105 protein-coding genes and 1 pseudogene (2 of these 106 running past the window's edge) are annotated in these 114086 nt (G+C 72.2%); 68 read left to right on the top strand and 38 right to left on the bottom strand.

Annotation, left to right across the window (positions count from 1 at the left end):
* Nucleotides 1-213, bottom strand: the beginning of a protein-coding gene (locus E5082_RS09840; protein WP_135790896.1) for a DeoR/GlpR family DNA-binding transcription regulator. 567 nt of this gene lie to the left of the window's left edge; 213 of the gene's 780 nt are visible here — the first part of the coding sequence; the start codon lies at nucleotides 211-213; the stop codon falls past the left edge of the window.
* Between the two features lie 123 nt (nucleotides 214-336).
* Here E5082_RS09840 and E5082_RS09835 point away from each other — a divergent pair, with 123 nt between their 5' ends.
* Nucleotides 337-1218, top strand: a complete 882-nt coding sequence (locus E5082_RS09835) for an SIS domain-containing protein (RefSeq protein ID WP_135790895.1) — start codon at nucleotides 337-339, stop codon at nucleotides 1216-1218.
* 21 nt (nucleotides 1219-1239) lie between these two features.
* Nucleotides 1240-2109, top strand: coding sequence for a class II fructose-bisphosphate aldolase (locus tag E5082_RS09830; protein ID WP_135790894.1), 870 nt, complete (start codon nucleotides 1240-1242; stop codon nucleotides 2107-2109).
* Here the strand turns inward: E5082_RS09830 and E5082_RS09825 are convergent.
* The gene (locus tag E5082_RS09825) at nucleotides 2096-3229 is read right to left on the bottom strand and encodes a methyltransferase (RefSeq protein ID WP_135791212.1); all 1134 of its coding nucleotides are present in this window, start codon (nucleotides 3227-3229) and stop codon (nucleotides 2096-2098) included. The two genes, E5082_RS09830 and E5082_RS09825, sit on opposite strands and share 14 nt — an antisense overlap.
* A gap of 77 nt (nucleotides 3230-3306) precedes the next feature.
* Between E5082_RS09825 and E5082_RS09820 the strand changes: the two genes are divergently transcribed.
* From E5082_RS09820 to E5082_RS09810, 3 genes are all read left to right on the top strand, one after another.
* Nucleotides 3307-3972 carry an alpha-ketoglutarate-dependent dioxygenase AlkB family protein gene (locus tag E5082_RS09820; RefSeq protein ID WP_135790893.1) on the top strand — a complete coding sequence of 222 codons (666 nt, stop codon included), beginning with the start codon at nucleotides 3307-3309 and terminating at the stop codon, nucleotides 3970-3972.
* A 61-nt stretch (nucleotides 3973-4033) separates the two neighbouring features.
* Complete coding sequence (locus tag E5082_RS09815; RefSeq protein WP_135790892.1) at nucleotides 4034-5272, top strand: ROK family protein; 1239 nt, start codon at nucleotides 4034-4036, stop codon at nucleotides 5270-5272.
* Between the two features lie 13 nt (nucleotides 5273-5285).
* A complete protein-coding gene (locus tag E5082_RS09810; RefSeq protein WP_135790891.1) occupies nucleotides 5286-6002 on the top strand; it encodes an NUDIX hydrolase in 717 nt (238 codons plus the stop codon).
* Nucleotides 6003-6053: 51 nt separating this feature from the next.
* Here E5082_RS09810 and E5082_RS33670 read toward each other — a convergent pair whose 3' ends face one another.
* Nucleotides 6054-6770, bottom strand: a complete 717-nt coding sequence (locus E5082_RS33670; protein WP_135790890.1) for an ATP-binding protein — start codon at nucleotides 6768-6770, stop codon at nucleotides 6054-6056.
* A gap of 206 nt (nucleotides 6771-6976) precedes the next feature.
* On the bottom strand, nucleotides 6977-7300 hold the full coding sequence (locus tag E5082_RS09800) for a hypothetical protein (RefSeq protein ID WP_135790889.1): 324 nt from the start codon (nucleotides 7298-7300) through the stop codon (nucleotides 6977-6979).
* 292 nt (nucleotides 7301-7592) lie between these two features.
* Here E5082_RS09800 and cds1 point away from each other — a divergent pair, with 292 nt between their 5' ends.
* Nucleotides 7593-8717, top strand: a complete 1125-nt coding sequence (gene cds1, locus E5082_RS09795; RefSeq protein ID WP_135790888.1) for an L-cysteine desulfhydrase Cds1 — start codon at nucleotides 7593-7595, stop codon at nucleotides 8715-8717.
* 24 nt (nucleotides 8718-8741) lie between these two features.
* On the opposite strand, the gene E5082_RS09790 is transcribed toward cds1, so the two are convergent.
* Nucleotides 8742-9590, bottom strand: coding sequence for a DeoR/GlpR family DNA-binding transcription regulator (locus tag E5082_RS09790; RefSeq protein ID WP_135790887.1), 849 nt, complete (start codon nucleotides 9588-9590; stop codon nucleotides 8742-8744).
* A gap of 315 nt (nucleotides 9591-9905) precedes the next feature.
* Between E5082_RS09790 and E5082_RS09785 the strand changes: the two genes are divergently transcribed.
* Entirely contained in the window at nucleotides 9906-12263 is a 2358-nt protein-coding gene (locus tag E5082_RS09785) for a hypothetical protein (protein WP_373310010.1), read from the top strand.
* A gap of 7 nt (nucleotides 12264-12270) precedes the next feature.
* On the opposite strand, the gene E5082_RS09780 is transcribed toward E5082_RS09785, so the two are convergent.
* The 3 genes from E5082_RS09780 to E5082_RS09770 all read right to left on the bottom strand — a co-directional run bounded on the left by E5082_RS09780 (nucleotide 12271) and on the right by E5082_RS09770 (nucleotide 16563).
* Nucleotides 12271-14712 carry a right-handed parallel beta-helix repeat-containing protein gene (locus tag E5082_RS09780; protein ID WP_135790886.1) on the bottom strand — a complete coding sequence of 814 codons (2442 nt, stop codon included), beginning with the start codon at nucleotides 14710-14712 and terminating at the stop codon, nucleotides 12271-12273.
* 292 nt (nucleotides 14713-15004) lie between these two features.
* A complete protein-coding gene (locus tag E5082_RS09775; RefSeq protein WP_135790885.1) occupies nucleotides 15005-15610 on the bottom strand; it encodes an Rv1733c family protein in 606 nt (201 codons plus the stop codon).
* A 488-nt stretch (nucleotides 15611-16098) separates the two neighbouring features.
* Nucleotides 16099-16563 carry a DUF6643 family protein gene (locus E5082_RS09770; RefSeq protein ID WP_135790884.1) on the bottom strand — a complete coding sequence of 155 codons (465 nt, stop codon included), beginning with the start codon at nucleotides 16561-16563 and terminating at the stop codon, nucleotides 16099-16101.
* Nucleotides 16564-16768: 205 nt separating this feature from the next.
* On the opposite strand from E5082_RS09770, the gene E5082_RS09765 reads away from it, so the two are divergent.
* Nucleotides 16769-17938 (top strand): TerD family protein, encoded by a 1170-nt coding sequence (locus E5082_RS09765; protein WP_190045234.1) that lies wholly within the window; start codon nucleotides 16769-16771, stop codon nucleotides 17936-17938.
* 7 nt (nucleotides 17939-17945) lie between these two features.
* Here E5082_RS09765 and E5082_RS09760 read toward each other — a convergent pair whose 3' ends face one another.
* A complete protein-coding gene (locus E5082_RS09760) occupies nucleotides 17946-19121 on the bottom strand; it encodes a glycosyltransferase (protein ID WP_135790882.1) in 1176 nt (391 codons plus the stop codon).
* A 57-nt stretch (nucleotides 19122-19178) separates the two neighbouring features.
* Between E5082_RS09760 and E5082_RS09755 the strand changes: the two genes are divergently transcribed.
* Both E5082_RS09755 and E5082_RS09750 read left to right on the top strand, forming a co-directional pair.
* Nucleotides 19179-19976 carry a glutamate racemase gene (locus E5082_RS09755; RefSeq protein ID WP_229918785.1) on the top strand — a complete coding sequence of 266 codons (798 nt, stop codon included), beginning with the start codon at nucleotides 19179-19181 and terminating at the stop codon, nucleotides 19974-19976.
* Nucleotides 19977-20082: 106 nt separating this feature from the next.
* Complete coding sequence (locus E5082_RS09750) at nucleotides 20083-20628, top strand: hypothetical protein (RefSeq protein ID WP_135790881.1); 546 nt, start codon at nucleotides 20083-20085, stop codon at nucleotides 20626-20628.
* A gap of 6 nt (nucleotides 20629-20634) precedes the next feature.
* Here the strand turns inward: E5082_RS09750 and E5082_RS09745 are convergent, their stop codons facing one another.
* A complete protein-coding gene (locus tag E5082_RS09745; RefSeq protein WP_373310023.1) occupies nucleotides 20635-21678 on the bottom strand; it encodes an O-antigen ligase family protein in 1044 nt (347 codons plus the stop codon).
* 203 nt (nucleotides 21679-21881) lie between these two features.
* Here E5082_RS09745 and lnt point away from each other — a divergent pair, with 203 nt between their 5' ends.
* From lnt to E5082_RS09725, 4 genes are all read left to right on the top strand, one after another.
* Nucleotides 21882-23486 carry an apolipoprotein N-acyltransferase gene (gene lnt / locus E5082_RS09740; RefSeq protein WP_135790880.1) on the top strand — a complete coding sequence of 535 codons (1605 nt, stop codon included), beginning with the start codon at nucleotides 21882-21884 and terminating at the stop codon, nucleotides 23484-23486.
* 68 nt (nucleotides 23487-23554) lie between these two features.
* Nucleotides 23555-24034 (top strand): NUDIX hydrolase, encoded by a 480-nt coding sequence (locus E5082_RS09735; RefSeq protein ID WP_135790879.1) that lies wholly within the window; start codon nucleotides 23555-23557, stop codon nucleotides 24032-24034.
* 55 nt (nucleotides 24035-24089) lie between these two features.
* A complete protein-coding gene (locus tag E5082_RS09730) occupies nucleotides 24090-24887 on the top strand; it encodes a 3-hydroxybutyrate dehydrogenase (protein WP_135790878.1) in 798 nt (265 codons plus the stop codon).
* Between the two features lie 77 nt (nucleotides 24888-24964).
* Nucleotides 24965-26917 (top strand): helix-turn-helix domain-containing protein, encoded by a 1953-nt coding sequence (locus E5082_RS09725; protein WP_135790877.1) that lies wholly within the window; start codon nucleotides 24965-24967, stop codon nucleotides 26915-26917.
* A gap of 33 nt (nucleotides 26918-26950) precedes the next feature.
* Here E5082_RS09725 and E5082_RS09720 read toward each other — a convergent pair whose 3' ends face one another.
* Nucleotides 26951-27163: a hypothetical protein gene (locus E5082_RS09720; protein ID WP_135790876.1), complete on the bottom strand. Its 213-nt coding sequence runs from the start codon at nucleotides 27161-27163 to the stop codon at nucleotides 26951-26953.
* A gap of 39 nt (nucleotides 27164-27202) precedes the next feature.
* Here E5082_RS09720 and E5082_RS09715 point away from each other — a divergent pair, with 39 nt between their 5' ends.
* From E5082_RS09715 to E5082_RS09705, 4 genes and pseudogenes are all read left to right on the top strand, one after another.
* Nucleotides 27203-28294, top strand: a complete 1092-nt coding sequence (locus E5082_RS09715) for a transglycosylase SLT domain-containing protein (RefSeq protein ID WP_135790875.1) — start codon at nucleotides 27203-27205, stop codon at nucleotides 28292-28294.
* 43 nt (nucleotides 28295-28337) lie between these two features.
* Nucleotides 28338-28571: pseudogene (locus E5082_RS32840) on the top strand (peptidoglycan-binding protein); the annotation flags it as partial.
* 93 nt (nucleotides 28572-28664) lie between these two features.
* Nucleotides 28665-28973, top strand: coding sequence for a M23 family metallopeptidase (locus E5082_RS32835; protein ID WP_268255620.1), 309 nt, complete (start codon nucleotides 28665-28667; stop codon nucleotides 28971-28973).
* A 42-nt stretch (nucleotides 28974-29015) separates the two neighbouring features.
* Nucleotides 29016-29765 (top strand): hypothetical protein, encoded by a 750-nt coding sequence (locus tag E5082_RS09705; protein WP_135790873.1) that lies wholly within the window; start codon nucleotides 29016-29018, stop codon nucleotides 29763-29765.
* A gap of 75 nt (nucleotides 29766-29840) precedes the next feature.
* Here the strand turns inward: E5082_RS09705 and E5082_RS09700 are convergent, their stop codons facing one another.
* Genes E5082_RS09700 through E5082_RS09690 form a run of 3 tightly spaced genes read right to left on the bottom strand, consistent with a single transcriptional unit; the run spans nucleotide 29841 to nucleotide 32730 of the window.
* Nucleotides 29841-30428: a hypothetical protein gene (locus E5082_RS09700; RefSeq protein ID WP_208766232.1), complete on the bottom strand. Its 588-nt coding sequence runs from the start codon at nucleotides 30426-30428 to the stop codon at nucleotides 29841-29843.
* A 15-nt stretch (nucleotides 30429-30443) separates the two neighbouring features.
* On the bottom strand, nucleotides 30444-31163 hold the full coding sequence (locus tag E5082_RS09695; RefSeq protein ID WP_135790872.1) for a hypothetical protein: 720 nt from the start codon (nucleotides 31161-31163) through the stop codon (nucleotides 30444-30446).
* 58 nt (nucleotides 31164-31221) lie between these two features.
* Nucleotides 31222-32730, bottom strand: a complete 1509-nt coding sequence (locus E5082_RS09690) for an esterase/lipase family protein (protein ID WP_135790871.1) — start codon at nucleotides 32728-32730, stop codon at nucleotides 31222-31224.
* 202 nt (nucleotides 32731-32932) lie between these two features.
* Here E5082_RS09690 and E5082_RS09685 point away from each other — a divergent pair, with 202 nt between their 5' ends.
* Nucleotides 32933-33703: an AfsR/SARP family transcriptional regulator gene (locus E5082_RS09685; protein ID WP_135790870.1), complete on the top strand. Its 771-nt coding sequence runs from the start codon at nucleotides 32933-32935 to the stop codon at nucleotides 33701-33703.
* A 105-nt stretch (nucleotides 33704-33808) separates the two neighbouring features.
* Here E5082_RS09685 and E5082_RS09680 read toward each other — a convergent pair whose 3' ends face one another.
* Nucleotides 33809-36175, bottom strand: coding sequence for an endonuclease (locus E5082_RS09680; protein ID WP_244321583.1), 2367 nt, complete (start codon nucleotides 36173-36175; stop codon nucleotides 33809-33811).
* A 220-nt stretch (nucleotides 36176-36395) separates the two neighbouring features.
* On the opposite strand from E5082_RS09680, the gene E5082_RS32645 reads away from it, so the two are divergent.
* The 17 genes from E5082_RS32645 (at nucleotide 36396) to aac(6') (ending at nucleotide 56053) form a co-directional block, all read left to right on the top strand.
* Entirely contained in the window at nucleotides 36396-39473 is a 3078-nt protein-coding gene (locus tag E5082_RS32645; protein WP_308437505.1) for an eCIS core domain-containing protein, read from the top strand.
* Nucleotides 39474-39534: 61 nt separating this feature from the next.
* A complete protein-coding gene (locus E5082_RS09670; protein ID WP_135790869.1) occupies nucleotides 39535-41670 on the top strand; it encodes an AAA family ATPase in 2136 nt (711 codons plus the stop codon).
* A 3-nt stretch (nucleotides 41671-41673) separates the two neighbouring features.
* A complete protein-coding gene (locus tag E5082_RS09665; protein ID WP_135790868.1) occupies nucleotides 41674-42510 on the top strand; it encodes a Pvc16 family protein in 837 nt (278 codons plus the stop codon).
* A gap of 29 nt (nucleotides 42511-42539) precedes the next feature.
* Entirely contained in the window at nucleotides 42540-43700 is a 1161-nt protein-coding gene (locus E5082_RS09660) for a phage tail sheath family protein (RefSeq protein WP_135790867.1), read from the top strand.
* A gap of 16 nt (nucleotides 43701-43716) precedes the next feature.
* Nucleotides 43717-44157, top strand: a complete 441-nt coding sequence (locus tag E5082_RS09655) for a phage tail protein (protein WP_135790866.1) — start codon at nucleotides 43717-43719, stop codon at nucleotides 44155-44157.
* A gap of 5 nt (nucleotides 44158-44162) precedes the next feature.
* The gene (locus tag E5082_RS09650; RefSeq protein ID WP_135790865.1) at nucleotides 44163-44525 is read left to right on the top strand and encodes a phage tail assembly protein; all 363 of its coding nucleotides are present in this window, start codon (nucleotides 44163-44165) and stop codon (nucleotides 44523-44525) included.
* Nucleotides 44522-44680 (top strand): hypothetical protein, encoded by a 159-nt coding sequence (locus E5082_RS32315; protein ID WP_167514019.1) that lies wholly within the window; start codon nucleotides 44522-44524, stop codon nucleotides 44678-44680. Before E5082_RS09650 ends, E5082_RS32315 begins: the two co-directional genes overlap by 4 nt.
* Nucleotides 44677-45690, top strand: a complete 1014-nt coding sequence (locus tag E5082_RS09645) for an eCIS core domain-containing protein (RefSeq protein ID WP_229918784.1) — start codon at nucleotides 44677-44679, stop codon at nucleotides 45688-45690. Before E5082_RS32315 ends, E5082_RS09645 begins: the two co-directional genes overlap by 4 nt.
* 1 nt (nucleotide 45691) lies before the next feature.
* The gene (locus tag E5082_RS09640) at nucleotides 45692-46468 is read left to right on the top strand and encodes a CIS tube protein (protein ID WP_135790864.1); all 777 of its coding nucleotides are present in this window, start codon (nucleotides 45692-45694) and stop codon (nucleotides 46466-46468) included.
* A 2-nt stretch (nucleotides 46469-46470) separates the two neighbouring features.
* Nucleotides 46471-48123, top strand: coding sequence for a phage baseplate assembly protein V (locus E5082_RS09635; protein ID WP_135790863.1), 1653 nt, complete (start codon nucleotides 46471-46473; stop codon nucleotides 48121-48123).
* Between the two features lie 20 nt (nucleotides 48124-48143).
* A complete protein-coding gene (locus E5082_RS09630) occupies nucleotides 48144-48524 on the top strand; it encodes a hypothetical protein (RefSeq protein ID WP_135790862.1) in 381 nt (126 codons plus the stop codon).
* Between the two features lie 13 nt (nucleotides 48525-48537).
* Nucleotides 48538-48924, top strand: a complete 387-nt coding sequence (locus E5082_RS09625) for a GPW/gp25 family protein (RefSeq protein ID WP_135790861.1) — start codon at nucleotides 48538-48540, stop codon at nucleotides 48922-48924.
* A gap of 7 nt (nucleotides 48925-48931) precedes the next feature.
* Complete coding sequence (locus tag E5082_RS09620; RefSeq protein ID WP_135790860.1) at nucleotides 48932-51019, top strand: putative baseplate assembly protein; 2088 nt, start codon at nucleotides 48932-48934, stop codon at nucleotides 51017-51019.
* Nucleotides 51020-51030: 11 nt separating this feature from the next.
* Nucleotides 51031-52722 (top strand): phage tail protein, encoded by a 1692-nt coding sequence (locus tag E5082_RS09615; protein WP_135790859.1) that lies wholly within the window; start codon nucleotides 51031-51033, stop codon nucleotides 52720-52722.
* Between the two features lie 41 nt (nucleotides 52723-52763).
* Entirely contained in the window at nucleotides 52764-54911 is a 2148-nt protein-coding gene (locus E5082_RS09610; protein ID WP_135790858.1) for a hypothetical protein, read from the top strand.
* A gap of 2 nt (nucleotides 54912-54913) precedes the next feature.
* Nucleotides 54914-55189, top strand: a complete 276-nt coding sequence (locus E5082_RS09605; RefSeq protein WP_135790857.1) for a hypothetical protein — start codon at nucleotides 54914-54916, stop codon at nucleotides 55187-55189.
* 390 nt (nucleotides 55190-55579) lie between these two features.
* On the top strand, nucleotides 55580-56053 hold the full coding sequence (aac(6'), locus tag E5082_RS09600; protein ID WP_135790856.1) for an aminoglycoside 6'-N-acetyltransferase: 474 nt from the start codon (nucleotides 55580-55582) through the stop codon (nucleotides 56051-56053).
* A gap of 116 nt (nucleotides 56054-56169) precedes the next feature.
* Here aac(6') and E5082_RS09595 read toward each other — a convergent pair whose 3' ends face one another.
* A complete protein-coding gene (locus E5082_RS09595; RefSeq protein ID WP_229918783.1) occupies nucleotides 56170-58785 on the bottom strand; it encodes an excinuclease ABC subunit UvrA in 2616 nt (871 codons plus the stop codon).
* 219 nt (nucleotides 58786-59004) lie between these two features.
* On the opposite strand from E5082_RS09595, the gene E5082_RS09590 reads away from it, so the two are divergent.
* The 3 genes from E5082_RS09590 to E5082_RS09580 all read left to right on the top strand — a co-directional run bounded on the left by E5082_RS09590 (nucleotide 59005) and on the right by E5082_RS09580 (nucleotide 61118).
* A complete protein-coding gene (locus E5082_RS09590; protein WP_135790855.1) occupies nucleotides 59005-60321 on the top strand; it encodes an N-acetylmuramoyl-L-alanine amidase in 1317 nt (438 codons plus the stop codon).
* Nucleotides 60215-60748: a pyridoxamine 5'-phosphate oxidase family protein gene (locus E5082_RS09585; RefSeq protein WP_135790854.1), complete on the top strand. Its 534-nt coding sequence runs from the start codon at nucleotides 60215-60217 to the stop codon at nucleotides 60746-60748. The genes E5082_RS09590 and E5082_RS09585 overlap by 107 nt, the downstream gene beginning before the upstream one ends.
* Nucleotides 60749-60929: 181 nt before the next feature.
* On the top strand, nucleotides 60930-61118 hold the full coding sequence (locus E5082_RS09580; RefSeq protein WP_135790853.1) for a hypothetical protein: 189 nt from the start codon (nucleotides 60930-60932) through the stop codon (nucleotides 61116-61118).
* On the opposite strand, the gene E5082_RS09575 is transcribed toward E5082_RS09580, so the two are convergent.
* Both E5082_RS09575 and E5082_RS09570 read right to left on the bottom strand, forming a co-directional pair.
* Nucleotides 61098-62768 (bottom strand): purine-cytosine permease family protein, encoded by a 1671-nt coding sequence (locus E5082_RS09575; RefSeq protein WP_135790852.1) that lies wholly within the window; start codon nucleotides 62766-62768, stop codon nucleotides 61098-61100. The two genes, E5082_RS09580 and E5082_RS09575, sit on opposite strands and share 21 nt — an antisense overlap.
* Nucleotides 62769-62907: 139 nt before the next feature.
* Nucleotides 62908-63480: a TIGR03086 family metal-binding protein gene (locus E5082_RS09570; protein ID WP_135790851.1), complete on the bottom strand. Its 573-nt coding sequence runs from the start codon at nucleotides 63478-63480 to the stop codon at nucleotides 62908-62910.
* A gap of 166 nt (nucleotides 63481-63646) precedes the next feature.
* On the opposite strand from E5082_RS09570, the gene E5082_RS09565 reads away from it, so the two are divergent.
* A complete protein-coding gene (locus E5082_RS09565) occupies nucleotides 63647-63844 on the top strand; it encodes a hypothetical protein (RefSeq protein WP_135790850.1) in 198 nt (65 codons plus the stop codon).
* Nucleotides 63845-63848: 4 nt separating this feature from the next.
* Here E5082_RS09565 and E5082_RS09560 read toward each other — a convergent pair whose 3' ends face one another.
* On the bottom strand, nucleotides 63849-64250 hold the full coding sequence (locus tag E5082_RS09560; protein ID WP_229918782.1) for a PPOX class F420-dependent oxidoreductase: 402 nt from the start codon (nucleotides 64248-64250) through the stop codon (nucleotides 63849-63851).
* Nucleotides 64251-64372: 122 nt separating this feature from the next.
* Between E5082_RS09560 and E5082_RS09555 the strand changes: the two genes are divergently transcribed.
* The 4 genes from E5082_RS09555 to E5082_RS09540 all read left to right on the top strand — a co-directional run bounded on the left by E5082_RS09555 (nucleotide 64373) and on the right by E5082_RS09540 (nucleotide 67970).
* Nucleotides 64373-64600 (top strand): DUF5133 domain-containing protein, encoded by a 228-nt coding sequence (locus E5082_RS09555; protein ID WP_135790848.1) that lies wholly within the window; start codon nucleotides 64373-64375, stop codon nucleotides 64598-64600.
* A gap of 361 nt (nucleotides 64601-64961) precedes the next feature.
* Nucleotides 64962-66458, top strand: coding sequence for a PP2C family protein-serine/threonine phosphatase (locus E5082_RS09550; protein WP_373310009.1), 1497 nt, complete (start codon nucleotides 64962-64964; stop codon nucleotides 66456-66458).
* Entirely contained in the window at nucleotides 66455-67546 is a 1092-nt protein-coding gene (locus E5082_RS09545; RefSeq protein ID WP_135790846.1) for a cobalamin B12-binding domain-containing protein, read from the top strand. Before E5082_RS09550 ends, E5082_RS09545 begins: the two co-directional genes overlap by 4 nt.
* A 4-nt stretch (nucleotides 67547-67550) precedes the next feature.
* Nucleotides 67551-67970: an STAS domain-containing protein gene (locus E5082_RS09540; RefSeq protein ID WP_135790845.1), complete on the top strand. Its 420-nt coding sequence runs from the start codon at nucleotides 67551-67553 to the stop codon at nucleotides 67968-67970.
* Nucleotides 67971-67974: 4 nt separating this feature from the next.
* On the opposite strand, the gene E5082_RS09535 is transcribed toward E5082_RS09540, so the two are convergent.
* Entirely contained in the window at nucleotides 67975-68376 is a 402-nt protein-coding gene (locus E5082_RS09535) for an ATP-binding protein (RefSeq protein WP_135790844.1), read from the bottom strand.
* 80 nt (nucleotides 68377-68456) lie between these two features.
* A complete protein-coding gene (locus tag E5082_RS09530; protein WP_167514022.1) occupies nucleotides 68457-68813 on the bottom strand; it encodes an STAS domain-containing protein in 357 nt (118 codons plus the stop codon).
* Nucleotides 68814-69029: 216 nt separating this feature from the next.
* Here E5082_RS09530 and E5082_RS09525 point away from each other — a divergent pair, with 216 nt between their 5' ends.
* Genes E5082_RS09525 through E5082_RS09515 form a run of 3 tightly spaced genes read left to right on the top strand, consistent with a single transcriptional unit; the run spans nucleotide 69030 to nucleotide 71013 of the window.
* Nucleotides 69030-69452, top strand: a complete 423-nt coding sequence (locus E5082_RS09525; RefSeq protein WP_130335673.1) for an RlpA-like double-psi beta-barrel domain-containing protein — start codon at nucleotides 69030-69032, stop codon at nucleotides 69450-69452.
* 11 nt (nucleotides 69453-69463) lie between these two features.
* Nucleotides 69464-70087 (top strand): cell wall protein, encoded by a 624-nt coding sequence (locus E5082_RS09520; RefSeq protein ID WP_190045232.1) that lies wholly within the window; start codon nucleotides 69464-69466, stop codon nucleotides 70085-70087.
* Nucleotides 70088-70110: 23 nt separating this feature from the next.
* Nucleotides 70111-71013 carry a MauE/DoxX family redox-associated membrane protein gene (locus E5082_RS09515; RefSeq protein ID WP_135790842.1) on the top strand — a complete coding sequence of 301 codons (903 nt, stop codon included), beginning with the start codon at nucleotides 70111-70113 and terminating at the stop codon, nucleotides 71011-71013.
* A gap of 79 nt (nucleotides 71014-71092) precedes the next feature.
* Here the strand turns inward: E5082_RS09515 and E5082_RS09510 are convergent, their stop codons facing one another.
* Nucleotides 71093-72241: a PP2C family protein-serine/threonine phosphatase gene (locus E5082_RS09510; RefSeq protein ID WP_190045231.1), complete on the bottom strand. Its 1149-nt coding sequence runs from the start codon at nucleotides 72239-72241 to the stop codon at nucleotides 71093-71095.
* A gap of 161 nt (nucleotides 72242-72402) precedes the next feature.
* Between E5082_RS09510 and E5082_RS09505 the strand changes: the two genes are divergently transcribed.
* Nucleotides 72403-72888 carry a MarR family winged helix-turn-helix transcriptional regulator gene (locus E5082_RS09505; protein ID WP_135790840.1) on the top strand — a complete coding sequence of 162 codons (486 nt, stop codon included), beginning with the start codon at nucleotides 72403-72405 and terminating at the stop codon, nucleotides 72886-72888.
* A gap of 255 nt (nucleotides 72889-73143) precedes the next feature.
* Entirely contained in the window at nucleotides 73144-74649 is a 1506-nt protein-coding gene (locus E5082_RS09500; protein ID WP_135790839.1) for a cryptochrome/photolyase family protein, read from the top strand.
* Nucleotides 74650-74721: 72 nt separating this feature from the next.
* Here E5082_RS09500 and E5082_RS09495 read toward each other — a convergent pair whose 3' ends face one another.
* Nucleotides 74722-75294, bottom strand: coding sequence for a Dps family protein (locus E5082_RS09495; protein WP_135790838.1), 573 nt, complete (start codon nucleotides 75292-75294; stop codon nucleotides 74722-74724).
* Between the two features lie 189 nt (nucleotides 75295-75483).
* On the opposite strand from E5082_RS09495, the gene E5082_RS09490 reads away from it, so the two are divergent.
* The 10 genes from E5082_RS09490 (at nucleotide 75484) to E5082_RS09440 (ending at nucleotide 88651) form a co-directional block, all read left to right on the top strand.
* The gene (locus tag E5082_RS09490) at nucleotides 75484-76227 is read left to right on the top strand and encodes an alpha/beta fold hydrolase (protein WP_135790837.1); all 744 of its coding nucleotides are present in this window, start codon (nucleotides 75484-75486) and stop codon (nucleotides 76225-76227) included.
* Between the two features lie 159 nt (nucleotides 76228-76386).
* Complete coding sequence (locus tag E5082_RS09485; RefSeq protein WP_030803911.1) at nucleotides 76387-76689, top strand: chorismate mutase family protein; 303 nt, start codon at nucleotides 76387-76389, stop codon at nucleotides 76687-76689.
* Nucleotides 76686-78761, top strand: coding sequence for an aminodeoxychorismate synthase component I (gene pabB, locus E5082_RS09480; protein WP_135790836.1), 2076 nt, complete (start codon nucleotides 76686-76688; stop codon nucleotides 78759-78761). The genes E5082_RS09485 and pabB overlap by 4 nt, the downstream gene beginning before the upstream one ends.
* Nucleotides 78758-79630, top strand: a complete 873-nt coding sequence (locus E5082_RS09475; protein WP_135790835.1) for a prephenate dehydrogenase/arogenate dehydrogenase family protein — start codon at nucleotides 78758-78760, stop codon at nucleotides 79628-79630. Before pabB ends, E5082_RS09475 begins: the two co-directional genes overlap by 4 nt.
* 172 nt (nucleotides 79631-79802) lie before the next feature.
* Nucleotides 79803-81488, top strand: a complete 1686-nt coding sequence (locus E5082_RS09470; protein ID WP_135790834.1) for a class I adenylate-forming enzyme family protein — start codon at nucleotides 79803-79805, stop codon at nucleotides 81486-81488.
* Entirely contained in the window at nucleotides 81485-82135 is a 651-nt protein-coding gene (locus tag E5082_RS09465; protein ID WP_135790833.1) for a mycothiol-dependent nitroreductase Rv2466c family protein, read from the top strand. Before E5082_RS09470 ends, E5082_RS09465 begins: the two co-directional genes overlap by 4 nt.
* A 101-nt stretch (nucleotides 82136-82236) precedes the next feature.
* On the top strand, nucleotides 82237-84864 hold the full coding sequence (locus tag E5082_RS32830) for an ATP-grasp domain-containing protein (RefSeq protein ID WP_229918781.1): 2628 nt from the start codon (nucleotides 82237-82239) through the stop codon (nucleotides 84862-84864).
* Nucleotides 84861-86120 (top strand): MFS transporter, encoded by a 1260-nt coding sequence (locus tag E5082_RS09450; RefSeq protein WP_135790832.1) that lies wholly within the window; start codon nucleotides 84861-84863, stop codon nucleotides 86118-86120. Before E5082_RS32830 ends, E5082_RS09450 begins: the two co-directional genes overlap by 4 nt.
* On the top strand, nucleotides 86117-87322 hold the full coding sequence (locus E5082_RS09445; protein WP_135790831.1) for an ATP-grasp domain-containing protein: 1206 nt from the start codon (nucleotides 86117-86119) through the stop codon (nucleotides 87320-87322). Before E5082_RS09450 ends, E5082_RS09445 begins: the two co-directional genes overlap by 4 nt.
* A gap of 81 nt (nucleotides 87323-87403) precedes the next feature.
* A complete protein-coding gene (locus tag E5082_RS09440) occupies nucleotides 87404-88651 on the top strand; it encodes an MFS transporter (RefSeq protein WP_135790830.1) in 1248 nt (415 codons plus the stop codon).
* A gap of 3 nt (nucleotides 88652-88654) precedes the next feature.
* Here the strand turns inward: E5082_RS09440 and hisC are convergent, their stop codons facing one another.
* The gene (gene hisC / locus E5082_RS09435) at nucleotides 88655-89713 is read right to left on the bottom strand and encodes a histidinol-phosphate transaminase (protein ID WP_373310022.1); all 1059 of its coding nucleotides are present in this window, start codon (nucleotides 89711-89713) and stop codon (nucleotides 88655-88657) included.
* Nucleotides 89632-90630, bottom strand: a complete 999-nt coding sequence (locus E5082_RS09430; protein ID WP_135790828.1) for a hypothetical protein — start codon at nucleotides 90628-90630, stop codon at nucleotides 89632-89634. Before E5082_RS09430 ends, hisC begins: the two co-directional genes overlap by 82 nt.
* 294 nt (nucleotides 90631-90924) lie before the next feature.
* On the opposite strand from E5082_RS09430, the gene E5082_RS09425 reads away from it, so the two are divergent.
* The 4 genes from E5082_RS09425 (at nucleotide 90925) to E5082_RS09410 (ending at nucleotide 96854) form a co-directional block, all read left to right on the top strand.
* Nucleotides 90925-92658 carry an AMP-binding protein gene (locus tag E5082_RS09425; protein ID WP_135790827.1) on the top strand — a complete coding sequence of 578 codons (1734 nt, stop codon included), beginning with the start codon at nucleotides 90925-90927 and terminating at the stop codon, nucleotides 92656-92658.
* Between the two features lie 4 nt (nucleotides 92659-92662).
* Nucleotides 92663-94591, top strand: coding sequence for an FAD/NAD(P)-binding protein (locus E5082_RS09420; protein ID WP_135790826.1), 1929 nt, complete (start codon nucleotides 92663-92665; stop codon nucleotides 94589-94591).
* The gene (locus E5082_RS09415) at nucleotides 94588-95979 is read left to right on the top strand and encodes a nitrosuccinate lyase (RefSeq protein ID WP_135790825.1); all 1392 of its coding nucleotides are present in this window, start codon (nucleotides 94588-94590) and stop codon (nucleotides 95977-95979) included. The genes E5082_RS09420 and E5082_RS09415 overlap by 4 nt, the downstream gene beginning before the upstream one ends.
* 140 nt (nucleotides 95980-96119) lie before the next feature.
* Nucleotides 96120-96854, top strand: coding sequence for an isocitrate lyase/PEP mutase family protein (locus E5082_RS09410; protein ID WP_135790824.1), 735 nt, complete (start codon nucleotides 96120-96122; stop codon nucleotides 96852-96854).
* 59 nt (nucleotides 96855-96913) lie between these two features.
* On the opposite strand, the gene metK is transcribed toward E5082_RS09410, so the two are convergent.
* The 5 genes from metK to E5082_RS09385 all read right to left on the bottom strand — a co-directional run bounded on the left by metK (nucleotide 96914) and on the right by E5082_RS09385 (nucleotide 102018).
* Nucleotides 96914-98101: a methionine adenosyltransferase gene (gene metK, locus E5082_RS09405; protein ID WP_135790823.1), complete on the bottom strand. Its 1188-nt coding sequence runs from the start codon at nucleotides 98099-98101 to the stop codon at nucleotides 96914-96916.
* Nucleotides 98102-98168: 67 nt separating this feature from the next.
* A complete protein-coding gene (locus tag E5082_RS09400; protein ID WP_135790822.1) occupies nucleotides 98169-99140 on the bottom strand; it encodes an aldo/keto reductase in 972 nt (323 codons plus the stop codon).
* A 35-nt stretch (nucleotides 99141-99175) separates the two neighbouring features.
* On the bottom strand, nucleotides 99176-100030 hold the full coding sequence (locus tag E5082_RS09395) for an SDR family oxidoreductase (protein WP_135790821.1): 855 nt from the start codon (nucleotides 100028-100030) through the stop codon (nucleotides 99176-99178).
* Nucleotides 100031-100058: 28 nt separating this feature from the next.
* Complete coding sequence (locus E5082_RS09390) at nucleotides 100059-101120, bottom strand: ParB/RepB/Spo0J family partition protein (protein WP_229918780.1); 1062 nt, start codon at nucleotides 101118-101120, stop codon at nucleotides 100059-100061.
* Nucleotides 101121-101652: 532 nt separating this feature from the next.
* Nucleotides 101653-102018 carry a YybH family protein gene (locus E5082_RS09385; RefSeq protein ID WP_086693976.1) on the bottom strand — a complete coding sequence of 122 codons (366 nt, stop codon included), beginning with the start codon at nucleotides 102016-102018 and terminating at the stop codon, nucleotides 101653-101655.
* A gap of 102 nt (nucleotides 102019-102120) precedes the next feature.
* Between E5082_RS09385 and E5082_RS09380 the strand changes: the two genes are divergently transcribed.
* A complete protein-coding gene (locus E5082_RS09380) occupies nucleotides 102121-103032 on the top strand; it encodes a LysR family transcriptional regulator (RefSeq protein WP_135790820.1) in 912 nt (303 codons plus the stop codon).
* A gap of 59 nt (nucleotides 103033-103091) precedes the next feature.
* Here E5082_RS09380 and E5082_RS09375 read toward each other — a convergent pair whose 3' ends face one another.
* From E5082_RS09375 to E5082_RS09340, 8 genes are all read right to left on the bottom strand, one after another.
* A complete protein-coding gene (locus tag E5082_RS09375; protein WP_208766229.1) occupies nucleotides 103092-104660 on the bottom strand; it encodes an MFS transporter in 1569 nt (522 codons plus the stop codon).
* A gap of 38 nt (nucleotides 104661-104698) precedes the next feature.
* Nucleotides 104699-106120, bottom strand: a complete 1422-nt coding sequence (locus tag E5082_RS09370; RefSeq protein ID WP_135790819.1) for an FAD-binding oxidoreductase — start codon at nucleotides 106118-106120, stop codon at nucleotides 104699-104701.
* Between the two features lie 131 nt (nucleotides 106121-106251).
* On the bottom strand, nucleotides 106252-106851 hold the full coding sequence (locus E5082_RS09365) for a 4'-phosphopantetheinyl transferase superfamily protein (protein WP_135790818.1): 600 nt from the start codon (nucleotides 106849-106851) through the stop codon (nucleotides 106252-106254).
* Nucleotides 106844-107695, bottom strand: coding sequence for an alpha/beta fold hydrolase (locus E5082_RS09360; protein ID WP_135790817.1), 852 nt, complete (start codon nucleotides 107693-107695; stop codon nucleotides 106844-106846). The genes E5082_RS09365 and E5082_RS09360 overlap by 8 nt, the downstream gene beginning before the upstream one ends.
* Before the next feature lie 30 nt (nucleotides 107696-107725).
* A complete protein-coding gene (locus E5082_RS09355; RefSeq protein ID WP_135790816.1) occupies nucleotides 107726-108565 on the bottom strand; it encodes a class-II aminoacyl-tRNA synthetase family protein in 840 nt (279 codons plus the stop codon).
* The gene (locus tag E5082_RS09350) at nucleotides 108565-108813 is read right to left on the bottom strand and encodes a hypothetical protein (protein WP_051887550.1); all 249 of its coding nucleotides are present in this window, start codon (nucleotides 108811-108813) and stop codon (nucleotides 108565-108567) included. The genes E5082_RS09355 and E5082_RS09350 overlap by 1 nt, the downstream gene beginning before the upstream one ends.
* Nucleotides 108810-109688 carry a diiron oxygenase gene (locus E5082_RS09345; protein ID WP_135790815.1) on the bottom strand — a complete coding sequence of 293 codons (879 nt, stop codon included), beginning with the start codon at nucleotides 109686-109688 and terminating at the stop codon, nucleotides 108810-108812. Before E5082_RS09345 ends, E5082_RS09350 begins: the two co-directional genes overlap by 4 nt.
* Nucleotides 109689-109737: 49 nt before the next feature.
* Nucleotides 109738-110448, bottom strand: coding sequence for a class I SAM-dependent methyltransferase (locus tag E5082_RS09340; RefSeq protein ID WP_135790814.1), 711 nt, complete (start codon nucleotides 110446-110448; stop codon nucleotides 109738-109740).
* A 381-nt stretch (nucleotides 110449-110829) separates the two neighbouring features.
* On the opposite strand from E5082_RS09340, the gene E5082_RS09335 reads away from it, so the two are divergent.
* The 4 genes from E5082_RS09335 to E5082_RS09320 form a co-directional block, all read left to right on the top strand.
* Nucleotides 110830-112026: an acyl-CoA dehydrogenase family protein gene (locus E5082_RS09335; RefSeq protein ID WP_208766228.1), complete on the top strand. Its 1197-nt coding sequence runs from the start codon at nucleotides 110830-110832 to the stop codon at nucleotides 112024-112026.
* Between the two features lie 110 nt (nucleotides 112027-112136).
* Nucleotides 112137-112598 carry a PhzA/PhzB family protein gene (locus E5082_RS09330; RefSeq protein ID WP_190045230.1) on the top strand — a complete coding sequence of 154 codons (462 nt, stop codon included), beginning with the start codon at nucleotides 112137-112139 and terminating at the stop codon, nucleotides 112596-112598.
* A gap of 50 nt (nucleotides 112599-112648) precedes the next feature.
* Entirely contained in the window at nucleotides 112649-113821 is a 1173-nt protein-coding gene (locus E5082_RS09325) for a 3-deoxy-7-phosphoheptulonate synthase (protein WP_135790812.1), read from the top strand.
* 217 nt (nucleotides 113822-114038) lie between these two features.
* Nucleotides 114039-114086: the start of an isochorismatase family protein gene (locus tag E5082_RS09320; protein WP_135790811.1), read on the top strand. Its footprint extends 576 nt past the window's final position; only the first 48 of its 624 coding nucleotides appear in the window; it begins with the start codon at nucleotides 114039-114041; its stop codon lies off the right edge, out of view.

The raw sequence follows: 114086 nt of genomic DNA, 5'->3' as shown, positions 1-114086 counted from the left end.
CGTCTTGTAGCGGAGCGGCAGCTCGTACGACACCCCGTGCGCCACCGCCCCGCCCCGCGTCCGTACGAGCATCCGCTGCTCGGCCAGGCCGTCGAGGTCCCGGCGGATGGTCGCCGCCGACACCGCCAGCTCGGCCGCCGCCTCCTCCACCTCCAGCCGGCCCCGCTCCGCGAGGAGTTCCAGCAGTGCCTGCCAGCGGGTCTCCCGCGCCATCGGGTCTCCGTTCCTGTGATCTCCCGGCGACCCTAACGCACCGGCGATTCCCGTCCCGATGCTTGATCGTGCTCGAAAGTCGGCAGTATCTTGCACGAACGATCAGCCTGGGGAGGGTGTGGCATGAGCCATGTCGAGGACGAGCTGAACAGTCAGCCGGAGTGCTGGGAGCGGGCGGCGCGGGAGGCGGGCCCGTACCGGGCGGCCCTGCCGGTGCCGGGGGAGCGGGTCGCGGTCGTCGGCTGCGGGACCTCGTACTTCATGGCGCAGGCCGTGGCGGCGCTGCGCGAGGACGCCGGACAGGGCGAGACGGACGCCTTCGCCGCCTCGGAGTTCCCGCGCGGCCGGTCCTACGACCAGGTCATCGCCCTCACCCGCTCGGGTACCACCACCGAAGTGCTGGATCTGCTGGCCCAGTTGAAGGGCACAGCACGCACCACCGCGATCACCGCCGATCCCGAGACGCCCATACGGCGGGCTGCCGACGATCTCGTGGTCCTCGACCACGCCGACGAACGCTCCGTCGTCCAGACCCGGTTCGCCACCACCGCCCTCACCCTGCTCCGTGCCCACCTGGGGCTGCACACCCCGGCCGCCGTTACCGACGCCCGCGCGGCCCTCACCGTCCCGCTGCCCCACGGGCTCGTGGAGCGACGGGAGTTCACCTTCCTCGGCCGGGGCTGGACCGTGGGACTGGCGAACGAGGCAGCGCTGAAGATGCGCGAGGCATCACTGTCCTGGACCGAGGCGTACCCGGCGATGGAGTACCGGCACGGCCCGATCAGCATCAGCGCCCAGGACACCGCGACCTGGACGCTCGGCCCGGCCCCCGAGGGGCTCGCCGAACAGGTCCGAGCGACCGGCGCGTTGTGGATCGAGGGCGGACTCGACCCGCTCGCCGAACTGATCCGCGTCCAGCGTCTCGCCGTCGCCGTGGCCGCCGCCCGGGGACTCGACCCCGACCGGCCGCGCCACCTCACGCGCTCGGTGATCCTCACCCCCTGAACACGGAAGGGAGCAGCCGCCGTGCCCCTCACCACCACCGGTGAACTGATCATCCGAGCAGCCCGACTCCGCACCGCCGTGGCCGCGTTCAACATCATCACCCTCGAACACATCGAGGCCGTCATCGCGGGAGCCGAGACGGCCGGAGCGCCCGTCGTGCTCCAAGTGAGCCAGAACGCGGTCAAGTTCAGGAACGGTGACCTCCGGCCCCTCGCCCGCGCCGCCGTCGCCGCCGCCGAACAGGCCGCCGCACCCGTGGCGTTGCACCTCGACCACGTCCACAGCGACGACCTCCTGCGCCGCGCCCCGGACGCCGGATTCAGCTCGGTGATGTATGACGCCGCCCGCCTGCCCTACGCCGAGAACCTGGCCGCCACCCACACGGCCGCCGACTGGGCGCATGCCCAAGGTCTCTGGATCGAGGCCGAGTTGGGCCAGATAGGCGGCAAGGACGGCAGACCCCCGCTGGACGCCCACGCCCCCGGCGCCCGTACCGACCCCGTGGAGGCGCGGGACTTCGTCGCGCGGACCGGTGTCGACGCGCTGGCCGTGGCCGTGGGCAGCACCCACGCCATGACCACCCGTACCGCCGCCCTGGACCACGTTCTGCTCAAGCGGCTCGCCGCCGAACTGGCCGTACCCCTGGTGCTGCACGGCTCCTCGGGCGTGCCGGACGACGAGCTGGTCAGGGCGGTCGAGGGCGGCATCGGCAAGGTCAACGTCGGCACCGCCCTCAATACGGCCCTCACCCGAGCGGTCCGCGAGCACCTCGGCCGGCACCCCGAGACCGTCGACCCCCGCACCTACCTCGCCGGCGGCCGCACGGCCATGGCCGACGAGGTGGCCCGGATCATCCGCGTACTCGGGCGCGCCGGCGCTAACCCTTCCTGACCGCCTTCAGCACCACGAACTTCGGGTCGCTGGCCACCAGTTCACAGTTGCCGAACAGCCGCTTCAGCTTCACGTGGTAGCCCAGGTGCCGGTTGCCGATCACCCACAGCTCGCCGCCCGGCCGCAGCGCGCGCTCGGCGCCGGTGAACATCCGCCAGGACGTGGCGTCGCTGGTGGCCTGGTGGGAGTGGAAGGGCGGGTTGTTCAGCACCAGGTCCACGCTGCCGGACGCCACCCCGGCCAGCCCGTCCCCGACCCGGAACTCCGCGTGCCCCGGCACCCCGTTCGCCTTGTACGTGGCCTCGGCCGAGGCCACGGCCTGGAACGACTCGTCCACGAACAGGACCTCGGCCTCCGGGTCCGCCAGCGCCACCGCCGTACCCACCACGCCGTTGCCGCAGCCGAGGTCCACCACCCGGCGGCCGTGCGTCTCGGGCAGATGCCCCAGGAAGAACCGGGTGCCGATGTCCAGCCGGTCGGCGCAGAAGACACCCGCGTGATTGACCACCGGCCGCCCCGAGGCCGCCCCGATCCCGTCGGGCAGGGTGTAGCCGTAGGGCCAGGGGTTGTCCGGCGTGACGAGCGAGGGGTCCGGGGCGCAGAAGATCAGCCGGGCCTTCTGCTCGGCCAGCGAGGTGCGCGTCGGCCCGAGAACGCGCTCGAACAGTTTGAGGGTGGAGGTGTGGATCTCCTTCACCATGCCGGTGCCGATCACCACCGTCCCCGCGTGCACCGAGGGGGCCAGCCGCAGCAGCTGGTCCTCCAGCAGCGCCAGGCTCTTGGGCACCCGCACCAGCAGCACGTCCACCCGCTCCGGCACCGGGTCCTGCGTGGTCAGCAGCCGTACCGCGCCGGGACCGACCCCGGCCCGCCCCAGGTTGGCCCGCGTGGCCTCCTGGCTCAGGAAGGAGTCGGTGATCTGCGTGGGCCGGTGCGCGGCGAGCGCCGTCGCCAGTGCGCCCCAGCGGTCGCCGAGCACCACGACCTCGCCCGACAGATCCACCCCTTCCCCGGCCAGATGCCGCAGCAGATACGCGTCGGAGGCGTCCCAGGCACGCAGCCGGTCGCGGGGGTCGTCGGGGAAACGGGACAGCTCGGTCTCGCCCCACGGAGTCGTCATGCGGTCGTTCATCGCCCCCCAGGCTAGCCGAGCCCCAGCTCAGGCCCGGTCGGGCGCTCAGGGGGGAAAATGAGGGCATGGACGTGGAACTCTTTCCCAGGGAGCGGGCCGAAGCCGCGCCGGGCGCCGTGCACGTCCCGCACTGGCTGGACGCGGACCGGCAGCGCGCGCTGCTCACCGCCTGCCGCGAGTGGGCCCGTCCGCCGGCCGGACTGCGCACCGTCCGCACCCCCGGCGGCGGCACCATGACCGCCCGGCAGGTGTGCCTCGGCTGGCACTGGTACCCGTACGCCTACGCCCGCACGGTCGTCGACGGCGACAACGCCCCCGTTAAGCCCTTCCCGGCCTGGCTCGACGAGCTGGCCCGGAACGCGGTCGCCGACGCCCTCGGCCCGGAGGCGGTCCCCGGCGACCCCTACGACATCGCCCTGATCAACTTCTACGACGGCGACGCCCGCATGGGCATGCACCGCGACGGCGACGAACGCTCCGAGGCCCCGGTGGTCTCCCTCAGCCTGGGCGACACCTGTGTGTTCCGCTTCGGCAACACCGAGACCCGAACCCGCCCCTACACGGACGTGGAGCTGCGCAGCGGTGACCTCTTCGTCTTCGGCGGCCCCTCCCGCCTCGCCTTCCACGGCGTCCCGCGCGTGCTCCCCGGCACCGCGCCGGCCTGGCTGGGGCTGACCGGACGGCTCAACATCACCCTGCGCGTGAGCGGCCTGGCCGCCCCCGCCGGCTGACCATGTCACATCGGTCACGAGACAGGTCACGACCGGAGCGGATCATGCGAGACTCGCCCCCATGAGCGGCATGGCGGACCCCCGGAAGGCGGGGGCAGGACCCATCTCACGGGCGCGGCTGGACCGGGGACGCGGTGCCCTCGGCCCCGCGCTGGAGCTGGTGCACACCGGACGTGCCCCGACCCGTGCCGTGCTCACCGCGGAACTCGGCGTCACCCGCGCCACCGCCGGTGCCGTCGCCGCCGAACTGGAGGCGCTCGGCCTGATCAGGGTCGACGCCCGCCCCAGCGCCCCCGCCGGTTCCCAGGGCCGCCCCTCGCACCGGCTGGAGGTCGCCGAGGACGGGCCCGTCGCGCTGGCCGCGCAAGTGCACACGGACGGCTTCCGGGCCGCCCTGGTCGGCCTCGGCGGACGGATCGTGGCGACCACGCCCGGCTGCGAGACCGTCGACGCCGACCCGGCCAAGGTGCTCGGCGCGGTGGTGGAGGCGGGCGCCGACCTGCTGCGGGCCACGGGCCGCCGCTGCGTGGGCGCCGGGCTCGCCGTGCCGTCCGCCGTCGCCGAACCCGACGGGCTCGCCCTCAACCCCCTCCACCTGGCCTGGCCGGCCGGGGAACCGGTGCGCCGCATCTTCGCCGGCCTCGTGCACGCCGCCGGGATCACCGGGCCCGCCTTCGCGGGCAACGACGTCAACCTCGCCGCCCTCGCCGAACACCGGCACGGCGCGGGCCGGGGCGCCCGGCACCTGCTGTGCGTGGCCACCGGGCACCGGGGTGTCGGCGGCGCGCTCGTCCTCGACGGCCGCCTGCACACCGGCAGTTCGGGCCTCGCCCTGGAGGTCGGCCACCTCACCGTCAACCCCGAGGGCCGCGTGTGCCACTGCGGGAGCCGGGGCTGTCTCGACGTCGAGGCCGACCCGCTCGCCCTCCTCGTGGAGGCCGGACTCGACCCCGGCCCCGAGGTGTCCCTCCTCGCCCAGGCCGACGACCTGCTGCGGACCCGGTACGCCGAGCCTGCCGTACGCGCCGCCGCCGAGACGCTGATCGACCGGCTCGGACTGGGGCTGGCAGGGCTGGTCAACATCCTCAACCCCGACCGCGTCATCCTCGGCGGACTGCACCGGAGCCTGCTCAACGCCGACCCCGAGCGGCTGCGCGCCGTCGTCGCCGAGCGCAGCCTGTGGGGGCAGAGCGGCAGCGTGCCCATACTGCCGTGCACCCTGGACCACGACAGCCTGGTCGGCGCCGCCGAACTCGCCTGGCAGCCGGTGCTCGACGACCCGCTGGCGGCCCTGCGGTGACGGCGGCCCGGCGGTGACGGCGCAGCTGTGGGACGTCTCCCGTCTCCGCTTCGAGGAGACCGTCCCGCCCGCCCTCACCGCCGCCCAGCGCACGACGATGGACCACCGCTGGGCAGCCGCCGTGACCGCCAACCCGACCCTGTTCGACGGTCCGGTGGCCGGGCTCACCAGGTTCGAACGGGACGACGCGGGCGGTCTGTCGGTCTCCTGGACGAGGCTGACGTACCGCTACCGCGCCCTGCGCGGGCTGCCGGGCGCACCGGCCGTGGCCGCGCTGTTCGTGGCGGTGCTGCAGCCCTGTGACGACGGGCGCCTGCTGGTGGGGCGGATGTCGTCCACCACCTCGGCCCCCGGCCGGTGGCAGCCACCCGGCGGTACGGTCGAACCTCCGTGCGAGGGGGCCGCGTTGGACCTGGAGGTGCTCCGGCTGCACGCGGCCCGCGAACTGGCCGAGGAGACCGGCTCCGACACCGCCGCCGACGCCCTCGTACCGGGCCCGGTGGTCCTTGACGCCTGGGGCAGCTTGGGGTTCCTCTTCATCGCCCCGCCGCGTCCCGCGTGCCAACTGCGGGAGCACTACGCGGAACTGGCGCGGACCGAGACCGCGTCAGGGGTGGACCCGGAGTTCGACCGGGTGGAGTTGATCGGCTCGTTGCCCGAACTCCGCTCGCTGCCCGGTCCGTTGGCGTCCTACCTGGAGTTGGCGGCGGGGCGGCTCTTCGGGGCGTAGCGCGGCCCGGTACGGCGCTCGGGCGCGGTACCGGGCACGCGTTCCGTTCGGTCAGCCGGGGACGGCCGACGTCGCGGAAACCGCTGCCGCCACCACGGGCGGCGCCGGTTTGGGGGCCACGGGTTCGGACGCCGCGTGGGCCAGGGCGGGTTCCGGTGCCGGGGTGCCGGCGGGGGCGTGGGCCACGGCGGGCTCGGGGGAGCGAGCCGGACCGTGCGCCACCGAGGGCTCGGGCGCCGGGGCGTGGACCACGACCGGCTCGGGTGCGCGGACCAGGGGCTGTACGGTGAGCGGCGCGGGCTCGGGCCGCTGCTCCGCCGCGCGGAGCGGTTTCGGCGCCGGTGGACGCGGGGCCGCGGTCGCGGACAGTGCGAACCACACGACTTTGCCGTCCTCGCCGTCCGGCCGGCAGCCCCAGCTCTCGCTGACGGCGGCCACCATCACCAGCCCCCGCCCGCAGGTCGCGAGGGGTCCGGCGTCCGACGCCCCGGCGCTGTCGGCCACCACGGGAAGACGTGGATCGCGGTCGCGGACGGAGACAGTGAGCCGGTCGGACTGGAACTCCAGCTCCACGGTGCAGGACTTGTCGGGCCGGGCATGTCGGTGGACGTTGCTCAGCAGCTCGGTCACACCGAGCGCGGCCCGGTCTATCAACGGGTCCAGACGCCAGTAGCGCAACTGCGCAGATACGATTCTGCGGACCTGGCCGATCCGCGACGGCAGGGCTTGGAGCTCCACCGTGCAGTGCCTGTTCGGGTGACTGATCACGGCTGCGACTCCCCGGTGTGAGGTCCGGATTGACCGGAGGAACACGGAGAACAACGGAAATCCGGGAGGGCGCCGACGTCCCTGTGACCGCCGCCGTCGAGGCCGACGGGCTGGTCCGCAGCGTAACCTCCGGTAAACCCAGAGTGACGTGAGATCAGCGTGCCGTAGTGCCCGCCCTCCCGCAACTCGCCACGGTGGCCCGCAGGTCAGCCACCCCGGCCGGCCGCGCGGCGCACCGCTTCGACGAACCGGCTGGCGGCGGGCGGCCCCGGCTCACCGGGTGCGGAGTCACGCTCGGTGAGCGTGAGCTGGTAGCGCCGGCCGTTCAGCTCGGCCTGCGCCCGCCCCTGCGGGGCGAACCACGGTCTGGAGGCCCGTACGGTCCCGACGGGGGCGCTGTCGATCTCGCTGCCCTCGCTGGTGAGCAGCTCCACCCTGCCGTCGCCGACCCGGACCCGGCCCGCCCGCGTCAGCGAGCGCACCCCCTTGCCGATGCGCACGCCTCTCGCCGTGAACTCCGGCTCCGCCATCCCGTACCGCCCCCTCGCGTACCGGTCCACCGGCCCCCGCACGGCGGCCGGTCCACGCGGTGCAGTCTGCCCCGGCGCGGACAGGAGCACCAGTGCGCGCGAACGGGGCGCACGTGGCGCTGGAGCACTCGCGCCAATGCGCCCCCGCGCCCCCTCGTACGGGTGTGCCCCAGGCTGCCTTTGGGTGGCTCAAAGATGCGTTGATGCAGGTGAGAAGCGGTGCCACTGATGCCTATGATCGGGCTGCCGACCGCGCCGGGCGTCGTCGGCGCCCAGCGTAAGGAGCCCCGCCGTGAGCACCACCCCACCGGCCCGGACCGGCGCCACCCTCGATGTCGACCGCAGTGACGCGGCCTACCGGGACTGGCTGAAAGAGGCCGTCCGCAAAGTCCAGGCGGACGCGAACCGATCAGCGGACACCCACTTGCTGCGCTTTCCGCTCCCCGAGGAATGGGGCATCGACCTCTACCTCAAGGACGAGTCGACCCACCCGACCGGCAGCCTCAAGCACCGCCTCGCCCGCTCCCTCTTCCTCTACGGCCTGTGCAACGGCTGGATTCGCCCCGGCCGCCCGGTGATCGAGGCGTCCAGCGGCTCGACCGCCGTCTCCGAGGCGTACTTCGCGTCCCTGATCGGCGTGCCGTTCATCGCCGTCATGCCGCGCACCACCAGTGCCGAGAAGTGCCGGCTCATCGAGTTCCACGGCGGCCGCTGCCACTTCGTGGACGACCCGCGCACCATGTACGCCGAGTCGGCGCGGCTCGCGGCCGAGACCGGCGGCCACTTCATGGACCAGTTCACCTATGCCGAGCGCGCCACCGACTGGCGCGGCAACAACAACATCGCCGAGTCGATCTTCCGGCAGCTCGCGCTGGAGCGGTACCCGGTGCCCGCCTGGATCGTCGCCACGGCCGGCACCGGCGGCACCTCGGCCACCCTCGCCCGCTATGTGCACTACCTCCAGCACGACACCCGCGTCTGTGTGGCCGACCCCGAGAACTCCTGCTTCTTCGAGGGCTGGACCACCGGCGACCCGGACGTCACCTGCGACTGCGGCTCCCGCATCGAGGGGATCGGACGGCCGCGCATGGAGCCCAGCTTCGTGCCCGGTGCGATCGACCGCATGATGAAGGTCCCGGACGCCGCGAGCGTGGCCGCCGTACGCGCGCTGGAGCGGGCGCTGGGGCGCAAGGCGGGCGGGTCCACCGGGACCGGGCTGTGGAGCGCGCTGAAGATCGTCTCCGAGATGGTGGCCGAGGGCCGGAACGGCAGTGTGGTCACCCTGCTGTGCGACCCCGGCGACCGCTACCTCGACAAGTACTACTCGGACAGCTGGCTGGAGGAGCAGAACCTCGACATCGGACCGTACACGGCCGCGATCGAGTCACTGCTGGCCACGGGGGTGTGGCCGGACTGAAGCGAGTGCGCCCCCGGGGCGCCGTCAGTCCTCCTCGGGGCCCTCGGGCTCCTCGTCGTCCTCCGGTTCGCCCGCCACCACCAGGCGCCGCAGCCGCTCGGAGATCTCGGCACGGGCCTCGGCGGGCAGCCCGCCGTCCGTGACGAGCGTGTCCACGTCGTCCAGCGCGGCGAACGAACTCAATCCCACCGTGCCCCACTTGGTGTGGTCGGCGACCACCACGACCCGGCGCGCCGAGCGCACCAGCTGCCGGTTGGTCTCCGCCTCGGCGAGGTTCGGCGTGGACAACCCGGCCTCCGCCGATATGCCGTGCACGCCGAGGAACAGCAGATCGAAGTGGAGCGCGGCGATGGCCCGGTCCGCCACCGGACCCACCAGCGAGTCGGACGGGGTGCGCACCCCGCCGGTCAGCACCACCGTGGCCGCACCCGGCCGTCGGCCCGAGGTGCGCTGCGCGGTGTGGAAGACATCGGCGACCCGCACCGAGTTCGTCACCACGGTCAGGTCGGGCACCTCCAGGAGCTGCCCGGCCAGTGTGAAGGTGGTCGTACCGCCGGACAGCGCGATCGCCGAACCCGGCGCCACCAGGCGCGCGGCCGCCCGCGCGATCTCCTCCTTGGCGGTCGGCTCCAGGCCGGACTTGGCCTCGAACCCCGGCTCGTGCGTGCTCGCCTCGACCACCGGGACCGCGCCGCCGTGCACCTTCTCCAGCACACCCTGCCGGGCCAGCGCGTCCAGGTCGCGGCGCACGGTCATGTCCGAGACACCCAGTTGACGGGTCAGCTCATTGACCCGGACACCGCCCCGCCGCCGGACCTCGTCCACGATCAGAGCGCGCCGCTGCTCCGCGAGGAGGTTCTGATTCTCGCTCACGTACGCTCCGGTCCTTTCGCCACACCTGTCCGAGCCGCCTGGCGCGCCCGCGGTGACCTGCCCGTTCCCGGACCCCACCACATACGCCGGAGTCTCATCTTGTCACGGGCCGCCATGGGGCGCGCCACTGGCTGTCACCATGCGCACATAGGGCGCGCGCACATGTGTGCGGGCACCACGGCCGCCGTCGTCACCCGGATCGGGGAGATTCCGTGACAAGCCCTCCCGTCAGGTGTACGCCGCGGCGGAAACGGAGAACCTGAAGCCCGCACGGACTTGAGACTCCTCAGGTGACAACGGAAGTGCGGACGACAAGTGGAACACGCGCGGGAACGCATCCCCGATCCCCGGCCGGACCTCACGGACCCGCCGCCCCCGGTGGCCGCGACGGCGGAACGCGGTCTGGAACTGCTGGTGCACGGCGTCGGCGGCACCACCCCCGAGAAGATGCTCGGCGATCCCCGTACCATCCGCGTCACCGGCGACGACACGGCCGCCGTCTACCGCCGCGCCCAGGACGTACCCGAGTCCGCCGGGGGAGCGGGACCCGCCCTGGACGAACGCCCCGGCGAGGGCCCGGTACGCGAGGCGTACGTCTGGTGCAACCTCACCTCCGGCAACGGCACCCGCGCCCTGTGGCTGTTGCTGCTGCCCTTCATGGTGGTCAACCTCGCCCACTGGATGCGCCCCTCCGCCGAGCGCCCCGGCCGCTCGGTCCGCTTATACGGTCTCCTCGTCCGGCTGGCCGCGCTCACCCTGACCGTGCTCCTGGTCGCCGCCGCCTGCGAGGTCGCGCTGGACCTGGTGGCCTGGCAGTGCGCCGGTGCCCCCGCCTGCGCCGGCCGCCACACCTGGCTCACCTTCCTCTCGCCCACCCTCTCCGGTGGCGGCTGGTGGAGCCCGCCCGGCCGTCGGCTCGCCCTCGCCGCCCTGGCGCCCACCCTGCTCACCGCGCTGCTCTGGTACCTCTCCCACCGCACCTGGAGCGCGTACGAGTCCCACCGGCCCCTGACCACCACCGCCGAACCCGCCGCCGACGAGGGCGCGCTGGCCCGCCCCGGCTTCTGGTACGGCCGCCGTCTCGGCGCCCGCCTCCGCGCCGCGCACACCGCGGCCGGGCTGCTCACCGTCGCCGCCGCCGTCACCCTGCCCGCCACCCGCTTCGATCTCCGCCCCGGCGGACCCGCGCTCCTCCACCTCGTCGGCGTCCTGCTCGGCGCGGGCATCCTCGCCTGGGCCTGCGTGGCCGTCACGGTGGTGTGCCGCCGGGGCCGCAGCGAGCGCCAACTCGACCAGACGCTCGACCGCCACCTGCTGCGCGCCCTCCCGCTCGGCGCCCTGGTCCTGCTGCTGCTCGCGGTCACCTACGCCTGCTGGTCCCGGCCCGGCTGGCAGTCCGCCGGGAGGCTGCCCGGTGACCCGGCGTTCGGCACGGTCATGCTGGCGCAGGGCGTCCTCGTCGTCGTCCTCGCGGTCGTCGCCCGCCGGCTGCACCGGCGTATGCCCGACCCCCGCGCCGCGATACGCGGCCTCGGCGGACCCGCCGTCGCCCTGCTCGCGTGCGCGCTCGGCGGAGTCGCCTCCGGCGGGGTCGCCCAGCGCGTCGCCGACTGGCTGGACGGCACCCGCGCCTCGATCACCGGCCCGCCCGTCACCCTGACCTGGCAGGCGTCCGCGATCCCGCCCGTACTCGCCGTGCTCCTCGTACTGATCGCCGTCCTGGCCCGGCGCACCGCGCGCCTCGCCCGCGCCGAGCGCCGACGGGTGCGCGCCGAGCACCCCGGTGAGCCCGAGGACCCGCACCGCACGAGGCGCATCGCCCATGTCCGCGCCATGGCCACGCTCACCGACCGCGCGCCCCTGATGCTCGCCGTCGGCTCCGTCGCCACTCTGATCGCCGGCGCGGGCGCCCTCACCGGTGCCCTCGCCACCGGGCTCGCGCCCGCCCATGCCGCCCGGGACGCCGGGGCCCCCGTCCGGGCCGCCGCCGAGATCTGCCAGACGCTCGGCTCCTGGCTGGTCGGCGTCGGCTTCCTGCTCTTCGTCACCTGGGGACGCCGCGCCTACAAGGACGCCTCGGCCCGCCGGACCATAGGCATCCTGTGGGACGTCGGCACCTTCTGGCCGCGCGCGGCCCACCCTTTCGCGCCTCCCTGCTACGCCGAGCGTGCCGTACCCGACCTGACCTGGCGCACCGCGACCTGGACCGAGCGCACCGGCGGCCGTCTCGTCCTCTCCGGCCACTCGCAGGGCAGCGTCCTGGTCGCCGCGGCGGCCTGGCAGCTCCCGCCCGCCGTACGGCAGCGCGTCGCCCTGCTCACCTACGGCTCACCGCTGGAACGGCTCTACGGGCGCTGGTTCCCGGCCCACTTCGGCCCCGCCGCCCTCGCCGCCCTGCACCGGGACATCTGCTGCTGGCGCAACCTCCACCGCCGCACCGACCCCATCGGCGGCCCCGTCCGGCTGCCCGCCGGGCACGGCCCCGAGGTCGACCACGAGCCGCTGCCCGACCCGCGCGCCTACGGCCGTACCCCCGAACACCCGCTGCCCGCGCCGATCCTCGGCCACTCCGACTACCAGGAGGACCCGGTCTTCGTCCGCGAACGCGACCGCCTGTTGGCGCGCCTCCACCCCGACCTGCCCGCGCCCCGACCGGAACCCGGCCGGACATGACGCCGCCTCACGGCAGTTCGGGCAGGTCCTCCGGGTACAGCAGGGTCAGGTCGTCGGTGCTCGGGTCGGCGAACTGCGCCACCCGGCTCGCGTGCCGCTCCACCATCGCCTCGAACGTCTGCCGCGCGGTACGGCCGTTGCCGAACGCCGGGCCCTTCGGGAGCGCCGTGAAGTACTTCAGCAGCGCCTCCGCCGTGCCGGACGCGAGCCGGTACTCGTGCTCGTCCGCCTGCTGCTCCACGATCCGCAGCAGCTCCTCGGGGCCGTAGTCCCCGAAGGTGATCGTCCGCGAGAAACGGGACGCCACACCGGGGTTGACCGAGAGGAAGCGCTCCATCTCCGCCGTGTAGCCCGCCACGATCACCACGACCGCGTCCCGGTGGTCCTCCATCAGCTTCACCAGGGTGTCGATGGCCTCCTTGCCGAAGTCACGCCCGGCGTCCTCCGGCGACAGCGCGTACGCCTCGTCGATGAACAGCACCCCGCCACGCGCCCGTTCGAACGCCTCCTGGGTGCGGATCGCGGTGGAACCGATGTGCTCGCCCACCAGGTCGACCCGCGACACCTCCACCAGATGCCCTATCTCCAGCACCCCGAGCGCGGCCAGGATCTCGCCGTACAGCCGGGCCACCGTCGTCTTGCCGGTGCCGGGGGAGCCGGTGAAGACCAGGTGCCGCTTCACCGAGGCCGCCTTCAGGCCCGCCTTCTGGCGGCGTCTGCCCACCTCGATCATGTCGGTCAGCGCCCGCACCTCGCGCTTGACGCTCTCCAGGCCCACCAGCGCGTCGAGTTCACCCATCACGGCCTTCGGCGTACGGGTCTCCCGCTGCGGCACGGGCGGCGCCGCCGACGGCTCCGCGCCCACGGCGCGCTGCCCCGGAATCGCGCCGAGCAGCCCGCCGGTGGACGCCGGAACCGTCTGCACCGCCGTGTCCTGCGCAGCCGGGGGCCGCAGCGCGCCGCTCTCGTCGCTGGAGCACTCCTCCACGACCGGTCCGGCGCCCGTGCCCGCGTCCGGGCCCCCCTCGGCGAACTCGTAACCGCCGCGCACACACCGCTCCGTGCGGCACTTGCGCAGGGTCGTGCGGCAGCCGTCGAGCACATGGAAGCCGTAGCCGCCGCTGCCGGTCACCCGGCAGTTGACGAAGCTGCCCCGGCCGCCCGCCGAGACGTAGAACCCGGCCTCGGCCGGACTCTCCACCGCACAGCGCTCGATCGTCGGGTCGGCGCCCTTGGTGACGATCACGCCGGTCTGGGTGCCGTCCACCGTGCAGTTGCTCAGCGTGCCGCCGCTGCCGTGGTCCCGGAACCAGGCGCCGGTCGCGGCATCCCGGATACGGCAGTCGTCGAGCTGGGCGGTCGCGCCGTCGCTCACCGAGACCGCCGTGTTGCGCACCTGGGAGAGGTCGCTGTCCACCACGTCCGCGCGGGAGCCCCGGTCCAGCACGAACAGCGCGTCCGGCACGTCGTGCACCCGGCAGGAGTCCAGCACGGCCGTCGCGCCGTCGCTCACCCAGACCGCCGGGTAGTCGCCGGTACTGTCGAAGATCTCGCACTGGTTGGCGTCCACACGCGTGCCGGGGTCCCACACCGACAGGCCGTTGCGCCCGAACTGGCGCACCGTGGTCCGGGTCAGGGTCAGCACGGAGCGGGAGCGCAGGTCGACCGCGTTCTCCGGGATGTCGTGGATACGGCAGTCGGCCAGCGTCAGCACCGCGTCGGTGTCGAGGGTGACGCCGTCCGCCGAGGTGCGGTGCACCTCGCAGTCGGTGAGGTGGGCGGTGGCGCGCTGCGTGACCTGCACCCCGGCGCCGCGCACCTCGTACACCTCGCAACCGAACGCCTCCAGCGCGGAGTTCTCGCCGGTCGCGGTGAGTCCGGTGCCCGAGGCGTGGTGCACCCGGCAGCGGTCCAGGCGCGGATGCCCGCCGCCGCGCACCGCCACGCCCGCCTGGCCCGCCGAGACGACCTCGCACTCCTCGAACACCCCGGCGGCGCCGTCGAGGACGAGGACGCCGATGCCGGCCGGGTTGTCCACCGTGCAGCGGCGCACGGTCGGCCGGGCCCCGCCGCGCACCTCGATCCCGGAGGCGGAGCGGGTCACGATCCGCACGTCCAGCAGCTCGGGCGTGCCCTCCTCCACCAGCAGCGCTGGGGCGGCGCCGTCCTGGCCCTCCACGTGCAGGCCCTGCACCACGGCGGAGGCCCGCACGGTCAGCGGTACGCCGTCCACGGGGGCGATCCGCACCGAGCCCGGCGCGTTGTCGGGGCCCCGCAGTGTCACCTCCCGCCGCACGACAAGGTTCTCCCGGTAGGTGCCGGGGGCGATGGTGAGGACGTCGCCGTCGGAGGCGGCCTCCAGCGCGGCCGCGAGCGACGCGTACTCACCCGTGCGGCGCCGCCACCGCGATGTGCCGGTGTGCGTCACCTGGACCGTGCCCTGTGCCATGGCGTTGCCGTGCCCCCACCTCGTGGTACTTGTGCTCGTCCGCCTCAGGGGCTCCGCAGCCGGTGCCGGGACGGCGACCGCGGGGCGCCCGAAAGGCGTTCGCGTGCGCGCGTGTTCCGGACTCCGGCGCGGCCTTCGGCTCGCTCGCGCGCGGGTCGATGCCGAAAGCGAGTCGGCCGGTCCACCGTAGCGTGCGCGCGGGTGGCGGACCGACCAGAGCCGGAACCCCGGCCCCGGAGCCCGGCCCCGGGTTGACCGGGAGACGCTCTCGGCCCGAGCCGGAAGAAGGGCCCTAGCAGCCCCTACCCGCCTTGCCCCAGTCCGGGCCCGCCCGGTCCCAGGCGCGGTCCCACCTCGCGTACCGGCGGCGGACCATGCGCCACACGACGAGGCGCCGCACGCTCTCGATGAGCCCGGCCACCACCACGGCGGCGCCGAAACCGGCCAGCACCGCGTGCGCCCGCGCGGTGGCGGAGTCCAGCGGCCGGGTCGTTATTCGCCCGGTCGGGTCCGTCCACAGCCTGAAGTGCTCACCCGCGCGGGGGGACTTGACGTCCGCCAGCACCGCGCCCTGGCGACGGGTGCCGTCCGGCGCGGTCCACCCGGCCAGCACCCGGCTGCGGGAGGTACGGGCCGCGCCCGTGTCGGGGTCGGCCTCGGGCGGAGCCTGCGCGAGGGTGCGCAGCACGGTGGCCGTGACGAGATGGCGCGTGTGCCGCTGCTCGCGCACCGAGCGCCGCAGCGAGTCCTGCGCGGCGGACCCGGTGACCGTGCCGACGACGGGCATCGCCACGAGCGTCAGCAGCAACGCCAGGAGGCACACCCACGCCTCCGCGACATCGGTCGGGCGGCGCAGCGGATTGCCGCGCCAGCGCCACACCCCGCTGATGGTCCGCACGTCCCCCACCCCCTTCGCTCCGACGCCCCCTGTCCTGCCCAGTGCCGGCCCCGCTCACCCCCCGGCCCGGTGAAGAGGCACGGGAGAGGGACGTCACGTCCCGGCGGTTTCTCTCACGGACTTCTCATGTTCGCCCAACGACCCTGGTGCGGGGGGAGTTCCCGGTTCCCCTGTCCGAACAGCCGACCAGCGGTGACGGGGTGCCGGAGGTGGACACGCGCCCTTCCGCGCGGTGGGGAAAAGTGATCGGCATGTTCCGGGTGTGACGGGGTACGGGCACTGTCAGGGGAGGACGAGCGGAGGTGGACAGACGAATGCCGTCGCCGGGAGACAGCCCGGCGACGGCACACGGGGGACGGGACGGCTCGGGCGGGGTGACGACCTCCCCCCGTTGTCGAGCCGGCACCACCGCTGGTCACGGTGGACGTCGGTCGATCGCGGAGTCGCGTTCCCGGAGCCGGACGGCCGCTACGAAGAGCGGGATGGGCTCAGTAGCCGCGGTACTGCTGGTTGTTGTACGGATCCTGGTACGGCTGCTGCGGCGGCCGGGGAGCGGCCGGGCGCATCGCCTCGTAGCCCGAGGGTGCCGGGCGCGGCGGCTGGGGCTGCGCGCCGGGGTAGCCGCGCGGGGCGCCGGCCTGCTGCGGGATGTACGCCGTGGGCGTCGGCTGCATCTGGGGCGCCTGGTGCGCCTGCGGGTAGCCGTACGCGGGCTGCGGCGAGGGAGCCGCGGGCAGCGCGGGAAGAGCGGAGGGCAGTGCGGGGAGGTTGCCGCCGGGGGAGGGCATGCCCGGGGAGGACTGCATGCCGATACCGGTGTCATAGGCGGCCGGGACCCTGATCGGGGCGATCTGCGGGGTGCCCCGCTCGGCCACGAGCGAGTCGTAGATCGGGGTGTCCGGGAAGGAGGCGGAGTAGTAGCCGCCGCCATAGGTGGAGCGGGGGGAGGTCATGGCACATAAGTTAAGCCCACGATGTGCTGGTTGGGGAGACCGATAAGAGGGTTGTTTTCCGTGTCGGCGGCGATCTGGGATCGCTAATCCGAGCGAACTTGCCAAAAATGGACTCTATTCGACGCCTGGATCGTGTAAAAGGCGAGTTCCTGTCCTGTTACCGGCGGTTGACGGAGCGTCGGTCGTTGTACAAATGGGGGCGGACATGTCAATGCCCAAGGGGTCGAACACACCGGTGCCCGCCACCGTGCTCCGCGTCGAGGTGACCCGCCGGGCGGGCCCCGGCATCCCCGACGTGGACGCCTCGGCACTGCTCCTGGCGAGGGGCAGGGTCCGCGCGGACGACGACTTCGTCTTCTACAACCAGCCCGTCCACCCCTCCGGTGCGGTCCGCCACGCGGGCAGGAAGACCAACGGGGCGCAGGTCACCGACACCCTGCTCGTCGACCTCGCGCGCGCGGAGGCCGGCATCGAGCGGATCGTCCTCGCGGCCTCGGCCGACGGCGGCACCTTCGGTCAGGTCCCCGGTCTCGCCGTCCAGGTCCTGGACCCCGCCACGGGAGACACCGCCGCCCGTTTCGACAGCACCGGTGCCACCGTGGAGACCGCCTTCGTGCTCGGCGAGTTCTACCGCCGCCAGGGCGCCTGGAAGTTCCGGGCCGTGGGCCAGGGCTACGACAGCGGGCTCGAGGGCCTGGCGACGGACTTCGGCATCACCGTCGACGTACCCCAGCACCCGGCACCGCCTCCCGCTCCGCCTTCCAGGGTCACGCTCACCAAGGCGGCCCCCTCGGTGTCCCTGGCCAAGCAGGGCGGCACCTCCGGCGTCATGCGCGTCAACCTCAACTGGCAGTCCGCCAAGCACCTCACCGGCCGTCGCCGGGGTCCCGGAGCCGGTGACCTGGACCTCGACCTGTGCGCCCTGTACGAACTCAGCGACGGCCGCAGGGGCGTCGTACAGGCCCTCGGCAACGCCTTCGGAGCGCTGGAGCGGCCGCCGTACATCCACCTGGACGGCGACGACCGGACCGGGGCGGTGGCGGACGGCGAGAACCTCACCATCAGCCTCGACCACAAGGCGCACCTCAGACGGGTCCTGGTCTTCGTCACCATCTACGAGGGCGCCAGCTCCTTCGCCGACCTGCACGCCACCGTCACCCTCCGGCCGCAGCACGGCGCCCCGATCGACTTCTCGCTGGACGAGTGCACGGTCCCCTCCACGGTGTGCGCGCTCGCGCTGATCACCGGCGCGGGCGGCGACCTCGTCGTCCGGCGCGAGGCCCGCTACCTGGTCCCGGAGCGCGGGGTGAGCCCGCAGCGCACTGTCGACCGGGCCTACGGCTGGGGCATGAACTGGACGCCGGGCCGCAAATGAGCCGGCTTCATCCCTCGTCCGGCACGGCGTCGGGACGCGCGTAGGTGCGGCCCTTCCAGGCGGCGCCCCGGCCCCGGTAGTGCTGGAGCGCCGAGTCGAGCGTCATCAGCAGATAGAGGAACGCCGTGAACGGCAACAGGGGAGCGAGCCACAGCGGCTGCCGGTAGTAACGCAGCATCGGCACATACGTCGCCGCCATCACCGCCCACGCCACCGCGCCCAGCGTGCACGCCGACGCGCTCTCCGCGACCGCGCCCGCCACCACCGCCAAGGGCGGCACCAGATACACCAGCGCCAGCCCCGCCACAGTGCCCAGCAGCAACGCCGGACTGTGCCTGAGCTGGGCGTACGCGCTGCGCGAGACCATGCGCCACAGTTCGCCCAGACCCGGATACGGGCGCACGCTGTCCACCCGGTCCGCCAGGCCGAGCCAGAGATGGCCGCCATTCGCCCGCACCGCGCGCGCGAGGGCCACGTCGTCGATGACCGCGTGCCGGACGGCGTCCGGAATGCGGGCCCGCTCGGCCATGTCCGTCCGCAGCAGCACACAGCCCCCGGCCGCCGCCGTCGTACGGGCGCCCCGGCGGCCGATCCGGCGGAAGGGGTAGAGCTGGGCGAAGAAGTAGACGAAGGCCGGGACCACCAGCCGCTCCCAGGGGCTCTCCGCGCGCAGCCGGGCCATCTGGGACACCAGGTCGAAATCGCCCGTACGGGCCGCCGCGACCAGGGAGCGCAGGCTGTCCGGGGCGTGCGCGATGTCCGCGTCCGTCAGCAGCAGGAACTCGGGGTCACGCGCGCGTGCCAGCGCGATCCCGTGCCGGACCGCCCACAGCTTGCCGGTCCAGTCCCGGGGCGGCTCGCCGGGGGAGTCCACCGTGAGCGGCAGCCCGCCGTGCCGCGCGGACAGCTCGCGGGCCAGCTCGCCGGTGCCGTCGCGGCTGCCGTCGTCCACCAGGAAGACCTCCGCCCGGCCCGGATAGTCCTGGGCGAGCAGCGAGGGCAGGCTCGCGGGCAGCACGGCCGCCTCGTCGCGGGCCGGTACCACCACGCAGACCGACGGCCACTCCCCGGGCTCGCGGCGCGGCGGGAGCCGTACATCGGTGCGCCAGAAAAACCCCTGGCCCAGCAGCAGCCAGCACCAGACGGCGAGGGATACGGCGGCGGTCCACACGATGGCGCTCACGGCCGCAGTCTGCCCCACCGGAACGGCCCACCGGTGGTCATCGACTATCGTGGCCGGGTGAAGATCGCGCTCATGGACTCCGGAATCGGCCTCCTCGCAGCCACCGCGGCGGTACGCCGTCTTCGGCCCGACGCGGATCTCGTGCTTTCCCTCGACCCCGACGGCATGCCCTGGGGGCCGCGCACCCCCGAGGACCTGACCCGGCGTGCCGTGGCCGTCGCCGAGGCCGCCGCCGCCCGCCGGCCGGACGCCCTCATCGTCGGCTGCAACACCGCCTCCGTGCACGCGCTGCCCGCGCTGCGCGCCCTGTGCGAACCCGGCATCCCGGTGATCGGCACCGTACCCGCGATCAAGCCCGCCTCGGCCGGCGGCGGACACGTGGCGATCTGGGCGACCCCCGCCACCACCGGCAGCCCCTACCAGCGCGGTCTGATCGAGGACTTCGCGCACGGCGTCAAGGTCACCGAGGTGCCCTGCTGGGGGCTGGCCGAGGCCGTCGAGCACGCCGACGAGCAGGCCATCACCGCGACCGTCGCCGCCGCCGCGGAACTCACCCCGCCGGACGTCACGACCGTCGTCCTCGGCTGCACCCACTACGAACTCGTCGCGGACCGCATCCGTGCCGCCGTGCAGCAGCCGGGGGCCGCCCCGCTCGTCCTGCACGGCTCCGCCGGGGCCGTCGCCACCCAGGCGCTGCGCCGTATCGGTGAGCTGCCCGCTCCCGACGCCCCCGCCGTGGGCTCCCTCACCGTGCTGCTCAGCGGCCGCGAGGGCGGCGCACTGCCCGCGGCCGCGCTGCACTACGCCGAGGGACGGCTGCTGCCTTCGGCCGGTCCGCTCGCCGACCGGATGTGACACCGGGCGCGGCCGCCGCGCGGTCCGTCGGCCCGCCCTGCCGCCCGGAGCAATACCTCTCCGTGACCGGATACCACCACGGCGGAACCTGGGTAACCTCATAGACATGAGGGAGCACCGCGACGCCGAGGACGCCCCGCATCCCGACGCCTGGACCGGACGCGCCACCAACCGCGTGCAATGGGTACTGGCGCTGGCCGGTGCCGCCTGCATGGCGCTCGGCATCGAGCTGGCCGTGCAGTCCGCGTGGACCTCCGGGATCATCGCCCTGGTCATGTCCGTCGTGGGCTGCATCGCGGTCGGGCTGCTCGTCCTGTTCGGCACGCTGGCCTTCGTGCACGTCGATCTCAAGCTGGACCGGGACGCCCTGGAGGTGCGCTGCGGCCATGTCGGCCTGCCGCGCCGCCGCATCCCGCTCTCCCAGGTCGTCGACGCCGAGTACGTCCCGCACGTCACCCCCCGCCACTGGGGCGGCTGGGGCTACCGCTGGCGCCCCGACAAGGGCACCGCCGTGGTCGTCCGCCGGGGCGAGGGCATCGTGCTCACCCTGTGGGACGGCCACACCTTCACCATCACCGTGGACAACGCCGAGTCGGCCGTCCGCGTCATCCGGGCCCGGCTGCGCGCCATCACCCCGGACAACGCGCACTGACCCCGCTCACCCCACCGTCTCCTGCCGGGGCAGCGGCTCCACGCTGGGCACCCGCTCCTCCTCGCCCCACGGGCGGGCCGTGGCCCACCCGGCCAGCAGTCCCGCGCCCGCCGTCACCGTGGTGAAGCTCAGCGCGTCACCCACCGACGCGATCACCGCCAGCGCCGTGAGCGCCGCCCCCGCCGTCAGCACCACCGGCGTCGGCCGCGTCGCCCGCCACAGCGCGTGCAGCACCCACCCGAACACCGCCGCCAGCAGCAGCGCCCCCACCACCCCCTGCTCGGCCAGCAACTGCAGCGGTGCCGAATGCGGCCGCCCCGCCGGATCACCCGGCGTCCCGAAGCGCCCCGGCCCCACACCCCACACCGGCGCCTCATGGGCCAGCCGCACCGCCCGGCCCCACAGCTCCACCCGGTACGGCCCGATCCGCTCCGTGAACTCCGCGGCGCACCCACCCGGCAGCACCCCCGACGCCAGCCCGCACACCGCGCCCACCGCAGCCCCGGCCACGACCGCCAGCCCGGCGAGCCCCGCACCCCGGTACGGCGTCGAACCGGCGGCCACCGAGCACAGCAGTACGGCGCCCCCGGCCGCGCAGCCGCCCGGCGACCCCAGCACCGCCCCGGCCGGCACCATCGCCGCCGCCAGCAGCCACAACAGCGGCCGCATCGCCGGCACCGGGGTCGACCAGGCGGCGCAGCACAGCGCCCCGGTGGTCAGCGCCAGCAGCGCGGCCACGGCGCCGGCCTGCCCGAGCGGAGCCGCGTAGGCCGGGCCCGGCAGCGCGCCGGGCATCGTCACGGCCAGCACCAGAGCGGCCGCCGCCCCGGCACACGGCGCGGCCACGGGGAGCAGCGCCCCCGACATCCGTCCCGCCGCGCAGCCCGCCGCGGTGGCGAGCACCGCCAGCAGCATCCCCTCCGGCCGCCCGTCGTGCGCCGCCGCCGACATCAGCGACCAGGCCGCGCACAGCCCGAGCAGGATCATCCCCGCACCGTCGGACACGCTTCGTCCCGCACGGTCCGCGTCCGTCCCGGACGCGTACTCCATCCCCGTCGACGCCACCCGTAGCCCCTCGCACCCGGTCCCCCGACCTGTGGCCGCACCTCGCGACGGCATCCGGCCGGGACCGGCCGCACCGCCGAGGCTCGGATCACGCTAATGGCTGCGGGCCGATTTGTGGACGAGTTGCGCGGGAATGCCGTGATGACCGGCATGTCAGGGGCTGTGCGGACCGCCGTACACTCCCCAGGGTGACCGTCACCGCAACTTCCGTGGACCGGCCGGACCGGCTCCAGCAGCCTCCGGCCAAGGGCGCCCGCGCCCGTCTGATCCGCCTGGTCCCGGCCCTCGTGTCCGCGCTGAGCGGCGTGCTCCTCTACGTCAGCTTCCCGCCCCGCACCCTGTGGTGGCTGGCGCTGCCCGCGTTCGCCGGCTTCGCCTGGGCGCTGCGCGGCCGGACCTGGAAGACGGCGCTCGGCCTCGGCTACCTCTTCGGCCTCGGCTTCCTGCTGCCGCTCCTGGTGTGGACCGGCGTGGAGGTCGGCCCCGGCCCCTGGATCGCGCTGGTCGTCATCGAGGCGGTCTACGTCGCCCTGGTCGGCGCCGGCATCGCCGCCGTGTCCCGGCTGCCCGGCCGGCCCCTGTGGGCGGCGGCGCTGTGGACGGCCGGAGAAGCGGTACGCGCGCGGATGCCGTTCGGCGGTTTCCCCTGGGGCAAGGTCGCCTTCGGCCAGGCGGACGGCGTCTTCCTGCCGCTCGCCGCGCTGGGCGGCACCCCGGTGCTCGGTTTCGGCGTCGTCCTGTGCGGCTTCGGCCTCTTCGAGATCGTCCGGCTGGTCCTGCGCCGCCGCGACGGCGAGGTGCGGCGGTCCGCCGCCGCCGTCGCGCTGCTCAGTGTCGCGGTGCCGGTGGTGAGCGCGGTCGGCGCGCGTGGGCTGGTCAGCGACAAGGCCGAGGCGGGGACCGCGACCGTGGCGGTGATCCAGGGCAACGTGCCGCGCGCGGGGCTGGAGTTCAACGCCCAGCGGCGCGCCGTGCTCGACTACCACGCGCGGGAGACCCGCCGTCTCGCCGCCCGGGTCGCGGCGGGCAAGGAGCCGCGCCCGGACTTCGTGCTCTGGCCGGAGAACTCCTCCGACATCGACCCCTTCGCCGCCCCCGACGCGGCCGCCGTCATCCAGGGCGCCGCCGAGGCGATCGACGCGCCCGTCTCGGTCGGCTCGGTCGTCGAGCGGGACGGCAGGCTCCTCAACGAGCAGATCCTCTGGGACCCGGTCAAGGGCCCGCTCCAGACCTATGACAAGCGCCAGGTGCAGCCCTTCGGTGAGTACCTCCCGATGCGCTCGCTCATCGGCGCGATCAACGGCGAGTGGACCAGCATGGTTCGCCAGGACTTCAGCCGGGGTGACAAGCCGGGCGTCTTCGGCTTCGGCCGCGTCAAGGTCGGCCTCGCCACCTGCTACGAGGCCGCGTTCGACTGGGCCGTGCGGGACACCGTCACCCACGGCGCACAGATGATCTCCGTGCCGAGCAACAACGCCACCTTCGACCGGAGCGAGATGACCTACCAGCAGCTCGCCATGTCCCGCGTCCGCGCCGTCGAGCACAGCCGCACCGTGACCGTGCCGGTGACCAGCGGTGTCAGCGCGGTGATCATGCCGGACGGGCGGGTCGCGCGGCACACCGGGATGTTCGTCCCCGCACACATCGACATGAAGGTGCCGCTGCGCACCTCCGAGACGCCCGCGACCCGGCTCGGCATCCTGCCCGAGCTGGCGCTGCTGCTGGTCGCGGCGGGCGGTCTGGGCTGGGCGGGCGCGATGGCGGCACGCGGTCGGCGCGCCTCCGGCGTCTAGCCGTACGTCCGGGGAGATGCGCCTGGCCGTGGCGGCCGGCCGGGGTCCGGCCGTTTAGGGTCGGGGCCATGGCTACACCTGAATTCATCACCGCGCTCCGGGCCACGGCGGGCACCCAGTTGCTCTGGCTCCCCGGTGTCACCGCGATCGTCTTCGACGACGAGGGGCGGGTGCTGCTGGGCCGCCGCGCCGACACCCGCAAGTGGTCGGTGGTCGGCGGCATCCCGGAGCCGGGGGAGCAGCCCGCCGCGTGCGCGGTGCGCGAGGTCTTCGAGGAGACGGCCGTGCACTGCGTGCCCGAGCGGGTCGTCCTGGTGCAGGCCCTCCAACCGGTCACCTACGGCAACGGTGACGAGTGCCAGTACATGGACATCACCTTCCGCTGCCGGGCCGTGGGCGGCGAGGCGCGGGTCAACGACGACGAGTCGCTGGACGTGGGCTGGTTCGCGGTGGACGCTCTGCCGGAGCTGAACGAGTTCTCGTTGTTCCGGATCAAGCAGGCTCTGTCCGAGACACCCACATGGTTCGACCCCATGACTCTTGGCTGAAGTATGGGTTCTCGCCCTATGTGGTGAGCCGGGGGCGCGTCACTAGGGTCGAGACATGATCTCGTCCAGCCCCCAGCCCAGTACCCCTTCCGCCCTGGACCTCGCCGGCCGGGTCGCCCTCGTCACCGGGGCGGCCGGCGGCATCGGCAGCGCGTGCGCGCTGCGGCTCGCGGCGGCCGGGGCGGAGGTGCGTGCGCTCGACCTGGACGCGGCGGGGCTGGACGAGCTGGCCGGCCGGGCCGAGGGTCTCGCCGGCCGGGTCGTGCCCCGGGTGCTGGATCTCTCCGACCTCGACGCGGCCGAGCGGGCCGCCGCAGGGACCGACGTACTGGTCAACAACGCCGGGCTGCAACTGGTGCGGCCGCTGGAGGAGTTCCCGCCCGAGGTCTTCCACACCGTGCTGACGGTGATGCTGGAGGCGCCGTTCCGGCTCATCCGCGGGGCGTTGCCCCACATGTACGCGCAGGGCTGGGGGCGCATCGTCAATGTGTCCTCCGTCCATGGGCTGCGCGCCTCTGCCTTCAAGTCGGCCTATGTGGCGGCCAAACATGGGCTGGAGGGGCTGTCCAAGACGGCCGCGCTGGAGGGCGCCCCCCATGGTGTGACGTCGAACTGTGTGAACCCCGCCTATGTGCGCACTCCGCTGGTGGAGAAGCAGATCGCCGACCAGGCCGAGGCGCACGGCATCCCGGAGGAGCAGGTCCTCTCCGAGGTCCTGCTCAAGGACAGCGCGCTGCGCCGGCTGATCGAACCCGAGGAGGTCGCGGAGGCCGTCGCCTATCTCTGCGGCCCACAGGCGTCCTTCGTCACCGGCACCTCCCTGGTGCTGGACGGCGGCTGGACGGCCCACTGAACCGCTGCCCCGACCGGCCCCCGTGGAGTTGTCCACAGGGCTGACGGGCCTAGCCCACGATGAGCGATCCTGTGGCCATGTCTCCCGATCAACTCCAGTCGGCCGCGCGCCCCGCCACCGGGGCCGCCGCGGCGGGGGCCGTCGCCTGTGCGGAGGCCCCCTACCTCGAACTGCTCGCCCGCGACGCCTCCCCGGAGGCGTACGAACGGCCCGTCCTCGTCGCCCGCGCCGAGGGAGAGTCCGCCGACCGTGTCGCCGCGCTGGAACACGCCAAGTTCCTCGCGCTGCGCGTCCGTGCGGAACTGGAGGGGCGCCGCCGCCGGGAGGCCGAGCTGTCCGCCCTCTTCGAGACCGCCCATGACCTGGCCGGGCTCCGGGACGTGGACGCGGTCCTGAGGGCCATCGTGCAGCGCGCCCGGTCCCTCCTCGCCACCGACATCGCCTACCTCAGCCTCAACGACCCCGAGCGCGGCGACACCTACATGCTGGTCACCGAGGGCTCCGTCTCCGCCCGCTTCCAACAGCTCCGGCTCGGCATGGGTGAGGGGCTCGGCGGACTGGTGGCCCAGACCGCCCGGCCCTACGTCACCGACGACTACTTCCAGGACGCCCGCTTCCAGCACACCGACACCATCGACGTCGCGGTGCGCGACGAGGGCCTGTTCGCCATCGTCGGGGTCCCGCTGACGCTCGGCCCCCAGGTCATCGGCGTCCTCTTCGCGGCCGACCGGCGCGCACGGGTCTTCGAACGCGAACAGATCGCCCTGCTCGGCTCCTTCGCGGCCCTCGCCGCGGCCGCCATCGACACCACCAACCTCCTCACCGGGACCCAGGCGGCCCTCGCCGGACTCGAACGCGCCAACGAGGTCATCCAGGACCGCAGCGCCGTGATAGAGCGCGCCTCCGAGGTGCACGACCGGCTCGCCGAACTCGTCCTGCGCGGCGGGGGAGTCCACGACGTGGCCGCAGCCGTCGCCGAAGTCCTGGACGGAGCGGTCGAGTTCACCGAGACCGGCACCGCACCGGCCGAGGCGCTGGAGGCGTCCCGCGCCGAGGGGCACGCGGTGCGCCACGGGCCCGACTGGATCGCCGCCGTGGCAGCGGGGGAGGAGGTGTTCGGCGCACTCGTCCTGCACGGACACCCCGACCTCGACCCGGTCGACCAGCGCACCTTGGAACGCGCCGCGATGGTCACCTCCCTGCTCCTGCTGGCCCGCCGCTCCGCAGCCGAGGCCGAGCGGCGCGTACGCGGCGAACTCCTGGACGACCTCCTCGACGCCCGCGACCGCGACCCACGCCTGCTCCGGGAACGCGCCGCGCGGCTCGACGCCGACCTGGACGCCACCCACGCCGTCCTCGCCACCCGGCTCGACGCGCCCTCGGCCGACGCCGACGAGGAGGCCGCCGCCCGGCGCCGCCTGTGGTCCGCCGCCTCCCACCTCGCCACCACCCGGCACGGCCTGGCCGCCACCCGCGACGGCGGCACCGTCCTGCTGCTCCCGCTCGGCCCCGGCGACACCGCCACGGAACTGGCCCGGCGCACCGCCCGCGAACTCGGCACCGCGGTCCGCCAGCCGGTCACCGTCGGAGCCTCCGCCCCCGTCACCGGCCTGGCCGCCCGCCCCGACCAGGTGGCCGCCGCCTACGCCGAGGGCCGCCGCTGCCTGGACGCGCTGCACCTGCTCGGCCGGGGAGGGGACGGTGCGGCCGCCGAGGACTTCGGCTTCCTCGGGCTGCTGCTCGCCGGGGACCGGGACATCGGCGGCTTCGTGGAGCGCACCATCGGCCCTCTCGTGGCGTACGACGCGCGGCGCGGTACCGATCTGCTGCGCACCCTGGACGCCTACTTCGCCGCCGCGATGAGCCCGGCCCGCACCAAGGAGGTGCTCCATGTCCATGTGAACACCGTCGCCCAGCGGCTGGAACGGGTGGGCAGGCTGCTGGGCGAGGACTGGCAGACGCCGTCCCGCGCACTGGAGATCCAACTGGCCCTGCGGCTCCACGGGTTGGCAGGGACGGGACGCCGCTGACCGGCACCCGCGGGGGATGCCGGTCGGTGTCGGTCAGGGGGCCGGGGTCTTCGCCACCCTGTCCACCGGGGCTGACGGGGTGCCGTCGGCCGTGACGTCGGCGAGGTCCCGGTTGCGGATCTCGCGGGCGACGCCCACGGCGATGAGGGTGAGCAGGACGGCGCCGATGACGTACAGGGCGATAGGAGTCGCGCTGTCGTACTCCGCGAACAGCGCGGTGGTGCGGTGCTGACTCCCCCGGATCACGGGGCGGTACCGGCGGATGCCGCGCCGTTCCGTAGGCCGATGCCAGAGCCGCCGTGGAGCGACCTGGCGACTCGCCGACTGGCCGGGCGGGCCTGGCCGAGGCAGGCGTTCCGGCTGATCGCCCAGCCGCCCGACCTCGACGCCACCGGCCGCGGCGAGTTGAGTCGGCTCCTCCAGGTGCAGGCGGCTCCCACCGCGTTCATCGACGCGCTGGGGGAGGCGGCCGTCGACTTGCTGAGGCTGGAGAGCACGCGGTTGAGACGTCCGGTGTTCCTTGACGTCACCGCGATCAACTACGGGAACTCGCCGGGGCAGAAACATGTTTTGCCGCGTTTGCATGCCACTCTCGTCGGGCGCATGGTGGAAGTAAGGGGGACTGGGACAGTAAGCGACGAACAGCTTCGGCAAGACCGGCCTCCAAATCTCGAGGGAGGCATGATGGTTGCTCTCTCCAATGTGCGCTTCGGCAAGCGCAATGATGATGTCAAAGTCACTCAAATGGGGCTCATCGAAGTCGGGATAAGCATCCCCGCGGGCGCTACCGGATTCTTCGGCGAGCAGACGAGATCGGCCTACGCGGAATGGCAGCGCAAGCTGGGATTCACCGGCTCGGCTGCCGATGGCTTCCCCGGATGTTCCTCACTGGCCAAACTCGGTGCGAGAACGGGGTTCGCCGTGGACTGCCGTCATCCTGGGGCTATCACCAAGGGTGCCGTGCGCTTCTCCAAGAACTCGGGGGTGGCCACCGGTAAGCCCACGGCCCGCCAGTTCGCCGAGCAGGCATGCGACAGGACCGGTGCGCCCAGAAGTTGGGTCACGGGGGTCGACAACGGAGCGAACCTGCTGACCCTCATGCTCCGCGAGTCGACCTTCACGCCGAACGCTGTCAACCCCGACGACAGCAATGCAACGGGCCCCGTGCAGGTGGACGGTGCGAGACTCAACTGCTCACGCGGCTACGCCCAGGTGATTCCCTCCACCTTTGCCGCGAACCACCAGGCGGGCACATCCGACCGAATCTACGACCCGGTGGCGAATGTCGCGGCAGCGATCAACTACATCTGGCGACGGTATGGCGACATCTCTCGCGTTCAACAGGCGAACCCGCACCGTGATCCGGCGCCTTACTGAACCCTCTTGAGATCTTTCGAAGGGAGACAGGGTCATGCCCACGCAGCCATTCCCGGGTGCGACATTCTTCCGCAAAGGACAACGCAGCCCCGTGATCACCGCGATGGGTAACCGCCTGGTGGCGGAAGGCTGCGGAAAGTACCAGTCGGGTCCTGGTCCCGAGTGGACCGACGTCGACCAGGAGTCGTACGCCGCCTGGCAGCGCAAGCTCAAGTTCACGGGCGCGGATGCCAACGGCATCCCCGGCAAGGTCTCCTGGGACAGACTCAACGTCCCGGCGTCAAAGCCCCCGGCTCCTGCCGGCCGGGTCGCGTCGCCCGTCCCGGGACACGGCGTCACGACCCCCCACGGAAAGAAGGGGCCGCATTGGATCCTGGGCCGTCACACCGGGGCGGACTACGCCGCCCCGAAGGGCACGGCGTGTGTCGCGGTGCGCAGCGGTTCCATAGCGCGCATCGGAAAGGACGGCAGCTTCGGGAACTTCCTCGTGCTGCGTACCGGCGGATTCGACTTCTGGTACGCCCACCTCTCCAGGCGGATCGTGGACGGGGGTTCTGTGAGGGCCGGCGAGAAGATCGGAGAAGTCGGCTCCACCGGAAATGCCACCGGCCCCCACCTCCACTTCGAAAAGCGCCCGGCCGGCGGCGGCTTCGGAACAGACGTGCGCCCCACCTGGTAGCGGCCGACGCTCTCGTCGTCCGGTGAGCGTGCAGGAGCGGTGATGGATTTGTTGCCGGTCGAGATCAAGGTCAACATCGACGATGACGTGCCGGCGGCGCTCTCGGCTCTCGGTGGGGCGCCCGGCGTGATGAGGACGCGCCGAATCTGGTTCGCCGAAGATCGGGACGGCGTTGCCGAGGGCCGGGTGCCGCTGCTGGACGGCGGTGTGATCGTGCGGTTCAGAATCGGCGGCGGTCCGGACGACCTGACCGTCAAGCTGCGTCCGTGCGTTCGGGAGCAGCTGATCGGAAGGTTCTCCGCCCCGTTCGACGTGGAACCCTTCACCTACAGGATCGAGGAGGACTGGTCAGTGGACCGCCGCGTGCTGGCCGCCTCCCTGGTGCACGATCAGCCGCCGGGGTTGCCGGACGCGGTGAAGCCCGGGGCCGATGCCGCCGCACCGATCGACGCCGTGCAGGACCAGTTTCTGCACGTCTGCGCACCCACCGTCCCGCTCGACGGACTGGTCGCGCTGGGGCCCGTCATCTCCAGGAAAGCGGACGACGTTCCGCTCGGCGACCTGGACGTGGACCTGGAGGTCTGGTCGGTCGCCGGCCTTCACTTCCTGGAGGCCTCGACTCGCGTGAAGCCCAAGGGCGAAGACGACGCAGAGGAGTTCACCGCCCGGGCCGAGCGCAAACAGCGGAAGCTCGAGGACGCGGTGCGGGAACGCGGCGTGCCCCTCTCCGAGCATCCCGAGAACAAGACCCGACGTGTCCTCACCGCTCTGGCAGAGGCCGGACGGAACTGAGACGACGGCGGCGTCCGGCCCGGTGCGCCAGTGCGCGGGCCGGACGCCGCTGCGTCGGCTACCCGGAGGGCTCTCTCACCCGAACGCCGGCCACGAACCCGGGTCGACGTGGTCGTTCTCCGGGACGTGGGCATGGGCGTACCATCCGGCCCGCGACCTCCACGTGGCATCGGGAGCCGTCTTGCGGGACAGCGAAGTCGGACGGCCCATGGGCCAGACCTCCGGTACGCCCCAGGAGTTGATCCATGCGTTGAGGTCTCCCCAGCCGACGCACGGAGTGTCGACCAGCCTCGCGAAGACCGTTCCGTTGACACGGCAGTGCGGGAAGAACAGGGCCTCGATCTGGATGACGACCTTGCCGGCCCGGTTGGTACGCGTCCCACCGGGCGCGTCGGCCGCGGCCTTGCTGCGGGAGGTGGCGGGGAAGAACTGGGCGAACGCCCCCGTGAAGGGGTCCCAGAGGATGTGGGGAGCCTGTTGTCTTCCGCTTCCGGTGAAGAATCCCTTGAGATTGGCGAAGGGGACCAGATCCTGAGGTGCCGCGGCTGTGGCCCTCCTGTCCGCCGTGATGTGCGCTATTGCCTTCGCGGGGAACTCCGGGGCGCACGGCGCGTGGTCCCCGAGGTCCGACTTGGCAGCCTGAGGCATCCATGAATCAGGCATGATGACATCCTCCCTCTACAGTCCTTCCAGGCGGTTCGGTGGCAGCAGACTGTCCACCGGTAGGAGATCGAAGAAGTTGTGTTCGGCCGCGTGCTGGTACCGCAGGAGTGCCGCGTAGCGGATCTGGCGGACGGTCACGTAGGCGATCGCCTCAGGCGCGGCCTCGTCCAGGGACTCCTGGACCGTGCCGTGCCAGTAGCCCGCGTCATTGAGCGGATCACCCGTTCCCTCCTCAGCGGCTCCGGAGGAGAGCAGGCTCACCGGCAGGTACAGCGCGGTGACGCCCTTGTCCGCACAGGCCCGGGCAAGCAGCCTGCCCGTGAGCCCGTCCCCGCCCCGCCCTCCGGGGGCGAACTGCGCCAGCACCACCGAGAGCGGCAGCTCGCCCAAGCATGCCCAGCTCTGTGCGAAGGTTCCGCCGTACTCCTGGCCGTACCCCGGTGCGTCTTCGCCGCTGTCCCGCGGCTCGTACGGCCCGCCGGCCCCCTGGGGATCGGGCCGGGCGTCTCCGTGGAAGTACGCCCAGCGCCAGCCCTCGGTGCGCCCGTCGCGGTTGCCCGACACGGCGCCCTCGGCCCAGGCGTCCCCATAGTCGGGGTTGCGGACCAGGGGTGTGCGAGGGACGTTCGGTGGTGAGCTGATGCCCGCGTCGTAGCCGTGCTGCCAGCCCTCGACCTCGACCGGTACGAAGACCCCGGGCTCGTCGGGGACCGTGTGGGGATTGTGCTGAGGCATGGCCGACTCCTTCGCTGGGGGAGACGCGTCCCCGGGGTGCCGTCGCCTGTGCGGCGCGTCATTGCCAGGGCGTCACCGTGAGCCGGATCCGGGCGTCCGCACCGAGGATGGGGACGGCGGAGTGGGGCAGTTGGATGTGTTCGACCCAGAGGTCCGGGTCCGGATTCTCGTCGCCGACGGCATGGCCGGACGGGGGGTGGTCCCTGATGGAACCGGCGATGTCCGAGTTCCAGGCGGCCGACAGGGCGGGCACGGAGGCCGCGCCGTCGGCGCCGACGTCCACGACGAGGGTGTCGTCGAAGTCGGCGGTCTGCTCCAGGTGGTCGCCGAAGTTCAGCAGGCCGTTGCGCTCACGCAGCGACTGGACCCGCAGATGCAGCGCGTACCGCATGGTGCCGGTGGCGCCCCGGGCCAGGTCACTGCACAGGAAGGTGTCCACCAGCGGTACGGCCGCGGCGTCCGTGGTGCCGTCCAGCAGTTGGATGGGGCACCACTGGGCGCTCGTCCGCTCGTGCATCACGATCTGGAGGCCGCGTAGCGAGAGACCGACCTCGGCCTGCCAGGCCGTGTCCTCGCGCTGCGGCAGCCGGTGGCCGACGAGCGCGGCCTTCACCTCGCGGTCGCCGAACAGGAAGCGCCGCATGTTCTGGTAGCCCTCCTCGGAGTTGACGATCCCGTAGCGTCCGCTGTGGCTGCGGTGCACGTACGCCTGATGGGCACCGGGCACGTACGCGTTGTCGATCTGCACCAGACCGTCGCTGCGGGGCCCGACCGCGGCGGCGGAAAGACCGTGCGCCACGTCGTAGTCGACCGGGTTGGTGCCGATCAGGCAGAAGACCCGGTCGAGGGGGAAGGCGAACGGCTGTTCCTGGGGCATCTCGCGCGGGTCCCAGCTCTCCGGCGGGCCGTCCGGACCGGCGACGGACTCAGGCGTCAGGTACTCGTACATGCGCTCGGGACCGAAGACCTGCGCGCCGTTGATGCCGAGGGCGTCGCGCCACCTCTCCAGCATGCCGAAGCCCAGGTCGAAGGTGATGCCGCCGTGCGGCGTGCCGTACGTGAAGAGCTTCCCTATGCATGCGGCCGGGTCACGGCCGAGGTCCGGAAGGATCTTCTGGATCAGGCAACGGCACACCAGGCCGCCCATGGAGTGCGCGACCAGATGGACGCGCTGTGCCCCGGACTTCCCCCTGATGGTGTCGATCAGCGTCAGCAGGTCCTCCGCGGCCGTCTCCATGCGGAACTCCTTCGGCCTGCTGGTCCACGTGCTCGCGGACACGTCGTAGAAGCGGTGGATCCAGATGCTGTCGGGTGGGATCGTGGCATGGGTGTCGAGGTAGATCGCCTGACTGCCGTCGACCAGGATCCGGTAGCCCTCGTCCAGGTGCAGGCGTAGCAGTGGACTCTCGAACTGGTAGAAGTCCGGCTCGTCCTCCGGTCCGATACGGATGTGCGTGGAGCCCTCGTTGAACCCGTAGAAGGGATCCGTCACGGCCCTGTCGATGCCTGCGGTGTCGCCGGCGAACCCTCTGACGTAGACGATGGGGAGTTTCTGGGTCGTGGTCATGCGATCCTCACCCGCTCACGGTTGTCGGCCGGGAGCCACCGCGTCCAACGCTACGGAGCCACTGTCAGCATGACGTCATCCTGGCGTCATCGGCCGGGGAGAGGTGCCCGTTCAGCGGGGTTGCAGGGTGCGGACGAGGGACTGAAACTGGTGGTGACGGGCAGCCAGAGGTGCGCTGACGCAACACACTGTGAGCGAGGCGATGAGGTACGTGTCCCCTCCCCGGTTGCGGTTGCTCGGCCAGTTCCGGCTGGAACTCGGTACCGAGCCCGTCGAACTGTGCCGCAACGGCCAGCGGTTGCTGGCGTTCATGGGGCTGCGGGGCCGGGTGTCCCGGACGGTCCTCGCCGGCACGTTGTGGCCCGAGGTCACCGAGGAACACGCGCGGGGCAGCCTGCGCACCACCTTGTGGAAGCTGCCGCGAGCGGAGCCACCCCTGATCGGGCGCTGCGGAGACTTCCTGCTGATCACCCCGGCCCTGCGCGTGGACGTCCACGTCCTCACACGGGCGGCACTCGACGTCGTGGAGGACGGCGGCCCACCCCTCCGCCCCCGGCCACCACTGGGGCTCCTGACCGGAGAGGATCTGCTGCCGGGGTGGGACGAGGACTGGGTACTGATGGAGCGCGAACGCTTGCGGCAACTGCGACTGCACGCGCTCGACGAGCTCGCCGAGGCCCTGATCCGGCAGGGCAGGCCCGCCCTGGCCTTGGAAGCCGCCTGGGCAGGTGTACGCACGGAGGCCTTGCGGGAGAGTGCGCACCGGGCGATCGTGTCGGCACATCTCGCGGAGGGCAACGTCAGCGAGGCGGTGCGCCACTATGACGCGTTCTGCCGGTTGTTGGACGAGGAACTGGGCATCGCGCCCTCGCCGCAGTTCGCCAGCATGCTTCCCGAGCGACTGTCGACGCGCACCACCCCACGGCGCCGGGTGCGCCTTCACCGGGACTCCCTCCGAGGATGGTTCCGGTGATCACCGGTGATCACCGGTGCTCTCCGGGGCCCTCCCGCCGCACCGGTCAGGTCGCGGCGCGAACCGCTCCGCGCCGCGACCTGAGGCGTCTTCCACAAGAGGGCTTCAGGGCCAGACGCCGGCGAAGTCAATCTCCTCTGCCCACTCGGGATGGTCTATCAGCGGATTCCGGTTGCCCTGGATCTCCGCGATGGCCGCATTGCGGTGCAGCTCGTACTCGGTGACCGCCTCGCTCTCGTGCCACCGCAGCAGGACCGGCAGCCGGTCCTCGGGAAACTCCCGTGCCGCGTCGCCGACCTGGCCCGGATAGCGGAGGAGGAAATACAGGGTGGCACGGGCCACCGCGCCCTTGCCCTCCTGCGGTTCGAATCCCACGCTCTCACGCATTCCGCAGGCCTCCCGGACCACCTCGTCGAAGCCGGGGAAATCGAAGTACGGGAAGTTGCCGCGGTAACTATTGCAGGCCACCTCGCACGCGAACAGATGATGCAGGTCGCCCCGCATCGGCTCCTTCTTGGCGAACCACGACTGCGGCACCACGTGCTCGCAGTTGAACGGCATGGACGCCTCCAGGGCATCCAATTCCGCTTCCAACTCGGTCGGCCCCGCCGTGCTCTCCTGCAACAGGAACTCCTGCACTCGGGCCAGCCGCGCCTCCGCAATGGCCGCGTCGGCCCGTATGAGCTCCTCGGCCGAGAAGTCCCTGCCGGAGTAGATGCTGCGCAGCCGCCCGTCCTTGTGCAGGTCGACCCATGGGTAGACCAGCCTCATCGGCTGGTACCTGGGCTGGGGCCCGTGGGTCGTTGTCACGAGGGTGGTCAGCGCGCGGCGCAGCGCGTCACCGTCACCGTCACCGTCGCCGGTGCCGACGTCCGCGTAGTACGCGTCGCGGGCGGCGATGTCCGCGGTGCGGTCGTAGTAGCGACGTTCCTGCGCGAGCCGGTTGTTGATCAGGGCCGCGTCGACGTCCTTCTCGACCGCCGATACGACGTCCCGCCGTCCGGTCGGGGGCGGCTGCGGTGCGGCCTTCGGCGTCGGCGGGAGCACGGTCGGCGCGGAGAGGAGGGCGGCCTGCGAAGCCGAGGGTGTGTCGAAGCCGAAGGTGATCCGCAGAGGGATGGTGAGCCCGGCGGTGCCGTCAGTCGCGTGCGTCTGTTCCTGTCCCCGCGCTGGTGAGCCGTCGATCCTCAGCCCGGACTCCCCGTTGGGGGAGGGCGTCGGAAGGGCGCTCTCCGCGGGGGCCGCCGGGGCGAGTCCGGAGGTGAACACCTCGTCCCGCAGCCGGGCCGCTTCACCGGACAGAGGCGCCTCATGCAGAGCCCGCAGCACACGGCTGATCCGCACTCCCTCGTTGGCCCGCCAGGCCAGCTGCTGCTCGCCCATCTCCGGACGCCATACCGTGCCGTCGACGCTGAGTGGCCGGCCTTCGGCGTCGGTCTTCGGGACGGCCGAGTGGTGCAGCGCGACGACCTCCCACTGATCGTTGAAGACCGGAGAACCCGACGAGCCCTCACGGGTGTCGGACTCGTAGTGCAGGAACCGCTCCAGCACGTCGACGATCTGGTTCTCGCGCAGCGAGATCTGCTTGGGTTCGCCCCGGGGATGCTGGATGATGTTGACGAACTCCCCCACGACGACCTGCCCCTCAGCCTCGCTGAGGACCAACTGGCCGAACGATGAGAGCGCCTCGCCCTGAACGCCCTGGGGGGCCACCGCGACGAGGCTGTAGTCGAGTGCCCGGTCGGTGACGAAGAACCGGAGCGGTTCCAGCTGAAAAACCGCCGGCACGAGCGGTCTCCCGTCGATGCCGTCCTGGAACGCGAACGCGACCTTGCTGCGGCTCGCGTCCTCCGTGTCGCGCAGCACGTGGTTGTTGGTGAGCAGCAGGGAGGGCGACACCATGAAGCCGGTGCCGTGGCCGCCTCCCGGTCCGCTTATGGTGATCCGGCCGACCGGGCGGGCGACCTGGACACCTTCCTCCAGGAACGCGACGGGGGTGAGGTTGTTGCGCCCGATGAGGCGCTCCAGTCCCAGCACTTCACCGTTGAAGGACTCCGGGGGCAGCTGCAGGGTACTTCCCGCGCTGCTGGCGGGTTCCGTCGGCGTCCGCTCGATCGCCCGGGCCATGGCCCAGTCGGCGCCGAGACGTGCCAGGCGCTTCTCGACCCGCTCGGGGGTGTCCGCGTACAACGGGCCACGCGTCTCGAGAACGGATTGGTTCTTTTCCCGCTGTTCGGTTCGGTTCGCATAGCGTGCCGCGGCCATCGTCAGTTGTGACAGATAGTCCGACTCTCGCTCGTAAGTTCGTTCCGCCGTGGCCATGATCCGCCTCCTGGCCTGTGGTGGTTGTGGAGGTCGTGTCGGAGACACGGTTCCGGCGCGCGGATGACGTAGAGGCGCGCCGCTGTTCGCAAAAGTGCTTTCTACTGGTGATGTTTTCAGATGCTTTATCCATCTGCAAAGGAGAAGCACGTCCTGGTCCCGTCAACTCCCCGGCCCGACACGCCGACTGGCGCCGGAGCCGACAGGACGCCTCGGGGCCTCACCGGCCGTCAGTAACCGTCCGTGGCCCGATGTGTCGCAGCCCCCGAGGGGTTGACGCTTTCACCATGCTGACCGCCCGGGACGCAAGGGCTGATTCGTACAAGTGTCAAGGGATAAGCCCCTTTTGCGGCCATCATCGGGGCGACCTATGCTGAAAAGGTCCATTGCCTCCCACGGGCCCGGAAGCAGACGGGTGACCCGTATGACCGAGCATGTGACGGAGTCGTTGTCGAGGGCCGCTCGAAGCGCCGACCGACGCGATACACCGCAACCGACGACGGCGCAGGTGCGCCCAGGGCGACCCGGCGGGCCCGCCCCGGACGAGGGACACCCCGTTCCGCCGGGGCTTCCGGCAGCCGGGCACGGGCTCTTGCTGCTCTCGGTGTCCGGCGCCGGGAATCACGCGATGGGTGCGTTCCTGCGCCGCGAGAGGGGACGCTGTTCCGGACCCCGTGATCCCGCCCGGCCCGTACGGAACGCGCCGCCAGGCCCGGGCAGCCCGCTCGCCCCCTCGCTCAGAGCCGACATGGAGTCGCACCTCGGGGCGGATCTGTCGACGGTGCGGCTGCACACCTCCGGGAGCGCGGCGGAATCGGCGCGCGTACTGGGCGCGCGGGCGTACACGGTGGGACAGCACATCAGCTTCGCGGCCGGCGAGTACCGGCCCAGCGACGCGGCGGGTCAGCGGCTGATCGTGCATGAACTGGCGCATACGGTGCAGCAGTCGCGCGGCGGTTCGGCGCCCGCCGGTTCCGAACGCACCGAGCGGGAGGCAGCCGACAGCGCCCGCTGCTGGAGAGCGGGCGGCCGTGCCGCGCCGGTCTCGGAGAGCTCGGCGGTCGGTGTCGCCCGGGACCCGGCCGGTGCCGCCGACAGCGGGCCCGAGGCGAAGGACTCCCTCGGCTTCTTCGGTGACCTGGCGGTCGACACGGTCGCCGGGTGGATGGTGGGGACGGGTCCCCAGCAGCAGATGCTCAAGGCCGCCCTGATCGGTTTCGTGGCCGAGCTGGGGCGGCAGATCCATGACCCGGAGACCAAGGATGCGATCAAGGCCGCCCTCAAGGAGCTGAACACCAAGGAGAGCCGCGACCAGATGACCGCTGCGTACTGGGCCGGTGCGGTCGCAGGCTTCGTCAGCCCGGCCACCGACATGCTCGGCCTGGCCGTCCTGGCGGAGCACCTTCAGGGCTTCATCACCAAGCTCGCTGTCAGCGCGCTGAAGGGCGAGTCCCAGCTAGGGCAAGACGCGGAACTCCTCTACAAGGACTTCTGCGACCTGCGCGACTCCGCCTTCGACACGCTGAAGCAGACCCTGACCAAGGACCCCGCGCAGCTCTTCGGCATCCTGAAGCTCTACGAGCACCTCGAGAAGTCTGCCGTGCAGCAGGCCGGGGCGGCGGGCCGCCGGGGCGCGCAGAAGACGATTCGGGCCCTCACGGCGCCGGAACCGGAAGTACCGCCGGAGACCGTCAAGCACATCGTGACCACGGACACCGAGGCTGAGAAGGCAGGCGTCGCCAGCGCCGTGACCGGCAAGATGTCACGACTGCAGCGCGCCACGTTCCACACCCGCCCGGCACGCATCGGCTACGACGTGGGGGAGGCCATCGGAGCCGTCCTGAGCAACGTGCTGGTGGCGGTGTTCACGGAGGGGGTCGGAGCCGCCATCACCGAGATCGCGGAAGGGCTGGGGCGCGTGGCACCCATGCTGGCCCGCGCCGCGGAGGCCCTCGCCGAGATCGGCAGGGCCATCACGGCCGTCGAGCGCGCCATCGGCCTGGTGATCGCGAAGGTGCTGGAGAAGATCAAGGCGGTCGGGACCTTGCTGCTGAAGCGCTTCGTCGAGGTGCTGGGGCGCCTGCAGCGCTTCCTTCAGGACCTGAAGGCGGTGGCGGCACGGCTGGAGAGCGCTGTCGCCCACGGCGGCGCGGGTACAGCGGTGCAGAAGACGGTACCCGCGGCCACCACGAAGACGGTCGAGGCCGCGGCTCCCAAGGCGCCGAAGTCCCCGGGGTCCACGGCCGACCGGGCTGACAACGTCGTGGACCTCGACAAGGCCCGCGCGAAGCGCGCGGGCGGCGGAGCCGGCGCACAGCACCCGCCCGTCAAGAAGCCCGCCCAGCAGCATCCGGCGTCCGCTGCGCACGCGCCCGAGCACCCGCCGCTGAGCGAGACCGTCCCCGCGGCCGAGCCGGTCACGGCCCACGGTGAGGCCGCGGTCGCCGAAGCGCCGCCCCAGAGCGGGACCATGTCCGTGGCCCGGCAGGCCGAGCTCGACGTCCCGCTCAAGGGAACGGGGACCACCGGCCCCGTCGCCGGCCCTCCGCGGGCGGGCGGGCCCTCCCGCGGCGGTGTCAAGACACCCGGGCCGCGTACGGTCACACCGCAGCGGTCCGCCGCGCCCAGGACCACCACGGCCCCGAAGAAACCCGGGGGCGGCACGAAGCAGCCGCCGCGAAAGGGCGGACCCCCTGTCGATGACGCGGCCGGGCCGATCAGCAAGCCGGCGATCGGCAAGGCCGAGCGGGAGGCGCCCCTCAGGAACGCCCACGACGCCGCGTACTTCCTCGACCACGAGCTGGCCAGGAGGAAGCCCCCGCGCATGTCCGAGGCGATGCAGCGGGACTGGGACGACTACGTCCTCTACGCCCGGCAACGCGCCAACGACATAGGCCAAGCGGCACTCACGGGGCAGAAGCTGCCCGCCCCGCCCCGGACCTTCGACAATTTCCGAAAGGCCTATCCTCCAGGCCATCCGATGCGCAACAGGGCCGGTGGAACCGCATTCGAGGAGAAGGTCACGGATGTGTTCCTGGAGGAGGTGGACCCCAGCCGCATCACGTCGGTGAAGTCGCAGCACCACATCTCCCCGACCCCCCAGGGAGGCCCGCTGACCCGGCCCGACGTGCTGTTCCCCGACGGCAAGGGCTGGAAGGTCGTGTCCAGCAAGTCCCGCCAGGAGATGGCCAAGATGAAGCCCCCGGCTGCCAAGGCCCAGGTCCGAGCCGATCTCCAGGAGGCCCTCGACAAGTACACCGGCGCCCAGTACATCCGCCGCACCGGGGACAAGGTCCAGATCGACTCGATCTGGTTGATCTACGACGGCGCTCACGTGCCGGACCACCTGCGTCGCGCGATCAGGTCGGAGGTGGCGCAGTTCCAGCTGGCGCGCGGCAAGGGGTTCGCCTTCAAGGTCGGCTTCCTCGACCCGCCGTACACCCGGTGACCGCCCGCCCCGCCTGGCCGATCTCACGTCCTGCTCCGCCGAGACACCAGAGGAGGCCCACGTGACCGCGGTTCTGATGGACTCCCGTCGCCTCGTCGCCTTCTCCCGCCTGGACGAGGTACTGGCGCATGCCGTGGCCGCCGTGGAGGCCGAGCAGGCCGAGGACGAGGCGACCGACACCTTTCCGGGCCTGCACATGAGCGCAGTCCACGCCCGGCGTCTGCTGCGGACACCACTCGGAAGCCCGCGGCTCGCCCTGGCCCGGCCATGCCCGCCGCAGCCCTCCTGGGACCGCATCACCTCCGACCACGCCGGCTGGTCCTGGCTGCGTACCCGGCACGGTCTGTCGGACCTCGAACTCGACCTGGTCCTGATGGCGTTGGCACCGGAGGCGGATCTCCGCTACGAACGGCTCTACGGATTCCTCCAGGACGACCTGAACCGCAGGCGCCCGCTGGTAGGCCTGGCCCTGGACCTGCTGACCTCCACCGTCGACGAGCGGCTGGCAGGCCGGGGCGCCTTCGGCTCCGGTGCGCCCCTGACCGAGCACCGCATCCTGACGCTTGTACCCGATCACCGGGCCGTCGAGCCGCCGCTCCTCGCGCACGCCATGGTGCTCGACGAACAGATCGTCGACGTCCTGCTGGACCAGCAAGGACTGGACAGGAGGCTCGCTCCCTGCTGCCGACTGGAGGTGCCGGCCCCTCCAGCCGGGGCGGCACGGGTGGTCCGGCCCGATGACGCCGGACACGGCCCTGTGCGGCTGTACGCGCAGGGACCGGCGGGCGCCGAACGGAACCGGCCGGCCCGTGACCTCGCCGCCGCGCACGGCGCCCCCCTGCTGACCGTCGAGACCGCCCGGCTGCCCGACGACTCCGAGCGGGCGGCGACGTTGCTGGCCCTAGCCTTCCGTGAGGCGTCACTGCTGGGCGCGGTGCTGACCATCGCCGACCTCGAAGGTCTCGACCGTCTCACCGGCGAGTACTTCGTTCGAGGACGGACGCTGGAAGACCTGCTGGCCGGGCACGAGGGCGATGTCGTGATCACCGGGGCGCGGGACTGGGCGCCGGAGGGCCGGCACGCACTGGGAGTCCTGCCGATTCCGGTCGTCCGTTGCGGATTCACCGACCGGCGGGCGCTGTGGGAGCAGGCGCTCGCCGCCCAGGGTGTCACCACGGATCCGGCCGATCTGCACGATCTGGCCGCCAGGTTCCGGCTCGGCCCGGACCGGATCGCCGACGCGGCGCTGACCGCGGTCGCCGCGGCTCGCAGGCGCGCCGCGGCCGAGGGCCTGCCCGGACCGCCGTCCCGGCCGACCCGGGCCGAGCTGTTCGCCTCGGCCCGCGGGCAGAACGGCCACGCGCTGGACGAGCTGGCACACCACATCGAGCCCGTGTACGGCCGGGACGACATCATGCTGCCCCCGGACACCGCCGCCCAGCTCGACGAGCTACGGGACCGGGTCGCGCACCGGCACCGGGTCATGGACGAGTGGGGCTTCGCGGACGGGCTGCCCCGCAGCACGGGCATCGGCGCTCTGTTCAGCGGACCTTCCGGCACCGGCAAGACGATGGCGGCGGAAGTGATCGCCCATGAGCTCGAACTCGACCTGTTCCGGATCGACCTCTCCACCGTCGTGAGCAAGTACGTCGGGGAGACCGAGAAGAACCTGGAACGCATCTTCACCGCAGCCGCCGACAGTGACGCCGTCCTGCTCTTCGACGAGGCCGACGCGCTGTTCGGGAAGCGCTCCGAGGTGCGGGACGCGCACGACCGCTACGCCAACCTCGAGATCTCCTACCTGCTCCAGCGGATGGAGCGGTACGAGGGCCTGGCGATCCTGACCACCAACCTGCGGCGGAACATCGATGAGGCGTTCACCCGACGGCTCCAGTTCATCGTCGAGTTCCCGTTCCCCGGCGCGGCGGACCGGGAGCGGATCTGGCGGGTCTGTTTCCCCGAGGCGGCACCGTGCGCCGCCGATGTGGATGTCGGCCGGCTGGCGCGTGACTATCCGTTGCCCGGCGGGAGCATCAGGAATGTCGTCCTGCACGCAGCCTTCCTGGCGGCCGCCGAGGATTCCGTGATCGGCATGCCGCACCTGGTCCAGGCGATCCGGCGGGAGTTCCAGAAGACGGACCGGGTCATGCCCGAAGGGGCCGGCCCGGGGCACCAGCATGTCCGGGATCGGAGCTGAGCCGTGTTCCACGACCTCGATGCGACGCTCAGGACGCTGCTGACCGACGGGCAGGCACCGGCTCCCCTCCGGGAGGCGGACGTCAGTTTCGTCACGCCTGACAAGGACTTCAAGCCCACTCAGGACACCGTCGACCTCTTCCTCCATGATGTCCAGGAGAACCGGACGCTGCGGGAGCAGGCCCCCTTCCTGGAGGAGGTGGAGGGCGACGGATTCCGCAGCCTGCGTCCGCCCATGCGCGTGGAGTGCACCTATCTCGTGACCGCCTGGTCCCACAAGACCGGGGCGGTGAAGACCGAGGACGAACACCGGCTGCTGGGGCAGCTGCTGTTCTGGTTCAGCGAGTTCCCCGTGATCGACGAGCGGTTCCTGCAGGGCAGTCTGGCGCTGCCGCCCCGGCTCTACGCGCTGCCCTCCTTCGTGGGCCAGCCGAAGGACGGCGCCGGGACAGGGCAGTTCTGGACGGCGCTGGGAGTGCCTCCGCGGCCTTCGCTGTCCTTCACCGTGACCATCGCCCTGGGGCCGCTCGAGGAGCCGGAGCTGCTCCCTGGGATCAAGGACCTCCAGGTGGAACCGACATCCCTCAGCCGTCCCGGGCTCCAGGGCCGGGTGTTGCTGGCGCGGGACGGTGTCGTGCTGCCCGTCGACGGCGCGCACGTGACCGTGGCCGGGACCGACCGGGCCGTCACGACCGGGCGCTCGGGCGAATTCTCCTTCACCGGCCTGGACTTCGGGCCACACACACTGCTGGTCCAGCTGAGCGACCGGCCGGAAGTCCGCTCCGAGGTCGTGTACCGGGCGGACCGTCAGGTGCACAACGTGCTCCTTCCGCAGCCCTGAGACATCGCAGACGAGGCCAGGAGGCTTCGATGACCGACTTCGAGACGAAAGCGCCAGGTGTCCACCTGGAGGAGATCAAGGCCGTCGGGCCGATCGCGGGGGCGGGCACCAGTACGGCGGCGCTGATCGGCACGGCCAAGAAGGACATCCCGGAGGCGGACCTCGGCAAACCGGTGGCCGTGACCAATTGGACCGCCTACGTGGACCGGTTCGACGGATTCAGCGAATTCGGAGCGGAGCAGCCCCTGGCCCTGCCGCACGCCGTCCGGGGGTTCTTCCAGAACGGAGGCACGATGGCCTACATCGTTCCGGTCCGGGACGCGACGGGCCTCGACGATGCCCTGACCTCGCTCACCCGCACCCTGGACGTCAGCATCGTGTGCCTGCCCGGCATGACCGACTTCGCGGTGCAGAAAACGGTGATCGACCACTGTCAGGAGATGGGCGACCGGTTCGCCGTCCTGGACGGGGCTCGCGAAGCCGGGACGCCCGGGAACACCGAACCGCTCAAGACCCAGCGCGAAGGCCTGGTGACGGACCGCGGGTTCGGTGCCCTGTACTGGCCCTGGATCCGCATCAGCGACCCCGGCGCACCGGCGGACGAGCCCGCGCGGCTGACCGTGCCGCCGTCGGGTCACATCGCCGGTGTCATGGCGCGCAGCGACAACGAACGCGGCGTGCACAAAGCGCCCGCCAACGAGCCCGTCCGGGGAGCCGTCGATCTCGAGGTCCTCCTCAGCGACGGGGAGCAGGCGCAGCTGAACAATCTGGGCATCAATGCCCTGCGGATCTTTCCGGGCGGCCCGCCGGTGGTGTGGGGCGCCCGCGCGCTCTCGACGAACACCGCATGGCGGTTCGTCAACGTGCGCCGGCTCATGGCGTACATCTCCGACTCCCTCCTGCAGGGTCTGCGCTGGGCGACGTTCGAGCCGAACAACAAGACGCTGTGGAAGAAGCTGGAACGCACGGTGACGGAGTTCCTGACCCGGGTGTGGCAGTCCGGCGCGCTGTTCGGCGAGACCTCCGCGGAAGCCTTCTACGTCAAGATCGACGAGGAGCTCAACCCCGCCTCGGTCCGGAAACTGGGCCAGGTGTTCATCGAGATCGGAGTGGCGCCCACCACGCCTGCGGAGCACGTCGTCATCCAGCTCGGCCTGTGGTCCGGCGGCGTCCGCGTCAACGAGGGCTAGAGGGAAGGACGGAGCAATGCCCCAGACAGGTCAGCGAGTCGACCCCTTCCGCAATTTCAACTTCCTCGTGGAGCTGGACGGCATCGCCCAGGCCAGCTTCACCGAGTGCAGTGGGCTGGGCACGACCACCGAGGTCGTCGAGACCCGGGAGGGAGGCGACAACACCACCGTGCGCAAGCTGCCCGGGAAGACCAGTTACAGCGACATCACGCTCAAGTACGGCGTCACCCCGTCGAAAGAGCTGTGGGCCTGGCGGCAGCGGGTGGTCGACGGAAACGTGGTCCGCAAGAACGGCTCCATCGTGGTGTTCGACCTGAGCAACCACACCGAGGTCGCCCGCTGGAACTTCGTCAGCGCCTGGCCGTCCAAGTGGGAGGGCGCGGCACTCAGCGCCAAGGGAAACGACGTGGCCATCGACACCCTCGTGCTGGCTCACGAGGGCCTGACCCGGGTGTGAGGCCGATGCTGGTCACGGAGGTCGAGTTCCAGCTGCCCAAGGGGTACGTGGACGACGCGGGGAACCTGCACCGTGATGGTGTGATGCGCCTGGCGACTGCCGCGGACGAGATCTACCCCCTGAAGGACCCACGCGTACAGGACTGGCCCGCCTACCTGATCGTCGTGCTCCTGTCCCGGGTGGTGACCAGGCTGGGCGGTGTCCCGGAGGTCACCGCAGGGGTGATCGAAGGCCTGTTCTCCGAGGACCTGGCGCACCTTCAGAACCTCTACAACCGCGTCAACGGACTGGCCCCGACCACGATGACGGTCCGCTGCCCGCACTGCGGCCGCGACCACGTCACGGAGGCAGTACCGCCGGGGGGGTGATGGGCTACCCCCTGGCACGGGTCCGTCAGGAGGTGGCCTTCCTGGGACGCCAGGTCCACTGGGCCCTGACCGAGTTGCTGGATCTCGACCACGAGGAGCGGCTGCACTGGGTGCGTGAAGTCGCCGCCGGGATGGAAGGAGATGGCCGACCATGACGCCGGACAACGGCAGTGTCGCCCCGCACCGGCCGACCTTGGGCGAGCGGCTCGACCTCCAGGGGCGCCACCTGCGCACACGGCTGCTCATGCCCTTGCCATGGGCCGGTCCGTTGCGCGCCCTGCTCGACCGGGCGGCCGGCATGGGCCGGTACGGCGACCGGTTCGACCGGATCGAGGCCACGCCGGAGCATCCGCCGCCGGTGCCCGCGAACGACTGGGCGGCCCTGCCGGTGCCGTGTCCTCAGCTGCCGTCGGGACTGCGGGGTCCTGTCTGGGAGGGGCCCGCATCGCCGTCCAGCACGTCCGAGAGCGGCGTCGACCGCCGGCCGATTCCCCCGGACGGCACCGACGGTGCGGGTGCACCGGTGGACTCGCCGTCGGCGCCCCTGCCCGCCACGGTCCGGTCCCGGCTGCGGGAGGTGGCCGGCCAAGGGGCTGACGCGATGCGGGTCCACGACGACGGTCTCGCCGACGCGTTCGCCCGGGCCCACCGGGCCGACGCCGTGACGGTCGGCCGGGACGTGTACTTCCGCCGCGGCCGGCTCCGTCCGGTGGAGGAGAGCGGTTTCGGACTGTTGGCCCACGAGGCCGTTCATGTTCTGGCCCTGCTGCGGCCGGGCGCCGCCTGGCACCGGGCGACCGGCGCGGGCGTGAGTGACGAGGAGGCCACGGCCCGGGCCCTGGAACGATCGGTGGCCTCCGGCGAGTTCCTTCCCACGGCCACCGGCCGATGGGGCCGGGAGCCTTCCCCCGGGCTGGTCTCCGCGGAGACCGAGGGCCGACCCGCCGCCGCGGTACCGGCCGCCGGGACCGTGGCGCAGCCGCCCGGCTCTGCTCAGCCACCGCCGGATGCGGCCGTCGCCCGGCCGCTGGCGGCTCCGGCCGACCGCGGCACGGCCACGGAGCCCGGCGCCGCGCCGGCGGCGCTCGACGTACGGGCGCTGCGCCGGGACCTGGTCAGCGACGTGATGCGCCAGTTGCGCAGCGAATTCGAACGCGGAGGCTGATGTGACGTCCACCCCGTTCCGACCCGCCCCAACGCCCGCGGGCACTTCGGTCAGTGCGGCGCTGGCCAAGGCAGAGATCATCAACACCGACTCGGGCGAGAGCTTCTCCGTGATGTACAACCCCGAGGAGCTCAAGCTGGAGCAGGGCAACAACTTCGCCGAGGTCGGCATTCCGGGCCTGGACGCTCCACCCGTGCAGTACGTCCGCGGACGGGCCCGGACGCTCGCCATGGAGCTGTTCTTCGATACCTACGAGTCCGGGACGGACGTCCGCGGTTACACCGGCCCGATCGTCCGGCTGCTCGACAAACAGCCCCAGACGCAGGCTCCGCCGGTCCTGCTGTTCTCTCTGGGCAGCCTCCAGTTCCGCTGTGTCCTGGTGGACGCCGGCCAGCGGTTCACGATGTTCCTGAGGGACGGCACCCCAGTGCGGTCCAGCCTCTCGGTGCGTCTCCAGGAGTTCGTGCCGGTGGGCGTCGAGGTGCGCCGAGGTGTGTTCTTCGGCTCACCGACGGCCTCCGGCCTGGTCAACCGGGCCGTGGGGGTGGCGCTGGAGGCGACCGGGGCGACGTCCGGGCAGCCCTCGTCGGAGCACCTGGTGGTGCGGGGCGACACCCTCAGCGGCCTGGCGGGGGCCTACCTCGGCGATCCCGCCCTCTGGCGGGACATCGCCCTGGCCAACGCGATCTCCGACCCCTTCGCGCTCGAACCGGGCGTTCGCCTGGTGATTCCACCACGTCGACCGGGCGGCCCGTTGCGGCCGCAGTCAGGGGCATGACCATGTCCGAACCGTCCTACGCCCCCCGCTTCGAGGTGCGCGTCGCCGGACTCACCATGGCGTCGGACGTGGCCGACCGGATCCTGAGTCTGACCGTGGAGACCAGCCTGGACCTGGCCGGTTCGTTCAGCTTCGTGCTGCGCAACCCCGACAACCGGCTGCTCGACTCCCCGCTGCTGGACCTCGGCAAGACGGTGGAGATCCACCTCGGGTACGGCAATGCGCTGGAGCCCGCGTTCCTCGGCGAGATCGCCGCCGTGGAGCCGTCGTTCCCGCAGAGCGGTACGCCGACGGTGCAGGTCTCGGGCTACGACAAGTCGTACCGCATGCGGCACTCCCAGCCGGAGCCCACCGAGTACAAGTTCCTCAACGACAGCCTGATCGCCGCCCGGATCGCCGTGGAGAACGGACTGGTCCCGGTCGTCGATCCCACGCCCGGCGTCCGGGAGAAGGTCCCCCAGGTCGAGGGCGACATGGCATTCCTCAAGTCGCTCGCCCAGCGCTATTTCTTCGACGTGTACGTCGAGTGGGACCGGCTGCACTTTCAGTTCCCGCGTCCGCAGACTGCCGTCCACGTTCTGGAATGGGGACGGAACCTGTCCAGCTTCGCACCGCGCATCTCCGCGTCCGGGGTCGCCGGCCTCCAAGCCGTACGCGGATACAACCAGGAGCTCGCGCAGACCGTTCACGCCATGGCACTGGCCGCGGATCTCGACCCGGGCGACCTGGTCGAGCGGCTCGGCAGTTCGGCGGCGGAGCTGCTCACGTCGCTCGTGCGCAAGGGCATCCGCAAACACGCGCTGGAGAACCCGCTGGACGCGAAGGTCCTGGCCGAGTCGCTGCTCGCGGAGCTGCTGGCGGGGATGTACGAGGGCAGCGGATCGTGCGTCGGAGTGCCCGTCCTCGCGGCCGGCAGGTACCTGGAGATACGCGGCGTGGGGAAACGGTTCAGCGGTACCTACCGGCTGCGCAAGGTGACCCATCGGATCGACGACAGCGGGTTCACGACCGAGTTCACGATCAGCCAGCGCGGACAGTCCCACCTGCTCGGCATGTTGCGGAAGCAGATCGTGGAGGAGCCCGCGCCGAACCTGCCGGAGCGCTTCTACGGGGTTGTCCTCGCAGTGGTGCAGGAGAACCACGAGGTGACGGCCACACCCCCCAAGGCGCCACTGGGCCGGGTGAAGGTGTCGTTCCCCGGTCTGTCCGACCGGTTCACCAGCGGCTGGGCGCCCTGCGCCCGCCCGATGGCCGGAAAGGACATGGGCTTCTACTCGCTGCCGGACCGCGGTGAACAAGTGCTGGTCGCCTTCGAACACGGAGACCTGAGCAAGCCGTATGTGATCGGCAGCCTGTGGAACGCCGGTCAGCCGCCGCCGGCGACGAACACGGACGGAGCGAACAGCAAGCGGGTCATCAAGAGCCGGGCCGGCCACAGCATCACCTTCGACGACGCCAAGTCCGGGGGAGCGCTGGTCATCGAGGACGGCGGCCGGGGCAGCTCGATCACTCTCAACGCCGACGGTTCGCTCACCATCAGCGCCGCCGGCGATCTGACCATCGCGGCGGGCGGCGAGATCACTCTGTCCGCCGCGACCGCGACAGCCGGAGGTACGAAGATCACCATGACCGAGAAGGAAGTCGATGTCACCTGAGGAGTGACGGAGGATTTCGGATGGCTACCACAACGCACCATGTCCTCACCACGGCGAGCACCGTGACGTGTGGGAACGGGCTGCCGCAGGGCATGCCTCCGCCTCCCGTCGCGCCCGGGCTGGTGACGACCACCAGTACGGCCGTGCTCAAGGTCGACGGACACCCCGTGCTGAGGAAAACGGACATCACGAGCGCGACGAGCGTCAACTGCCTGGCGCCCTCGCCCGCCAAGAAGTGCACCAAGGTCCAGGCCGTCACGACGGGCGAGTCGACGAAGCTGAAGGCCCGTGGCTCGGGGGTCATGCTCGACACCCTCACCGGCACGACCGACGGCACCTTGCCCCCGGCTCCGACCGGGCTGGGCGCCAAGGCCGGCCAGACCAAGCTGCGCTCCGCCTGATCCGGAGGTCGTCATGGAATCGGACATCCACGGCAGGGGACTTGCCTTCCCGGTCCGGTTGGGCCCGGCCGGCCTGGTCGAGTCGGCCGGGCTGCGGAAGATCCGGGAGTCGATCACCATCATCCTCGGCACCCAGTACGGCGAACGTGTCATGCGCCCCGATTTCGGATGCAACCTGGCGCGTCTGATGTTCGCGCCCAACAACGCGTCCACGGCCAGTCTCGCCCGCTACTACGTCGAAGAGGGCCTGACCCGCTGGGAGCCGCGCATCGAACTCGTCGAGGTCAGCGTGACGAACGACAGCCTGAAGGCTGCCCTGCACATCGACATCACCTACCGCCTCCGCGCCACGCAGACGACTGACACCCTCGTCCACACCTTCCACCTGGAGCGGACGTGATGCCGTGATGACTCCGCGATCCCAGCGCGGCCGCATCCTGCCGCCGGACCTGGACGACCGGACCTGGCAGGACCTGGCGGCGCAGATGCGCGAACTCAGGAAGAAGTACACCGACCGCTGGACGGACGAGAGTCCGAGCGACATCGGTATGACGCTCATCGAGCTGTTCGCCTGGCTGGCGGAGGGCGTGATCTTCCGGCTCAACCAGGTGCCGGAGAAGAACTACATCGCCTTCCTCCATCTGATGGGCATCACCCGCAACCCGGCCACGCCCGCCGCTGCCGCCCTGACGTTCAGCACCAAGGCACCGTCGGCGCAGGTGTCCGCAGGCACCCAGGCCCAGACGGTGGCCGCGGAGGGCGAGGCACCCATAGTCTTCGAGACGGACGAAGGCGTCACCGTCCTGCCGACGCGCCTGACCACCGCCTTGTCGGTCACGCTCGACCCGGACAGCGGCGATGTCTTCTACGACGACGTCTCCGCCGCACTCGTGGGCACCCCGACCGGCAGACTGCTGGTGAACGTGCCCGGCCAAGGCGTCACGCACCTGTGCCTCGGCTTCGACGAGCCGGTACCACCCGGCACCGAACTCCTGCTCCGCCCGCGTCTGTACCGTCCCGTCCCGGAATCCCCGCCGGGCGAGGTGACATGGACCCATTCCGTGAGCGAGGAAGAGCCGGAGAGCTGGCCCTCACTCGCCCCGCCCGGCGGCCTGAAGAGCCTCCACGAAGGCCACGTACGCCTGACCGCACCGGCGACCTGGGCCAAGCAGAACCCGGTCGCGGATTGGCCCGATGTGCTTCCGCGAGGCGACAGCCTCTTCGACGAGGAGCGGTTCTGGATCGGCATGAGTATCAGGAACCTTGGCGAGCCGGACCTGGAGATCGGCCTGGACCGCGTCCTGTTCAACGCCGCCCCCGCGCACACCGCACTGACGATCCGTTCCCCCGAGCTGCTCGGCACGAGCACCGGCGAGCCCTTCCAGGTGTTCGCCCTGCGCAACCGGCCCCTCTACAAGCGGCCGGACCCCAAGGCCCCGTACGCGGACCTCGTCGTCCAGGTCGGCCAGGGCACACCACCCGTGTGGGAGCCCTGGCGGATGGTCCCCGAACTGCTGCCGGGGGGAGACAAGGTCTACCGGCTCGACCCGGTGACCGGCGAGATCAGCTTCGGCAGCCATGACGACCGACGGCGGCAGGGCCGCGGATCCATCCCGCCGGCCGGCAGTCTGATCAGGGCCGAGCGGTACCGGTACGTCGCCTCGGGGACGGCGGGCAACGTCTCCCCGGAGCAGGTCGTGGTTCTCGGTACCGGGCCCGACGGTGCCATGCCGGCCGGGCTCAGCGGCGTGACCAACCTGGCCGCCGGTACGGACGGCTCCGACGAGGAGCCGATCGAGGAGACCCTGCGGCGGGCCCCGGAGGAGCTGAAGGTCCGTGACCGGGCGGTCACGGCGGACGACTTCGCCTTCCTGGCGCGTGAAGCGACCAGCGACGTGTGGATCAGCCGCTGCCTGGGGCCCCATCCGCCGAGCGGTCCGCCATGGACCTTCGGCGGCATCGACCGTGCCCCCGGCACCGTGAACGTCATCGTCGTGCCCGACCAGGGCGAGCGGGTCGACCGGCCCGAGCCGCCGCCCGAACTCGTCGACGCCGTAGTGGCCTACCTGGACGAACGCCGGGACCTGACCGTCCGGCTGTTCGTGCACGGGCCGCGCTATCTGCCGGTGGTCGCCGACGTGTCCGTGGTGGTGTGGCGGGAGGCGGTACGTGCCGGTGTGGAACCCGCGGCCGTGGAAGCCGAGGTGAGGGAGCGGATCGCCGCCTTCCTGCACCCCACCCGGGGCGGCCCCACCGGCACGGGTTGGGAGGTCGGCCAGCACGTCTTCAGCTCGGACCTCTTCCGTGCGGTCATGCCCGACGACCAGGTGGGCTTCATCCAGCGGATCACCGTCGCACCCGGCGAACCCGCGTATCCGGGCCCTCGGCCGGAGGCCTTCAGGGACGCGGAGGCCGGCGCCGCGGTACAGGTGGCCGACTACGAACTCGTCTGCGCGGGCCCGGCGACCGTTGATCGCCGTGTCGACGGCGAGTGAGGGGGCCGGCCATGGCGACACAGCAACGGAGCAGCTATCTGCGCTACCTCCCGCCCGTGTTGTGGGAGAACGACCAGGCGGCCACGGACATCTCCCTCGGCAGCATGCTCTGCCTCTTCGAGAAGATCCTCACCGGCATTCCGGACGGTGAGCCGATCGTGCACCCGCGGCACCTGGACACGGGGGACGAGACCCACACCCATGTCTCCATCACGGAGACCGTCGAACAGCTGGATCGGCTCTACGACCCGTGGCGGACGCCGGAGAGGTTCCTGCCCTGGCTCGCCTCCTGGGTCGCACTGCGCTTCCCCGAGCTCCAGGGCGATCCACTCTGGGACGAGTACCAGCAGCGCAAGGCCACCTCGGAGATCAGCCGGGTCCACCGCCGACGCGGGCTGCGCTCCGGCCTCGCCACCTACCTGGACCTGTACTCCGTGGGCCGCGTCAGGCCCCGGGTGGCCGTGGACGACGGAACCTGCCTGCTGACGGTCCGCACGGACGCCGGTGGGCAGCGGCCCGCCACCGCCCTGCCGACCTTCAGGCCGCTGATCGAGGACGGGGAAGTGGTCCGCGAGGGACTGATGCGACCCTGGTGCGTGGCGAGGGGGACCGACGGCAGCCTCTTCGTCGGGGAGCGCGGTCTGCCCGAGTTCGCAGAGGTCGTGCACCGCCGGCGGGTGTGGCGGATCAGCGCGGCGGGGCAGCCGGACCTGGACGGCAGCCCGCCGCGCCCACGGCCGCTGGTCCCCGGGATGACCCTGGCCCGGATCGTCGCCGTCGCCGTGCGCCCCGAGACCGCCGGACAGCCGGAGAAGCTGTTCATCCTCGACCAGAACGGCCGCATCTTCGCCGTCCCCTTCCCCTACACCGCCGCCACGGTCCCGGAACTCGTGCGGCTGCCCACCCCCGTCTTCCCCGTGGCGATGACCGTGGACGGCGCCGGCGACCTGCTGATCCTCGACCGCGGACTGTCCCCTCCCGAAGCCGCGACGCCCATGATCTTCACCGTCCGTCCCGACGCGACCCCGGTGGGCGTGATTCCGAAGGAGCTGGACAAGACCCAGATCAAGGAGCCGCTGTCGCTGTTCGTGGAGCGTGACGGGTCACTGCTCGTCGGTGACGGCGGTCACCAAGCGACAGCGCCTGAGACGGACGGGGGCGGCGGCAACCTGATCCGGGTGGTGCGCGGCGCCGAGCAGTGGACGCACACACCCCTGCTCCCGCCGGACAACGCCCTGGTGGCCCCGACGGCCGTAGCGCGACCGGACGACGGACAGCTCTTCGTGCTCGACGCCGGCCTCAAACCCTTCTGGCCGGAGTTCGCGGACGATGCCTTCGTCCTGCTGCGGGCCCTGCCCGCATCAGTTCGCGTCGTCGAGACGGCCACCGCTTCGACGGCCCGGATCACCGGTCCGGGGAGCTTCGTCAACCCCACCGGGATGGTCGCCGCCGGAGCCGGGCTGGTGATCTGCGATCCCGGCCCGGTCGAGACGATCGGCATGAACGAGAACACCTACCGGCCAAGGGTCCAGCCGTTCGAGATGAGTGTGGTCATCCACTTCTCCTCGGACGAGCTCTCCGCCGACGAGGCACTGCGCAAACGGGAGATGAACGGGGCCATGGGCACCATCACATCCATCGTCGGCGAGCACAAACCGGCACATTGCCGATTCATCCGGGTGACCCGGACCCTCGGCGAGTGACCGTGACATCGAGCGGATCGAGCAGATCAGCGGTGAGGAACATGGCAGTCAAACGCACGGAGTACTTCAACTTCGACACCGGCAGTGTCCGGAGCGGCAAGACCGAACACGCCGAGAGCCATATGGACATGGAGAACTACCTGCTGCGGCTGGACAGCGAACGCGGTGCCACTTTGAACAGGTGGGGCGTGGCGGTCGGCCTGGAGGTCGCGGCGACCATCGGGCAATCCCAGGTCGCCGTCTCCGTCGGCACCGCGCTCGATTCCGCCGGGCACCTCATCGTGCTGGAGGACGGCGGGCTCGCCGTCGTCGCACCGAACGCCGACCCGCAGCAGCCCCTGGAGAATCCCGCGCACGTGGGTCCGGAGGGGCTGACGCTGAGCACGACGGGTCTGGCCCAGGGCGAGCACGTGCTGACCCTGACCTGGCTGGAGGGACTCGACGAGAACCGCGTGACCCGGCTCCACGCACCGTGGCTGCGGCTGCTCCCGGCGGGCGGCTTCGACGGCGGGGGCCGGCAGGTGGTCCTGGCCCTGGTCACCGTCGGGGCCGACGGCACCGTGGAGGGCCTGGAGGGCGGGGCGCGACGCGTGGTGGGGGCGACGGGTCGTGTGCAGCTGTGGGGGACCACGGAGACGGAGGACGACCCGAAGCTGGGTGTCGGTCAGATGCCGGGTGCCGAGTTGCGGGGGACGGACGACGGCGGCCTCGTCGTGATCACTTCCGACTCCGGCGGCGAACCGAGGTCCCCGCTCCGGGTGAACGGCGACGGGAGTGTGCGCGTCAACATGCGCGCGGACACGCCGCCGATGGAGATCCGTTCGGAGGCGGACGACGGGCCGGCCCTGGAGGTGTTCTCGTCCGGCTCGCAGGCGGGGATAAGGCTGGATGCCCTCGGCAGCGATGCGTCGTGGGGCATGCACGCCGACGACGACGGGGGATGGCGCCTCAGCAACCTCGCCGGGGACACCGAGGCCATCGCCGTCGACCCCGACGGCCGGGTGGCCATCGGGGTCGACAGCGACTTCCACTACGCCCTGCACGTGGGAAACACCGGTGTCCATACGAGCGGGGGGCTCAGCGGATACTCGTTCGGCGACCGCGGCTTCACGGACTTCGTGGAGCGACCCTCGAACGGGGAGCGCTGGCTGTGGTACGCGTTCGCCGGTGCCGCACGGCTGTGGTCGGGAGAGGACTTCATCTCGATCAGCCGCGGCGAGGGCAACGCGCTGGACGTGTCACGCCGCATGCGGGTGCGTCAAGGCGGCGACTTCTCGGCCGGGATCTGGTTCCGTCAAACGGAACTCGGCGAACACGACAGCGCGTTCATCGGCATGGTGAACAACGAGAACGTCGGCTTCTGGGGCAACGACGATGCGGGGTGGGGCCTGGCGATGAACACCAAAGACGCCAACGTCACCTGCAGCAACGGGCTGACCGTCGTCGGGACCGCAACCGTGGGCAGCTCACTGCAGGCCGGAGGGGACCTCTCGTGCGGAGGACAGCTCAGCGTCGGCGGCAACGCCTTCTTCGGCAGGAACTTCGGCCAGCCGAACGGCCCCGCCGTGGCGAAACTCTTCGGGTCGAACGTCGGGGACACCGGCGAGGGCGTGCTCTTCCTGCGCAGCGGAGGCGGCGTCGTCGCCTTCAACGGCGACGACCTCATCGGAATCGGCACCAAGATGCCCCAGTTCAAGCTGGACGTGCGGGGCAACATGCGGGTCACCGGCTTCATCGACAAACCGGGGGGCGGCTTCCGGATCGACCACCCTGTGGACCCCGCCAACAAATACCTGTCGCACTCCTTCGTCGAGTCCCCCGACATGGCGACGGTGTACAGCGGCATGGCCGAGACGAACGAGGCTGGGGAGGCCACGGTCGTGCTGCCGGACTACTTCGAGGCGCTCAACCGCGACTACCGCTACCAGCTCACCCCGGTCGGCTCCCTCGCGCAGGTCGCCGTGACCGGTGAGATCAAGGACAACCGATTCACCCTGCGCACCGACACACCGGGCATCAAGATTTCCTGGCAGGTCACCGGAGTGCGGCAGGACGCCTGGGCCGAGGCCCACCGCATCCCCACGGAAGAGGACAAGCCGGAGAACGAACGGAACCTCTTCCTCCACCCCGAGGAGCACGGCCGGCCACGCAGCGCCGATCTCCTCGAACGTCTGGAAGGGACGGTATGACGATGACCCAGCAGACCACGACCGGACAGCGCACGGACTCGCACCACGCCGATCCGCGGCCCCCGGCCGATGACACCCGGAAGGCCCTGTCGGAGCGCCTCGACCAGCTCAAGCGCGACGAGCACGCGGGTATGGAGCAGCTGCGCCGCCTGGTCGAACAGCAGAGCAGCACACGCGAGGCACTGCTTCGGATCAGCGGGGCCATCCAGGTCCTGGAAGACCTCCTCCACCCCGCCGACGCCGAATCCCGCCGTGCCAACAGCGTCCCCCCGCCGTGACCTGGACAACCCGGGGCTCGCCGACTCGGCGGGCTGACTTCAGCGCAGCCGATCCACATACGTGTCCGTACCCGGCACCGTGGGGACGAACGGCGCCGCCAGCTCCGACCTCCTGCTTGACGTAGGTCATGCGGTCGCCGCCGGTACGAGCCGGGGGGCAGGCGGTGCGCCTCCTGTGAGTGGCCGTACGGGGGCGTCAGGGTGGACGTCGAACGGAGGTGCCTCGGACCGTCCCGCCACGCGGCCGGGCCGGCCCCCCGCCCGGCACGGGGCCGAGAGACCGCAGGCGCAGGGGTCTTTGCTCACCGCTCCTCTTCGCACTGACTTGCGGCGCCAACGGATGTTTCCGTTCCGACTCGGCGCCCGGGTCAGCTCGGTTCGAATGGGCTCATGGAACTACGTGGAGACAGAGTTGTGCTGAGGCCGGTGGCCGAGGACGAGACCGGGGTCCTGGACAGGATCGTGCGGGAACCGGAGGTCGCCGTCTGGTGGCCTCCTCCGGACACCTACGCGGGCATGCTCGCCGTCGTACTCGACGAAGCCGTCATCGGTGCCGTCCAGTTCCACGAAGAGACCGACCCCGAGTACCGCCACGCCGGCATCGACATCTTCCTGACGGCGCGGCATCACGGTCAGGGACTCGGCACGGACGCGGTGCGCACACTGGCCCGGTGGCTGGTGACGGAACGCGGGCATCACCGGCTGACCATCGACCCCGCCGCCGTCAACACCGCGGCGATTCGGTGCTACGGCAAGGTCGGGTTCAGACCCGTGGGAGTCATGCGAGCCTACGAACTCGACCACCGCACCGGCCGCTGGCGTGACGGCCTGCTGATGGACCTGCTCGCGGCTGAGCTTGCCTGACGCTTCGGGCGTCGGTGTTTCCCGGTGAAACTGGAAGCTGTCGGTGGAGGGCGCCCAGTGGCTTGCCGAGGTCGGCTCCGACGGCGATGAATATGGGCAGACCGTAGCCTCGCGGGTCAGCGGGCTGACAGGCGGCGCGCCAGGTGGTCCGCGGTGGGCGTGCCGCCCGCTCGGGCCACGTCCTCCGGCCGGCCCTCGGCGACGATGCGGCCGCCGTCGTCCCCCGCCCCCGGACCGAGGTCCACGACCCAGTCCGCGGCGGCGACCGTGCGCAGGTCGTGCTCCACCACGACGACCGTGTTCCCGGCGTCCACCAGGCGCTGCAACTGCCCGATCAGCAGGTCCACGTCCGCCGGGTGCAGTCCCGTGGTCGGCTCGTCCAGCAGGTAGAGGCTGTGGCCGCGCGGCGCCCGGTGCAGCTCGCTCACCAGCTTGATGCGCTGGGCCTCACCGCCGGAGAGGGTCGTGGCGCTCTGGCCCAGTGTCAGATAGCCCAGCCCGATGTCGGAGAGCAGCTTGAGGATGCGGGCGGCGGGCTGCACGTCGGCGAGGAATTCGTGCGCCTCCTCCACGCTCATCGCCAGCACGTCGGCGATGGTCCTGTCGCGGTAGCGCACCATCAGCGTGCCGGGGTTGTAGCGGGCGCCCTGGCAGACCGGGCAGGGGGAGGTCTCCGTGGGCAGGAAGAGGAGTTCGATGCTGACGACTCCGTCGCCCAGGCAGTGCGGGCATCGGCCCTGGGCCACGTTGAACGAGAACCGGCTTGCCGTGTAACCGAGTTCACGAGCGGTCGGCTGGGCGGCGAACAGCTTGCGGACGCTGTCGAAGAGGCCGGTGTAGGTGGCGAGGTTGGAGCGCGGGGTACGTCCGATGGGCTTCTGGTCCACGACCACGAGGCGGTTGATGTGCTCAAGTCCCGTACTGGAGCGCACCGTCACCCGGTCCTCCGTCAGGTCCCGGACCGGCACCCCCGCCTCCTCCTCGTCGGCGGTCTCCACCGTGGCGGGGTTGCGGGCGATGTCCTCGGCGGTCTCGTCGGCGTGCAGATGATCTCGGACCGTCTCCGCGAGGGCCCGCCGGACCAGGGTCGACTTGCCGGACCCGGAGACGCCGGTGACCGCCGTGAGTGTGCCGAGGGGGAAACTCGCGTCCAGGTCACGGAGGTTGTGACCCGTGACCCCGTCCAGGCGCAGCCATCCCGCCGGTTGGCGCGGCTCCTCGGGCCCCGGCACAGGGGGCGCGTCCAGCGGGAGGTACCGGGCGGTCACCGACTCCGGCGACTCGCTCAGCCCTTGGGCCGGCCCGTTGTAGAGGACCTGGCCGCCGTGCCGGCCGGCGCCCGGACCCATGTCGACGATCCAGTCGGCCGAGGCGAGCACCTGCGCGTTGTGTTCCACCACGAAGACGCTGTTCCCGGCGCCCCTGAGCCGTCGCAGCGCGGTGAGCAGCAGTTCCGTGTCGGCGGCGTGCAGCCCGGCCGAGGGCTCGTCCAGCACGTACAGCACGCCGAACAGGCCGCTGCGGAGCTGGGTGGCCATGTGCAGCCGTTGCAGCTCACCGCTGGAGAGGGTGGAGGTCGCGCGCCCGGTGGCGAGGTAACCGAGGCCCAGGTCGGTCAGCGTGCCGAGCTGGTCCTGGAGGCCGCCGATCAGGGCGTGCGCGGCCTGCCTGCGCTCGGCCGGCAGGGCCAGGGTGTCGGGGTGGTCGCGGGCCGACTCCAGGAAGGCCGTGAGCTGGCTGAGCGGCATCGAGGTGGCCACCGAGATGTCCTGCCCGGCGATGGTCACCGCCAGCGCCTCCGGGTTCAGCCGCTTGCCGTGGCAGGTCGGGCAGACCTCCTCGGACATGAACGAGGCGGCCTTCGCGCGCAGATGCGCCGCCTTGGAGGTGGCGAACGTGTGCATCACCCACTTGCGGGGGCTCATGTATGTGCCCTGGTACGAGCGCTGCACCCGGTGCGCGTCACGGACCGGGTGCACGGTGACGGTCGGCTGCTCGTCCGTGGTCAGCAGCCACTCGCGCCGGGCGGCCGGCAGCTCGCGGAAGGGTACGTCGATGTCGATGCCCAGCTCGGCGAGGATGTCCCGGTAGTTCTTGCCCTGCCAGGCACCCGGCCAGGCCGCGATCGCGCCCTCCCGGATGCTCAGGGAGTCGTCGCCCACGAGCTTGCTCTCGTCGACGCTGTGCAGCCGCCCGAGGCCGGAGCAGGTGGGGCAGGCGCCCACGGCGGTGTTCGGCGAGAAGCTGTCCGAGTCCAGCGGCGCCGCGTCGCGCGGAAACGTTCCGGCGAGGTCCTCCGGGGTCCGTCCGGCTGGGTAGGTGCCGGCGCGGGAGTACAGCATGCGCAGCACGTTGGAGACCCGGCTGACGGTGCCCACCGTCGAGCGGGTGCTGCCCCCGCTGTGCTGCTGGCGCAGCGCCACGGCGGGCGGCAGACCGGTGATCGAGCCGACCCTGGGGGCCGCGCCCTGGTCGATCAGCCGTCTGGCGTACGGCGCCACGGATTCCAGGTAGCGCTGCTGGGCCTCGGCGTAGATGGTGGCGAATGCGAGCGACGATTTGCCGGACCCCGACACTCCGGTGAAGGCCACGACCTGGTCGCGGGGTACGTCCACGTCGACATGCCGCAGATTGTGTTCGTCGGCACCACGAACCCTGATCAGCCCGTCCTGACCGGGGTCCGGGGGAGTGGCGGGCGCCGGCGCGGATGTCTGTCGTGGGGGTGGAGCCATGGGCAAAACCTAGCCTGACCGGCCGGTCCGTGCCGCGAGCGCCTGGTGATCGGGTGAGGCCGTGATGCCGCCGCGGGGCTGGTTGCGCAGCTGAGTTCAGTGGCCATACGGTTCGAACGCCGTTGATCTGCAAGTGAATTGACGCTCGAAATGAAGGGCGGCAATGCGATGACGAATGCCTTTTTACCCTTTCCTGGTTGCCATGGAGCGCGGAGACAAATGAAGAGCGAAAGACCCGTGGAGCACGCCGCCCGAAAGCCTGCCGCACGGCATCGGCTGCTCGCTCTGGCCGCCGCGGGCGCGCTGACGGCGGGAGCCCTGACCGGCCTGGTGCCCGCCACCGCGCAGGCCGCGACCCCCGCCCCTTCGGGGCCCGGGGCGCGCCAGCACGCCTTCGCGGCCGCGGCCGCCAAGTACCACGTACCCGCCCAGGTGTTGCTCGCCGTCTCCTACCAGGAGTCGGCGTGGGACGATCACGCCGGCCAGGTGAGCACCAGCGGCGGCTACGGCCCGATGCACCTCACCGACGTCACCCCCGCGATGCTGGCCTCCGGTCCGGCCGGAACGGTCGGCCGGCCCGACCTCGCCGACCTGGCGAAGGACCCCGCCCTGCACACCCTGCGCACCGCCGCCAAGCTCACCGGGCTGTCCCCGGCGGAGCTGCGCGAGGACCCCGCCGCCAACATCGCGGGCGGCGCCGCGCTGCTCGCCTCCTACCAGAAGTCCGTGCGCGGCACCCTCTCGGCGGACCCCGGCCAGTGGTACGGCGCGGTGGCCCGCTACGGCGGCTCCGGCCGGCAGCACACCGCCACGGCGTTCGCCGACCGGGTCTTCACCACCCTCCGCACCGGCGCCGCCCGCACCACCTCCGACGGGCAGCGCGTATCGATGGCCGCCGACGGCAACGTCCGTCCCGTCAGGGAACAGTTGGCCGGTGCCGCGACGGCCACCGCCACCGAGTGCCCGTCCGACGTCACCTGCACTTTCGTACCGGCGGCGGCGTCCAACGGTCAGGTCTCCAGCCGGCCCGCCAACGGCGTCCGGATCGACACGATCGTCATCCACGACACCGAGTCGTCGTACCAGTCCGCCATCACCACGTTCCAGAACCCGGGCGGCAGTTCCGCGCACTACGTGATGCGGTCCTCGGACGGCGCGGTGACCCAGATGGTGCCGACCAAGGACGTCGCGTACCACGCGGGCAACTACTCGACGAACCTGCACTCCATCGGCATCGAGCACGAGGGCTACGCCGCGCACGGCGCCACCTTCTCGCCCCCGTTGCCTGGCCGCCCGAACCGATCAGGGCCGAGCGACCCGATCAGTGGCTCGGCCTGCGGGCCCCGCAGCCGGACCGAGCGCACGTTCGTCGGGACACGCCACCGCAGACGGCTGGGCTCGTTACCCCTGGCAGACGGAAGGAGACCCCATGCCCACCACCGAACTCGACCCCCGCTACAGCTCCGCCATCCACCCCCGCCCCGGCGCGGAGAACGCCACCCCCACCCCCTGGCCGGAGGCCCAACGCCACCTTGAGGACGCCCAGATCTTCTGGGTCTCCACCGTCCGCCCCGACGGCCGGCCGCACATCACCCCCGTCATCGCCGCCTGGCACGACGGGGTGCTGTACTTCTCCACCGGGCCGGAGGAGCAGAAGGCGAAGAACCTCGCGCGGAACGCGCACTGCGCGCTGACCACCGGCCGGAACTCCCTCACCGAGGGCCTCGACCTGATCGTCGAGGGGACGGCGGAGCAGGTCACCGACCCGGCGAGGGTGGAGGAGGTGATCGCCGCGTACGAGGCGAAGTACGGAGCGCACATCACCTCGCCCGAAGGCACCTTCCACGGCATCGGGGACGCGTTCCGCACCGGGCGAGCCGTGGTGTTCGCCGTGGAACCCGACACTGCGTACGGGTTCGGCCGGGAGGGCGGCCTCTTCACCCACACGCGGTGGACGTTCTGAGCGTCAGGACAGACGGAGGGCTGTCCACGGCGAACTCCACCGCCAGGTCCCACCCCGCGCGCAGGCCCTCGATCGGGTCCTCCGGCGTGGGAGCCCCGTGCTTGGTGGCCAGGAACGCCTTCGAAGATGTCGCCACCCTCGCCGCCGGCATCGCCGGCCGCCCCTTCACCCGCACACCACGGTGCCGGACGACACGTTCCGCCGGCACCTGGCCGAGGCCGGGCTCCTCTCCGACCGGGTGGAGGGCCTGATGGGTGTCTTCACCGCCGCCCGCGCCGGCGAGTTCGCCGCGCAGGACCCCACTCTCACCACTGTGATCGGCCGCGCCCCCATCGCACTGGAGGTGCTGCTACGCGATCAACTCGCCTGAGGCGAGCAGCACATGGCCGCCGACCCGGTCCGTGCTCAGGCACAGTGAGCAGACCACGGCGCCATGGGTGGCGCACGCTGTCACGTCGGGACGCTCGTACGCCTGGTGGCAGACGTGGCAGTCGTAGATGGTGCCGCTCGGGTTGCCGTCCGGGTCCAGGAGGGGCTCAGGGATGCCGTCGTCCGGGCGCCGCAGGTAGTAGCGGCCCTGGGTGGCCACGGCCATCAGCGGGGTGAGGGCGAAGGCGATGACGGCGGCGGCGACGGGGGAGTACGGCTGGAGGGTGTCACCGAAGGCGTGGAAGTACATCGCGATCGACAGTCCGGACGCCGCGAGGAAGGACACCACGCCCACGGGGTTGACCGCGTGCAGCATGCCCCGGCGGAACTCCGGCGCGTGCGGGGAGAGTTTCAGCAGGTACTTGTTGACGCCGATGTCGGTGGCCACGGTGACGACCCACGCGATGGCGCAGTTGGAGTAGAAGCCCAGGATGCCGTTGAGGAAGCTGAACATGTCGGCTTCCATCAGGGCCAGCGCGAAGCCCAGGTTGACCAGCACGAAGGTCATGCGGCCGGGATAGCGGCCGGTGAGCCGGGTGAAGGAGTTGGTCCAGGCGAGCGAGCCCGAGTAGGCGTTCGTCACGTTGATCTTGATCTGGCTGATCACCACCAGCACCACGGCCAGCGGCACCACCAGCCAGGACGGCAGCATGGCGTCGAAGGCGCCCTTGAACTGCTGGATCGGCTCGGGCGCGACCGACGGGCCGGCCGAGGCCAGGATGTAGACGGCGAGGAAGACACCGATCGCCTGCTTCAGCGCGCCGAGCACCACCCAGCCGGGGCCGGCCATCACCACGGCCGTCCACCAACGGCGCTTGTTCGCCTCGGTCCTGGGCGGCATGAAGCGCAGGTAGTCGATCTGCTCGCCGATCTGCGCGATGAGGGAGAGGCAGACGCCCGCGCCGAGCAGTACGGATGCGGTGTTCACCCCACCGTCGCCGTCGGTGCCCGCGTAGGAGAGGAAGCGGTCGACCGTGCCCGGATCGGTGACCACCAGGTACACCAACGGCCCCACCATCAGCACCAGCCATACCGGTGTCGTCCACACCTGGAGCTTGCTCAGCGCCTTCATGCCGTAGATCACCAGCGGGATCACCATCAGCGTGGAGACCAGGTAGCCCAGCCACAGCGGGAGTCCGAGGCCGAGCCGGAGGCCCTGGGCCATGATGGAGCCCTCGAGCGCGAAGAAGATGAAGGTGAAGCTGGCGAAGATGACGCTGGTGAGGACCGAGCCGTAGTAGCCGAAGCCCGAACCGCGCGTGATCAGGTCCAGGTCGATGTTGTAGCGGGCGCCGTAGTACGCGAGCGGGAAGCCGGTGACGAAGATGACGACGGCGGCCACCGCGACAGCCACCAGCGCGTTGCCGGTGCCGTGGGCCAGGCCGATGCCGGCGCCGATCGAGAAGTCGGCCATGTACGCGATGCCGCCGAGCGCCGTGGTGGCCACCACCATCGGGGTCCAGCGGCGGTAACTCCGGGGCGCGTAGCGGAGGGTGTAGTCCTCCAGCGTCTCCTTGGCGGCCTGGCTCGTGGCCGCTGTCGCCGGGCCTTCGGCCGCCTCGGCCGTGGGTCGTGACTCTGTCGCGCTCATGCCACGCCTCTCTCCGTACGGGTACCGGGGGAGACCTCCGTCCGGCAGCGCTGCCGGACGGAGGCCGGCGGGCCAGGCTACGAAGCGCTTGTTTCCCCGAGGCCCCGCCCGGCGTGAACGGCCCGTTACACGGCGTGGCTCAGCTGGGCGACCAGCTCACGTCCCGCCCCGTGTCCCCGAGCAGCCGCTCGAACGGCGTCGCCCCGGCCGGAACCGGCACCGCCTCGGCGTACACCCCCGCGTTGCGGCCCATCGGGGCGATCTTCTCCAGCTCCGGGGCCACCTCCTCGACGGTCGTAGCGTCCGGGGTGTACTCCTGACCGGTGGCCCGCGCCAGGTCCCAGCCGTGCACCAGCAGGTCGCCCAGCACCATGTACGCCAGCGTGCGCTGCGGCAGGCCCATGCCGGGGGAGATGCCCTCCGCCGAACCGGGCGCCCTCCACGCCTCCGCGAGCCGATCCCCCTCCTCGCGGAACCGGCTCCGCCAGTCACCCTCGTCGAGATACTCGCCGACCGAGGCCAGGTCCGCGCGCTCCCCGGCGGCCAGCTTCTGGAAGTTGGTGACCACGTGGAAGAGATGGTTGAGCAGGGCGCGTACGTCGTACTCGGAACAGGGCGTGGGAGCGCCGAGCTGTTCGTCGGTGATGCCGTCCACTACCGGGGCGGTGGCCCGGACGGCGCTGTCGATCAGGGAAGAGACTGAGTTCGCCATCGCTCCACCCTAGGGATGCGCGTGGGGCGGCGTGCGGAGAAACCGCTCGGCGTGCGCTCGCGCGGCGGGGTGCCGGACAGGCACCGCACCTTCACAGGGGTCACCCGCTGGCCGGAGGCGCGGCGGGCATCCGTACAGAGCTGTCTGCCGGGGAGGAGCCCCCACCGTGGCCATCGTCGCAATTCTGCTGCTGCCGGTCGTGGCCGTGCTGCTGTACGGGATGGACCGTACCGAGGACTGGCTGGCGCGCGGCCCCAAGCCGCCCCGCCACGCCCGGGGCCGCCATCTGCGCCTGATCCAGGGCGGCCGGCGGCAGACGGCGGCCCCGGCCGGCCGGGGCGAAGCCGAGTCCGAGGCCGCCTAGGACTTCAGCCGCGCGGGCTGCTGATGCGCTCCGGCTCGATGACGTAGATCACGCGCACCTGGTCCCGACCGCCGAACCACGGGTAGGGGCCGCCCAGGTACTTCCGCGCGAGCGCCTCGATGTGATCGACCGCGCCTTCGGTGGTCACCCGCACCACCCGGCCGCGGATCTGGGTGTACGACGACGGGTCGGCCGGGTCGGAGAGCGCGACGGCCACCCGCGGGTCCCGCGCGATGTTCCGGGTCTTCTGGTGGGACTCCACGCTGTTGATCAGGACGTGCGTGCCGTCGGTGTCCACCCAGGTCTGGGTGAGCTGCGGCGAGCCGTCGGGCATCGTGGTGGCGATGTAGCAGGTGCTGGCGCGGCGCAGCAGCGCGAGCAGACCGTCGCCGAGGGGTACGGGCACGGGGAGATCTCCGGCAGGTAGGGGGTCGATCGGGTGAAGAAGCGCAGGTGTGTTTGAGAGGGCCCAGGGTAACCGGGTCCGTGTACGACCCATGTGATAGCTGGTCAGAGGGAGAACCCGAGATGCTGATGGCCCACCCCGCCGTGCTGCAGAACCTGATCGAGCAGTACGACGCGCTGCGCATCCTGCACGCCGAGGAGGGCAGCGCCGAAGTGCGGCAGCGGATGGACGACATCGCGTACACCCTGTGCGTCGCCACCGGCACCCGCGACATCGACGCGGCGCTGATCGCCGCCCGGCACCGGCTGCCCGGCGCGCGCCCGCAGGACGACTCCCTCCTGCCCGCCTGAACTCCGCCGCACACGGCGCGGTCGGCCCGTCAAGGAGGGCGATTTGGGTTGTGTGTGTCGAATACGTGTGGAAATCTGTCGGGCGTTGCACGTGGCCGGTGGATGCGAGACCGTTGTCATCGGTAAACGTTCTCGATCGACTGAGAGGTGGTGGAGCGCACGCTCGCGCTCCCCGACTGTGATTCTTTCCCCGGGTACACCCGATAGTCCGCAGACCGGTGGTGTCGGCGTCGCCACGGCGTGGGACAGCGCCCCCTGTCCCGTGCTGGTGGTCGACGCCGATGGGGCCCTGATCGAGACGAACGAGGCGGCACGCCGCCTGATACCGCTTGTGCCAGGGGACTTTGTCACGTCGGCTGCCATGCCGGCCTGGCTGGCCGCCGCCGACCGCGCGCTGCGCCAGGCGGGCACCCCGGCGGACGCCGTCTCGGGCGAGGTGGCGGGCCGCAGCTTCGAGGCGTACCCCTCCTCCTGCGACGACGGCACCGTCGTGTGGTGGCTGCTGGAGGACACCGACCGCCGCCTCGCCGAGCAGGCACTGCGCGGCGAGCGGGAGCGTGCCGCCCTGCTCGCCGAGGTCTCCAGCGCCCTGCTGTCCTCGCTGAACGTCGAGCGGTGCATGACGGTCACCGCGCGGATGGCCGCGGGCCACCTCGCGGACGCGGCGATCATCGTCGCCCCCGCCCAGGGGCGCCGCCACCAGCTGACCTACGCGCGGGCGGACGGCGAGGTCACCCAGACCATGCTCCCGGTCGAGCCGCGCTCGGTCGCCGGGCTCGCGGAGGCCCTCCAGGGCTTCCCGCCGGTCCCCGCGCGCTGGATCGATCCGGCCGAGCTGCCCGACTGGGCGGTCCCCGAGGGCTTCGACGGCCCGATCGGCTCGGTCATAGTCACCCCGCTGCCGGGCCACGGCGTGCCCGCCGGTGTACTGATCCTGCTGCGCTCCAGCACACACCAGGCGTTCACGGACGGTGAGGAGGTCTTCGCGCGGCTCTTCGCGGCGCGGGCCGGTGTGGCGCTCTCGGCCGCGCGCCTGTACGCGGAACAGCGCTCGATCACCACCACCCTGATGCGTGATCTCCTGCCGCCGCGCCTGGAGCGCGTCCACGGTGTCGAGTACGCGGGTGCCTACCGGGCGGCACGGGACCACGAGCGGGTGGGCGGCGACTTCTATGACGTCCACCCTGGTACGGACGCCGGCGAGGAGACGTTCGTCGTCCTCGGCGACGTCGCGGGCAAGGGGCTGGAGGCCGCCGTGCTCACCGGCAAGATCCGCAGCGTCCTGCAGGCGCTGCTGCCGCTGTCCGGGGACCACCAGCAGGTGCTCTCCCTGCTCAACGGCGCGCTGCTCAACTCCCACCACACCCGGTTCGCCACCCTGGTACTGGCCTCCGTCACCCGCCGTGCCGGCCACGTCCGGCTCCGGCTGACCAGCGCCGGACACCTGCCGCCGCTGATCATCAGAAGCGACGGCCGGGTGGAGGAGGCTCCGACCCAGGGGCAGCTCGTGGGCGCCATGCCCGCCGTCACCGCGCGCACCGCCCATGTGTCGCTGGCGCCGGGGGAGACTTGCCTGCTCTACACGGACGGGATCACCGAAGCCTCCGGCGGCCCGCTGGGCGACCAGTTCTTCGGCGAGGAGCGGCTGCGGGCGGCCCTCGGCCCGTGTGCCCGGATGCCCGCGGAAGCGGTGGTGGAACGAGTGCAGATGCTGGCGGCCCAGTGGCTGGGAGGTGGCCGGCACGACGACATGGCCACCCTCGCCATCACCAACCCGGCGGGCGGCCACGGCGCCCTGCACTCCGTCGACGGCCACCACGCCACCGCGGCCCGGCCCAAGGCGGGGGTCCGCCGATGACCACCGATACCGGCGCGGCGGTCCAGGAGCGCGCGGAAGTGTCGGAGCGGCTGTGGACGGCCGTGATCGCCAAGGACGAGTCGGCCGCCGTACGCGAGGTGTTCGCGGCGGCCGACGCCGGAGTGGGCCGGGAGAGCCTGCTGCTGGAGGTGCTCGGCGGGGTCCAGCGCCGGGTCGGCACGGAATGGGCCGCCGACCGGATCAGCGTCGCCGAGGAGCACGCCGCCACCGCGATCATCGACCGGGTCATCGCCGCCCTCGCCCACCGGGTGCCGGCACCGGCCGGCATGCCGGACAGACCGCGCATCACGGTCGCGTGCGTCGACGGCGAATGGCACGTGCTTCCGGCCCGGCTGCTCGCCGAGGTGCTCACCGGGCGCGGCTGGCAGGTGGACTTCCTGGGTGCCCACACCACCACCCCGCATCTGATCGCCCACCTGCACGCGACCAACCCGGCGGCCACGCTGCTGTCGGCCTCGCTGCCCCTGCACCTGCCGAGCGCGCACACCGCGGTGACGGCCGTGCAGTCCATCGGCATCCCCGTCATGGTCGGTGGCGCGGCCTTCGGCGCGGACGGCCGCTACGCCCGTCTCATCGGCGCCGACGCCTGGGCCCCCGACGCCCGGGCGGCCGCCGGTCTGCTGGCCGACGGTCTGATCCGCCCCGGGCCGACGCCGCGGCAGCAGGTCGACGACCTGCCCCACCTCGCGGACCAGGAGTACACCCTGATCAAGGGCAACCGTTCCGCCCTGGTCCGGCAGGGCCTCGCGGAGCTGGAGGCACGCTGGCCCGGCATGCGCGCGTACACCGAGGCGCAGCGCGAGCGCACCGCCGAGGACCTCGCGCACATCGTGGACTTCCTGGCCACCGCCCTCTACGTTGACGACCCGGAGCTGTTCACCGGCTTCATCACGTGGACCGCGGAGATCCTCAAGGCCCGCCGCGTGCCCCCGCACAGCCTGCGGACCGGACTGGAGATATTGGCGGGGGAGTTGCACGACTTCCCCCGCGCCCTCGGCTTCCTGAAGGCGGCCGCCGAGGCCCTCCCCGCGACGCCCACCACCCGACCCAGCCCGGCCCAGGAATGACCGCATGACCCTCCACCAGCCCGTCGGCTTCTCCGTCACCGTCGAGGCCATCGACTCGCGCTCGATACGGCTGACGCTCCAGGGAGTCCTGGACTTCGAGTCCGCGGACGAGTTCCTCGACGCCGTGAACCGGACGCTGGACGCGCACGTCCTGGAGCACGGCCCGGCGCTGCGGGAGATGCACATGAACTGCTCGGGCCTGCGCCTGCTCGACTCCAGCGGGCTGTCCGCCCTGCTCACGCTGCGGCGCCGGACCCATCCGGCGGGCGTCACCCTGCACCTGCGGCACCGGCCGGTGCAGCTGACCCGGATGCTGGCGCTCACCGGCACCGCCGAGTACCTCACGGCCGGCCCGGACGGCACCGCGGAGCCCGTCGGGCCGGCCGGGGAACTCCCCGGCGAGGCCGAGTCCACCTCGTCCTAGAGCGTCAGCGCTCCGAAGCCGGCCGCTCCGCCTGGTCACCGGTGGGGAGCTTCCACCATGCGGTGATCGTCTTGCCCCGTGCGGTGGGCGCGACGGCGGTGTGGTCGCTGAGCTTCTCCACCAGCCCGAGGCCCAGGCCCCCTCGGCCGTCCAGGGGCGGATTCGGGCGCGGGGTCGGCAGCTCGGGGCTGTCGTCGGTGATCTCCAGGATGAGCTGCCCCTCCTCCAGTCTGAGGACGAGCGACCAGGTGCCGTCGGGGGTGTGCCGGACGGCGTTGGTGACCAGCTCGCTCACGACGATCTGCACCGCCTCCGCGTCCGCGCCCGGACAGTGCGCATCCAGGTACGCCGCCGCGAGCCGACGGGCGTCGGCCGGTGACGATGCCTGGGAGTGTGCGGTGAACATGAGCCCCTTTCGCGCGGGCGTGCTTTCCCTGCGCGTGCCCCCGCCCTGACGGTACACGCCGGTGAGGGGGACCGAGCCGCTCACGGCCGCGCCTGCCGCGGCAGCGTGGACAGGGCGGCACGCGCCGACTCCAGGTCGGGATGCGAGGGCAGCAGACTGTCCGCCCCGGTGAGTTCGAGCAGGCGCCGTACGGTGACGTCCCCGCCGAAGATGCCGACATCCCGGCGCCGCGCCGTACGCAGCAGATGGTTGAGCAGCGACGAGTCGCAGAAGCCGACTTCCCGCAGGTCGAACACGAGCGGCCCGGTCCAGCGGACCAGGGCGTCCTCGGTGGCGTCCTCCACCGTGTCCAGTTCCTCGGGGTCGAGGTGCCCCCGCAGGCCGATGACCCACAGCTCTCCGTCGGCCCGCGAGTACGCCACCGCCGGGGGGATCACTTCCTCAAACCTCTGACCGCCGTTCACCATGAGGCCATGGTGCCGTACGGGGTCCACCACGTCACAGTCCAGGGTGGTTTCAGCCTGGATACATCACGGTGGGAGGTCGCGCACGTGCTCTATGCAACCCGCGTAGACGCGTGCATCATGAAAGCGCTCCATCGCTCCACCCAGTCCAGGTTTTGTCATGTACCTGCAATCAGGGAGGACTGCACGATGGCTTGCGGATCGACCAGCCTCTGGGCCGGTGAGACCAGTTGGTTCTGCTGCGGCAACTCATGGGGGCCCTGCGGCAGCGCCGGCGGCGGCGCCTGCGGCAACTGCCAGTCCAGCGCGCACCACGGCGCCTGGCCCAACGCCTCCGCGGCGTGCTTCAGCATCACCCGCCCCGACCTCTGCGGCGAGAACATCCCCCGGCGCGGCTGCGGTTCGGTGATGAACGTCCGCCACCAGTGCTCCGGCGCGACGGTGTGCATCACCATCACCGACTGCGGCCCCCGCACCAAGGACTGGTGCGGCGAGGCGACCTGCTGCAACGGCGCCTGCCGCACCAACCGCGTGCTCGACCTGACCCCGGCCGCCTTCTCGGCGATCGGCAACCTCAGCTCCGGCAAGCTCCCCGTCTACATCTACGAGTGAGGAGGCCCGACATGAACGCACGGAACACCACGGGAGTGCCGTCCGAGGGGATGCGCCGCCGCCGCTTCCTCACCGCCGCCGCCCTCGGCGGAGCGACCATCGTCGGGGCGAGCGCGCTCGGCGGACTCGACGCCGACGCGGCCTTCGCCGCCGAGCCCTCCCTCGACCCGGCCATCGCCAGGTCCTCCTTCGTGGAGGGCAGAATCACCGGCATCACCGGCAGCGTGCTGGAGGTGGCGGGTTCCAGCGGCGGCCACGCGCGCGTGCAGATGACCAATGTCACCAGCGTGTGGAAGGTCCGGCCCACCACCGCCGACGTCATCGAGGTCGGCGACGGCCTCTACGCGCGCGGCGTCCCCATGCCCGACGGCACGGTGGCCGCCGACGCGGTCTGGGTCAACATCGTCAACCTCGACACCACGATCCGGGGCATCGCGAAGAACCGGGTCCACCTCGCCCACGGACAGCACGAGGTCGTCGGCAACATCCTCGCCGACACCGGCGCCTCCTACGCCGGGCGCGGGCTCACCTCCGACCTGTCCCGGCTGCGCATCGGGCAGAGCGCCCAAGTGCTGGGCGCCTGGCGGCCGTCCGACGACTCCGTGGACGTCGTCCGTATCTCCGTCGGGCACTGAAGCGGACATTGGGGAAGGCGCAGATGCTGTCACTGACCACGGGACTCCTCCCGCTCCTCCTCGCCGGACTGCTCGCCTGGACCGGCGCGACCAAGGCCCTCGGCCCGGACGTCGTCCGTACGGCGCCGAAGACCGCCCTGGCCCGCCTGCTCAGCAGCAGTGAGCGGGCCGTCCTGGTGCTGCGGGCCACCGGGTGGGCCGAGCTGCTCCTGGCCGGGGCCCTGCTCGCGGCCCCCGGCAGCGCGCTGCCAGGGGCGGCCACCGCCGTCCTCGGGGCCGGGTTCCTCGGCTATCTCGGCTACGGCCGGGCGCGGGCCCCTCAGGCGTCCTGCGGCTGCTCCGCGAGCGAGGACACGCCGGTCACCGGCCGTTCCTTCGCCCGCGCCGCGCTCGTCCTGGCCGGCGGGCTCACGGCGGCCGGGGCGCACCGCACCTGGTGGGACGCGCTCGGGGACCGGCCGGTGGCCTCGGCCGTCGTGCTGGCCGTGGGCGCACTGGTCCTGTTCGCCCTCTCGGCGGACCTGGACCGCCGGCTGCTGCTGCCCCTGCGCCGAACCCGGCTGCGCGTGTTCGGCCACCCGCTGACCGGCCGCGGCGGGGCACGGCAGGTCCCGGTGGCCGCCAGCGTCGAACTGCTGGAGAACTCCCTGGCCTGGCACACCACGTCACCCGTGGTGCGCTCCGCGCTGCTGGACCACTGGGACAGCGACGGCTGGCGCGTCCTGCACTACTCCGGCGTCCACGGCGAGGGCGAGGCGGCCCGGCCGGTGGCGGTCCTGTTCGCCCTGGACGCCACCGCCGGCCGCGACACGCCCGGAGACCCGGTGATCCGCGTCAGTTACGTCGACGCGGACACGGGGGCGCCGGTGGCCGCCGAGGAACTGCGCGCGGCCCCGGCCCGCCGCTCGCTGCGCCTCGTGGAATAGGACACCGGCCCGGTGCGGCCGCCGCGCGGTGACGGCGGCCGCACCGGGCCGGTGTCGGAGACGGCGGGACAGGGGGCCCTCAGCGGCCGCGCCAGTCCAGGCAGACCACCAGCGCGTCGTCGTCGGGCGCCGTCGTGCCCCGGTGCCCGGTCAGCTCGCGCAGCACCGCTCCGGGCACCTCCGAGGCCGGGAGCAGCCGGGTGGCCTGGATGGCCCGCGTCAGCGCCGCGTCCCCGTAGGGCTCGCCCTTGGGCGAGGCGACCGTGTACACGCCGTCGCTGACGAAGACCAGCCGGTCGCCGGGCTCCACCTGGAGCTCCTGCGCGACGTAGTCGGTCTCCTCGAACATGCCGAGCGGCAACTGCGCCTCGAAGTCGACGTGCTCCACGGCGCCACCGCGCAGCCGGAGCAACTGCGGGCACCCGGCGTCCACCACCTGGGCGCGGCCGGTGGCGAGGTCGAAGTCCAGCATCAGCACCGACAGATAGCGGTGCCCCCGGTACTGGGCGTACACCGCCTGGTCCGCCAGCGCCGCCTGGTCGGCGAGCGGGATACCGGCCCGGCGGGCGTTGCGCAGCGCGTTGACCGCCAGGTTGGTGAGCAGCGCGGCCTCTATGCCCTCACCCATGCCGTTGGAGACGTACAGGGTGAGCCGGTCCGCCGTGGACGACCAGTCGTAGTTGTCGCCGTGCATGGCGTACGCCGGTTCGAGCTGGGCACCGAGATCGAACTCGGGCAGGGAGCACGAGTGACCGGGCAGGAGTTGCCACTGCATCTCCGCGGCCAGGGTCAGCCGGTCCTGGCGCCGGGCCTGGAGATACAGGTCGGTCTCGCGGTCGGCGACCAGCACCTCGTGCCCCAGCACCTGGCCGATCTCGGCCAGCTCGGGCAGCGCCGCGCGGGTGTCCTCGGAGTCGGGCAGGGTCACCGTGAGCACGCCGAGCCGGCCCCCGTGCACGCTGACGGGCAGGTGGACCCGCAGCCGGTCGTCGACCAGGCTCTCCAGGAAGGGTTCCTGGGCGCCGAAGGCACGGCCCGCCGGGCCGTTGTGCAGAGAGACCGGGGGGAGCGCGTGCGGCGGGGTGGTCACCGGCTGGAGCATGGTGAGGCTGTAGTCGGCCAGCAGGAACTCCACGGCCTCGGCCGCGTAGAGCCCGGCCAGCTCCCGGCGGACGGTGTCGGCCAGGGCGTAAGGAGGCGCCGTGCGCAGCGCCCGCTCGACAGCCATGAATCTGTTCACGATCGTAGGTATGCCAATCTTTCACCCGTGAGAACGCCACGCCCGCCCCGTGATGGGCCGAGTGGTGGACGTATCGTGCAGTCTTCCTGGATATTCCGGACCGTCTTGCCTGCTAGTAGGCTGTGGGTCGTCCCCATACCTGCGAGAGTGTGACCGTGACGAACTTCCGCCCCCGCCCCGAACCCGTCGAAGTCGCGCGGGTGACCTCCACGGCCGCGGAATTGCTGGAAGTCCTGTGGGGCCGGGCCTCCACGGCTCCCGCCTCGGCGTCCCAGTTGCGCGTGCTGCTCATTCTCGAGCACCAGGAGGGCATCAACCTGCGGACCCTCGGAGACCATCTGGCCTCCACCCCGCCCTCGACCAGCCGCCTGTGCGACCGGCTCCAGGCGGCGGGGTTCGTCGAGCGAGAGGTGAGCCGCACCGACCGGCGCGAGGTGCGCCTGTACCTCAGCAGCCGGGGCCGCGCCTTCCTCACGGACCTGCGCGCCCGGCGCGAGGAGACGCTGCGCTCGGTGCTCGAGCGGATGCCGGCCGGCGACCGCAGCGCCCTGCTCACCGGCCTGGAGGCGTTCTGCGCGGTCGCGTCGGAGCAGATACACGGGTACGACGAGTCCTCCGGCTCCCGGACCGCCTGAGCGAACCGGGCCGCAGCCGACAAGGCTGCCGTGGATCGTCACCGGCGACCGGCGGCCGGCGAACGGAGCGGCCTCCGCCGACCGGAACATTCCTGATCCTTCCCCTCCTGCTGTGACACCGGATACTTTCTTGCGTCATGGTCATAGTTGTCAAACAGCAAGTGTTTCACCCGACGATCATGAGATCGACGCCACATGGATACACCTCCATCCGCGCGGTCCGCCGCACCCAGCCCTGATCGAGGAGTGGCCGCGATGGCCGACCGGCACTGGCTGTTCGGAGACCAGCTCGGCCCCCACTTCCTCACCCCCGGCCCGGACGGACCCGCCCATGACGCCCCCGTGGTGCTCATCGAGGCGCGCTCGGTCTTCCGCCGCCGCCGCTTCCACCGGGCCAAGGCCCATCTGATCCTCTCCGCGATGCGCCACCGGGCCGCCGAACTCGGCGACCGCGTCCACTACGTCCGTACCGAGACCTACCGCGAGGGCCTGCGCGAGGCGGTGGGCGCCGGCCGCGTCACCGTCCACCACCCCACCTCGCGCGCCGCCCTCGGCCTGGTCCGCTCGCTGGAGAGGGTGCGCGTGCTGCCCGCCCGAGGCTTCCTGTTCCCGCAGGACACCTTCCGCGCCTGGGCCGACGGACGCGGCGGCCACCGGCTGCGCCAGGAGGACTTCTACCACTGGGTGCGCCGTGAGCTGGACCTCCTCATGGACGGCGGCGAACCGGCCGGCGGCCGCTGGAACCACGACCACGACAACCGCGAACCGCCGCCGAAGGGCGCCCGTACCCTCGACGCGCCGAAGCCCTACCAGCCCCGCGAGGACGAGATCGACGACGAGGTCCGCGCCGACCTCGACCGCTGGGAGCGCGAGGAGGGCATCACCTTCGTCGGCCGCGACGGCCCGCGCCGGTTCCCCGCCACCCGCCGCGAGGCGCTGGCCGCGCTGCGCCGCTTCACCGGACACCGGCTCGCCGGGTTCGGCCCGCACGAGGACGCCATGCTCGCTGCCGACCCGGTGATGAGCCACAGCCTCCTCTCCTCCTCCCTCAACCTCGGCCTGCTCGACCCGGCCGAGGTGGTCACCGCCGCCGAGGACACCTGGCGGGCGGGCGACGCGCCCGTCTCCAGCGCCGAGGGGTTCATCCGGCAGGTCGCGGGCTGGCGCGAGTACGTGTGGCAGCTCTACTGGTACTTCGGCGAGGAGTACCGGAACCGCAACGCCCTCGGCGCCCGCACCCCGCTGCCCGAGTGGTTCCTCGAACTCGACGCCGACGCCGTCACCGCCCGCTGTCTGTCCACCGCCCTCGCCCAGGTCCGTGACACCGGCTGGACCCACCACATCCCGCGCCTGATGCTGCTCGGCAGTCATGCCCTCCAGCAGGGCTGGGAGCCGCGCGCGGTCACCGACTGGTTCCACCGCTGCTTCGTCGACGGCTACGACTGGGTGATGCTGCCCAACGTCGTCGGCATGTCCCAGTACGCCGACGGCGGCCGGATGACCACCAAGCCGTACACCTCCGGTGGGGCGTACATCCACCGTATGAGCGACTTCTGTGGGGGCTGCGCCTACAAACCCGGAGACCGCACCGGCGAGCGGGCCTGCCCGTACACCACCGGCTACTGGGCTTTCGTCCACCGCCACCGCGATCTGCTGGCCGCCAACAACCGCACCTCCCGCGCCGTCCAGGGCCTCGACCGCCTCGGCGACGTGGAGGAGGTCCTGCGCACGGCCCGCGACCGGGGCGACTCGCCGCCCTGACCTCCAGACGGAAACGCCGCGCGCCGCCACCCACGGGGGGCAGCGGCGCGCGGCGAAATCCGTACCGGCGGCTCAGCTCACCTTGGCGCCCTTGGCGGCCGCCTCCTTCTCGGAGTGCACGTCATCGGTGGCGAGAGTGCCGCGGGCGCTCTCCAGGTGGGCCCGGACGAACCACTGGAACTGCTCCAGGTCGCGGAGCTGCCCGATCAGGAGGTCCTCGGTGGCGGGGTCGATCTCGCCCGCCTCCTTGACCGCGGCGCGCACGCCCTCGATCACGCCGGTGTAGACGACGTCGAGCGCGGCGAGGTGCGCGATGGCGTCACCCCGGCCGATGGAGTAGTCGTCCCACGTGCGCTCGGCCACCAGAGAGCCCGGCGTGCCCTGGGCGACACCGCCGAGGGCGGCGGTCCGCTCGGCCACGTCGTCGGCCATGTCACGGACCCGGTCGACCTGCGGGTCGATCATCTCGTGCACGGCGATGAAGTGGGGTCCCACGACATTCCAGTGCACATGCTTCAGCGTGAGGTGGAGGTCGTTGAGCGCGTGCAGACGGAGGCGGAGCAGACCGATGAGCTTGCCGGCCGCCTCACGCTCGAGGCCCGGCACGGTGTACTTCGGGGTCAGATCCTTGGTCTGGCTGGTCATGAGTCACCTCTGTCATCACGGTGAGAAGTCCTTGCCTGAGCACATGTGCCCCGGTCCGACCCTCTCAGACGTGCTTTCGTCCCGCCCGTCGCAGTAGGCGGAACGGGCACTTCCGGCCAAGCCGCACGCCGAGCGGCTACGGATTCCAGGTGACGATCCCGTACGACCGCCCGAAGGGAAGGCGCCCCGTTGACAGTCCACAGCGACGGCCCGGACGAGACGACGCGCCGCCAGGGCGGCGAGGACGCGGCGGGCCCGGAGGGCGCGCTGGTCGTCCGGTACGCCCCCAGGTCCCCGAAGGCCGCGGTGCTCACCCTGCACGGCGGCCGGGCCCAGGACGTCTCCGTCAGCCGGCCCTGGCATCTCGCCGCGCTGCGGATGCGCCCCGTGCTGCGCGCCGTCGCCACCGGGCTGCCGTCGGACGGCATCGTGCTCGGCGAGGTGCGCTACCGGCACCGGGGCTGGAACGGCGGGGCCGCCGCCGACGACGTGCTGCGCGCCCTGGGTGAACTCCGCGAGAAGTTCGGCCCGCTGCCGGTCGTGCTGGTCGGCCACTCCATGGGCGGCCGGGCCGCCCTGCACGCGGCCGCCCACCCGGCCGTGCGCGGAGTGCTGGCGCTCGCGCCCTGGCTGCCCGCCGCCGAACCCGCCGTCCACCTGCGCGGCCGGCGGCTCATGGTGATGCACGGCGACGCCGACCGGATCACCCGCCCCGACGACTCGGTGAACTTCGTGCTGCGGGCCCGCACGGCCGGCGCGCACGCCGGGATGATCATGATCACCGGGGCGGAACACGCCATGCTGCGCCGCCTGCCCACCTGGCACCGGCTCGCCACGGAGATCGTGGCCGACCTGCTGCGCGACCACCCCGCGAAGGACGGCACGGTCGCCGAGGCCACCGCTCCCGGAGCGCCGGCCTTCCTGCGCGTCTGACCCCTCCCGCGCGGCCTGCGGGGCCCGCCGACATGTCCCGCTTGTCCCCGTATCGATCCCCGCACTGTGTGCACTGCGGTGATCCGAGCTATCGGGCCGGTGGCGGGCCGAGCCCGGCGGCGGGCACATTCGGACCGTGGACAGGCGGGAGGGGCAGCCATGGGGGAGAGGCCGACAGCCGGCGTCACCATCGAGGACCTTCGGGCGGAGCTCGACGCGATCGACGAACGTTTCCTGGACGAACTGCGCGCCCGGATCGAGAAGTGCGTGGAGATCGGTCACTTCAAGCGGGAGCACGACGTGCCGATGATGCAGCCGCACCGTATCGGGATCGTCCAGGAACGCGCCGCCCGCTACGGCGAACGGCACGGCATCGACCGGGAGTTCCTGCGGAAGCTGTACGACCTCGTGATCGAGGAGACCTGCCGCGTCGAGGACCGGGTGATCGGAGGTTCGTCGTGAGGACCTTGCTCATCGACAACTACGACTCGTTCACCTACAACCTCTACCAGTTGCTCGGCGAGGTGAACGGACGGCCGCCGGTCGTCGTCCGCAACGGCGCCGACTGGTCCGCGCTGCGGCTGGAGGAGTTCGACGCCGTCGTCATCTCGCCCGGCCCCGGACGTCCGGACCGGGAGCGGGACTTCGGCATCAGCGCCCGCGCCATCCTCGACAGCGGACTGCCCGTCCTCGGCGTCTGCCTCGGCCACCAGGGCATCACCCATCTGTTCGGCGGCACGGTCGCCCTCGCGCCCGAGCCCATGCACGGCCGGATCTCCGCCGTCCACCACACCGGCACCGACCTCTTCGCCGGACTCCCCAGCCCCTTCGACGTGGTCCGCTACCACTCGCTCGCCGCCACCGACCTGCCCGGCGAACTAGAGGCCGTCGCCTGGACCGCGGACGGGGTGATCATGGGCGTGCGGCATGTGTCCCGGCCGGTGTGGGGCGTGCAGTTCCACCCCGAGTCCATCAGCAGCGAGTACGGCCGCGACCTGCTGCGCAACTTCCGCCGCCTGGCACTCACCCACCGGGCCACCGGCGCGAGCGGCTCCCGGTACACCGTGCACACCCGGCAGATCGGCCTCCAGCCCGACACCGAGGCCGCCTACCGAGCCCTCTTCGCCGGGGACGCCCACAGCTTCTGGCTGGACAGCGGCGCCGTCATCGAGGGCCTGTCCCGCTTCTCCTTCCTCGGCGACGGACGCGGCCCGCTGGCCGAGTACGTCAGCTACCGGGTCTCCGACGGCGGCGTCACCGTCCGCAGCCCCGGCCGCGCCGGCGACGAGGGCGAGATCGTCGAGCAGGGCTTCTTCGAGTACCTCGACCAACAGATCCGCACCCGCGCCGTACCCGTACCGGCCGGGCTGCCCTTCGAGTTCAACCTCGGCTACGTCGGCTACCTCGGCTATGAACTCAAGGCCGAGACCGGCGGCCAGGCCGTGCACAAGTCCGCCACCCCGGACGCGGCCATGCTGTTCACCGACCGCATGCTCGCCGTCGACCACACCGAGGGCGTCAGTTATCTGCTCGCTCTCTCCGCCGACGGCGACGACCGCGACGCCCTGCGCTGGCTGGACGAGACCGAGGCGCGGCTGCGCGCCCTGCCCGCCCCCGGCACCGCTTCGGACACCCCGGCCCGCTTCACCGGCATGACCGACCCGGACGCCAGTGACCTCCTGCGGCTCCGGCACGGCAAGGACGCCTACCTCGACCGGGTCCGGCAGAGCCTGGAGGAGATCCGGCAGGGCGAGACGTACGAGGTCTGCCTGACCAACTCCGTCGTCATGGACGTCCGCATCGACCCGCTCACCACCTACGCGCGGCTGCGCCGGCTGAGCCCGGTGCCGTACGGGGCGCTGCTCGACTTCCAGGGCGTCGCCGTGCTCAGCGCCTCGCCCGAGCGGTTCGTCACGGTCGGCACGGACCGGGTCACCGAGTCCAAGCCCATCAAGGGCACCCGGCCGCGCGGGGCGACCCCGGCCGAGGACGAGGAACTGCGGCAGGACCTGCTCAGCCAGGAGAAGGACCGCGCCGAGAACCTGATGATCGTCGACCTGATCCGCAACGACCTCAACTCGGTCTCCGAGGTCGGGTCCGTGCACGTACCGCGCCTCTTCCACGTGGAGACCTACGCGCCCGTCCACCAGCTCGTCTCCACCATCCGGGGCACGCTGCGGCCCGAGGAGACGGCCGTGTCCTGCGTCCGGGCGGCCTTCCCCGGCGGCTCGATGACGGGGGCGCCGAAGCTGCGCACCATGGAGATCATCGACCGGCTGGAGGAGGGACCGCGCGGTGTCTACTCCGGGTCGCTGGGCTGGTTCGCGCTGAGCGGGGCCGCCGATCTCAACATCGTCATCCGCACGCTCGTCGCCACCCCGGACCGGGTCGCCTTCGGGGTGGGCGGGGCCATCGTGGCACTCTCGGACCCCGAGGAGGAGTTCGAGGAGACGGTCGTGAAGTCGCGGGCGATGGTGACGGCCGTGCTGGAGACGGCGCTCGAGGCCGGCACGTCCACGGGGAGCCGGTCGTGATCCGGCGGGCCGTCGTCGTCGGCGGGGCCGGGGCCGTGGGGCGGCTGTTCACCGAGCGGCTGCTCGAAGCGGGCACCGAGGTGACCGTCGTCGACCCCGCCGACGCCCCGGTGTCCGGCACGGCACGGCGGATGCGCGGCGACATCACCGACCCCGGCCCGGCGCTCACCGCCGAACTCCGCCGGGCCGGCCTCGTCGTCCTCGCCGTGCCCGAGCCGGTGGCGCTCGCCGCGCTGCCCGGCCTGGCCGGCGCGCTGGCGCCGGGCGCGGTGCTCGCCGACACCCTGTCCGTGAAGCAGGCCGTCGCCCGCGCCGTACGGGAACACGCCCCCGGCGTCCAGGCGGTGGGCCTCAACCCGATGTTCGCGCCCGCGCTCGGCTTCGCAGGCCGTCCGGTCGCCGCCGTGGTCGTCCACGACGGACCCGGCGTCGCATCGCTGCTGGAGCTGATCGAAGGGTGGGGCGCCACGGTCGTACGCCTCGACGCCGCCGAGCACGACCGGCTCGCCGCCGCGTCCCAGGCGCTCACCCACGCCGCCGTCCTCGGCTTCGGGCTGGCGCTGGCCGGTACGGGGGTGTCCGCCGCCGACCTGCGGCCCGTGGCCCCGCCGCCCGCGACCACGCTGCTCGCCCTGCTGGCCCGAATCGCCTCCGGCACCCCGGAGGTGTACTGGGACGTCCAGCACGCCAACGCCGAGGCCGGGGCGGCCCGCAAGGCACTGGCCGAGGCGGTGCACCGGGTCGCGGACACCGTGGAGCACGGCACCGAGGCCGGCTTCGCCGCCCTCCTCGGCGAACTCCGCGCCTACCTGGGCGACGACCTCGCCCACCACCGCGACACCTGCGCCCGGCTCTTCACACAGCCCTAGGTGCCCTGCCGATCACGCCGGACTCGCGGCCCGATCGACAAGACACCCCCTACGACCTGTCGCCCGAGCACCACCCGCGACGACAGGTCCCAGCCATCCCGTCCGCGGCCCGCACGGCACCGGCGGCGAAGACCTCGCCGCACCTGCCCGCACCCTGTCCGAGAGGTTGTCCATGACCACGTTCGCCCCGACCGTCCTCACCCCCGAGCAGCGGGCCGCGCTCGCCGCCGACCCCGCCATCGGCGGCGGCAACCTGCTGCGGTCCGCGCTGGCCGCCAGCCCCCACCCCGACCTGCCGTTCCTGCGCTCCAGCCGCCCGATACCCGTGCCGTCGGGGGAGGAGCGCGAGGAGTTCAGCCTCGCCGAGTTCGACGCGCTGGCCCAGAGCTGGTCCGCCTGGTACCTCGCCCAGGGCGTGGGCCCCCGCGACCGGGTCGCCGTCTGGTTCGAGGACTCCCTCGCCTACTCCCTGCACTTCTACGCCCTCGCCCAGATCGGCGCGGTCGCCCTGCTGATCAACTCCAACGCCCCGCAGGCCATCGCCACCTCGCTGATCGAGCAGACCACGCCCGTCGGCCTCTACGCCGACCGGGCCCGCCTGGACCGGCTCGGCTCCAAGGTGGCGGACCTCGGACTGCGCTTCACCGTGTCGGTCGAGGAGCTGCCCGCCCCGCCGGCCGCGCCGCTCCCGGACTCCGCCTACTGGCACCACCACGACGACGACCCGGTGACGATCCTGCACTCCTCCGGCACCACCGGCCGGCCCAAGCCCACCATCCACACCCACAAGTCCATCGTCTCCGGGCCCAAGTTCCGTCTGGTCGACCACACCGAGCACCCCGGCGCCCTGATGATGACCGCGCTGCCCCAGTCGCACCTGGGCTGCATCGCGTACACCGTGTACGCGGTCCTCGGCGGCACCCCGATCGTCGCCCTCAGCGACCGCAGCGGCCCCGGACTCGCCGCCGCCGTCGGCAAGTACAAGCCCACCTCGGTGATGTCCTTCGCGCACGCCTACGCCGAACTCGCCAACACCGAGCCGGAGCCGGGCGCGCTGGACTCCGTGCAGGCGTGGGTGTCCATCGGGGACGCCGTGCACCAGGCCCACATCACCAAGGTGCTCTCCATGCGCAGCCCCGGCCTGGAGCCCGCCGCCTTCCTGGACCGGCTCGGCACCACCGAGCTGGGCTGGGGCGTGCTGCTCAAGGCCCGCACCCTGGACAGCGAGCGCCACGACCGCTGTGCGGGCAAGCCGGTCGGCGTCGCCGAGGTCGCCATCCTGCGCAAGGACGGCAGCCACGCCGACGACGGCGAGGTCGGCTTCCTCGCGGCCAAGGGCCCCGCCATCACGCCCGGTTACTGGGGCGACTCCGACCTCACCTACCGCTTCAAGCTGTCCGGCTACTGGCTGCCCGGTGACATGGCCTACCGCGACAGCGAGGGCGACTTCTTCCTCGTCGACCGCGCCGCCGACGCCATCGAGACCGAACAGGGCACCGGCTACTCGGTGTTCATGGAGGAGGTCATCCTCAACGACGTCCCCGACACCGGCGACGTCGCCGTGGTCGCCGGGCGACGCGACGGGCGGACGGTGCCGGTCGCCGTCGTCACCGTCGGCCAGTCGGTCGCCGACCCCGACCCGGAGAAGCTGCTCCGCCAGGCCAACGAGGCGCTGCGGGCCGCCGGCCACCCGGTGCTCGGCCTGCTGGAGATCGTCCCGGAAGAGACCGGTCTGCCCGTCGGTGTCACCGGTAAGGTCCTCAAGCGGCAACTGCGCGAGCAGTACGCCGAGCTGACCGCCTACGTCCGTGACCGCGACGGCGCGCTCGTCGCCGTCCACGAGGAGCCCACCGCATGACCGCAGACACGCCCGCCGCCGCGCCGGCCTCCGGCGCCGGTACGGACACCGCCAAGGTCGACTTCTACTTCGACCCGGCCTGCCCCTTCGCCTGGATCACCTCCCGCTGGATTCTCGAGGTGCAGCAGCACCGTCAACTGGACCTGAACTTCCGGCTGATGAGCCTGTACGTCCTCAACGAGGGACGCGAACTGCCCGACTGGTACCGCGAACTGGTCGACAACTCCCTCGCCCTGATCCGGATCGTCACCGCCGCCGCGCACCACCACGGCGACGAGGTACTGCCGGGCCTGTACGAGGAGCTGGGGACCCGCATCCACAACGGCGGCAACAAGGACTACCTGGCGGTCGCCGCCGAGGCCCTGGCCGCCCGCGGCCTGCCGGAGTCGCTGCTGGCCGCCGCCGACACCGACGCCTACGACGAGGAACTGCGCAAGAGCCACCACGAGGGCATGGACCCGGTCGGCGAGGACGTGGGCACGCCCACCATCCACATCGACGGCGTCGCCTTCTTCGGCCCGGTGCTCAACTCCATCCCGCGCGGCGAGGAAGCCGCCCGGATCTTCGACGGAGCCCGCGCGCTGGCCAACTACCCGGACTTCTTCGAGCTGAAGAGGACCCGGACGGGCAGTCTCCGCTTCGACTGAGACGCGCCCCGACGGTGACCGGGCCGCCTCCCGCCGACGGCGGAGCGGCCCGGCCGCCACGCACCATCGACATCGGCAACGACATTCGGGGGGAACGGGAGATGGACGAGCCGCAGCGAAGAGAACAGCGCCCGCCCGCGTTCGTACTGGCGGGATCGTTCCTGGTGGTGTGCCGGTCACCGGCCTACCTGGACGAACTCGCCCGGCGCGGCCTGAAGATCCTCCTCATCACCCCCGCCGGCGCCCGCGACGAGGCGCTGGCCCGCGCGGCCGACCCGGCCCATCCGGCCGCCGGCATCCACGACTTCGCCTTCGTCGACGGCGACCCCGGCCGCGACAACTCCTTCCTCCCCGGCGCGGTGGCCGCCGCCCTGCGCTGGCGCGAGGAGTACGACATCGTCGGGGCCTGTGCGGTGGGCGAGACCCAGGTCGAACCGGTCGGGCTGCTCGCCGACGCCCTCGGCTTACCGGGCCCCGGCCTGCGGGCGAGCCGCGCCTGCCGCAGCAAGTACCTCCAGCGCTGGTACCTGCCCGAGTACAGTCCGGCCGTCGTCGTCGTACCGCCCGGCGAGCGCGACCGGGTCGACGTCGCCTCGCTTGCCTACCCGGTGGTGTTCAAGCCGGCCGGACGGCACTCGAGTTCCGGGGTGGAGAGCGTCGACGGGCCCGCCCGGCTGCGCGAGCTGCTCGCCGGGCACCCGGCGCACGAGACGGTGCTCGTCGAGGAGAAGGCCGCCGGGCAGGAGTTCTCCGTCGAGTCCCTCGTCCAGGGCGGCCGGATCGTCTTCGCCTCCGTCACCCGCAAGGACACCACCGACACCCACGCGCCCACGTTCGTCGAGCTGTCCCACACCGTGCCCGGCGACCGCCCCGACCACGCCGAGACGCTGCTCACCGCCAACGCGAGCGCCCTGGACACCCTCGGTTTCCGCGACGGCGTCGCCCACGCCGAGTGGCGGATCGGCGCCGAGGGACGGCCCGTACTGATGGAGGTCGCCGCCCGGCCGCCCGGCGACGGACTGTGCGTGCTGTACGAACTGGCCACCGGGGCGTCGCTGGAGCGGCAGATCATCCGGATCGCCCTCGGTGAACCCGTCACCTATCCGGCGCCCACCCGCTTCGCCCGCCAGGTGTACCTGGAGCACACGCCGGGCATCCTGCGCGACGTGGCCGTGGACGGCTTCGGAATCGCGCCCGCCTGGGTCGGGGAACGCGGACTCTGGCCGCACCTCGAACCCGGCCCGCCGGACGCTCCGCCCACCCTGCGCGCGGTCCTCGTCCACCAGGACCGGGGTGCCCGTCTGGGCGAGCTGCACAGCTCCGAGGACCGTGCGGTGTCCTTCATCATCGACGCGCCGACCGTCGACGGACTCGCCGCCCTGGAGGCGGAGGTGCGCGCCGCCATCACCGTCGACACCGCGGCCGAGGCACTCCCGGAGGCGTCCGTCACCCACGTTCTCGTCGGCTACAGCCCCGTCATGCTCGGCAAGCTCGACGGCCTTCTCCCGGTCGGCTCCGTGCTGGTGCTGGAGGAACCCGACGTCATCGAGGCACGCGGGCTCGCCGGGCTCTCTGACCGCCACGCCTGCGTGGCCGCGCTGCTGCCCGCGCCCACCCAGGACGAGGCCCACCCCGAGCGTCTCGTCCGTGCCGTGTCCCGGCCGCCGCAGGTCCGCGCGGTCGTCCCCGTCGTCGAGTACGGCGTGGTCACGGCCGCCGCGCTCGCCGAGGAGTGGGGGCTGCCCGGCGCGGGCGTCAAGGCGGCCCACCTGCTCCGGGACAAGGGCCTGCTGCGGGCCGCGCTGACCGGTACCGGCACCCTCCAGCCCGACTGGGCGCCCGCCACCGGCCCCGAGACGGTCGCCGCCTTCCGGGCAGCCCACGGCGGAGAAGCCGTCCTCAAGCCCGCCGGCCGCCAGGCCAGCCTCGGCGTCCAGCTCCTCGGCCCCGACGACGACGTCACCGCGGCCTGGGCCCACACCACCACCGCCGACGAGCCGACTCTCCGTGCCCGCCCCCGCGAACCCGCCCGCTACCTGGTCGAACAGCGCCTGCACGGGCCGGAGGTGAGCGTGGAGGCCGTCGTCCACGAAGGCGTCGTCGGCTTCCTCAACATCACCGCCAAGACCGTGCGGGACTCCCGGCACCCCGTCGAGACCGGCCACACCGTGCCCGCCCCGCTGCCCGAGGACACCGGCGCCGAGCTGCGCCGGTCCCTGGTGCGGCTCGCCCAGAGCATCGGCTTCCGCTCCGGCATCCTGCACTCCGAGTGGCTGCTCGCCGGGCCGGACGGACGCCCGCACCTGATCGAGTGCGCCGGGCGGATGCCGGGCGGCGGCATCACCGTCCTCATCGACGAGGCGTACGGCACGGACATCCTGAGCTGTCTGCTCCGGGTGCTGGAGGGACGCGGGCCGGTGGAGCCCCGGCCCGCCCTCAAGGGCGCCGCCGTGCGCTTCCTCACCCCGCCACCCGGCCGGGTCGCGCGGGTGTCCGGCGCCGGGCGGGCGCGGGAGGCGGAGGGGGTGCACGCGGTACACCTCGGCGTAGAGCCGGGGGGCGTGGTGCGGCCCGTCACCAGTTCGTGGGAGCGCGCCGGGTTCGTCATCGCCACCGCCGAGGAGGGACCGGCCGCCGCGAGGCGGCTCGCCGAGCGGGCGGCCGCGCTGATCGACATCGCGACCGAGCCCGAGGCCGGGCCGGAGTCCGTGCCTGGGGAGGAGGGATGAGCCGCTCCTTCTGGCGCGCCTACGTCCCCGCCACCCCCAACGGCCGTGCCTTCGCGGTCATTTCGCTGGTCAACGCGATCGGCACCGGGCTCTACCTGGCCGCGTCGGCGGTGTTCTTCGTCCGCTCGGTGGGACTGACCCCGGCGGAGGTCGGCACCGGCCTCGCCATCTCGGGCGTCGTCGGCTTCCTGACCACCGTGCCGATCGGCGCGGCGGGGGACCGGTTCGGCGCCCGGCGCACCCTGATCGCCCTCCAGGTGTGGCGGGCAGGCGGCTTCGCGCTGCTGTGCCTGGTGCACGGGCTGGTCGGCTTCACACTCGTCTCCTGCGCGCTGGCCGCCGCCGAGGCGGCCACCCAGCCGATGACCCAGGCGGTGGCGTCCGCGACGGTGGCGGGCGCCGACCGCACCCGCACCATGGCCATCATCCGCACCGTGCGCAACGCCGGATTCTCCGTCGGCGCGCTGCTCGCGGCGCCGCTGCTGACCGCCGACAGCGTGTGGCCGTACCGGGCCATCGTGCTGGGCACCGCCGCCGCCTTCGTCCTGTCGGCGCTCATGCTGACCCGGCTCCGGCTCGACGGCGCCGACACCGTCCAGCGCAAGGTCGGCCCGCTGGACGCGGTGCGGCGTTTCCGGGACTGGCGGTACGGTCTGCTCACCGTCCTCAACGGCTTCCTGAACCTGCATGTGACGATCCTGTCCGTGGGCCTGCCGCTGTGGGCGCTGAAGGCCACCGAGATGCCCCCCGGGGCGCTGCCCTTCCTGGTGCTGGTCAACACCCTGCTGTCGATCGTGCTCCAGGTTCCCGTCGCCCGGATCGCGGAACGCCCGGGCGGCGCGGCGCGCTCGCTGCGGCTCGGCGGGCTGGCCCTCACCCTGTGCTGTGCGGCCCTCGCGGTGTCCGGCGCCCCCGACTCGGCCTGGGCGGCGGCCGCCGTGCTCGGGCTGGCCTGCGTACTGCTGACCTTCGGGGAGATGTGGCAGGCCACCGGCGGCTGGGAACTGAGCTACGAGTGCGCCCCCGAGGACCACAAGGGCGTCTACCTCTCGGTGTTCAGCCTCGGCGGCACCGGTCAGCGCATCGTGGGCCCCGCGCTGATCACCTCCGTCGTGATCGCCGGGGGCCCGCTCGGCTGGGTCGGCCTCGCGGCGGCGTTCGCCCTGGCCGCGCTGCTCGTCACCCCCGTCACCCGCCTGCTGCGCACCCCGCCGCCCGCGGACGTGGCGGCCCCCGTGGAAAGGACCGCGTCATGACCGGGCCGAAGGAACTGCTGCTGGCCGGCGTCGGCACCATGGGCCGCCCGTACCTGGAGGCCGCCGCCCGGCTGGGCGTACGGGCCCGCGCGCTGGAGTCCGCCGCGACCTGGGAGAACCGCCCCACCGCCCTCGCGGAACGCTTCTACCGGGTGCCCGGCGGCCACGAGGAGTCCTGGGCGGGCGCGGTCGCGGCCGCCGTGGCCGAGCGGGTGCCGGACGGTCTGATCGGCTTCGCCGAGCCCCAGGTCGTCGCCGCGGCCCTCGCCCAGCAGCGGCACGGACTGCGCGGCCCCTCGCTGCACGCGGCGGTCGTCTCCCGCGACAAGGCCCTGCAACGTGCCCTGTTCGGTGCGCACGGCGTCCCGCAGCCGGAGTATCTGCACGTGGCCCGGCTCGGCGAGGCCCGCGACTGGATGCTCCAGCACCTTCCCGTGGTGGTCAAACCGCTGAACCTGTCCGGCAGTCAGGGCGTCGAGCTGATCCGTACCCCGGAGGAGGCCGAGGAGGTCGTCGCCCGTCGTGACGCGGAGGGACAGCTCCTCGTCGAAACGGCCGTCGACGGGCCCGAGTTCAGCTGGGAGGCCCTGGTCCGCGAGGGCGAGGTCCTCTTCGGGAACCTCACCGCCAAGGAGACCACCCCACCGCCGTACTTCGTCGAACTCGTCCACCGCTGCGGCCACGAGTTCGGCCCCGCATCCGCCGCCCAGGTGACGGAGTTGACCTCAGGTGTGCTCCACGCCCTCGGCATGGAGACCGGCCTGGTGCACCTGGAGTTCCGGATGAGCGCGACCGGCCCGGTACTGATGGAGGTCGCCGTCCGCACCCCCGGCGACTATCTGCCCGACGCGATCGGCCTGACCTTCGGCTTCGACCTGTACGAGGCCATGGTGCTGCTGTCGCTCGGCCTGCCCCTGCCCGCCCTGCCCGAGCGGCCGGTGTCCCATGCCGCCACGGTCTTCCTCACGGCCGCGCCAGGCACCATCACCGGGATCGCGGGACTGGACGAGGTGCGGGCGCACCCGGCGGTCGTCCGGGTACGGCCGCGCAAGGGCGTGGGGGACACGGTCCAGCCGCTCACCTCGTCCGGCCGGCGGCTCGGGCATGTGCTCATCGACGCCGGTTCGCCCAGCGAGCGGGAGGACGCCGTGAAGTTCGTCCGCGAGACCCTGCGCTTCACCGTCACCTCTCAAGTGCCCTAGCCGGGAAGGCCTTTCCGGTGGCGCGCCCCACCGCGAGCCGGAAAGACTCCTCCCGGGACGAGCCCGTACGGAAGGAACTGCATGCGCGTCAGCCGGATCATCCCCCCACCCGGACCGCCCAGGACCCTGGCCCTGGCGCAGCTCACCAACTCCGTGGGCGACGGCGCCTATTACGTGTGTTCGGTGCTGTACTTCAGCCGGGTCGTCGGGCTGTCCCCGACCCAGATCGGCGCCGCGCTCACCATCGGCTGGGCGCTCGGCGCCGTCGTCGGAGTGCCGCTCGGCCATCTCGCCGACCGGCGCGGGCCGCGCGGGATCGCCGTCGTGATGTCGCTGGCCACCGGCGCCGCCATCGCCTCCCTGCTCCTCGTACGGACCTACCCGGCGTTCCTCGCCGCCGTGTGCCTGTACACCTGCTGCCAATGCGGCCTGGCCGCCGCCCGGCAGGCCCTGCTGGCCGGTCTGGTGGAACCCGCCCGGCGCACCGAGACGCGGGCCTACCTCCAGTCGACCGTCAACGCGGGTCTCGCCCTGGGCGCGGCCCTCGGCGGCATCGCCCTCCAGCTCGACACCGAGGCGTCCTACCTCTCGGCGCTGGCGATGGACGCGGTCACCTTCGTCCTCGCCGCCTGGGTCCTCGGCCGGCTGCCCGCGCCCGCGAGGCAGCTTCCCTCGGCCGGCAGGCCCGCCGGACGCGCCCTCACCGTGCTCCGGGACCGCCCGTACGCGCTGGTCTCGCTGCTGAACATGGTCATGCTGCTGTACATGCCGCTGCTCAGCGTGGTGCTGCCGCTGTGGATCGTGCAGCGGACCGGTGCGCCGGGCTGGACGGTGTCGGCGCTGCTGGTGCTCAACACGCTGAGCGTGGTGCTGTTCCAGGTGCGGATGGCCGCGCGGGTGACGGGACTGCGGTCGGCCGCGCGCGCCGTGCGGCAGGCGGGGATCGTGCTGCTGCTGGCCTGTGTGTGCTTCGCGGTGTCGGCGGCCGGCACCTCGGCCTGGCTGCCGGTACTGGTGCTGCTGCTCGCCGCGTGTGTCCAGGTCTTCGGCGAGATGCTGCTCGGCTCCGGCTCCTGGGAGATCGGCTTCGCCCTCGCCCCGGCCGACAAACAGGGCCAGTACCAGGGTTTCTACGGCGCCGGAACCGCCGTCGCGCGGCTCATCGGCCCGCTTCTGCTGACCACCCTCATCCTGTCCTGGGGCACCGGGGGCTGGCTGGTCGTGGGCGCGCTGTTCCTGGGGGCGGGCCTCGCCATGGAACCCGCCGTGCGCTGGGCGCAGGCGCGACGCCCGGCGGAGATGCGGGAGTCGGCACCGGTACGGGACTGAGCCTCAGGCGAGCGTCGCCGCGACCCGCAGCACGGCGTCGTTCGCCTCCGGGGAGCCGACCGTGACCCGTACGCCCTCGCCGGGGAAGGCCCGTACGACGACGTCGGCGCGGGCGCACGCCTCCGCGAACGCCGTCGTGCGCCCGCCCAGCGGCAGCCACAGGAAGTTGGCCTCCGACGCGGTCACGGGCAGGATCGGCCGCAGCGCGCTGGTCAGCCGGTCGCGTTCCTTGACCACCGCCTCCACTCGTTCCAGCAGCTCGTCCTCGGCCGCCAGGGAGGCCAGGGCGGCGGACTGGGCGAGCGCGTTGACCCCGAACGGCACGACGGTGTGCCTGATCCGGGCGGCCACCTCCTCGTGCGCCACCGCGTAGCCGACCCGCAGCGCGGCCAGGCCGTACGCCTTGGAGAAGGTCCGCAGCACCACCAGGTTCGGGCGGCTGCGGTACAGCTCGATGCCGTCCGGGACCTCGGGGTCGCGCACGAACTCCCGGTACGCCTCGTCCAGCAGTACCAGGACGTTCTCGGGCACGCGGTCCAGGAAGGCTTCCAGCTCGGCGCGGGTGACGGCGGTGCCGGTGGGGTTGTTGGGGTTGCAGACGACGGCCAGGGCGGTGCGCGGGGTGATCGCGTCGGCCATCGCCGCCAGGTCGTGCCGCTCCTCGCGCAGCGGCACCCGGACCGAGGTGCCCCGGCAGATCTCGGTGAGGTGCGGGTACGCCTCGAACGACGGCCAGGCGTACAGCACTTCGTCGCCGTCACGGACCACGGCGTGCAGCAGATGGTGCGTGACGCCGACCGATCCGGCGCCGGTCACGATGTGCGAGCGCGGCACACCGTGGCGGCCCGCGAGGGCGTCGGCCAGCTCGGTCACCGTGCGGTCCGGGTAGCGGTTGAGGCCGCCGGCCGCCTCCGTGAGCGCGGTCCGCACCGAGGGCAGCGGCGGGTAGGGGTTCTCGTTCGCGGCCAGCGCGTGACGGGTCATGGACGCGTTTCTCCTGGGGTCGCTCGAGGGCGCGGGGAATTCCCGGAATCCGGCCCGGCCGGGGAATGATCGCTCAATGCCATGAGATATCCGAGCTGGAGCCGGTGCTGCGCACCATAATCCTCTTTCAGGCGCGCCACATGGCTTTGCAGTGAACGCAGGCTCAGTCCCAGGCGCCGGGCTATCTCTTTGTCCGAGCGGCCCTCGATCAGCAGTTTCCGGATCGATTCCCGCATGTCCGGGATCACTTCTCCGGCGGCCTCCGCGGCGCGCACCGGGACGAAGGGAAACGGTTCGGCGCGGTCCCACTGCCGGGTGAACACGTCCGTGAGGAAACCGACCACGGCCGGCTCCCGGACCAGCACCGCGGTCTGCCGGTCCCGGCTGCCCGGGATGAACGCCGCCGACCGGTCGATGATGATGAGCCGCTCGAAGAACTCCGGCAGTGTGCGCACCTGGACACCGAACTCGGTCACCACCTTGACGTATTGCTTGGTCGGCTCGTCGAACCGCGTGCTGTGCTGGTAGAGCGTCCGCATGGCCACCCCGGCGGCGAGCTGCCGGCGTACCGAGGCGAGCGCGTCGCGCAGCACCGAGGGCGGGCGCGAGCCGTCCGGCTGGGCGGTGAGGATCTCCTCGCGGGCTCCCGCCAACTCATTCTGAATGGCCCGGTTGATGTCCGGAAGGCCGTTCAGGTACCGGAAAGCGGAGTTCGCGCCGCCGGTTTCCCCGGCGTCCGGACGGGCCCCGGAGGGGCGTCGCCGCTCCGGGGGTGCCCAGTCGGCCTGCTCGGCGACGGCGCGCGAGAGGCCGCTCAGGGCCTCGGCGACGTTGCGCATGGTGGTGCGGTAGTCCGGGACGTCCTCGGCGAGGCCGGCCGAGCAGGCGGCTATCGCCTCCCGGAGCGGTCCGGGCCCCTGCTCCTGAAGAGGCGCCACGGTCATTTCCGTGCCCGATTTACGCTGAGCTGTTTCCATTTCAATCCTTCGTTTCACGGCACTGCGCCGACCCGAAGCATGTTAGGTCTTTTGTGTTTGTTCGCCGACGGGCGACGGTTGTTCTGTCGGAGGATCGAACCGCGAACCCCACAGGTGCTCGCGTATTCCCCGAACCCTGATTTTCGCTGCCTTTACCGAAGAGGGGGAGACATGAACGGCGCAATCACCGGCTTTCCGCTGCCCGGGTCCGACGACGTCGGCTGGAACCGGTTCGGCCCGGAGTGCACCACCGCCTGACCGGCGGACGTCACCACCGCGCCCGGCGGCGCGCCCGACGGGAGGAAACCGAGCGTGAGGGCCGTTGAGACCGTCCTGCGCAGACATGCCGAGGACGGGGACCGGCCGCTGGTGGAGGTGACGGCCGAGGACGGCACCGCCGTCGTCCACTCCTACCGCGAGATCACCCGTGCCGCCCGCGCCCTGGGGGACCGCCTGGACCCCGGTCCCCGGCGAAGGGTGGGCATCCTGTGCGGCGACACCGCCGAGGCCGTCGTCGCCGAACTCGCCCTGCTGGCCCTGCGGGTGACCGGTTGCCCGGTGCCGCCCGGCACCTCCGCGCGCACCGCGGCCGCCCTGCTCGCGGACGTGTCCGCCGTCCTCGCCGACGCCCGCGGCCTGGCCCTGCTGGCCGCCTGGGCGGACCGGCGCGTACTGCCCGAGGGCTGCCGGGTCGTCCCGGTCGACCTCGCCGCGCTCACCGACTCCGCGCCCGGCGCCTACCGTGTCCCCGACGACGACCGGGACTGGATCTGCAAGATCCTCCCCGCCTCGGCGGGCTCGGCCGGCCGGGTCGGCATCCGCGCCCACGCGGTGGACGCTCATCTCGACGCGCTGCGGGCCGAGTTGCCGGCCGGAGCCTTCGCCCGCTGCGCGGTCACCGTCCCGCTGGGCGCGCTCGCCCATCAGGTGGCCGCCACCCCCATGGCCATCGTCGACGGAGGCTGCCTGCTGCTGCCGCCGCGCGGTGTCCCCGCCGCCGCCCTGCCGGACTGGACGGCCACCGTCCGGCCCACCGCGCTCGCCGTCACCCCGTCCGCCGCGACGGCCCTGATCGGCGCCGCCCGCACCGCGCGCCGCGAGGGCATACCGGTACCGGCCGCCCTGTTCGGCACTCCCGGCGTACCGCTGCTGTGGTGCGGCACCGAGGTGCCCCATCCGCTGCTGCGTGAGTGCGAGGGGCTCGGGCTGCCGGTGTACGCGGGGTACGGGCTGGCCGGGAACACCGGCGCGGTGAGCTGGAACACCCCGGCCGCCCGCAGGTCCGGCACGGTCGGGCGGCCGCTGCCCCACGTCCGCGCCGAAATCGGGCCCGACGGCGAACTCCTGGTCGGGGGAGACGGGCTGGCCGTCTCCCTGGGCTCGGACGAGCCGGCCGACGGCTGGCTGCACACCGGGGTACGGGCCGCCATCGACGCCGACGGGTTCCTCCACCTCCTCCGGCCTGACCGCGCCCGGCACGCCGGGGAACCGCTGACCCCCGAGATCGGCCGCCTGCTGTACTCCCTGGTCCGCTCCCTGCGCGCGGACTGTGTGGTGGCGTTCGACGGCACCGCCGACGGCTCCCTCGACCAACTCGCCGCCGGGGCACGGGCGAACGGTGCCGGACGCATCGTCGGCCATGTGCCCGACGCCCACCGGGCCGCCGACACCCGCGCCCGGCTCACGGCCGCCGGGCTCGCCCCCTGGGCGGAGGTCCGCCACGCCGGCCTGCACGACCTCGGCCGCGCCCCCGCCCCGGTCGACCTCGCCCTGCTCGACTGCCGACCCGATCTGACCCTGCCCGCGCTCACCGCGCTGGAGGGGCGGATGCGCCCCGGCACCATCGTGCTCGCCCTGGGCTCCGCCCCCACCGGCCCTTACCTCGACCGGGTGCGCGACGGCGCGGACTACCTCTCCATGCCCCTGCCGGTGGGCGCCGGAGCGGAGGTCTCCATCCGGCTCACCCCGGCCGCCGCCGTCCACCGCCCCGCTCCCCGTCCGGTCCCCGGACCGGACACGCCCCCTCCACAGCCCAGCGGAGAGTGACCCCTTGATCAGCACACCCTCGGAGATCTGCGTCGTCGGGGCGGGACCCCGCGGCGTGTCCGTCCTGGAGCGGCTGCTCGCGCAGGAACGCAAGTCGCCCTCGCGCGAGCGGCTCACCGTCCACCTCGTCGATCCCTCGCCCCCGGGGCCGGGCCGGGTCTGGCGCACGGCGCAGTCCCCGCACCTGCTGATGAACACCGTGGCCTCCCAGGTCACCCTGTTCACCGACCACAGCGTCGACATCGCCGGCCCGGTCGAGGACGGCCCCAGCCTGTACGAGTGGGCGCGCCGTCTCGCCGCGACCGGTACCGCCGACGAGCCGATCGCCGCCGAGGCCCGCGCCCTCGGCCCCGACTCCTACCCGACCCGCGCCTTCTACGGCCACTACCTGCGCTGGGTCTTCCGGCGCCTCCTCGCCACCGCCCCGGCCCACATCACCGTCCGGGTGCACGCCTCGCGCGCGGTCGCCCTGGACGACACCGGGCCGGTGCCGGGGGGCCCGCAGAGCGTGCTCCTGGCCGACGGCACCAGGCTGACCGGGCTCGACGCCGTCGTCCTCGCCCTCGGCCACCTCCCGAACCGGCCCGGCGACGAGACCCGGCGGTTCGCGGACTTCGCAGCCACGCACGGGCTGACCTATCTGCCACCCGCCAACCCCGCCGACCACGACCTCTCCGGCATCGGCGCCGGGCAGCCGGTGCTGCTGCGCGGGCTCGGCCTCAACTTCTTCGACTACCTCGCGCTGTTCACGCTCGGCCGGGGCGGCTCCTTCGCGCGGGTCGGCGACCGGCTGGTGTACCGGGCCTCCGGCGAGGAACCCCGCATGTTCGCGGGCTCCCGGCGCGGGGTGCCGTACCACGCGCGCGGCGAGAACCAGAAGGGCGCGCACGGGCGCCACGAGCCCCGGCTGCTGGACCAGGAGAGGGTCGCCGCCCTGCGTGAACGCGCCCGGCGCGGCGAGCGGCTGAGCTTCCGGGCCGACCTGTGGCCGCTGATCGCCCGCGAGGTGCAGGGCGTCTACTACGCGGCCCTGCTCACCGCGCGCGGGCAGCACGCCACCGCCTTCGCCAACGCCTACCCGCACGTCCCGGAGAGCGAGGAGGACGCGTTTCTCGACGCGGCCGGCATCGGCGCGGCCGACCGCTGGGACTGGGCGCGGATCGCCCGGCCGTACGGGGACCGGGAGTTCACCTCCGTGGCCGACTACCGTGCCTGGCTGCTCGGGCATCTGCGCCGGGACGTGGCCGACGCCCGCGCGGGGAACGTCACCGGCCCGCTGAAGGCCGCGCTGGACGTGCTACGCGACCTGCGCAACGAGATCCGCCTCGTGGTGGACCACGACGGCATCGACGGCGCCTCCTACCGCGACCAGCTGCACGCCTGGTACACCCCGCTCAACGCCTTCCTCTCCATCGGCCCGCCCGCCTCCCGCATCGAGGAACTCACCGCGCTCGTCGAAGCCGGGATCGTGGAGATCCTGCCGCCCGGCCTGCTCGTGGACACCGCGGCCCACGGCCCCGCCTTCATCGCCCGCACCCTCGGCGGAGCGGACGTCGCCCCGCCCTTCGCCGCGCTCGTCGAGGCCCGGCTGCCCGAGCCCGACCTGCGGCGCACCGCCGACCCGCTGCTGCGCCACCTGCTGAGCACCGGCCAGTGCCGCCCGCACCGGATACCCACCGCGCACGGTGGGGTGTACGAGACCGGCGGCCTCGACGTGTCGACGCGCCCCTACCGGCTCGTGGACGCCGCCGGACGCGCCCATCCCCGGCGCTTCGCCTACGGCGTCCCCACCGAGTCCGTGCACTGGGTCACGGCGGCGGGCATCCGGCCCGGTGTGGGCTCCGTGACGCTGGAGGACTCCGACGCCATCGCGCACGCCGTACTGTCCCTGCCCGCCCCGGTGTCCGCCGGACCGGCGGAGGTGACGGCATGAGCGCCGGACTCGACGTCGGCCTGCTGTCCCCGGTACGGGCCGGGGTGCCGGTGGAGGAGGCGACCGGGGACCTGGCGTGGCTCCAGGCGATGCTGGACGCCGAGGCCGCGCTGGCCCGGGCGCAGGCCCGGCTCGGCGCCCTACCCGCCTCAGCCGCCGCCGTCATCACCGAGGCCGCCGACGCCGGCCGGCTGGACGTCCGCGCGCTCGCCCTCGCGGCCCGTGAGACCGCCAACCCGGTGGTCGGGCTGGTGCGCGCCTTCACCGCCGTGGTCGCCGCCGTCGACCCGGCCGCCGCCGAGTACGTCCACCGGGGCTCCACCAGCCAGGACATCCTCGACACCGGCACCATGCTGGTGGCCGCCCGCGCGCTGCGCCTCACCATCGCCGATCTGCGTGCCACCGCCGGGGAGCTGGCCCGCCTCGCCGGAGAGCACCGGGACACCGTCATGGCCGGGCGCACGCTCGCCCTGCACGCCGTGCCCACCACCTTCGGGCTCAAGGCGGCGGGCTGGCGGTCCCTGGTACTGGACTCCGCCGACCGGCTCGGCCGCGTCCTGGACCACGGCCTGCCGGTCGCGCTCGGCGGCGCGGCGGGCACCCTCGCCGGATACCTGGAGTACGCCCGCCTCGACGGCGCCACCGGCGCCGGTGATCCCGGCGGCTACCTGGACGCCCTCACCGCCGCCTACGCCGACGAGACCGGCCTCGCCCGGCCCGTCCTGCCCTGGCACGCCCTGCGTACGCCGGTGGCCGGCCTGGGCGCGGCCCTCGCCCACACGGCGGCCGCGCTGGGCAAGATCGCGGTCGATGTCCAGGTACTGGCCCGCACAGAGGTCGGCGAGGCGGCCGAGCCCGCCCCGGCCGGCCGGGGCGCCTCCTCCGCCATGCCCCACAAACGCAACCCGGTCCTCGCCACGCTGATCCGCTCGGCGGCCCTCCAACTCCCTTTGCTGGCAGCGGGGTTGACGCAGTGCCTCACCACCGAGGACGAGCGGTCCGCAGGGGCCTGGCACGCCGAATGGACCCTCCTGCGCGAGTCCCTCCGCCTGACCGGAGGTGCCGCCCACACCGCCCTCGACCTCGTCCGCGGCCTCACCGTCCACCCCGGCCGCATGCGCGCCAACCTGGCCCTGACCGGCGGCCAGATCGTCTCGGAGCGTCTCGCCGCGGTCCTGGCGCCCCGCCTCGCCAAGGCGGAAGCGCGGCGACTGCTGAGCGAGGCGTCGGGGCGCGCGGCGGAGGAGGGGGTGCCGCTGGGGGAAGTCCTCGCGGAGCTGACCGAGTTGGAGGGTGTGCTGGACGGCGGGGAGTTGGCTGAACTGCTCGACCCGGCTCGGTACACGGGTGGGGCGGGGGCGCTGGTGGACCGGGCGCTGAAACGCTGAGGGGCGGCACGGGACCGGCGGTCCCGGCTGCCTGCACCGAGCGTCGCGCTGCGACGCCGACCGCGGCAGGGGACGCACGCGCCCCTCGCTGCCTACGCTGGCGGCTGCTCGTTCGTGGTGACCGTCTTCAGGAGGCATCTGTGTCCAGTCGTACCCGGACCGAGGAGTTCCGTGAGCTGCACCGGCGGCCGGAACCCGGTGATCCGCTGGTGATCCCCAATGTCTGGGACGCGGTGAGCGCCCGGGTGTTCGCGGATGCCGGGCACCGGGTGCTGGCCACCTCCAGTGCCGCGGTGGCCGCTGTGCTCGGGTACGACGACGGGGGAGTCGCCCCGGCGGACGAGGTGTTCGAGGCGCTCGCCCGGATCATCCGCGCCGTCGACGTCCCGGTGACCGTCGACATCGAGGACGGCTACCGGCTCGCACCGGCCCGGATCGTGGAGCGGCTGCTCGGCGTGGGTGCGGTCGGGTGCAATCTGGAGGACACCGACCACGCCTCCGGCAAGCTCAAGGACGCCCGCGAACACGCCGGCTGGCTGGGGGAGTTCGTGGCGGCCGCCGAGGGCCGGGTGGTGCTCAACGCCCGCGTGGACACGTTCCTGCACGGAGCGAGCGACGCGGAGGAGGCGATCAGCCGGGGCCGCCTGTACGCCGAGGCGGGGGCGGACGTGGTCTATCCGATCCTGGCCCCGGCCGATCTGCTGCCCGAGCTGGCCAAGGGCGTCCCGGCGCCGCTGAACGCCCTGTACCTGCCGAACGGGCCGGCCCCGGCGGAGCTGGGCCGGCTGGGTGCCGCCCGTGTCACCTTCGGTGGTGGCCTGCACCAGCGTGCCGAGGCCGCCCTCACGGAGATCGCCCGCACGCTGCCCGCCTGACCGCAGGCACAAAAAGGTGCGCCCCGCCCAAGTCCCTGGGCGGGGCGCACCTGTTGGGGCTACAGCCCGGCCACCGCGCGGAGCGCCTCCGCCCGGTCCGTCCGCTCCCAGGTGAAGTCGGGCAGCTCGCGGCCGAAGTGGCCGTACGCCGCCGTCCGGGCGTAGATCGGCCGCAGCAGGTCGAGGTCGCGGATGATGGCCGCCGGGCGCAGGTCGAAGACCTCGTCGATGGCCTTGCCGATCACGTCGACGCCGACCCGGTGGGTGCCGAAGGTCTCGATGAACAGCCCCACCGGCTCGGCCCGCCCGATGGCATACGCGACCTGCACCTCGCAGCGCGCGGCGAGACCGGCGGCCACGACGTTCTTCGCCACCCAGCGCATGGCGTACGCGGCACTGCGGTCCACCTTGGACGGGTCCTTGCCCGAGAAGGCGCCGCCACCGTGGCGGGCCATCCCGCCGTAGGTGTCGATGATGATCTTCCGGCCGGTCAGCCCCGCGTCGCCCATCGGGCCCCCGATGTGGAAGCGCCCGGTGGGATTCACCAGCAACCGGCAGCCCTCGGTGTCGAGTTCGATGCCCTCCCCGGCCAGCCGCGCCAGCTCCACGTCGACCACGTTGCGGCGCACCTCGGGCACCAGCAGGTCCTCCAGCGAGACGTCCGCCGCGTGCTGTGCGGAGACGACGACCGTGTCCAGCCGGACCGCCCGGTCCCCGTCGTACTCGACGGTGACCTGGGTCTTCCCGTCGGGCCTGAGGTACGGCATGTTCCCGGAGCGGCGCACCTCGGTGAGCCGCTGGGCCAGCCGGTGCGCCAGCCGGATCGGGAGCGGCATCAACTCCGGGGTCTCGTCGGTCGCGTAGCCGAACATCAGGCCCTGGTCCCCGGCGCCCTGGGCGGCCAGCAGATCCTCGCTGTCCGCGTCGACACCGCGCGCGATGTCGGGGGACTGGGCCCCGATGGACACGGACACCCCGCAGGAGGCGCCGTCGAAGCCCTTCGCGGAGGCGTCGTAGCCGATGTCGAGCACGGCCTCGCGGACCAGGGCGGGCACGTCGGCCCAGGCCCGCGTGGTGACCTCGCCGGCCACGTGCACCTGGCCGGTGGTGATCAGGGTCTCCACGGCGACGCGCGAGCGCGGGTCACGCGCCAGCAGCGCGTCGAGGACCGTGTCGCTGATCCGGTCGGCCATCTTGTCGGGATGGCCCTCGGTGACGGACTCGGAAGTGAACAGACGGCGGGGCATGACACTCCTCGGGTTGCAGCGGCTGCTGACGGTGCGGGGTGGCCGGGGTGGGTGCCCCGGCCGGGTGTCACCAGGCGTACGCCTCGGGCGCGGGCCGGTGACCGGGGAAGATCTCGTCGAGCCGGGCCAGCGCCTTCGGCTCCAGCTCGACGTCGAGCGCGGCGAGGGCGCTGTGCAACTGGGCCGGCGTACGCGGCCCGACGACGGGCGCGGTGACGGCCGGGTTGGCGAGCAGCCAGGCCAGCGCGACATGCCCCGGCTCCTGGCCCAGCTCGGCGGCGAAGTCCTCGTACTCCTGGATCTGCGGGCGCCTCCTCGCCAGCGCGGCGGCGGCCCGCCCTGCCGTGCGCCGCACGCCCCGGCGTTCGTCGCGGAGCACCCCGGCGAGGAGGCCGCTGTGCAGCGGGGACCAGGGGAGCAGGCCGATGCCGTAGCGCCGGGCGGCCGGGACCACCTCCAGCTCGACGGTGCGCTCCAGGAGGTTGTAGTGGGACTGCTCGCTCACCAGGCCGGGCAGGTGCCGGGCGCGCGCGGTCTCCTGGGCCTCGGTCAGGTGCCAGCCCGCGAAGTTGCTGGAGCCGACGTAGACGATCTTGCCCTGGGTCACCAGGACGTCCAGGGCCTGCCAGATCTCGTCCCACGGGACGGACCGGTCGACGTGGTGCATCTGGTACAGGTCGATGTGGTCGGTGCGCAGCCGCCGCAGGCTGGCCTCGACCGCCCGGCGGATGTGCAGCGCGGAGAGCCCGCCCTCGTTGGGCCAGTCGCCCATGTCGGAGTACACCTTGGTGGCCAGCACCGTCCGCTCGCGGCGGCCTCCGCCCAGCGCGAGCCAGTTGCCGATCACCGTCTCGGTCAGGCCGGGGTGCTCGGGCCAGCCGTACAGGTCGGCGGTGTCCACGAAGTTGACGCCCGCGTCCAGGGCGGCGTCCAGGATGCGGTGGGCCTCGGACTCCTCGGTGTGCACCCCGAAGTTCATGGTGCCGAGGCAGAGCCGGGAGACGCGCAGACCGCTGCGGCCGAGCTGGGTGTACTCCATGACGTCCTTTCGGGACCGGTTCGGGATCGGCGGGATCAGCGGAAGTCGTCGGCGTGGTCCGCGGCCCAGCGGTCGAAGGTGCGCGCGGGCCGGCCGGTGAGGTCCTCCACGGCCGAGGTGACCGGCAGGGCGGTGGCCGGGTCGGCCTCGGTCTGGGACCACTCGTTCAGCAGGTCCGCGACGATCCCCGGCCGCAGGAAGCGCTCCGCCTCGGACCGCCAGACCTCCGGGTCGATCCGGGCCACCCGCAGCGGCCGCCCGCTCGCCTCCGCGATCGCGGCGACCTGCTCCGTCTGCGAGACGGGTGCGGGCCCGGTGACCGTGTACCAGCGCCCGTGGTGGCCGTCCGTCCGCAGCGCGGCCACGGCCGCCGCCGCGAGGTCGGCCTCGTGCACCGCCGGGCACACGGCGTCCGGATGGGGCAGCCGTACCACCCCGTCCGCCCGCGCGCCCGGCGCCCACCACAGCGCGTTGGTGGCGAAGGGCGCCGGCCGGAGCACCGTCCACCGCGCCGGCCCGTTCTCCGCGAGCGCCGCCTCGGCCGCCCGGTACCTCGGGTAGACCCAGGAGGACCGGTCCCGCGCGGTGTGTCCGGCGGCCCAGGCCCCGGTGAACAGCACCACCTTCTCCACTCCCGCACGTTTCGCCGTCGCCGCGAATGCCGGAATGGCGTCGAGAACCGGGAAGAGGAATACCGAGGACACCCCGTCGAGCGCCGGATAAAGGCTTTCCGGATCGCTCAGGTCGCCGCGTACGACACTTGTCCCGGACGGAACTTTCGCGTTTTCCGGGTCACGGGTCAATACACGTACTTCTTCGCCGGCTGCCAGCAGTTCCCACAATACGTGGCGGCCCGTCTTGCCGGTGGCCCCGGTCACCAGAATTGTCATGCGGAGAGCATAGGGAGAATCGCTGGATTCAGGCGATGGTGTTCACCGCCCCCCGGCCGTCGACCGCGCGGGCCCGCTCCTCCAACTGCTGGGCCGCGTCCCGCCAGGACGCCGCGCATTCCCGGGCCGCGGCCGCGACCTTGGCCGCGCAGTGTGGCGGAATCCGGTCCACCAGTTCCTCCCAGCGCCGGTTCGCCAGCGCGTGGGTGTCCAGCAGGCGCAGCAGGAACCGGCCGTGCTCGGTGAGCCGTATCGACGGGTCCCGCTTGAGCAGAAGCAAGGTCTCCGCCAGCGCGAAGGCCGTCACACCGCCCTGCTCCGGACCGCGCGACGCGGGTGCCGGCGCGGCCGGCCTGTGCACCGGCCCGCCGGACGGCCGCCCGCCGAGGGTCGGACTCGCGCCCTTCTGCACGCGCTCGCGCACATCGCGGGCGGTGGCCAGGGACAGCCCGCTCTCCCGGGCGATCTCCCGCAGCGTGGCCTGCGGATGGGTACGGGCGTATTCACCCGCCAGCCGGCGCCGCTCGGAGTTGTCCACCGGGCGCGACCGGCCGTCCCGGCCGATCCGCGCGTTCAACTGAGGAATTGCGTCACCCGAACGACGCCGGATCGAGCCCACCGTCTTCGGCGACAGCCCGGTGGCGGACGCGATCATCCGGTCCGACCAGTCCGGGTGCGAGCGGATGATCCGCAGCGCGGCCGCGTTGCGGTCGGCGCGGGTCAGCGGTAGCCCGTGGTGGGCGTTGCGCTCCACCGCCAGCAGGAACGCGTCCTTGGCGGTGCCGTCGAAGTACTGCACGTCGATGTGGGTCCGCCCGTTGAGCCGGGCGGCCCGCAGCCGGTGGACGCCGTCGATGACGCGGAGTGTGGCGCGGTGCACGATGATCGGCGGCAGCGGCGAGACGCACTGCGCCAGGTGCCGTACGTGTTCCTCGTTCTCGCCCGATATCCGGGGGGAGTCGTCGGTCGACAGCGACTCGATGGGCGCGCGTGTCACCGGCAGGCTGTCCGCCTGTGCGTTCCACATTTCCGCCGACTCGCAGATCACCGGGGCGGCCAGGTGAATTCCTCTGGTTTCCGTCACAGCCATTCTCAATCTCCTGTTCATATGTCCGTACGGGGGGCATAAAGATGCGAGATTGACGCGCGTGGCCACAGACCGGTCGACCGGTTCGGGACACCCGTGAGGGTGCCGGGAGAAACCGGCGACGGTGTGTCGGGGAGGTCAGCGACCGTGCGCGAATACCCGGCCGGAACAACAGACCGGGGATACACGAGAGCCCGGCCTCCGGTGGTGCGCCGCGCTCAAGGGGCGGCGTCGACCGAGTGGGCCGGGCTGGAAGGGGCGGCTCCGGAAAAGGAGCCGCCGCGCCGAAAAGCGGCGCCGAGTATCGCGTATCACTGTGAAGAGCCTCCCCCGTTTGGCTCTGGACCTGCTGCCGTGCACCATATCCGGTGCCGGTGAATCGTCAATGCGCGATCCGGGAAATCGTCCGGACGGGAACCGGTGTCTCGTGGGAGACAACAGGTTTTTCGGCCGGGCGTCCCGCGTCGCGCACCGGGCGCCAGCCGTGCGATGGCCGGTGGCGCCCAGGCGAGGATGGCCAGAAAACGACAGGCCGTCAGCTCGTCGGCGGGCGGAACTCCGGCTGGTCGATGATGCGCAGCCAGCTGCCGTCCGCCTGGCGCTTGACCACCTGCGCGCGGGCGCCCGAACCGTCCTTGGGCGGCGTCGAGGTGAGCGCGATGTCACCGAACACCAGCGTGGGCAGGGGCTCCTCGGGCTCGAAGCGCGGCCCGTTGGACAGCACCTTCTCCCAGAGCTGGCGGATCGCCTCCCGGCCCACCGTCGTGCTGCCGGGCGGGTAGGCCATCACGGCCTCCTCGTCGTACAGCGCGGCGAGGCCGGCGGCGTCACCCGCGTTGGCGCGCTCCACGAAGAGACGGGTGAGGTCTTCCGGCTTCAGGGCCTTCTCGTTCTCGGACACAATCATCCTTTCCTGCGGTCCGGGTACCAACGTGGCAATTTTCCGTCATTGGCCGAGAACAAGTCCAATCAATCATCCGGATCGGCGTTATAATTTGGAGTTATGGAGATCAGGCAGCTCAGGTACTTCATCGCCGTGGCGCAGGAAGCCAATTTCACCAGGGCCGCGGAGCTGGTGCATATCAGCCAGCCTGGGATCAGCGCCCAGATCCGCCAGCTGGAGAACGACCTCGGGGCCACCCTGCTCGACCGCTCCGGCCGCAGTGTGCAGCTCACGGCCGTCGGCGAGGTGGTGCTGGCGCACGCCAAGTCCGTGCTCTCCTCGATGGACTCGCTGCGGCAGGCCGTGGACGAGATGAACGGCCTGGTCCGGGGCAAGCTGGTCGTCGGCATGGTCACCGCCTGCACGGTCCAGCCGCTGTTCGACGCGCTGTCCGGCTTCCATCTCGCCCACCCCGGTGTCGAGATCAGCCTGCTCGAGGACGATTCCGCCAAGCTGGGCGAGTACGTCCGCGAGGGCACCGTCGACCTGGCGCTGATCGGCGCCGCCCATCGCGCGCCGGACGACCTGGACGGCTGGCAGGTGATCAGCGAGCCGATCGTCGCCGCCGTGCCGCACGAGCATCCGCTGGCCGAAAAGGACGGGGTCACCCTCGCCGAACTGAGCGCCTTCCCGCTCGTCTGTCTGCCCGAGGGGACCGGAATCCGGGCGACGCTGGACGAGGCTTCCGCCGCGCTGGGCCTCACGCCCACCATCGCGCTTCAGGCCAGCGCGCCCGGCGCGGTGATGCAGCTGGCCGAGCGGGGCCTCGGGGTCGCGGTGCTCTCCGAGTCGATGACCGGCCATCAGAAGGGGCTCAAGACCGTCGCCATCACGGACGCCGACGTCCCCGCGGTACTCGCCCTGATCTCCGCGCCCACCAAGAGCCCCGCCCTGCGCGAACTGCTGCTGCACTGCCGGCAGTCCTTCGGTGAGCCGGCTCCGACGCAGGTCGCCTCGCTGAGCGGCGCGTGACCTGACAGCACGGAAGCGGGCCCGTCGGCAGCCGACGGGCCCGCTTCCGTGTGCCGGACTCAGCTCTCCGCGGCCACCGGCGACTGACCGGGAGCGTCGTTCGTCGCGGGCTTCGGCTGCTGGGCCGCCTGGAAGTCGGCGGGCCGGATCAGCACCAGGGCCAGCACACCGCCGAGCAGGGCCAGGCCGGCCGACACGGCGAGCAGGGTGTTGAGGCCGTCCACGAACCCGGTCGTGGCGATCTGCTGCACCTTCTCCCCGTACTGCTCCGGCACCAGCCGCACCGCCTCACCGGTCTCGCCGCCCCGCGTCAGTGCGGCCAACTGGTCGCTGCGGCCTGCCAGTTCCGGCACCCCGCGCAGTCCGTCACGGAAGCGGTCGCTGATGACACCGGCGAAGGTCGAGCCGAGCACCGCGACACCCGCGCTCACACCGAGCTGACGGAAGGTGCCGTTCACACCCGACGCCATGCCGGAGCGGGAGAAGTCCACGACGCCCACGGCCGTGGAGGCCAGCGGCGGGTTCACCAGACCGGCGCCGACACCGCCCAGCACCAGACCGGGGATGAAGTGCTCCCAGCCGCTGGACTCGGTGATCCCGCTCATCAGCAGCAGCGCGGCACCGACCAGCAGCAGCCCGACGCCGATCATGTAGCGGGGCTGCACCTTGGCGCTGAGCCGTCCGGCGATCAGGGAGGCGACCAGCATCGACAGCGAGGCGGTGAGCAGGCGCAGGCCCGTCTCCAGCGAGGAGTAGTCCAGCGCCTCCTGGAAGTAGATAGCCAGGAACAGGAACATCGCGAACAGCGAGCCGTTCATGGCGAAGGCGGCGATGGAACCGCCGACGAAGGTGGGGATGCGGAACAGCCTCAGGTCGAACATCGGCTGCTCGGACTTCGCCTCCACCAGCAGGAAGGCGAGCAGCAGGGCCGCGCCCACCACCAGACCGGTCACCGCGCGGCCGTCGCTCCACTTCGTCTCACCGGCGCGGATCAGACCGTAGACCAGGGTGGCGAGGCCGCCGGTGAGCAGGACGAAGCCGGGCCAGTCCAGCTTGCGGGCGAACGGCGACTTCGACTCGTCCACGCGCAGCGCGATGATCAGGGCCACGATGACACCGATCGGCACGTTGACCAGGAAGATGCCCCGCCAGCTGATGCCGCTGGAGATCAGGCCGCCGGCCACCGGGCCGATGGCGGAGGCGAGGCCGGTGACCATGCCCCACACACCGAACGCCATGCCGCGTTCCTTGCCCTGGAAGCTGCCCGCGAGCAGCGCCAGACCGGTGGCGAACATGATCGAGCCGCCCACGCCCTGGAGCACCCGGGACATGATCAGCATCAGCGGCGACTGGGCCACACCGCACAGCAGCGAGGCGACCGTGAACAGGGCCACGCCGATCGCGTAGAGGCGCTTGCGCCCGAACCGGTCGGCCAGCGTGCCGCTCGTCAGCAGGAAGGAGGCCAACGCCAGCGCGTAGCCGTCGATCACCCACTGGAGGTCGGCGAAGCTGGCGTTCAGGTCGCGCTGCACATCGGGCATGACGACGTACACGATGGTGGTGTCCAGCAGGAGCATGAACGTCCCGCCGCACACCCCCAACAGGGTCCACCATTTCTTTTCCATCATCGTTCCTTCTGCTGTTCCGAGCGGTCGGCCGCGGCCCGTCAGCGGGGGCCGGGGAAGGGGTTCGGCGGGATGTTGTGGTTGAGCCGGAAGAGGTTTCCGGGGTCGTGGGCGGCCTTGATCCGGCCGAGGCGCGCGTAGTCGCCGGGTTCGTACGCCCGGCGCACCTGGTCCGGGGTGGCGGCGGCGCCGTAGAGGAAGTTCAGGTTGCGGCCCGTGGTGCGCGGGGACAGGGCGTCGGTGAGCCGGGTGTGCGCGGCGCGGACGGTGTCGGCGGTGTCGTCGGTGACCCGGTCGAGCACCGCGAGCAGATAGCGGGCCGAGCGGTGGCCGACGGCGTTCGGCACACGCGGCGGCCGGGCCAGCGCGCCGCCCAGATGGCGCACCTCGACAATGCTGGTGATCGGTGCGTCCGGCCCCGAAAGGTCCAGTACGGTGCGCACCGCGCCGGCGTCCAGCCCGGAGAGCATCGCGTTGGTCCCGACGTACGCGGCCGGGGCCACCGGGTCGTTGTGGATGGAACCCGACTCGGTGTACGGCAGCTCGCGCACCGAGTCCGCCAGCCGGGGCCCGAGCGCCCGCAGCGGGGCGACCAGCCGCTCCCCGTGGGCCGCGTCGCCGAGGTAGGCGATCCGGACGTGCACCACGTACCGCCCGCGCAGCGGCGGGGGCAGGGTCGGGGCGTCGGGCAGCGGGACCAGGGCCAGGGAGGACGTCATCTCCTCGGGGACCGTCTCCGTCCAGCGCAGGTACGCGTTGAGGACGTGCTCGGCCGAGGCCCCGTCGAAGTACAGGCCGCCGCCGTAGAGCCCGGCCACCGGGACCAGCTCCACTTCGAGGCCGGTGACCAGGCCGAAGTTGTCGCGGCCGCCGCGCAGCGCCCAGAACAGGTCGGGGTCGTTGTCGGCGGTGACCTCGCGGGGCCGGCCGTCGGCGGTGACGCACTCCACGCGCCGGACGTGGTCGGCGGCGTACCCGAACTTGCGGGCCAGCAGGCCGATTCCGCCGCCCAGGGTGTAGCCGACCGCGCCCACGTCCGGGGCGCTGCCGCTGAGCGGGGCCAGACCGTGCGGCGCGGCCGCCTCGACGACCTGCTTCCACCGCACGCCCGCGCCCAGGAAGGCCGTGCGGGCGGCCGGGTCGACGCGCACCTCGGTCATTCGGCGGGTGCTGACGAGGACCCCGGTGCCGGCGGGCAGCGCGGGGGCGTGGCCGGTGGCCTGCACGCCCACCGGCAGGTCGCGCGCGGCGGCGAACTCCACCGCGAGCTGGACGTCCTTGGGCTCGGCCGCGCCGACGACGAGCGCCGGTCGGTGCGGCCGGTGGGTCTGGTAGCGGGCGCGTTCCTCGTCGTAGCCGTCCTGGCCCTCGGCGAACAGCGGACCGCCGACGCGCTCGGCCAGTTGCCGGGCGGGCGTACTCAGGTCCTCGCGCGCGGTGGGCGGTTCGGGGCGAGCGGGCACGGTCCGTTCCTTTCGTCGAGGGACGACAGTGCCGCTGACGGGGGTCGCTGCGGCACTGCCGTCCCAGTCATGGTCCCGACGGTGCGATCAGAAGTCCAAGACCTAGTTTTTCTGGGATGCCGAACTTTTGGTTATGGATCAGCCGTGACGGCCACGGCCAGCGCGAACGCCGGCACCGACAGCTCCCCGACCAGCGCGTACCGGTCACCGGCCCGCGCCCACAGACGCCCGTCGCAAAGGCCGAGCCGCACCCGCCAGAACAGCCCGCCATGGGCGTCCACACAGTCCGAGAGCGCCTTGAAGGCGGCCTCCTTCGCGGCGAACAGCCGCCGCAGCCCCGGCGGATCGCCCCGGGGCCACAGCTCGGTCCGCTCCCGCTCGTCCAGCAGGAACCGGTGCAGTCCCAGGTCCGGGCAGCGCGGCTCCAGGTCCACGCCCACCCCGCGCGCGCCGGGCGCGACGGCGGCCACCGCCAGCGCGGTGCTGTGGGTCACCGAGGCCGGGAACCCCGCCGGACACACCGGCGCCCCGCTGTACGCGCGGCCCACCGACGTCACCGGGCTGCCCGCCCGCCGCAGCGCCGCGCCCACCGCGTCCCGGCCGGCCCGGTGCTGCGCCGCGCCGGTGCCCGGCGGGGCGACCGCGGCGCTCGCCAGCACCACCCGCCGGACACGGCCGGGGCTCCCGAGCAGCCATGCGCTCGGGAGCCCCGGAAGCGGTGTCTCAGTCACCCGTCCCGGCGACCCGCTCGACGAACGACTCCACCTCCCGCTGGAACCACTCGGGCTCCTCCAGAAAGGCCAGATGCCCGCCGTCCGGCACGGTGACGGTGACGGCGTCCGGGAACAGCCCCACCATCTCCCGCACCGCGTCCGTGCTCAGCGAGAAGTCGTCCCCGCCGACGAACAGCAGGGTCGGGGCCGCCACCTTGGTCATGATCTGCGGGTCCAGCGGCGCCTTCACCGACACCGCGAGCCCGGCGCGCAGGGACTCCACGGTGTGGATGCCGAGGAAGTTCTGCTTGCGGCCCATGAACCCGATGGGCCCCGCCTCCTCCACCGCCCGGTCCCCGGAGACGAGCGGGTACAACTGCTCGTACAGCACGCCCAGTCCGGACGTCTCCAGCGTCTTCAGCCAGGACTTGGTGATCCTGCGCAGCCGCTGCGGGCCGTGCGGGCTCATCGCCGGCCCCGCCAGGATCAGGCCCTGCACCCGGTCCGGGTGGGCCACGGCGAAGTCCCGGCAGATCAGCGTCGAGAACGACGTGCCCACCAGGATCGCCTTCTCCAGACCCAGCCCGTCGAACAGGGCCTTCAGGTCGCTGATGTGGTCCTCCCACACCGGCTCCCCGGCGTGCGGGCTGGAGTCGCCCTGGCCACGCAGGTCGTAGGAGGTGAGCCGGGCCGTGGTGGCCAGCTTCGCGGTGTAGGACCGCCAGGACTTGCGGTCCATGAAGAAGTTGTTGACGAGGACGATGTCGGGGCCGGACCCGCGTCGCTCGTACGCTATCCGGATGTCGTCGCTCACCTGGATCTCGCCGGTCTCCAGGGCGTCGTCGACGGTCGTGTCGGTCATCGGCTCACTTTCGGCGGAGGGCGGGCGGGGTCAGACGGCTTCGAGGACCGCCTCGGCGGCGGACCGGGCGTCACCGAACCGGGTGGTCAGCGCGTGCACCCAACGCTCCAGGCCGAAGGCCAGGCAGCTGGTGGAGGCGGGCGCGCCGTCGGGCAGGGAGATCGCGCAGCGCTCCCCGAAGAAGTTGCGGTGGTAGTTCACCGATCCGATGGCCAGGCCGTCCACCACGAACTCCTCCTTCACCGGGAAGAGCCGCTGCATCGTGGCCCGTGATCCGGTGCGGTCGAAGAACGGGTCGGTGGCGACCTCGGTGCTCATCTTCAGGCCCAGCCGGTCGGCGAGGCCCAGCACCTGCTCCTTGGCCCGCTTCAGGTGCTCGGTGGCGCCCTCGGGCGAGCCGACGAACACGATCTCGCGCATGCTGAACCCGAGCAGCCTGCGCAGACCCTCGTAGCGCGTCTCGTTGCGGAAACAGGTGGCGACGGTGGTGAAGCGGTTCTCCGTCGCTGGAAGAGCCTGATTCCTCAGGTCGAAGTAGACCGAGTAACACGCGGCCGACGGCAGGGCCAGCGCCGCGTCGCCCAGGACGGAGGCCGGCAGCTCCGCCAGCGGGCCCGTGGCACCGGCGCGCAGCTCCCCGAGCCGGGCCGGGTCGGCCGCGACGGCCGCCAGACCCAGGTGCGGGAAGTTCTCGTAGTAGTCGATGGACTCCAGGTCCGCCGGCCGCAGCAGGAACGGGTAGCGCCGCTCCTCGGCCTCGCACTCGTGCGCCCAGGACAGCACCAGCGAGTCGAACGCGCGCAGCAGCCGCAGCTCGTCCGGGCCGAGGACGCCGAGGCCGTTGTCCGTCGTCCCCGTGGCGGTGCCCATCAGTGCGCCGCCGCGCCGTGCAGGAAGCGCTTGTCGATGGCGCGCAGGGTGCGGAAGTCCTCGACGTCGATCTCCTCGGGGTCGATGGTCTCCCCGCTCAGCTCCTCCAGCAGGTAGAGGAACTCGACGAACGCCAGCGAGTCCACCGCGCGGCGGTCGATCAGGTCGTCGTCCAGGTTCAGCTCGCCCACCTCGGGGTTGCGCTGGTGGATGAAGGTGAGGATCTTGGTCAGCTTGTCGTCGCTCATGCCGATGCTCCTTGGACCTGAAGGCCGTTGCGGGCGAGGAACTTGCGGGTGCGGTTGAGGATCGCGTTGTGCGCGGCGTGCCGGGCCGGGTGCTCCAGCAGGCGGCGGCGCAGCTCGAGGGGCTGGTCCAGCCCGGCGTCGCGGTACACGGCCGGGTTGTACAGGCTGCGGACGCTGTACTCCAGGTACGTCTCCAGGTAGTTGGCCAGCACCGGGATGTCCTCCGGGCGGCTCTCCTTGACCTGGTCCAGCAGCTGGGTGAACAGATGCCGCCCGAAGGCGACATGGCGGCTCTCGTCCTGGTGGTGGACCCGGTTGATCTCCTGCGCGATGGGCGGCAGCGAATCGTCCGTCGCCATCCGGGCGTTGAAGTAGTCGACCAGCTCCTCGAAGATCAGGATGCGGGCGAAGATGACCAGCTCGGTCGCCGCGTCGCCCACCCCCTCGATCCGGCCCGGACCGACCTGCGGCACCGCCGGGTACACCTTCCCGCCGTACTTCAGGCAGAAGGTCCCGAAGAACCACATGTGCTCGTTCTCCTCACCGATGAAGTGGTGGAGGAACTCCGAGGCGTCGGCGTAGGTCTTGGTGTGGATGCGGAGCACGACCTCGCTGAGCAGCTCCCGGATGCCGTGCACGTTGAGGCTGAAGAAGTTCACCGCCTCGAACCGGGTCAGGGCGAGCTGCTGCTCCCGCGTCAGCTTGCCCCACTCCTCGGTGCCGGCGAGCGTGACCAGGTCCTCGCTCATCCACGGCCGGTCGGTGCCGAGGGACTCGGGCCAGTCGAAGATCGTGTACGGGTTGTAGTAGTCGGACTCCGCCATCGCTTCCAGCCGGGCCAGGTCCAGCTTCACGGGTTTGACGGTCGTCGGCATCGGGAGACCTTCTTTCGGGGAACGTTGCGGTACGGCGGACGCGCGCGGATCAGGCGCGCTCGGCCAGGACGGACCAGACCGGCAGCTGGGTGCGTCCCGCCTCGTCGATCTCCACCTGGACGCCGGTCTTCTCCAGGAAGGTGCGGGTGGCCTCGGCCACGCCCCAGTAGGCGGTCCGGGTCAGCTCCGTCACCGTCCAGCCGGCCCCGGTCAGCACCTCGCGCACCGTCTCCTCGGAGACGGAAAGGGGCTCGGGCATTCCGCCGGGGACGGCCGCGAAGCACAGCATGTCCAGCCAGGCTCCGGGCCGGGCGGCCCGGCGAAGCGCGGCGGCGTACCGGCGGCGCCCGTCCGCGTCGAGCGTGTGGAACAGCGCGCTGTCCAGGACGGTGTCGAAGCGGCCCTCGTAGCCGGCCAGGCTGGTGGCGTCGGCGACGGCGAACTCGATCTCCGTGCCGCCCTGCTGCTTCGCCGCCCGCTCCCTGGCCCGCTCGATCGCCGTGGAGGCGGCGTCGACGGCGGTGACCCGGTAGCCGCGGGCGGCCAGGAACACGGCGTTGTCACCCAGACCACAGCCCGCGTCCAGCACCTCGCCGCGAATTCGTCCGCGGCGCTCGAATTCAAGCACACCGGGCTGCGGTTCACCGATGTCCCAGGGGACCCGGGTGATCCCGGCGTCACCCAGCAGTTCACCTCCGCGATATACGGCGTTGAAGTCGGCGGTCGCGTAATCGTAGGACTTCTGGGCGCTATTGCTCATGCCAGTCTCCTGAGGAATAGATCCGGCGTCCGGCCCTGTCGAACCAAAGGGATTACCACAGCCGCCGACGCCCGCGTAAGGCGCGTCGACGCACTCCGGCGCCCGTTCAACCGAGGAGATTCCACGGTTGAACGCCCGCTCCCTGGTGGTCGGGTGGATGGAAAGAGCGTATTCCGCTTTTCCCGGTCGCGCGTGCCCGGCGGCGACCGGCAAGCGGAACGGAAAGTTTCGTATCCGGCGCGGTGAATTCAACGGGGGTGGCTGTGCCGAACGGGCCCACGTACGATGCCGGGGCGGCCGGAGGAAACGGACCGCCAATCGTCCGGAGCGCCACCCGCACCGGGGCTCTCTGCGTCCCGAAAATCCGGAAGGAAAAAGAAATTGCGCGGTTCAGGAAATAACCTCGACGCGCGTGCCGCGGAGCTGGTGAACCAGGCCGTCGGCCTTCGCGAGGAACTCTGGAAACGCGCCGCCGACAGCGACCGCGACCGGCGGCTGCCCGACGAGGTCATGGCCCGCGTCACCGGGGCCGGACTGACCCGGCTGCTGGTGCCCGAGAGCAACGGCGGCCACGAGACCTCGGTGCGCACCCTGCTGGAAGTATGTACCGAGCTGGGCCGTGGCTGCGTCTCCGCGGCCTGGGTCACCGGCGTGCTCAACGTCGGCAACTTCGTCGTCTCCCTCTTCCCCGAGCGCACCCGCGCCGAGGTCTGGGACGACGACCCCGACGCCCGTACCGCGCTCATCCTGGGCGCCCCCGTGCGCACCGTGGAACCGGTGGACGGCGGGGTCCGGGTCAGCGGTGAATGGCCTTACGCCTCCGGCTCGTTGCACGCTGAGTGGATCGGCGGACTGCTGCTCGCCGACACCGGCACCGGACTCCAGCCGCACTTCGCGCTGATGCCGGCCGCCGACATCACCGTCCGCGACACCTGGCACTTCGTCGGGATGCGCGGCACCGGCAGCAACACGGTCGTCGCCGACCGGGTGTTCGTGCCCGCGCACCGGCTGCTGCCCTACAAGCCGCTGATCGACGGCGAGAGCGACGGCCTGGTGCCGGCCGACCGCCGCTACCGGAACAGCCTGACCGGCGTCTTCATGGTCGGCCTGATCGGCTCGCTGCTCGGCGGCGCCGACACCGCCCTGCGCTACGCCCTGGAACACGCCGGGACCCGGCGCGTGGCCGGCACCACCTTCGCCAGCCAGGCCGAGTCGCCCACCGCCCGGCTCGCCCTCGCGGCCGCCGCCACCCGGCTGGACACCGCCCGGCTGCACGCCCGCCGCCTCGCCGACAGCGTGGACGAGCACGCCCGGGCGGGCGAGAACCCCGACCTGCTCACCCGGGCCCGCGCCCGCATGGACGCCACCCACGTCGTCCAGCAGTGCCGCCGGACCGTCGACGACATCGTCACCCTCTACGGCTCCTCCGCCCTGGACGAGTCCAACCCCCTCCAGCGGCTCTGGCGCGACATCCACACCGGCAGCCGGCACGCCGGCTTCGGCATGGGCGTCCCCGAGCAGGTCTACGGCAGCGCCCTGGTCGGCCAGGACCCGCGCGCCATCAGCATGCTGGTCTGACGGCCCGTACGACCACCGCGAACTCCCCTTCGTTCCGATGTGCTCCAGGCCCGCCCGCCCCGGCGCGGCAGCGGCCCTTCGCCTCCCAGTGACGGAAAGCGAGATCAGACATGTCCGACGAGCACGAGATCCGCGAACAGAACCGCGCCATCGTCGCCCAGTACATGAACACCCGTGGCCAGGACCGCCTCAAGCGGCACCTGCTGTTCACCGAGGACGGCACCGGCGGTCTGTGGACCACCGAGACCGGCGAGCCCATCGTCATCAGCGGCCGGGACCGGCTCGGCGAGCACGCCGTCTGGTCGCTCAAGTGCTTTCCCGACTGGGCCTGGATCAACGTCGAGATCTTCGACACCCAGGACCCCGACCGGTTCTGGGTGGAGTGCGACGGCGAGGGCCAGATCCTCTTTCCCGGCTACGAGCCCGGCCTCTACCGCAACCACTTCCTGCACTCCTTCACCTTCGAGAACGGGAAGATCAAGCAGCAGCGCGAGTTCATGAACCCCTGCCAGCAGTTCAGGGCCCTCGGTATCGACGTCCCCGCGGTCCGCCGCGACGGAATCCCGACCTGACGCCGGCCGGCCGGCCCCCGGTCCCCGCCCCGACCCCGCAAGAGGAAGCCGTGCGCCCCTCCCTCCAGGACATCCACGCGTCACTCGCCCTACAGCAGCCACAGTGGGACGACGCCCGCCCGGTCGAGCGGGTGCGCGCCACCCTCCGCACCTGTCCACCCCTGGTCACCGCCGACGCCGCCGAAGGGCTGCGCCACCTGCTCGCCGACGTCGCCGCCGGGCGGGCCCTGCTGCTCCAGGCGGGGGACTGCGCCGAGGACCCGGCCGAGTCCAGCCCCCGACACGTGCGCCGCAAGACCGACCTGCTCGACCACCTCGCGGAGGCGGCCGGCGCGGTCACCGGCAAGCCCGTGCTGCGCGTCGGCCGGATCGCCGGACAGTTCGCCAAGCCCCGCTCCAAGCCCGTGGAACAGGTCGGCGGCATCACCCTGCCCGTCTTCCGCGGCCACATGGTCAACGCACCCGAGGCCGACCCGGTCAGCCGCCGCGCCGACCCCGAGCGCATCCTCACCTGCCACCAGGCCGCCCGGGAGATCGTCCGCGAACTGGCCGACCTCAACGCCGGCCGGCCGCCCGCCGAACAGGTGTGGACCAGCCACGAGGCACTGCTGCTCGACTACGAACTGCCCATGCTGCGCCAGGACGGCACCCGCTCCTACCTGGGCTCCACGCACCTGCCGTGGATCGGGGAACGCACCCGGCAGCCCGACGGTGCCCATGTGCGGCTGCTCGCCGAGGTGTTGAACCCGGTCGCCTGCAAGATCGGCTCCGGTACCACCACCGAGGACGTCACCGCCCTGGCCGACCGTCTCGACCCGCACCGCGAACCCGGCCGGCTCGTGCTGGTCGCCCGCATGGGCACCGACTTCGTGGCCAGCAGGCTGCCCCCGCTGGTGGAGGCCGTACGGGCCGCCGGACACCCGGCGATCTGGCTGTGCGACCCCATGCACGGCAACACCATCACCAGTCCCGCCGGGCACAAGACCCGCCTGGTGGACGCGATGCTCGCCGAGATCGAGGGCTTCGGCACCGCCCTGGCCGAGAGCGGCGGCGTCAACGGCGGCCTCCACCTGGAGACCACCCCGGACGACGTCACCGAGTGCGCCGCCGACGTCTCCCAGCTCGGCAGCGTGGGGGACCGGCACACCACGTTCTGCGACCCCCGGCTCAACCCCGACCAGGCGCTGCGCATGGTCACCGGCTGGGCGCACACCCTGCGCTGAGCCCCGCCGCGCCCCGGCAGGCCCCAGGGCCTCTCGTTTGGATCTTGCCGGGCTCGCGGGGTCTGGCACCGCGCCTCGCGGCGTTGTCGTCGGTTGCCATGGCTCCGCCATGTCGTCCTCCTCCGCCTTGCGATGCACGGCACCAGACCCCGCTCCCTGATCCGGCCTGATCCAAACGAAAGACCCTCAGCCCTCCCGCCCCGAAAGGAGCCGACTGGTGGTCGGCATACCCCGTATCGCGCCCTACGCCCTGCCGGCGGCGGAC

The organism is Streptomyces griseoluteus, from assembly GCF_004784465.1.
Lineage (GTDB): Bacteria > Actinomycetota > Actinomycetes > Streptomycetales > Streptomycetaceae > Streptomyces > Streptomyces griseoluteus.
The sequence above is the reverse complement of the archived record's forward strand: the minus strand, read 5'-3'. Positions and strand labels throughout refer to the sequence as shown.

What these genes read in the sequence shown, in the direction of transcription:
- E5082_RS09450 (WP_135790832.1), top strand. Translation starts at nt 84,861, where the DNA reads ATGAGCCGCTCCTTCTGGCGCGCCTACGTCCCCGCCACCCCCAACGGC.
- E5082_RS09650 (WP_135790865.1), top strand. Translation starts at nt 44,163, where the DNA reads ATGCTGGTCACGGAGGTCGAGTTCCAGCTGCCCAAGGGGTACGTGGAC.
- E5082_RS09605 (WP_135790857.1), top strand. Translation starts at nt 54,914, where the DNA reads ATGACCCAGCAGACCACGACCGGACAGCGCACGGACTCGCACCACGCC.
- E5082_RS09700 (WP_208766232.1), bottom strand. Translation starts at nt 30,428, where the DNA reads ATGCCTGATTCATGGATGCCTCAGGCTGCCAAGTCGGACCTCGGGGAC.
- E5082_RS09375 (WP_208766229.1), bottom strand. Translation starts at nt 104,660, where the DNA reads ATGATGGAAAAGAAATGGTGGACCCTGTTGGGGGTGTGCGGCGGGACG.
- E5082_RS09470 (WP_135790834.1), top strand. Translation starts at nt 79,803, where the DNA reads ATGACCACGTTCGCCCCGACCGTCCTCACCCCCGAGCAGCGGGCCGCG.
- E5082_RS09770 (WP_135790884.1), bottom strand. Translation starts at nt 16,563, where the DNA reads ATGACCTCCCCCCGCTCCACCTATGGCGGCGGCTACTACTCCGCCTCC.
- E5082_RS09350 (WP_051887550.1), bottom strand. Translation starts at nt 108,813, where the DNA reads ATGAGCGACGACAAGCTGACCAAGATCCTCACCTTCATCCACCAGCGC.
- E5082_RS09780 (WP_135790886.1), bottom strand. Translation starts at nt 14,712, where the DNA reads ATGGCACAGGGCACGGTCCAGGTGACGCACACCGGCACATCGCGGTGG.
- E5082_RS09345 (WP_135790815.1), bottom strand. Translation starts at nt 109,688, where the DNA reads ATGCCGACGACCGTCAAACCCGTGAAGCTGGACCTGGCCCGGCTGGAA.
- E5082_RS09730 (WP_135790878.1), top strand. Translation starts at nt 24,090, where the DNA reads ATGATCTCGTCCAGCCCCCAGCCCAGTACCCCTTCCGCCCTGGACCTC.
- E5082_RS09610 (WP_135790858.1), top strand. Translation starts at nt 52,764, where the DNA reads ATGGCAGTCAAACGCACGGAGTACTTCAACTTCGACACCGGCAGTGTC.
- E5082_RS09685 (WP_135790870.1), top strand. Translation starts at nt 32,933, where the DNA reads ATGAGGTACGTGTCCCCTCCCCGGTTGCGGTTGCTCGGCCAGTTCCGG.
- E5082_RS09745 (WP_373310023.1), bottom strand. Translation starts at nt 21,678, where the DNA reads ATGGAGTACGCGTCCGGGACGGACGCGGACCGTGCGGGACGAAGCGTG.
- E5082_RS09750 (WP_135790881.1), top strand. Translation starts at nt 20,083, where the DNA reads ATGAGGGAGCACCGCGACGCCGAGGACGCCCCGCATCCCGACGCCTGG.
- E5082_RS09380 (WP_135790820.1), top strand. Translation starts at nt 102,121, where the DNA reads ATGGAGATCAGGCAGCTCAGGTACTTCATCGCCGTGGCGCAGGAAGCC.
- E5082_RS09400 (WP_135790822.1), bottom strand. Translation starts at nt 99,140, where the DNA reads ATGGAGTACACCCAGCTCGGCCGCAGCGGTCTGCGCGTCTCCCGGCTC.
- E5082_RS09835 (WP_135790895.1), top strand. Translation starts at nt 337, where the DNA reads ATGAGCCATGTCGAGGACGAGCTGAACAGTCAGCCGGAGTGCTGGGAG.
- E5082_RS09825 (WP_135791212.1), bottom strand. Translation starts at nt 3,229, where the DNA reads ATGACGACTCCGTGGGGCGAGACCGAGCTGTCCCGTTTCCCCGACGAC.
- E5082_RS09540 (WP_135790845.1), top strand. Translation starts at nt 67,551, where the DNA reads ATGACCCTCCACCAGCCCGTCGGCTTCTCCGTCACCGTCGAGGCCATC.
- E5082_RS09515 (WP_135790842.1), top strand. Translation starts at nt 70,111, where the DNA reads ATGCTGTCACTGACCACGGGACTCCTCCCGCTCCTCCTCGCCGGACTG.
- E5082_RS09440 (WP_135790830.1), top strand. Translation starts at nt 87,404, where the DNA reads ATGCGCGTCAGCCGGATCATCCCCCCACCCGGACCGCCCAGGACCCTG.
- E5082_RS09485 (WP_030803911.1), top strand. Translation starts at nt 76,387, where the DNA reads ATGGGGGAGAGGCCGACAGCCGGCGTCACCATCGAGGACCTTCGGGCG.
- E5082_RS09595 (WP_229918783.1), bottom strand. Translation starts at nt 58,785, where the DNA reads ATGGCTCCACCCCCACGACAGACATCCGCGCCGGCGCCCGCCACTCCC.
- E5082_RS09445 (WP_135790831.1), top strand. Translation starts at nt 86,117, where the DNA reads ATGACCGGGCCGAAGGAACTGCTGCTGGCCGGCGTCGGCACCATGGGC.
- E5082_RS09535 (WP_135790844.1), bottom strand. Translation starts at nt 68,376, where the DNA reads ATGTTCACCGCACACTCCCAGGCATCGTCACCGGCCGACGCCCGTCGG.
- E5082_RS09645 (WP_229918784.1), top strand. Translation starts at nt 44,677, where the DNA reads ATGACGCCGGACAACGGCAGTGTCGCCCCGCACCGGCCGACCTTGGGC.
- E5082_RS09625 (WP_135790861.1), top strand. Translation starts at nt 48,538, where the DNA reads ATGGAATCGGACATCCACGGCAGGGGACTTGCCTTCCCGGTCCGGTTG.
- E5082_RS09800 (WP_135790889.1), bottom strand. Translation starts at nt 7,300, where the DNA reads ATGGCGGAGCCGGAGTTCACGGCGAGAGGCGTGCGCATCGGCAAGGGG.
- E5082_RS09615 (WP_135790859.1), top strand. Translation starts at nt 51,031, where the DNA reads ATGGCGACACAGCAACGGAGCAGCTATCTGCGCTACCTCCCGCCCGTG.
- E5082_RS09590 (WP_135790855.1), top strand. Translation starts at nt 59,005, where the DNA reads ATGAAGAGCGAAAGACCCGTGGAGCACGCCGCCCGAAAGCCTGCCGCA.
- E5082_RS09465 (WP_135790833.1), top strand. Translation starts at nt 81,485, where the DNA reads ATGACCGCAGACACGCCCGCCGCCGCGCCGGCCTCCGGCGCCGGTACG.
- E5082_RS09575 (WP_135790852.1), bottom strand. Translation starts at nt 62,768, where the DNA reads ATGAGCGCGACAGAGTCACGACCCACGGCCGAGGCGGCCGAAGGCCCG.
- E5082_RS32645 (WP_308437505.1), top strand. Translation starts at nt 36,396, where the DNA reads ATGCTGAAAAGGTCCATTGCCTCCCACGGGCCCGGAAGCAGACGGGTG.
- E5082_RS09705 (WP_135790873.1), top strand. Translation starts at nt 29,016, where the DNA reads ATGGATTTGTTGCCGGTCGAGATCAAGGTCAACATCGACGATGACGTG.
- E5082_RS09585 (WP_135790854.1), top strand. Translation starts at nt 60,215, where the DNA reads ATGCCCACCACCGAACTCGACCCCCGCTACAGCTCCGCCATCCACCCC.
- E5082_RS09630 (WP_135790862.1), top strand. Translation starts at nt 48,144, where the DNA reads ATGGCTACCACAACGCACCATGTCCTCACCACGGCGAGCACCGTGACG.
- E5082_RS09360 (WP_135790817.1), bottom strand. Translation starts at nt 107,695, where the DNA reads ATGACCGACACGACCGTCGACGACGCCCTGGAGACCGGCGAGATCCAG.
- E5082_RS09660 (WP_135790867.1), top strand. Translation starts at nt 42,540, where the DNA reads ATGACCGACTTCGAGACGAAAGCGCCAGGTGTCCACCTGGAGGAGATC.
- E5082_RS09725 (WP_135790877.1), top strand. Translation starts at nt 24,965, where the DNA reads ATGTCTCCCGATCAACTCCAGTCGGCCGCGCGCCCCGCCACCGGGGCC.
- E5082_RS09390 (WP_229918780.1), bottom strand. Translation starts at nt 101,120, where the DNA reads ATGGCTGTGACGGAAACCAGAGGAATTCACCTGGCCGCCCCGGTGATC.
- E5082_RS09690 (WP_135790871.1), bottom strand. Translation starts at nt 32,730, where the DNA reads ATGACCACGACCCAGAAACTCCCCATCGTCTACGTCAGAGGGTTCGCC.
- E5082_RS09765 (WP_190045234.1), top strand. Translation starts at nt 16,769, where the DNA reads ATGTCAATGCCCAAGGGGTCGAACACACCGGTGCCCGCCACCGTGCTC.
- E5082_RS09545 (WP_135790846.1), top strand. Translation starts at nt 66,455, where the DNA reads ATGACCACCGATACCGGCGCGGCGGTCCAGGAGCGCGCGGAAGTGTCG.
- E5082_RS09520 (WP_190045232.1), top strand. Translation starts at nt 69,464, where the DNA reads ATGAACGCACGGAACACCACGGGAGTGCCGTCCGAGGGGATGCGCCGC.
- E5082_RS09340 (WP_135790814.1), bottom strand. Translation starts at nt 110,448, where the DNA reads ATGAGCAATAGCGCCCAGAAGTCCTACGATTACGCGACCGCCGACTTC.
- E5082_RS09715 (WP_135790875.1), top strand. Translation starts at nt 27,203, where the DNA reads ATGCCAGAGCCGCCGTGGAGCGACCTGGCGACTCGCCGACTGGCCGGG.
- E5082_RS09510 (WP_190045231.1), bottom strand. Translation starts at nt 72,241, where the DNA reads ATGGCTGTCGAGCGGGCGCTGCGCACGGCGCCTCCTTACGCCCTGGCC.
- E5082_RS09550 (WP_373310009.1), top strand. Translation starts at nt 64,962, where the DNA reads ATGCCGGCCTGGCTGGCCGCCGCCGACCGCGCGCTGCGCCAGGCGGGC.
- E5082_RS09500 (WP_135790839.1), top strand. Translation starts at nt 73,144, where the DNA reads ATGGCCGACCGGCACTGGCTGTTCGGAGACCAGCTCGGCCCCCACTTC.
- E5082_RS09330 (WP_190045230.1), top strand. Translation starts at nt 112,137, where the DNA reads ATGTCCGACGAGCACGAGATCCGCGAACAGAACCGCGCCATCGTCGCC.
- E5082_RS09635 (WP_135790863.1), top strand. Translation starts at nt 46,471, where the DNA reads ATGTCCGAACCGTCCTACGCCCCCCGCTTCGAGGTGCGCGTCGCCGGA.
- E5082_RS09415 (WP_135790825.1), top strand. Translation starts at nt 94,588, where the DNA reads ATGAGCGCCGGACTCGACGTCGGCCTGCTGTCCCCGGTACGGGCCGGG.
- E5082_RS09395 (WP_135790821.1), bottom strand. Translation starts at nt 100,030, where the DNA reads ATGACAATTCTGGTGACCGGGGCCACCGGCAAGACGGGCCGCCACGTA.
- E5082_RS09655 (WP_135790866.1), top strand. Translation starts at nt 43,717, where the DNA reads ATGCCCCAGACAGGTCAGCGAGTCGACCCCTTCCGCAATTTCAACTTC.
- E5082_RS32830 (WP_229918781.1), top strand. Translation starts at nt 82,237, where the DNA reads ATGGACGAGCCGCAGCGAAGAGAACAGCGCCCGCCCGCGTTCGTACTG.
- E5082_RS09695 (WP_135790872.1), bottom strand. Translation starts at nt 31,163, where the DNA reads ATGCCTCAGCACAATCCCCACACGGTCCCCGACGAGCCCGGGGTCTTC.
- E5082_RS09815 (WP_135790892.1), top strand. Translation starts at nt 4,034, where the DNA reads ATGAGCGGCATGGCGGACCCCCGGAAGGCGGGGGCAGGACCCATCTCA.
- E5082_RS09820 (WP_135790893.1), top strand. Translation starts at nt 3,307, where the DNA reads ATGGACGTGGAACTCTTTCCCAGGGAGCGGGCCGAAGCCGCGCCGGGC.
- E5082_RS09620 (WP_135790860.1), top strand. Translation starts at nt 48,932, where the DNA reads ATGACTCCGCGATCCCAGCGCGGCCGCATCCTGCCGCCGGACCTGGAC.
- metK (WP_135790823.1), bottom strand. Translation starts at nt 98,101, where the DNA reads ATGCCCCGCCGTCTGTTCACTTCCGAGTCCGTCACCGAGGGCCATCCC.
- E5082_RS09495 (WP_135790838.1), bottom strand. Translation starts at nt 75,294, where the DNA reads ATGACCAGCCAGACCAAGGATCTGACCCCGAAGTACACCGTGCCGGGC.
- E5082_RS09355 (WP_135790816.1), bottom strand. Translation starts at nt 108,565, where the DNA reads ATGGGCACCGCCACGGGGACGACGGACAACGGCCTCGGCGTCCTCGGC.
- E5082_RS09570 (WP_135790851.1), bottom strand. Translation starts at nt 63,480, where the DNA reads ATGGCGAACTCAGTCTCTTCCCTGATCGACAGCGCCGTCCGGGCCACC.
- E5082_RS09525 (WP_130335673.1), top strand. Translation starts at nt 69,030, where the DNA reads ATGGCTTGCGGATCGACCAGCCTCTGGGCCGGTGAGACCAGTTGGTTC.
- E5082_RS09735 (WP_135790879.1), top strand. Translation starts at nt 23,555, where the DNA reads ATGGCTACACCTGAATTCATCACCGCGCTCCGGGCCACGGCGGGCACC.
- E5082_RS09555 (WP_135790848.1), top strand. Translation starts at nt 64,373, where the DNA reads ATGCTGATGGCCCACCCCGCCGTGCTGCAGAACCTGATCGAGCAGTAC.